Here is a 115343-nt window from a genome sequence, read left to right as displayed (position 1 = left end):
TCTGTACCATTCTCTATCCTACTTTCGGTTCCTCTTGGTATCTTCGGAGCGATACTGACATTGATGTTTATTCCATCATTGGACAACAATATCTTTGCACAGATTGGTTTAGTTACCATCATTGGTTTGGCAGCAAAGAATGCTATTCTTATTGTAGAATTTGCCAAAGAGCGTGTTGATATTGGTATGCCTTTATTAGATGCAACAATAGACGCCGTTAAATTACGCTTACGTCCTATCATCATGACATCTTTAGCCTTCATCTTAGGTATTATTCCATTGATGTTGTCTACAGGTGCTGGCGCAGCGTCTCGTCAAACTATCGGTTGGACGGTATTTGGTGGAATGACAGCCGCAACGTTCCTTGCGATTTTTATTGTACCTGTACTATTTGTAGTTATTACACGAATGGCATATGGTAAGAAAAAATTAGCTGAGTTAGAAGCATCATTCGATGAAGATAAAAGAAAGCAGTTAAGTGCACACTAGATATTTAAGTATCACTTTTAGAAAGCCAACTCAAATGAGTTGGCTTTTTTGGTTAATAAGAATGTTTATAATGAATTTCTATATTTATAGGAATCAATCTTTAGCGTAATAAATTTTATATTTGGGAATACCAAAATTGCGCTATGTATAAACCGCTTTATTTTATATTTTCCGTATTTTTTCTAATTGGCTTGAAATCCGGTGCACAATCTATTTCACCAATCGGTACCCCTGCTGTACAGCAATATACAAAGTCGCAATACAAAGCTGGTAACCAAAATTGGTCTATAGCTATTGCACAAAATGGTATTTTATATGCAGGAAATAATGAAGGATTACTATCTTTTGATGGCACATACTGGAATTTACATCAGCTACCGAATAAATCTACTGTAAGAAGTGTGAACATTGCTGCAGATGGAAAAATATATACAGGAGGACATGGAGAGTTCGGTTATTGGGTACGAAATAAATTGGGTAAACTTAAATATACTAGCTTGTCTACTTATATAAAAGATAAGTCTATTTTGAAGAATGATGAAATATGGAAGATCATTTTTTTAAATGATATCATCATATTCCATTCCTTCTCGAAAAGTTATTTATTTCAGAATAATGAAATAAGAACTTTAACTGCTGATGGAGAACCATTTTTATTTGCACATTTAATAAATACGAATCTCTATTATGAACAAATCCCTTCGGGATTACATCAGTTAAATAATGGGAAATTAGTACCGCTAAAAGATAAAAATGTCTTATTTAATAAGAATATTTTGAGTATCCTACCCTATGATCAAAACAAAAGCTTGATAGCAACTGCAAATGATGGATTCTATTTTCTAGATAAAAATAATAATATTGAAAAATGGAATAGTGAAGCAAGTGATGTATTATCAAAATATAAAATAAATACTGGCGTAAAGCTTTCTGAGCATTATTACGCATATGGTACCATTAAAAATGGTATATATATAATCGATAAATCTGGTAATATTATTCAGCATATCAATAAAAATAATGGATTACAGAATAATACAGTATTAAGTATTCAGAAAGACATGCAAAATAATTTGTGGGTTGGCTTAGATAATGGCATTGATTGCATTCAAATAAATAGTCCATTATACTTTTACACAGATATTAAAGGCGAAATCGGAACTGTTTACACTTCTGCTTTATTTGAAAATAAATTATACTTAGGAACTAATCAAGGACTCTATGTAAGTTCATGGCCAAATAACAACACCAATCAATCTTTTTCCTTTAAACTTATTCCAAATTCCAATGGACACGTTTGGAACTTATCAGTGCTAAACAATCAATTAATCTGTGGCCATAATGAAGGAACATTTCTCATAGAGAATGATCAATTGAAAAGAATTTCCAACATTACAGGTGGGTATTTTTATTTACCCATTTCAAACGGAAATTATATTCTGCAAGGGAATTATACAGGTTTAAGTCTCTTTGAAGCAGATAATTCAATTAATCATATCAAACAGTTTGAGTCCTTAAAGGAGCCTATTAAATTTTCTGCTCATCATAGTGCTGACCAATATTGGGTAGGAAATCAAAACCAATTCTCTCTAATAGAATTTGAGCCAAACACAAAAGAAATAAAAATTCGGTATAGCACGTCACAAGATTCAACATTAAAGCATATAACCTTTAGTGGCATATCCTATTTAGAAAATCGCGTAGTATTTAGTTCTGATACAGGTTTATACACATATGACGATGTCCTTAAAAAATTCGTATACTATAAAGACTTAAACATTAGTTTAAAATCTTTTAACGATGTGACACATATAATTCAAAAATCTTCCAATCAATATTGGTTTGCTCGAAATGCTGGAATAGGACAAGTCACACTTTCAAAAGATGGAAACATACACATAGATTCAATTACTCTCAATTCTTTGAAAAATAAGATGATGAAGAACTATGAAAATGTACTAAATATTGGAAACAGCAAATATTTAATTGGATTGGACTATGGATTTGCGATTTATTCAGATGATATAAAAAATCAAAAACAATTACCTTTAGCTCCTGTCATCGCAAATCTCACTGATTTAACACAAGGGATGCGCATTTTAGAAACTGAAACAGTTCGTATACCTTATAAAAACAACAATATTCGTATCGCTTTTAGCAGTCCACTTTACAATCAAAATATTAGATATCAATATAACTTAGAAGGCTACACAGATGATTGGTCGCCATTGCAAGAAGAGGCATACAAGGATTTCGCCAACTTGCCTTACGGAAAGTATAGTTTTAAAGTACGTTCAATAGATTCAGAGGGTAATATTTCAGAAATTAGTACAATTATCTTCGAAATTATTACGCCTTGGTATTTAAGTTGGTGGTTGAAAACGGTCTATTTTATTTTTATAATAATACTGATATACATATCAATTATTAAATACAATCAAGCGTTAGCACGTAAACAGTGGATTATAAATAAACGCATGTTAGAGAAGCAACGTGAAGAAATAGCAAAAAATGCAGAAAAGAATGAAAAAGAAATTATTCGACTTAAGAATATACAACTTGAAAAAGAATTAGCAATCAAAAATAGAGAGCTATCAAATGCTGCAACTAACATGATATATAAAAATGAAATGTTAAATAAGTTACAAGCAGAACTACAAAATTTAAAAGATCAAGAAGGCAGAAAAGTAAATTCTGAACAATTAAATAAGCTTAATAAAATTATTGAGGGTGTACAAAATGATAATAGAGATTGGGATATTTTTGAAAAAAGCTTTAATGATGCGCATGAAAATTTCTTTAAAAAACTCAAATTAGATTACCCTGACCTTGTTCCGAATGATTTAAAATTATGTGCATATTTAAGACTAAATATGTCTAGTAAAGAGATCGCTTCACTGCTGAATATTTCAACAAGAGGAGTGGAAATTAGACGTTACAGACTACGCAAAAAGCTTGAATTACCAACAGATAAAAATCTAACCGAGTTCCTTTTAGAAAGATAATTATAAATATTACTACATCATTGCCTCTCATAATATATCGTGTAATAATTACACTTAACACTAACAAATGAGAAACAAATATATTATATAAATAACTATATATAAGAATGTTATGTGTTTACAAATACTAATATGAGCAAATTTAATTTTTGTGTAGTAGTAATGTAAAGTTAGTTATTTTGGTAATGAACATTTACATCACAATATTTGTTATACAATTTTAGATAACTAATTACATCCACTTCAAACAATAAACCAAAATTATATGAGGTATATATTTACTTTATTAGTGATTTTGCTGTACGCTAATTCCGCAAGTGCGCAAAACACTTTAACAGGGATAGTAAAAGACGAGCAATCTCTAATCACAATCCCAGGTGTGACAGTATCTATTAAGGGTACGACAACAAGTGTACAAACAAACGCAGTTGGTCAATATTCCATTACTGCGTCATTAGGTGATACACTTTCTTTTTCCTTTATTGGATACCAATCTCAAAATGTAGCTGTAGGTATCAATACACAACTTGATGTTTTCCTTGTGAGCGAAGACAATGCTTTAGAAGAGGTTGTGGTGATTGGATATGGTACAGCTAGAAAAAGAGATTTAACTGGATCTATCACCCAAATAAAAGGTGAAGACATAGTCGACAAGCCAGGAACTAATCCTGTGGCAAATTTGCAGGGTAAGGTACCAGGATTACAAGTAACCAATTCAGGTAGACCGGGTCAAGAACCAGATATTCGTATCCGTGGTACAAATTCAATCAATGGCGCTAAGCCACTCTATGTAGTTGATGGATTATTAAATGATAATATTAATTTTCTCAACCCAAACGACATCGAAACGATTGAAGTGCTAAGAGATCCTTCCAGCTTAGCGATTTTCGGTGTTCGTGGAGCAAATGGTGTAATTGCTATCACTACTAAGCGGGCAAAACTAGGTCAACTGAATTTTGAATTTAATTCTCGATTAGGTGTTAAGAATGTAGCAAAACGTATGGATATGGCAAATGCCGAACAATTCAAAGAATTGTATGAAGAACAACGTTTTAATCAAGGAAATTACCCATATGACTATACAAATTGGACAGGAAATACAAACTGGCAAGATGAAATTTTTACTAATGGAATTTTGAACTACAATAATCTAAGCGTCAGTGGAGCTACTGACAAGCATACCTTCCGTATGGGTTTAGGATATTCAACGGACGAAGGTATTATCAACCATGAAAAACATAGCCAAATAACTTTTAATGTTACTGATGAAGTTAAATTGACTGATAATTTTAGAACAGGGATTGTGTTAAACGGCTATAGAGCACGTTTACCACAAGAGCGTGGAGTATTCGGAGCAATACTTGCCGCGCCTATAGCTCCTGTTTTCAACAACGAATATGGTCTTTATCACACTCTGCCAGATTTTCAACGTGCGCAAGTAAATAACCCTTTGGTGGATATTGAAGAACGCAAAAACACCTACATTGGTATTAATTACAGAGCATTAGCAAATTGGTATGCTGAAGTTGATTTCCTTAAAAATTTCAATTTTAGGGTTAACCTATCAGCGGATTATGGGTTTAACAATTTTAGATCTTACCAAGGATTAGTATCCGTATACAATCCAGATATTCAAGGTGAAGATAAAAGAGAGCGTATTGGGAATCAATTAACTTCTGTTAATCATGAACAAAACACGCATTATAAATATCAAACAGATTGGCTTCTAAATTATAGAAACACTTTTGATAAACACAATTTGACGTTAATGGGAGGTTTCACGACCTATTTGCAAGGTCTTGAAGCTACTACAGCTCGTAGAACACAAGGTCAAGGCTTAGAAATTCCGAATGATCCAGATTATTGGTACGTCAATATCGGAGATCCAAATACTACAACCGGAAATTCAACCGCATCCGAATACCGTACATTATCGTGGTTAGGTAGAGCATTATACAATTACGACGGTAAATATTTGATCAATACCTCTTTCCGAAGAGATGGAAGTTCTGCATTTGCAAAAAATGGTAAGCCTTGGCAAAATTTCTACTCAATCGGTACTGCATGGGTGGTAAGTCAAGAGAGCTTCATGCAAAATATTGAATCTATTAATAATCTGAAATTAAAAGCTTCTTGGGCTTCTCTTGGTAACCAAAATGTTGGCGGAAATTGGTATCCGATGTACCCATTAATGGTTCCAGGAAATTCAGCAGTTTTTGGAGATGATTTAATTCCTGCATATGAAGCTGAATATATTCCAGATCCGAACTTACATTGGGAAGTAGTGAAATCCTGGGAAGCAGGTTTTGAATTGAATGCGCTTCAAAACCGTTTAAGTGTTGAAGCTGTATACTACAATAAAAACACTGAAGACATTTTAGTACGTGTACCAGGAATTCTAGGCAGTAAACCAGGCTTGAGTAATTTAGGTACTATTCAAAATAAAGGTATAGAAGCTGGTGTAACTTGGACACAAACCATTAATGAAGATTGGAGCTATAGAATTGGAGGTAATATTACAACTGTTAAAAATAATGTTGTCAAACTTTCAACTGATGGATATGATATAATCAATGGTGCATCTAGAACAATCGCTGGTTATCCGATAGGGTATTTTTGGGGATATATACACGATGGAATATTCCAAACACAAGCAGATGTGGATCAATATGCAACAAATGGTTTAGGTGGTGGAGCATTCTTACCAGGTGACATCAAATACAGAGATATGGATGGTAATGGTGTAATTAATACACAAGATAGAACCATGATTGGTAATCCTACTCCTGATTTTTACTATGGCATATCATTAGGTACGTCTTATAAGAATTTTGATTTAGGAATTGAATTACAAGGTCTTTATGGTAATGAAATCTTAAGAACTTGGAATCAAAACCAATTTGCTACTTACAATTTCTTGACCGATAGATTAGGCAGATGGAATGGTGTGGGTACATCCAATTGGGAGCCAATCCTACACGAAGGAAGATCAGTCAACAGACAATATTCTACTTATTTCATTGAAGATGGAAGTTTTTTCAGAATTCGTGATATTTCATTGGGATATACTTTACCAGCAGAAACAGTATCACGTATGCGTTTAAAAAGTTTACGCCTATTCTTGAATGCACAGAACGTTGCTACATTTTCGAAAAATACAGGTTTCACGCCTGAAATTGGCGGCAGTACCACATCATTTGGTGTTGACAATGGTACTTACCCAGTTCCTGCAATTTACACTTTTGGTTTAAACTTAAATTTTTAACGATTATTTAGGTCATCATTATGAAAACAATAACAAATAGATATAAAATAATCACAGGCATTTTCCTTGTTTTACTCTTTGCTAGCTGTAGTAAAGATTGGTTAGATATTAAGCCAAAAGGAAGATTTACAGAAGAAGATATGCCTACAGGATCGTTGGAAGGACAAGTTTTTGCCGCATATGCCGGTTTACGTTCTGAGGCGACCAGTGGCCTTCCCTACGTTGCATTACACAACATTCGTTCTGATGATGCGCAATTAGGAAGTAGCACGGGCGATGAGGCTGGCGCAGGGCCAATATTTGATAATTTCAATTATCCGCTTGATTATTGGTTAGTGAACAACTATTGGTCTGGGCATTACAACCTAATCAATTTGACCAATAATGTACTAGCGACTGCAGATTCTATCGATAATCCATCCGAAGGTACATTAGCCAATATTGGAGAAATGAAATTCCTACGTGCATGGGCTTATTTTAATATGGTAAGAACATTTGGAGAAGTTCCTTTAGTAAATTTTAAAATTACAGATCAAGCTTCAGCGAATATTCCAAAATCAAGTATTAATGATATCTATCAACAGATTGATGCTGACTTAACGGACGCTGTAGCCTATTTACCATCGACATGGCCAAGTCATCCTGGACGAATTACAAAAGGTGCTGCTTTAGCTGTGCAAACTAAAACGCTAATGGCACGTAAGAGATTTAGTGAAGCTCTGGCATCTGCTATGCAAGTAATTAATTCTGAAGTTTACGATTTGAGTGTTCCTTATAACATGATTTTCCGTGAAGAAAGTGAAAATAGCAAAGAATCGATTTTTGAAATACAAGCACTATTTGATGGCGTACAAAATTTTGGTGTTACGTATGCCAGTCGTCAAGGTGTACGCGGATCAGGTTCTTGGGATTTGGGTTGGGGATGGAATATTCCACACCCTAGATTACTGGAAGCTTTTGAACCGAATGATCCACGAAAAGATGTTACAATTTTATATTCTGGTCAGCGAAATGAGCCGTATGGTGAAGTATTACCTGACAATTTACCACGACCTTATTGGAACAAAAAGGTATATACAAACCCTAACTTAAGAGCAAAATATGGAAGCAGATTTGGAGATTGGTTTAATGTTCGTCTTATTCGCTATGCTGATGTGGTTCTGTTAGCAGCAGAAGCAGCAAATGAAGTGGGTGGAAACGCAAATGTTGACTTAGCCTTGGATTTATTGGAGCGTGTCAGAGCACGCGCAAGAGGTAGTAATGCGACAGCATTACCAGCTGTGACTACACGCGATCAAGTGGCTTTACGCAATGCTATACGTCACGAAAGACAAGTAGAATTAGGTATGGAAAATGAGCGTTTTTATGATTTAATTCGTTGGGATATTGATGTACAAACAATGCGAGATGCTGGTCATGTAAACTATCAATTGAAACATCGCTTCTTCCCTATTCCTCAACCTGAGATTGATAAATCTGCTGGAGTTTTGATTCAAAACCCTGACTATAGATAACCTAAAAGATATTTAGATATGAAAATTTATATATATAAAATATTTTCCATTTTGACATTACTTGCTTTTATGAGTTGTCAAAAAATGGAACGACCTACAATGAATTTTATACCTGAACCTGCGGATGATGGTACAATTCGTGTCCTTGCCATTGGGAATAGTTTTTCCGAAGATGCCATAGAAACACATTTGTATGATCTTGCTAAAGCTAATGGACAGAAAATCATTATTGGAAATCTGTACATCGGCGGAGCTACATTAGAACAACATGTAAACAATATAAAAGCAAATGCAGGTGCATATAGCTTTCGTAAAATAGATGCTGAAGGAAATAAAACTACAGTAGCAAACACATCAATAGCGACGGCTTTAGCAAGCGAAAATTGGACACATATTAGCTTTCAGCAAGAAAGTTCTAATTCTGGGAAATTTGCTACCTGGTCTGCTTCTTTAGCTGAATTGTACAATTATGTAGCACCACGTGCTAAAAATGAAAATGTAAAATTTATTTTGCACCAAACTTGGGCATACGCCAAAAATTCTACACATACTGGATTTGATAATTACAACAAAGACCAAATGCAGATGTATACAGCCATTGTTGATGCTGTCAATAAAGCGAAAGAATTGGTTAAAATTGATATGATAATACCAGCAGGAACCGCTATTCAAAATGGAAGAACAAGTGTTGTAGAAGATAATTTTACGCGGGATGGTTATCATTTGAGCATGCCATTAGGAAGATATCTAGCAGCATGTACGTGGTATGAAAGTCTTATGGGTACTAATGTTGTTGGTAACAGCTACAAACCGCAAGGCTTATCTGATTTTGAAATAGCAATTGCGCAAAATGCAGCGCATTCTGCTATACAAAAACCTAATGAAGTTACCCCAATGACAGATTTCCAAGGTGGAGCTGGCGGACCTTTGACAAGTAGTGTATTATTGGATTTTGGCAATAATGCAGCGGCAAATCATTGGAATCAAATTAACTCTTTCTTAACAGGAACTTCTATCAATTTAAAAGATAGTATAGGCTCATATGTGGGAATTAAGTTAACTATCACTGAAAGATTTAACGGCGTGAATGCTGATGGACCAACGACATCAAATACTTCACTTAATATGCCTTCGACTGTTTCAAGATATTCTTATTTTGGTAACTCCAAGGCTGCATTTAGTGGAATGACCATTGTCCAAAGTAAATTTGAACTCACGGGCCTAGATAAAGATTTGAATTATGATTTATCTTTCTTCGGCGCTAGAGGGAGTGTGAGTGATAACCGCGAGACTAAATATATCTGCTCGGGAGCTAATGAAGTAACTGTACGATTAAACACTTCAAATAACACCAGTAATATCATAGTTGCAAAAGATATCAAGCCTGATAATTTTGGTAAAATTACTGTAACAGTTACATCCGGTGAGAATAACACTAACGGTTCCGGATTTTATTACCTATCAGCAGCAAGACTTATTTCTAAATAATTCGTATTCCTCCTCTTGGGAGGAATACATTTACACATACTATGAGATTACTTTTTATATATATTGTTACATTCGGATTGTTTTTAGCTTGTAAAGCTCCTGATCATGCTAAACATGACACGCATACACAAGATTCTTTACTTACCAAAATCCAGCAACAAACCTTCAAGTACTTTTGGGAAGGTGCTGAGCCAGTTTCAGGTTTAGCTCGAGAGCGTATTCACATGGATGGTGAATATCCACAAAATGACAAAGATGTCATTACAATCGGTGGTAGCGGTTTTGGATTAATGGGAATATTAATCGCTGAACAGCGAAAGTTTATCCAACCTCGAGAAGCTCAGGATCGTTTCAAAAAGTCACTTACTTATCTTTCAAATTTACCTCGATTCCAAGGTGCCTTTGCACATTGGTACGAAGGCCCTAGCGGAAAAGTAAAAGCTTTTGGTGATAAAGATAATGGAGGAGACATTGTTGAAACGGCATTTTTAGCGCAAGCACTAATCTGTGTGCGGGAATATTATAAAAATGGTACGCAAGAGCAAAAAGAAATAGCAGCATTAGCAGATAAGATTTGGAAAGAAATAAACTGGAAACATTATACCAATGGTAAAGACGTAATTTATTGGCATTGGAGTCCAGAACACAGATTTGGAATGAATCATCCTATTCAAGGATTTGATGAATGTCTAATTACCTATGTTTTAGCGGCTTCTTCCCCTACATTTCCTATTGAAAAACAAGTATATGACCGTGGATGGGCTAGAAACGGGCAAATAAAAACAACTATCGAAAAGTACGGATTTCCTACAGAGGCAAAGCATAATGCTCACCCAGGAGAAGTAGGACCTTTATTTTGGTCGCATTATAGTTTTTTGGGATTAAATCCTAATGGTTTAAAAGACAAATATGTAGATTATGATAAAGTAGTGCACAATCATACCCAGATCCATATCGAACATGCGAAACGCAATCCAAATAACTTTGTGGGATATGGAGCTGAAAAAGGTTGGGGATTGACAGCAAGCTATTCTGTAAGTGGATATGATGCACATCATCCCAATAATGACAAAGGTGTTATCTCTCCTACTGCCGCATTATCATCTATACCTTATGCTCCAAAAGAAAGTATAAGTTTTGCTAATTACTTATTCAATAATTTGGAATCAAAAGTTTGGGGTGAATATGGGTTTTATGATGCTTACAGCGAGACGGCTAATTGGTTTCCACAACGCTACTTAGCAATAGATCAAGGTCCAATAGTCGTTATGATTGAAAACTACAGATCACAGTTCATTTGGAACTTGTTCATGAACGCACCAGAGATTAAAGAAGGTCTAAGAAAACTTAACTTTCAACATAAACAATAAAAATTTTAATGGAAATTACATCCGATAACACATAATTATTGTTGTAGCTAAATGATTATAATTGGCATATTTTTGATATTTTTGTAACTCAATAAAAGTCAAGACTGTGCCAATTAAGAAAACATTCATACTTCGTTTATTGCTCTTACTTATTATTACTATTTCATTTGTAATATTATGTAGTATATTTGCCTCACAGTACAGACAATACAAGGAAATTGAACATCGGCTTAACATTGCTTATGCTAATAATTCCAAGATTTCTCCTACTCTATATGAATTATTTTCTACAATTTCCGAAGTAGACAATTCCTTTAGACTTTATGCAATATCTTTTGAGGATCAAAATTTTAAAGCTTATCAACAGAAATTAGATACGCTACATATTATTATTAATTCACTTGACTCCTTATCTTCTAAAGAAAGCTCTAATAGCTCTACTACTTCGAGTCATGCAGAAATGCTTACTGATCCATCACTATCAATGCGGTACATTGCATTGAAAAAACAAATTGATGAACTTATTATCTTTGCTGATAAAAATTTAGCTAAGAATTCACCTAGTCTCCTATCAACAAAAAACAATAATATTATAAATGCGGACTCCGTTATTAACCGCATCCTCAACGATTCTTCAGCAGTCAGTCAATCTAAAGCTGATACTATAATAAGAAAAAAAGAAGGTTTGATTAAAAGAATTTTCAATGCTAAAAATGACACAATTCTTAATTCTAACAACACAGAAATACTTAATGTCAATCAAATAGATATAGTTCATAAAAATATAGAGAATTTAATTCGGACATATGAGTCAAGTTACAAAAATAATTATGGCGATTTAAGAAATATCTATTTGTTATCAAAAGAACAAGAAAGAAAGCTTATTACTTCTAATTATGCTTTGATTAATGATTTAAAAAAGACAATTGAAGAAATCAGAGAGATTGAAGAATTAAAATTCAGAAATGCAGAGAAAGATGATTATTTCCTTTACAAACTTAACACTGAAAAATTTCGTAGCTACGCCATATTAGCGCTATGTGTCATCTTGTTGATGCTTCTTTTCATTATATATTACCAATATGTAGTGTCTAAATATGAACAAAATCTTATCAAAGAAAAAGATTATGCTTCACAATTAGCTGAGGAGAAAACTAGTTTATTAGCGAATATCAGTCATGAAATTAGAACTCCACTAAACTCATTAAAAGGTGTTATCAAATTATTGTCCACGAATCAAAAAGAAGATATTGATGAAAAAATGTTGTTTAACATTAACTATGATATCAACTTGATTAATAATACAGTCAATGACATTCTTAACTTAAGTAAGATTGAATCAGAATCTATTGAAGTTGTGCTTGAATCTTTAAATATATCTCAAATCATTCATGACACATATAGTCTTCATAGTTTCCAAGCCAGCCAAAAAGGAATTACGTATATCAATGACAATAGATTCGATTCGATTTTAAAAATCAATTCAAACGAATTCAGACTTCGTCAGATCATCTCGAACTTAATTAGCAATGCAATAAAATATACCAAGAAAGGTAGTGTTAAAGTTGTAAGTCAAATCATTAATGACAAAATCACGATTGATGTAATAGACACTGGAATTGGAATTGAGGAGCAAAAAATTGATCAAGTTTTCAGAAAATACTATACGGTAGATGGAGATAAAAGTAAAGTTGGTTTTGGATTAGGATTGCATATTTCACAATTATTAGCCAAACAAATAGGTGGAAAACTAAGTGTAAAAAGTCAATTCGGTAAGGGTTCTACTTTTACTTTGCAGATTCCCTTGAACAATAGCAAAATTTCAGAAACTAGTAATACATTTAAAGAGATTAGTAAAAAAACTATTCCAAAAGATATTGCTATTGTCTTAATTGATGACAATAAGATTAATCTATTGATGGCAAAACAAACATTCAGCGAATTTACAAATATTGAATATTTTGAAAATGCAAAAATAGCATTGTCCTATATCGAAAAAACCAAACCAGCAATTGTAATTACCGATATTGTAATGCCTAAAGTCTCTGGGTGGGATGTTTTAAACAAAATAAAATCGAACAAAAATTTATCTTCAGTCAAAGTAATTGCCCAGTCTGCTGAAGGAAGTTTGGTAGAAAATAGAAATCACACCTACAATTTTGATGGTATTCTAGACAAAAGTTTTAATCCAGAAGACTTAGCTAAAATTTATTTTAACTAGATATATAAAAGAATAGAGACATATTTAATGTCTCTATTCTTTTATCAACGCTCTGTCCAAATGAACATAGCCACCGTCTACATAAACTAGCTGCCCAGTTGTATGGCTCGAACGATTAGACAATAAAAATACAGCTGTATTCGCTATTTCTTCGGCTGTAGTCATACGGTTTTCTAAAGGAATTCTGTCAGTAATTTTTTTAAGCGTTTCCTCAGGATTATCTAAAGTTTGGATCCAAGTATCATACTGCGGAGTGGCACATTCTGCAACAATTATAGCATTTACACGTATCCCATATTTCAATAATTCAACAGCCCACTCTCGAGTCAAAGCATTTCGAGCACCATTAGAAGCCGCATAACCGGATGTCCCACCCTGTCCGGTTTCTGCAGTCTTCGAACTAATATTAAGGATTACGCCTTTGGAATTCTTTAATGCTTCCAATGCATGTTGAACCGTCAAATAATAATGAACCACATTTTTATGATAAGACTCGATAAATCCTTTATAACTGCCATTTTCCAATCCTATACCATCATTTTGACCTGCATTATTTACGACACCATCTATTCTCCCGTACTTCTCAAGCGTAGCATCTATGGATTTTTTGCATTCATCTGGATTTGAAAGTTCTGCTTCAACACAAATGCACTCAGCCCCCAAGGCAGATACAGCCTCGCGTGCCAAATTATTGTCATCCTGATTTCTTCCCACGATAACGGTAATAGCGCCTTCTTTGGCCAACGCCAATACAATACCTCTTCCTATCCCCTTTGCTCCACCAGTTATGATGAAGACTTTATCTTTCAAATTTAAATCCATAACGCTTAATTGAGATTATAAAATTTCACTGCATTCAATCCCCAAAAATTGTCTTTCTCTTCTTCTGTAAAATACACTAATTTACTTTCTACAATTTCGATATTTTCTTCATAAGAAGCAGCCAATAAACAAACCGGCCAATCTGAACCAAAACATATTCTATCTTTTCCAAAACACTTAAAAACATGGTCAAGATATTGCGAAAAATGGTCTAAACGCCAATTTGTCCAATCCGCTTCTGTAGCCAAACCTGAAACCTTACAATAAACATTTGGATAGGTAGAAAGATTTTCAATAAAAACACCCCACTCCTTGAACTCTTGAGATTTAATTGGTGGTTTGGCAATATGATCCAACATAAATTTTTGATTAGGATTATTTCGTACACATTCCAACGTACTTTGATAATGACGTGGACGAATGAGTAAATCGTAGGTATAATCAAATGCTGTTAATTGTTCAATGCCACGTAAAAAATCATCTTTAATCAAAAATTCGCCATCAGGTTCTCCCTCTATTACATGACGGAAGCCCTTGATAATGTTATGCTTCTTGAACTCATCTAAATATTCACTCAAATGAGAAGATCGCAAATCAACCCAGCCCACTACACCTTTTATCATTTTATAAACCTCCGAAAGTTCAACTAAAAAATGTGTTTCTTGATGAGATTGATCCGCTTGAACAGCGACTACACCATCAATTCGGTTATCCTTTAATGTCTGTGAAATATCATTTGGTAAAAAATTACGTCTAATGACGTCCATATCATCCGTAATCCAAGCATCACGTACGGGGTCAAATAGCCAAAAATGTTGATGAGTATCTATTCGCATAATTCAATTCTATTTTCTGTAGGCAACTACCTCTTGTCTTTGCTCTCCTAAATAATCAGCGCCCAACTCGATAACATCTCCTTCTTTAAGATAAATAGGTGGATTAAATCCTAATCCAACTCCTGCTGGTGTACCTGTCGAAATAACATCACCTGGAAGTAATGTCATGAATTGAGAAACATAAGAAACTATAAATGGTACAGAGAATATTAAGTTTTTAGTATTTCCATTTTGATAAATTTTTCCATTTACCTTCAACCACAAATTAACATTATTAATATCTGGAATTTCGTCTTTGGTCGTTAACACAGGTCCCATTGGAGCAAACGTATCACAACCCTTTCCTTTATCCCAAGTCCCACCTCTTTCTATTTGAAATTCACGTTCGGACACATCATTGTGTAGCACATAACCAGCTACATAATCCAAGGCATCTGCTTCTTCTACATAAGTTGCTTTTTTGCCAATAACAATACCAAATTCTACTTCCCAATCCGTTTTCTTCGAATTTTTAGGAATTACTACTGTATCATTGGCCCCCACTAAAGCTGTGGTAGATTTCATAAAAATAATCGGTTCTGCCGGAATGGTAGCACCAGTTTCTTCAGCATGGTCCTTATAGTTCAAACCAATACAAACAATTTTTGATGGACGAGCAAATGGAGTGCCTAAACGAGTATTAGCAGGGATTTCTATAAGATTATTTTTATTGTCAGTAATAAATTTTGAAAGGTTTTCCAATCCATTATTTTCAAAAAATCCTTCATCATATCGAGTTACAAATGATGACACGTCATAATTTTTACCATCAATCTGTACGCCCGCCTTCTCCTTACCTAATTCTCCGAATTGTATTAATTTCATGTTTTTAAAGGTTATGTATAATTGTTAATTATTTAATTTAATAAATCCTCCATCAATAGGATAATCATTTCCAGTGATAAATCCAGCGTCATCCGAACATAGGAACAAAGCTAATTTAGCAATTTCAAGAGGTTGCGCCATACGACCAATGGGTTGAGAAGCAGATAATTTTTGAAACATTTCTTCTTCCTGTCCAGGATAATTTTTTGAAATAAAACCATCCACAAAAGGCGTGTGTACTCGAGCTGGTGAAATAGAATTACTACGAATATTATCTTTCATATAATCTCGTGCAACAGACATGCTCATAGCATAAATAGCACCCTTACTCATCGAATAAGCAAACCGATCCGCAATACCAACCACGGCAGCTATAGAAGCAAGATTAAGTATCGCACCTCCTCCTTGCTCCTTCATTTTAGGCACAACAGCATATAAAGCATTGTATGCACCTTTTACATTAACATCAAAAATCTTATTAAAATCTTTTTCTGAGCAATTCTCTAAATTTCCTACATGAGCAATTCCTGCATTATTCACCAATATATCCACACGACCAATTTTATTTACCACTTGCACAACTTCTTCCTGATTTGAAACGGAACAAATATGTAACTCTGCTTTCCCACCACTACGCTGTATATTACGAACAACTTTATTTCCATTATCGTCACTCAAATCGAGAATATGAACAATAGCTCCTTCTGAGGCAAACACTTCTGAAATAGCTTGTCCTATACCACTTCCTCCTCCTGTAATAATCGCTACTTTACCTTCTAATTTTGACATATTCTGTAATATAATACTCTATTAATTTTATAATGAAACACCTCTACGCCAAGGAATAAAATCGTCTTGACCTAAAAGAACTGCCTTCGGTACTGCATTTCCGCTTGCCACTTCAATCACATAATCTAAAATCCGATGAGCTGCTTGTTCAATCGTTTCTTCGCCATCGATTATAGTTCCGCAGTTGATATCGATGATATCTGACATGCGCTCAAAAGTTTTTGTGTTAGTCGATATCTTGATAACAGGCGTGATTGGATTGCCTGTTGGGGTACCCAGTCCCGTTGTGAACAAGACTATATTCGCTCCAGCTGCCACTTCCGCTGTAGTACTTTCCACATCATTACCTGGAGTACATAATAAATTTAAACCCGCTGTGTCAGCTACTTCTGGATAGTCTGCAACATTTATAACTGGCGAAGTACCACCTTTTTTGGCTGCTCCTGCAGATTTGATAGCATCCGTAATCAAACCATCACGAATATTTCCCGGAGAAGGATTCATATAAAAGCCCGAACCATCTGCTTCTGCTTTTGCATTATAAGTTTGCATTAAATTCATAAAATGCTTAGCAATATCCTCATTCAAGCAGCGATCACTCAGTTCTTGCTCCACACCACATAGTTCTGGAAATTCTGATAAAATAACAGAACCACCTAAAGTAACTAATATATCTGAGACCATTCCTAAAGCTGGATTTGCTGAAATGCCAGAAAAGCCATCAGAACCACCGCATTCTAATCCAATACACAGTTTATCCAAAGATGCTGGTTGACGAGTAAATTGATTTGCTTGTACTAGACCTGCAAATGTAGCTTTAATAGCCTTTTGCATTAGATCCGCTTCTGTTCCTTCTTTTTGTTGCTCGAAAATATATAATGGTTTATCAAAATTAGGATCACGTTTAGCAATTTCTGCTTTTAAAATAGAAGCTTGCGCGTGTTGACAACCCAAACTCAAAACTGTAGCTCCCGCTACATTCGGATGGGTAATATACCCTGCTAACAAACCACATAGTGCGTCTGAATCCATACGAATACCTCCGCAGCCCATATCGTGGTTCAAAAACTTAACGCCATCCACATTTTCAAATGGTCTATTAGCACTTTTTTTAATATTAGATGGGGTTAAATCTATCTGTAATAATTCATCTATTGAAGCGCCATTTTTATAGCGTTCTAATAAAACATCTACTTCATTTGAATAGTCTTTACTTTCTACTTTGTAACCCAACTTCTCTTCTAAAGCTGATTTTAGTGTAAGGACATTTCGATTTTCACAAAATACTAAAGGGATCACTAACCAATGATTAGCAGTGCCTACTTTTCCATTAGAGCGATGAAATCCTTGAAATGTTCTATTTTCAAACTTTGACACATCAGGTCTTTGCCATTCTAACTTTCGCTCTCCCAATTTAAAGTCACCTGCAGCATGTCTTAAGTTTTCTACCGTTAGGGGACTTCCCTTAGGTAAGGCATAATTTAACTTCCCAACAAGTACACCGTACATATAAATCTCTTGATCCTTGTCAAAATCACCTAATGTAAACTTATGTTTGGCTTTTACAAACTCTAATAATTTTATACTTTGTCCACTAAATGTAATCTCACGCCCCTTTTCTAAATCACGTAATGCGACTAATACATTATCTTTAGGATGTATTTGCAAAAAATGCAATCTTTCCTTCTCCATTTCTTACAATTGAAATATTTTATCCATTATTACCCATTTTTCACCTTCCTTGGCTCCTGGAATTGCTTGCTGATACTTCCACATCAATGCCTCCCATTCCTGAACTTTAGGATTTGATGCATCCATTTGAGATTTTTCATCAAAACTAAAACTTTCATTTACTTCCATAATCATACATAGTCGATTGCCAAATCGATGAATTTCCATATTAATAATACCCGAATCCCGAATGGAAGTTATAATTTCTGGCCAAACATTAGTATGAAAATCCTCATATTCTTTGATAAGTTGAGGGTCATCAACTAAGTCTAAGGCTAATACGTATTTATTCATAATATCAATTATTTAACTTCACCTACATTTCTAGTTTTCCAACCAAAAAGTAACACAACAAAAAAGCATATCAGCACAACGTAATAAGAATTGTGAATATTGTGCGTATAGTCAGTTATACCGCCAGCTATCGGAGGTATAATAGCTCCGCCAACAATGGACATAATGATAAAACTAGATGCTGATTTCGTATCACTACCAACACTCTTGATACCTATGGCAAATATCGTTGGAAACATGATAGACATAAAAAATGTAATTCCTACAAGAGCATAAAGAGTTACCATTCCTTCTCCATGAATCACTACCATACTTAATAAAATAGAGAAAATGCTATATAACATCAAAAGCTTATAAGGTTCGACAAAGCGCATAAAGAAAGTTCCCACAAAGCGCCCTATCATAAATAAAAAACCTGCTAAACCAGCATAATATTTAGCATCTTGTCCTGACATACCAAGCGCATCACTCGCGAATACTAATAAAAAACTAAACACGTAAACCTGTGCCCCGACATAGAAAAACTGTGCTAACACTCCCCAACGAACATTCATATGTCGCAAACTCGCAAAAAATCCCCGTTTAGTATCATTTGAATCTTCTTCCTCATTAATCTCAGGTAACTTTGTCAAAAAGAATAATACTGCAACTACAAGAATTATTAATCCCAATACCAAATATGGACCTTTTACCAAACTTGTTTCTGCTAAAATATAGGCATTCCTAGCATCCGTTGACAGAGCTGCAATTTCATCTGCAGATTTTGGTTCTTCTGCAAGTATAAAAACACCTCCAACTATAGGAGCCAAAGAAGCGGCTAATCCATTAAAGGATTGAGCAAAATTAAGCCTTTGAGTCGCTTTTGCTGGATCACCCAAAACTGTGATGTATGGATTTGCAGCAGTCTCTAAAATTGTCAAGCCACATGAAAGGATAAATAAAGCTGCAAGAAAGAAAGGATAACTAATTGCATTTGCGGCAGGAATAAATAAGAAACATCCTAATGCAAATAAACTTAATCCAACAAGAATCCCTGCTTTATAACCAAATTTCCGCATAATAATCCCAGCAGGTATTCCTAAAAGTAAATAAGCAACAAATACAGCTGAATCTACTAATGATGCTTGCACATGTGTCAAACTAAATGCACTGCGTAGATGATTTATTAAAATTGGATCTAGATTATGAATAAACCCCCAAAAAAAGAATAAAGACGTAATCAATATAATTGCGAAGGTGTAATTTTCTTTTCTAGACATAAGTTATTTATAATTGATTAAGTAAATGTAGCTGTAATACTTTTAATTTACATAAACCAATTTACCAAAAACATAAACTATATTACCCGAATTATTACTATTTTTATTAAACTATAGAATATTAGTTATTTTAAATAAAGGGTATGAAAAAGTTAAGTCTCACAGAGAGCTTCCAAAAACGACTACATGTTCGACGAGATGATTACCCAAAGCATCATACCATTTGGCATTATCATGATGAAATCGAATTTATATATGTTGCAAAAGGTAGCGGAACTTTATTTGTCGGAGATCGCATACAATCATTTAACCAAAATAGTTGTGTATTGATTGGTCCTAATATTCCGCATTATTGGTTATTTCACAACGACTATTTGAATGAACACAACCCTATAGATTGTATTGTTATACATTTCAAACCTGATTTTTTAGGAGAGGAATTCTATGATCTTCAAGAAGCCAAAAGTCTACAGCAATTAATCCTAAATTCTGAAAGAGCCCTATATTTGGAAAATTGTTCTAGTCTATTTAGTAATTTATTCTTTAAGGTTCATGAACAATCAAATATTCTCAAAATCACCAAACTCATTGAATCATTATATTATTTTCAACAAAGCGAACCGATATTGTTGATTAGTGAAGAGTATGAGGTTTATAATCATTCATCTGATCACAAGCGGATGAATAACGTAATTAACTATATAAAAGACAATTATCGTAACAAAGTTGAATTAGACACGTTATCTAATTTAGCTAAAATGACTAAAAATTCATTTTGTCGATATTTCAAACAAAAAACTGGAAAAACCCCCATCCAATTCGTATCTGAACTACGAGTTTCTCATGCATGTCGGTTGCTTAGGTCAACAGACAAAAATTTAAAAGAAATTAGTTTTGAAAGTGGGTTTAACAGTTTTGTTAACTTCCACAAAATATTCAAAAGTGTGACGAACACAAGCCCAAAACAATACAAAAAAGAAAATATATCTTAGCTACTTCGTATAAAAAAAATAATTACCTAACTCACATGACATCTACCGTATTTTTTGGTATTGATAATTTAATAAATCAAACGGATAAATTAAAAGACTTACGTTTAGCATTAGTGTGTAATGCTGCTTCGCGTACTACAACAGGTAAGCATAGTAGAATAGCCCTTAAAGAAGCAGGATTTAATCTCGTAAAATTATTTGCTCCAGAACATGGCTTCGATGCACAAGGTGCTGATGGAGCTTTTATAGCGCATGAGGTAGACTCCCAAACACAATTACCAATTGTAAGCCTCTATAGCGAAAAACTATCACCAACACAAGAAGATTTGAAAGATATAGATCTGGTTTTAATTGATTTACCAGATATTGGCTCACGATTCTACACGTATTTATGGACAATGAGTTATGTCTTAGAAAGTTGCGTACACTATAACAAATCTGTGCTATTACTCGATCGTCCAAATCCAATGGCACATTCCATAAAATTGGCAGAAGGTCCTTCTCTTGCTCCTAGCTGTAGCTCATTCCTTGGTCGTTTTAATATTCCCATTACGCACCAGTGTACATTTGGTGAATTAGCACAATATTTTAAATCCAAATATTATCCAAAGCTTAGTTTAGAAATTATAAAGCTAAAAAATTGGGATAGAAATACCAATCAAGGCTATCCATTTTTTCCGACTTCACCAGCTATTCAGAATAGAGAAACGATTTACACACATGCTGGTGCATGTTTATTTGAGGGTTTGAATATTAACGAAGGACGAGGTTCAGATTTTCCTTTTGCGCAGTTTGGCGCTCCGTGGATTGATGCTGAGAAATTATATAATCATGCATTAAATGAATTTGAAGGAGCTGACTTAAGAATAGTACATTATACACCCACAATAAGTATTTACGAAGGCGAAGAATGTCACGGATTACACGTGTTGCCAAAACAACCAGAATCATTTCAATCTGTAAAGTACTTTATTCAGTTAATACAATTGATTAATCGATTATTTCCTGGCAAACTAAAGGAACGCAATTATCTTACGAATGTAAATCGTTCAGGAACTAAACATCTAGACAAGTTATTAGGTATTCCCAAAGCATTTGAACAATTAGTAAACGGCGAAATCAATACAGTAGGAACCTCGCTGGAGTGGGAAAAAGAAATTTCACCTTACTTACTATACTAAAAAGCTCAATGAATTCAATCATTGAGCTTTCACAAAAAAATATTATAGACTATATCTTCCCAACTACAACTTTAAATAACTTATCATAATCAAAATAACGGATCGCCATATCTTGTACGCTGTCAGGATTCATATTCTTGATTACATCAGAATAATATGTGTAATAATTAATATCCAAGCCCGAAAAATATACAGCTTTAAATTTATCAACATGCGAGAATATGCTTTCTAAACTTCCCAAAAGCGTTCCTTGCATATAATTGCGCACCAAATCAATTTCCTCGACTGAAGTTTTCTCCTGTCTTAACACTTCAAATTCCTTTTTAATTTCTTCCAATGTTTGTTGAGTAACATCCACCCCTACCTCTGATGCTAAAGTCATAAAACCCGTGTGTCTTAAGTTGCCAACAAATGACCCAATACTATATGTATAGCCTTTGTCTTCTCGTATATTTTTCATCAGACGAGACCCGAAGAATCCTCCAAAAAGAGTATTTACAAACTGTAATGCTGGAAAATCTACATGACGCCTATTAATTGTCAACCCACCAAATCGTACAGCAGATTGTAATGCGTCAGCTTTCTCCTCTACAAATAATTTGGTTGAATAAGAGTCAAAATTAAGAGAAGTCACTTTAACTAAATCCGTTGAGTTTTGCCAATTTTGCCCAAACATTTCGCCAATCATCTTCTTTAATGACTCATCCACATTACCTGCCACAAATAGGTTACAGTTAGCTGGTTGAATTTGCTTTTTATAGAGTTCTAATATTTCCTCACGTTGAATCGAATCATAAGTATCTTCAGTAGGAAGTGTACCATATCGTGTACCTTTAAACACCTCGTTATAGAAGAATCTTCTAGCAAGTACATCATTCTTTTGCAGCGATATTTGAAGGGACTGTTTATTATTACGAATATGAGTATCCAATTCTTCTTGTGGAACAACAGAATTTTGAAGAATATCTGCTAGTATAGGTAATACATTGCCTACATACTTATGCATCGTGTATACAGTCAGTGAGCTGTGGTCAAAACTATATTCAGGCATTAAAAATGCACCATAAAAATCTATTGTATCCGCAATTTCTTTTGAAGTAAGCGTATGCGTACCTTCCTTTAGCATAGAAGATAATACTGGATTTAATATGGCCAATTCTTCTTTCAATAAAATATTATCGAATGTGAATTCCAATTTTATTAAATCTAACTCGGGAGCTTGAAATATGAAAGATTTCAGACCATTTGGATGAACATATTTTTCTGGTTCAACCAAATTAACATTTTTTATAGCTTTGAAAGCTGGCGCTACTGATCTATTCAACATTTTCTTTCGCTTTTGATTTGTAATAAAGTGTAGACGAATTTTCCTTTACAAAAATTTCCCTTGCAACACGCTGAATATCATTAGGCGATACGACATTGTATTTTTCAACTTCTAAATTATAATCCTCCGCCTTACTCAACATTTCAAAAAATGCTAAATTCATTGCTTTATCTAAGATGGAAAGCTCTGCAAATAGCATAGTGGATTCAATTTTATTTTTCACCTTTTGCAGCTCAGCATCCAAAACTAATTCTGTCTTTATCTTTTCTAACTCGTTCCAAATATTCTTTTCAGCCTCTTCCAAAGAAATATGTGCTAGCGGCTTACCTTCAACAACAAATAAATTTGTATCTATACTTCCCATCATATACGCATTGATTTCACTAAAAACTGGATTTTCTTTGACCAAACAACGATACAGTCTTGATGAAGAACCTCTTGACAATAGATCTGAAATCAAATCTGTAGTATAATAGTCAGAAGACAATCTTTCAGGACCATGAAATGCAATATAAATCGCGTCAACAGGTACTTCAGCTTCTACAACTTCGTGACGTGGTTCGATTTGTTTTGGTTCTTGAGGAAGATTTCTTTCGTAAATGTTGCCTGACGGAATTTCCGCAAACCATTTTTCAGAGAGCGCTTTTACTTCGTCCAATGTCACATCACCTGCCACGACCATTATAGCATTTTGAGGAGTATAGAATTTATTGAAAAATGCTTTAACATCTTCCATTTTTGCATCTTCAATATGCTTTAATTCTTTTCCAATTGTAGCCCAGCGATATGGGTGAACTTTATAAGCTAAGGGTCGCAACTTCAACCACACATCACCATAAGGTTGATTTAAATAACGCTGCTTAAACTCTTCGCAAACGACCTGACGTTGAACATCTAAACTTTGATCACTAAAAGCTAAACTTAACATGCGATCACTTTCCAACCAAAAAGCTGTCTCTAAGTTATTAGAAGGTAAAGTGATATAATAATTTGTGATATCGTTACTTGTAAAGGCATTATTCTCACCTCCTACAGATTGTAATGGTGCATCATAATTAGGAATATTGACCGAACCACCAAACATCAAATGCTCAAATAAATGAGCAAATCCTGTCTGCTCAGGTGATTCATCACGTGCACCGACTTTATATAGAATATTCACCACAGCCATAGCCGTAGTATGGTCTTCGTGAACCAATATTGTCAAACCATTATCTAGTTTGAAACGATTAAAATTTATCATTAATAATTGATAATTATACCCAATTGATGTTTTTCTTCAATAAGTCTAGCGTTCTTTGCTCTTCTGAACCTGGCTCCGCTTTAAAGTCATAAAACCAGTTGGCTTGGGCTGGTAAGCTCATCAAAATAGATTCAATACGTCCATTCGTTTCTAATCCAAATTTAGTACCTGAATCATACACTAAATTGAATTCTACATAGCGACCACGTCTTAAAAGCTGCCAATCTTTTTCGCGTTGTGAATAAGACTGATTACGATGTCTGTTGACTAGTTCTATATATGTTGGTGTAAAAGTTCTTCCTAAATCGCAGGAAAAATTGAAGATTTCTTCATAACTCAAACCTGTTTTCTCAGGAGTTAATTTATCATAGAATACCCCACCTATACCGCGAGTTTCATTTCGATGTTTTATGAAAAAATAGTTATCTGCCCAAGTTTTAAATTCTGAATAAAAAGTATTTTTATGCTTATCACAAACATTTTTCAATTGTTGATGAAAGAATTTAGCATCTTCATCTACCACATAATGCGGTGTTAAATCAATGCCCCCCCCAAACCAGCGAATCTGCTCATTCAATTCAAAGTAACGAATGTTCATATGAATGATGGGCACATGCGGATTATTCGGATGAATCACAATCGAAACTCCTGTAGCAAAGAATTCATCTTCATCCACCCCAAAAGCCTTTTTGATTGGCTCTGGTAATTTTCCATGTACAGCAGAGAAATTTACCCCACCTTTTTCTAAAATATTACCATTCTGAATTATTCGAGTTCTTCCTCCTCCTCCACCTTCTCGTTCCCAAATTTCTTCCTCAAACTTAGCACTACCGTCCAACACTTCTAGCGCCTGTGTAATTTCGTCTTGAATTTTTTGATATGCCTCTGCTATATATTCTTTTGTCATAATGTTTAAGACAATTTCTGAGCTAAAATATTTACTTCTTTTAATGCTGAACTATTATTATATAATATCTGGTACACCATATTACATATTGGCATATCCAGTTGATATTTTGCAATTATACCCTGAATACAATTGGAAGCATAGTAACCCTCTGCCACCATATTCATTTCTAATTGCGCGGATTTCACACTATATCCCTTGCCAATCATATTGCCAAATGTACGATTTCGGCTAAATTGCGAATATGCCGTTACCAAAAGGTCTCCTAGATAAGCTGATGCATTTATGTCTCTTGTTGAAGGATTAATAGATTCTACAAAATATTCCATCTCACGAATCGCATTGGAAACTAATACAGCTTGAAAATTATCTCCAAATCCTAATCCATGACAAATACCTCCGGCTAATGCGTATATATTTTTTAAGACAGCGCCATATTCAATACCCAATATATCATTTGAAATAATGGTATTGATATACCTGCTTTTAAAGTAAGAAGCTACTAATTCTGCCTTCTGAGAATCATTGCATCCAAAAGTCAAATATGATAGCTTCTCTTGTGAAACTTCTTCTGCGTGACAAGGACCTCCTATTACTATGATGTTTTCCAAAGGCACGCCATATGAAGTAATTAGGTATTCGCCAATAATCTGATTCTCATCCGGAATAATTCCTTTAATAGCAGATATTATAATTTTATCTTTGAAATCCTCAGCCGTAAGGTATTGTAATGCTCCTTTCAAATAAGCTGCTGGAGTATTCAATACTATTATATCGCTATTATCAAAAACATATTTCACATCAGCAGATATATGTTCATATGGAATTTTTATTTCTACTGCGGTCAAATAACTAGGATTATGCTTATAAGATTCGATATACGCAATATCCTCTTCCTTTCTAACCCACCAGAATATTAACTTTTCGGATATATTGTCTGTCAACATTTTAATCATAGCTGTTGCCCAGCTACCACTCCCAATGACGCCAATCCGATTTGAAGCCTTTATATACATATTTTAATGATTGTCCAAAGATACTTAATTAAATTGTATAGACCATTTCTGCCATTATTTAATGGAATAAAAATGACTTTAACTATCTTAATAATATATTTACATACAAAACCCTTGCCATGACAGAAAAAGAAAAAATGATAATAGGTTTGCCTTACATGGCATCCGATAGAGTATTGCAGAAAGCAAGATTAGTTGCACAACGAGCTTGCTTTCGATATAATCAAATTGACCCAAAACATCATAAAGAACGTAAAGCATTAATAAGAGGATTGTTTAATTCTACTGAGGCATTATTTTGTGTAGAACAACCATTTTATTGTGATTATGGATTTAATATTACTATTGGTAATAATTTTTTTTCGAATTACCATTTAACAATATTAGACTGTGCACCTGTCACAATTGGCGAAAATGTAATGTTCGGTCCTAATGTAGCTATCTATACGGCAGGCCATCCAATTCATTACGAAACCCGAAATACAGGTCTAGAGTACGCACTTCCAGTGAACATTGGTAATAACGTTTGGATTGGAGGGAATACTGTTATTAATCCCAATGTCAACATCGGTGAGAATTCTATAATAGGTTCAGGATCTGTGGTTACCAAAGATATTCCGCCAAACGTAATTGCGGTGGGTAATCCTTGTAAAGTATTGCGTGAGATTACAGAAGACGATAAGCGGTATTATTATAAAAACAGATTAATATAAAAAAACCCTATGCGGGAGCATAGGGTTTACCAAACCAATTATTAACCTAAATATGAAATTATTGAAAATTTTATATTCAATATAATGTAAGCAAAACATATGCCAAATATTGTGATATTTGAAATTAAATTCTAATAATAAAGAAATCCCTAAAGCGGAGAACTTTAGGGATTACCAAACCAATTATTAACCTAAATATGAAATTATGAATATTAATTTCTACTCCTAAAACGTGGATATTTTAGCTTTAGTATTTATTAATTCTATTTTAACACTTTTTAACAATTCTAAGGGTTTGTTGACGGCGCTATAATTTCAACAACTTTATCACTAAGTCTAGTAATGTCTGATTTCAATCCAAATAAAATAGTCAATGTGTGAAACGGTCGATTCTGAATTCGCGTAAAATGCCCCATATACCCTACTTCACCACCTAAAAAGAAACTTTTAAATTTATAATCCGCTCCAAATCCCATTTTTGCTCCTACTGCAAAGGATCGTTTGTAATCAATTTTTATTGTGGATTCAATTTGTTGTGCGCGTGGTTCATTTACTAATCCAAAACTAGGTCCAGCATACACATACGTATTCAATCTTCTCATTTGTTTGCGCGTCCCCCCTGCCAGACTCAACATATATATACTTGAGTTCCCATTTTCAATTATATGGTTATACTTATTATCCTCAAGTTTTTGATTATAAGCAAAATTGAATGTGTACAATGCGGGATACAAGTAATATTTTGGATTTTTTAGCGAAATATCCAAACCCATACTTCCGGAGAATAATTTTGGTGAGAGAACTTCTTTCGTTTTACCAATCGGTAAAGCTAATCCTGTACCTGCGAAATAGTAAACTTTTCGGTAATGAATAGTATCAGCACCTTGTTGCGCAAAGCATATTGGCCCTACAATTATAAAGACAAGTAATGTGAAATATTTGAACATAAAGTACTCTTAGGTCATATTGTTATATAACAATAAAAAATCCTAAAAGTTTTTCATTAGGCATAAGAGACTTCTATAAATAATTTTTACTTTGAGGACCTTGATTAAATATCAAATCTATAATACTCACATCGGGCATAAATCCAGTTTTATCTTCAAAAACTTGATAATATGGTTTTGGATTTGGATACACAGACTCTTTCTTAGGATGAATTAAATTTCTGTAATCCAAACCTTCATATGTTTTAGCAAAACTTGACGTAAAATCAATTGTACGCTTAATTTTTAAACATTTAAGCACTAATTCTAGTTGAGCGACATTGAAATCAAATAATTGATCAAATTGAGTTTCATAAAATTCTTTGAAATCATCCTCGTAATATTCAAAATACGCAGAGCTACGGTATGCTGTCTGAATACTCAACCAATGTAAACGTTGCCACTCATGATCATAATTAATTTTAACGTCTTTCATAGGCATATGCATTTTGCGCCCATGATCAATAGGAATTACCAAATTCAAAGTCCCATTTGCTGTCGCAATACTTGTTCTATTGCGATATGTTTGCTTTGGGAAATGCTCATATTTGTCCAGTACGATATTTCCTTCATTTCGCATAATCACATGAAAATAAGAAACAGGAGGAAGGTAACAAGCTGGTAAAATGATTGAATTTGACATATTTAAACTTACTTTTTAAAATTTACCGCAAAAATAAGTTAATTTGGGGATATTTGTAGCATCCAAAATCAAGGTATATTAATGAGCAAAGGCATTCTCCAATTTATTTTCCGTAGTATCTCAATACTTCCATTCAGTATATTGTATATTATTTCGGATGTGCTTTTCGTTCTTATCTACTATGTTATTGGGTATAGAAAAAAGGTGGTATTTAAAAATTTGCGCAATTCTTTCCCTGAAATATCAGAGAAAGAAATTGAAGGTATTGCAAAGAGATTTTACAAATATTTTCCTGATTTAATAGTTGAAGCCATAAAGATGGCTTCAATCACACAACAAGAAGTAATTGAGCGAATTGAATTACTAAATACCGACGAGATTGAAAGACATTTTCTCAACGGAAAAGGTATTATCTGCGTCACCTCCCACTACAGTAATTGGGAATGGGGTATTCATCGTCTGTCATTTATGACTGACTATCCGAGATTAGTTATTTATAAGCCGTTAAACAATAAAGATTTCGACCAAGTGTATAATGGAATTAGGACCCGATTTGGAGCAACAATGGTGCCTATGAAACAAATATTGAGGCATATCGTAAAGCTTAGAAATAGTCCATATTTTAGTGTTTTTGTAGCAGATCAAACTCCAGTATACCAAGAATCTGACTATTTTCTTAATTTTCTAAATCAAGAAACATTAGTGTATACAGGTCCTGAGAGAATTGCTAAAATGACGAATAACCCTGTTGTTTTTTGCGAAATTATTCCAAAAGATAAGAGAGGTTTTTATTACGCTAAATTTACTACCTTGGTAGAAAATCCTTCTGCATACGAACCATATGAAATAACACAAATTCATAATAAATATACAGAAGAATTAATACGTAAAAAGCCTGAATATTGGCTTTGGACGCATAATCGATGGAAGAGAAAGCGAAGAAATAAAGCATGACAAATTACCCTAAAGTATCTGTTGTAATATTGAATTGGAATGGTAAATATTTTTTAGAAAAATTTTTGCCTTCAGTATATAACAGTACCTATCCTAATATTGAATTCGTCATTGGAGACAATGCTTCGACAGATGACTCATTGGCGTTTGTAAAAGAAATATATCCACAAATCCGTGTTATACAAAATGATAAAAATTATGGATTCGCTGGAGGATATAATAAAGTATTAGAACAGGTGGATGCTGATTATTACATTTTATTAAATTCGGATGTAGAAGTTACAGATAATTGGATTGAGCCAGTGATAGAAATGATGCATAGAGAAAATTATGTTGCTGCTCAACCAAAAATACGTGCATATCACAAGAAAACGCATTTCGAGCATGCTGGAGCAGCTGGGGGATATATGGATTATTTGGGATATCCTTTCTGTCGAGGACGAATACTTCATGTTACCGAAGAAGATAAAGGTCAATATGACGATGAACATGAAATATTTTGGGCGACTGGAGCTGCTTTATTCATTAAATCATCCGCATGGAGAGAAGCGAAGGGATTTGACGCTGATTTTTTTGCGCATATGGAAGAAATTGATTTATGTTGGCGATTAAAAAAAATGGGCTATAAAATCGGGTATTGTCCAGCGAGTACGGTTTATCATGTAGGTGGTGGAACGTTGAACACCAGCAACCCAAAAAAGACATATCTCAACTTTAGAAATAACCTTTTTATGTTGCAAAAAAACCTTTCATTTGGTAATGCTTTTGCAATCATTTTTGTGCGCCTATGGCTCGATCTATTGGCTCTTATTCATTTTTTAATTCAAGGAAAACCTAAAGATGCTTGGGCAATTAGTAGAGCACATCAAGATTTTTTCCTCAATATTTTCAAAAATTCCAAAAAACGTAGAAAATATTCAACTCCAGAAAATAAAAAAGGGATATTTCGAAAATCCATTATTTGGGATTTTTATATGAATAAAATTCAAAAATTTACTGACTTGTCAGCAAATAATTTTTAACCCTACTCAATTCATAGAACATCTATATTTTAACACTATTCTCGTGGGAGTTATAGTTCCTAAAATATTGGTTTCTAAATTATTTTAAGCATTTAAATTTTATTAATTTCGTCGCGTATGTCACAAGATATTCAAGCAAGAATCGAAAAATTAACAGCCGAATTAAACGAATACAATTACCAATATTACGTATTGGCAAACTCTGTAATTTCGGATTTTGACTTTGACATCAAACTCAAAGAACTTGAAAAATTAGAATCTGAATACCCACAATATAGAGATCCCAACTCTCCTACATTGAAAGTTGGAGGTGATATCACTAGCAAGTTCAAAACTGTTAAACACCGTTGGCCAATGCTCTCTCTGAGCAATACGTACAACGAGCAGGAATTGCGTGATTTTGATAATCGAGTGCAAAAAGCGATCGGTCATTCAGTTGAGTATGTTTGTGAATTAAAGTTTGATGGCTTATCGATTTCTCTGACATATGAAAATGGCAAATTAGTACAAGGGATTACCCGTGGTGATGGTGTTCAGGGCGATGATGTGACACAAAATGTAAAGACAATCCGCAAAATTCCTCACCAACTTAGAAAAGGAGATTATCCTGATCTTTTCGAAATACGTGGTGAAATATTCATGCACAAATCAGCCTTCTTACGTTTGAATCAAGAACGTGAAGAAAATGGTGAGCAAACCTACGCTAATCCGAGAAACTTTGCATCTGGGACTATAAAATTACAAGATTCTTCGGAGGTCGCTAAAAGACCTTTAGACTGTTTCTTGTATTTCTTGTATTTGGAGAATAGAAATAAACTTTTCTCGACACATTGGGAAAGTTTGGAGAAAGTCAAGGATTGGGGATTCCCCGTTTCAGAACACAGCAAATTGTGTACAAATATTGATGAAGTATTAGACTTTGTACATGCATGGGATACTAAGCGTCATGAATTGTCTTACGATATAGATGGTATTGTAATCAAAGTTAACGATTACTCCTACCAAGAAGAATTGGGATTCACAGCTAAATCTCCACGATGGGCAACATCATTCAAATTCAAAGCTGAACGCGTCGAGACTACTTTAGAAAGTGTTAGTTATCAAGTGGGGCGTACCGGTGCAGTAACTCCGGTTGCGAATCTGAAACCTGTTTTGTTAGCAGGAACTACCGTAAAAAGAGCTTCCTTGCACAATGCTAATGAAATTGTGCGTCTAGACCTACATGAAGGCGATACCGTGTACGTAGAGAAAGGTGGTGAAATCATTCCAAAAATTATCGCTGCAAATCCAGAAAAAAGACTTGCGAACGCGACACCTATAATTTACCCTACTCACTGTCCGGAATGTGGAACAGAATTAGTCAGACAAGAAGGTGAAGCTGTGCACTATTGTCCTAACGAAAATGGTTGTAAGCCTCAAATCGTAGGTAAGATCCAGCACTTCATCGGGCGCAAGATGATGGACATTATGGGATTAGGTGACGAGACGATAGAGACGCTTTACCGCATGAATCTGGTGAGACATATTTCGGATTTATATTCTTTAGCAGAAAGACGAGACCAATTAGTAAATATTGAGCGTTTCGGTAAAAAGTCGATTGATAATATGTTGACAGGTATCGAAGAATCTAAATCAAAACCTTTCGAAAAAGTACTTTTTGCATTAGGTATACGTCATGTTGGTGAAACCGTTGCAAAGAAATTGGCTTTTCATTTTAAATCATTGGACAATATTAAAGCTGCAAGTATTGAACAAATCGCATCTGTACAAGATATCGGCATCCGTATAGCTGAGAGTTTGTATTCATACCTGCAACATGGAGATAACCTAGATGAATTAAATAAACTGCAGCAACATGGCTTGCAATTTCAAATTGAAGAAAAGGAAGTGGTGTTAGCTGGAGAAGGCTTAGTGGGAAAGACATTTCTAATTTCTGGAGTTTTCGCAGAGTATTCGCGTGAACAATTAACCGAATTAATAGAGTCACATGGGGGCAAAATGCTTAGTAGCATTTCAGCTAAACTAAATTATTTGGTCGCAGGGGATAAAATGGGGCCTTCAAAATTAGCAAAGGCAGAAAAATTAAATGTTCCTATTATTTCAGAAAAGGAACTGTTAGACATGATTAATCAAGAATAACTTATATAATAAATTTAAAAATCAAAATGACTGAGATTCAAGGAGCAGGTGTAGCATTGGTTACACCATTTAATGCAGATGGAAGTGTAGATTTTGAAACTTTAGGAAAATTAATTGAGTTTCAAATCCAAGAGGGAATGGATTATTTAGTTTCGTTAGGGACTACAGGTGAGACAGCGACATTAAGCTCTGAGGAGAAGAAGAAGATTTGGAAATTTACTAAGGATAAAGTTAATGGTAGAATTCCCCTAGTTGCAGGCATCGGCGGAAATCATACACAGGAAATTGTAGAGGCTATAAAAAACTTTGATACAGAAGGTTATTGCGCTATACTTTCAGTATCACCTTACTACAACAAACCAACGCAAGAAGGAATATACCAGCATTACAAAGCAATCGCAGAAGTATCAAAACTACCAGTTATATTATACAATGTACCAGGTCGTACTGGTTCGAATATGACAGCAGAAACAACATTGCGTTTGGCTAAAGAATTCAAAAATATCGTAGCTATCAAAGAAGCATCAGGCAATTTTGCTCAATTCTCTGAAATTTTAAGAGACAAACCAGAAGATTTCTTATTGATCTCAGGTGATGACCCTGCGACGTTGCCGATGATGGCTTTGGGTGCTGTGGGAATTATTTCAGTAGTAGGTAATGCTTATCCAAAATATGTATCAACTTTAGCACATTTATGTGCTAAAGGCAATTATGCAGAAGCTAGAAGTATTCATAATAAACTGTTGCACATTACAGATTTGTGTTTTGTGGAAGGTAATCCATGCGGTGTGAAATACATTTTACAGGAGCTTGGTTTCGGAAAAGATTATGTAAGATTACCATTAATTCCAGTTAGTTTGAAAACTCAACAAAAAATTAAAGAAGAATTACCTAAATTAGCAAAATAATATTCAGGTAAATGTAAATAATGGAGGGCTCCGTCATTTTGATGGAGCTTTTCTTTTGGGAGCAATCTACAATATTTAGATTTTTATTACACACGTGCAGCGAAGTATTAAAACAATATCATATATTTATAATCATCAAATTAATTTGATATGGCTGATTCGTTAAACACACAAAAGAAAAGTTCTAAGGTGAAATCATTTTTAGGCTGGCTTATATTAGTCGCATTTTTAGTTGTCGGAGGTATTGTATACTGGAAATATTATTTTGTTTTTGGAGAAGGTGTAAAATCAGGTTATCTGAATTACGCCGTAAAAAAAGGCAATTTATTCAAGACTTACGAAGGAAAACTAATTCAAGAAGGTTTTGGAGGTGGTCGATCAGGCATCGTAACGAGCAATGAATTTGTGTTTTCGGTAGAAAATGATTCTATCTATCATATCTTAGAAAGTAATAGTGGTAAATTCTTCGATCTACATTATAAAGAATACAAAGGTGCTTTGCCTTGGCGTGGAAATACAGTATATATCGTTGATCGTATAGTTCAAATGAAGTAAACTATTCATTTAAATGATTAAATATAAATCATTTATATTATTCCTAATAATACTTTTTTTTCAATTTTTTGGTTTTTCGCAAACAAAGCAAACCAAAATACAACAATCTCGTACCCCTAAAAGTACACTTGTGTATGAAAATTGGGTGTATAATTCCAACATACAAAGTGTACAAGTAATTCGTGCCGATCAAGAAAATTCTTTTCCCATACTAGATCTTAACTTAAATGATGTATTAACAATTTCGTTCGATGATTTAAGAGCTGATGTACGTTCAATTTATTTTAGTGTAGAATATTGCAATGCCGACTGGACTCCAAACCGTGTACCAATAATGGATTATTTATCGGGATATCAGGAAGATAGAATAGTTGCCATCGAGCAGTCTCAAAATACAATAATCTCCTATACGCATTACACTTTTTCGTTTCCGAATGAAAACATGCAGCCTAAGATTTCGGGTAATTATCTATTGAAAGTGTACGAAGATTCGGATAAGGAAAAATTACTTTTCAGCAGAAGAATTTATGTGATGAAAAAAGAAACTGATGTTACGGTTAACATTATTCCTTCATTTTTCCCTGAGAAAAGAACACAGCATCAAAAATTAGATATAATTATTAACTCGGTTCAGAAAATTAGCAATCCAACGATGAATTTACAATTACATGTATTTCAAAACCAGCGTCAGGACAATACTAAAATTCTCAAAACACCAAATCAAATTTCAAGTAATAAAATTTCATACACTGATTCTAAAACGCTAGATTTTAAAAGTAATAATGAGTTCAGAACAGTAGATTTACGAAGTATAAGAAGTACATCATCATCGGTAAATCATATCAATCGCGACACTTTTATTAATGCATATTTACATTTTGATGAAAGAATTACAGGTAATAAATACATTTATCAAGTAGATGAAAACGGTGGCTTTTTCATTCGAAATCTTGATTTTGAAAATTCAAACTTACAAAGTGAGTATGTCTACGTACATTTTTCATTAAAAGATTCTGCAAATATTAAAAGAGATATTTACCTTGTAGGAGGTTTTAATAATTTTAGTATTTCAACAGCAAACAAGTTAACCTACGATACATTATCTCAATCCTGGACAACGACTCAATTGCTAAAGCAAGGACTATATGATTACGAATATATTACATTAGAGAATCAAAAGTTGAGTACTGATTATTATTCAGGCTCTTATTTTGAGACAGAAAATGAATATCAAGTACTTGTATATTACCGAAAACCAGGTACATATTGGGATGAAATAATCAGCTTTAAAAACATCAATACAACAACGAAACAATAACATTTACAGTGGAGGAAAACAAAGAAAAAGAACTTAAAAGAGGTTTGAGCAATAGACATATTCAGCTTATTGCTATAGGTGGAGCTGTGGGAACAGGTTTATTCTTAGGAATTGGAAAAGCTGCTATTTTAGCTGGCCCGTCTGTTATATTGGGGTATGCTATAGCGGGGATTTTCGCCTTTTTCATTTTGAGACAACTGGGTGAAATGGTCGTAGACGAACCTGTATCCGGAAGTTTCTCCTATTTTGCGAATAAATATTGGGGTCCATTTGCAGGTTTTGCTTCGGGTTGGAATTATTGGATACTCTATATCCTAGTAAGTATGGCGGAACTTACAGCAATCGGTGTCTACGTACAATTTTGGTGGCCTGAGATACCATTATGGGCATCCAGCCTCTTCTTCTTTGTGGTAATTAATGCATTGAATCTTACATCAGTTAAGGTTTATGGTGAAACAGAATTTTGGTTTTCTATAATCAAAGTAACTGCAATTATAGCTATGATTATCTTTGGGGCTTATCTTCTGATCTCAGGAGCTGAGGGTGAGCACGCTACAGTCCGAAATTTGGTTAATGATGGAGGTTTCTTCCCAAAAGGATGGTTTGAACAAAATTCCGATGGTTCATTTCAAGGTCTCTTAGCTGCTTTAGTGATTATTATGTTTTCATTTGGAGGGTTAGAATTAGTAGGCATAACAGCTGCTGAGGCTGAAAATCCAGAGAAAAATATTCCAAAAGCGACCAATCAAGTTTTGATTCGTATATTGATTTTCTACGTAGGCGCTTTATTTATATTATTTTCATTGATGCCATGGAGATCTATTACAGCAAACACAAGTCCTTTCGTAGAAGTATTTGACATATTGAATGACAAGCATTTTACCGTATTTGGAAAGACTTATGATTTCATGAGTTTCATTGCTAATGTACTTAACGTAATTGTCCTAACAGCAGCTCTTTCAGTATATAACAGTTGCGTATATAGCAATTCCCGCATGCTTTATGGCTTGGCAGAACAAGGAAATGCGCCTAAATTTTTGAAAAAATTAAATAAAAACCACGCTCCTATTTCTGCATTAATGGTTTCAGCAGTTTTGGTGGGTATTTGTATTATTATCAATAAAATAATGCCCGAAGAAGCACTTGGTATTTTGATGTCTTTAGTTGTTTCTTCACTAGTTATTAATTGGATTATGATTTGTTGGACACATTTATACTTCAAAAAGCAGAAAAGCAAAGCCAATGAAAAGACTAAATTTCCAAGTCTATTCTATCCTATAAGCAATTACCTTACGTTGATATTTTTGTTTGGCGTATTGGGGTTAATGTGGCTGACAGACTTAAAGATATCTGTAGAATTAATACCCGTATGGATAATCCTGCTATACATAAGTTATAGACTCGTGAAAGCGAATAAAGACAAGAAAAAAATGTTATAAAAGCCAAATAGCTCGGAAAATTCCGAGCTATTTTTCTATTGAATGTTTGTATACCAATGTAATAGCTTTTTATTTTCGGCTTATGAAACAGTCAAGGTGAATAATATCTTTAACCTTTTGTAAATGAAAAAAATAAAGCACTAATTTTATAAGGCTTTAGAAATGCTTACTACTAGTTACTTATCGCCTCTTTAAACTTCATTAAGCGGACATAGGCAGGACACTTTGTTATATCTCGCTGCCATTGTTCCAGTTCAATAAATTGTATTTTGAGAAACAATGGTACATCGACCACAATTTGATCTTCACTAATCTGCACTTTTTCAGAGAAAGTTTTCCCTAATAATTCTTTTTTTAATTCTTCTATATTCACTTCCTTCTTCCTCTTGAATTAACCAATATAAGCATATGTAATACCATCTCCTCCTCTATCTGCGTGTTCATCTTCAAAACGGGAAACATGATTATATTTACGCAAATAATCCCTAATAAACTTTCGTAAAATACCATCACCCTTACCATGAATAATTTTCAATGTAGGGTAACCTATCATCACAGCTCTATCTAATACCAATTCAATTTTTTGCAACGCATCTTCTGTACGCATTCCGCGCACATCTATTTCGGGATAAAAATCAGCTGCAGACTCAGTAGAAACAGAAGTTTGGCGTTTGATAGCTTTTGATTTTTCCTTGCTACGTAATTTTGTAACACGATTCTTTTTAACAACCGTACGGAGTTCACCTAAAGCGATAATTAAACTGTTGCTTTTAGTAATCTCTAATATTTCACCTTCAGAATTGGAATCTTCTATACGCACCCAATCTCCCACTTCAAGCTCTGTAGTTACACTAGTATTAGACACAGACGGTTTTTTTATATCCTTTTGCAAAGTAGAGTTGTGTTGATCTAAACTTTTATTCAGTTTCGAACGAATTTCTTTGGTTTTATCTTTATCAGCCCTTACAGATCTGATTTCTGAAATTGTGTTTTCGATAAGTTTATTTGCATCCTTCAGGATTAGTTTAGCTTCTTCTTTTGCTTTACGAATAATTTCTTTTTTGTTAGCCTCTATGTCTGAATTTAAATTCTCGTATTTAGCTTTGAGCTCAGCAAGCTCACGCTCACGTTTACTAATAGCATATTTAGTGTCAACAATTTCTTTTTTGTCACGCTCGAGGTCAACTAACAACGTATCAACCTTTTTTTGTTGAATCCCAATTTTTTGCTTAGCAGATTCTAAAATATCGTTTGCAAGTCCTATTTTTTGTGCTATTTCGAAAGCATACGAACTACCCGGTTTGCCAATCTGTAAAATATACAACGGTTGCATCTTTTGATTATCAAATAGCATAGATGCATTTTCCAAACCTTTTGTATGACTCGCAAATAATTTTAAGTTTGAATAGTGCGTGGTAATTACACCGCGAACCTGCTTTTTATTTAATTGCTCCAAGACTGCTTCCGCAATAGGACCACCAAATTGGGGGTCAGTTCCCGTTCCAAATTCATCTATCAGGACCAATGTACGTGCATTCGCAAAAGTAGTGAAGTGTTTCATCTTGGAAAGATGAGCCGAATAGGTACTCAAGTCACTTTCAATAGACTGATCATCGCCGATATCTGCAAAAATCTGCTTGAATATCCCAACTGACGAACTTTCGTCAGCAGGAATCAATAGTCCAGATTGCACCATAATCTGCAATAAACCAACCGTTTTCATACAAACAGATTTGCCACCCGCATTAGGTCCAGAAACCAAGATAACACGATCTATAGCATCTATTTTGATATTCAAAGGAACCACTTGATTCTTTTCACGTAGTGAATTCAAATACAATATTGGGTGACGCGCTTGAATCAAATTAATGCTTGCTTCTTTATCCAACAAAGGCATATTCGCTTGCAAATCAATAGCAAACAAAGCTTTTGCTCGTACAAAATCTAACTTGGTGATTAAACCATGGTAAGAAAGCAAAAGTGGTACATGAGGACGTATCTCGGAAGTCAATTCTGTTAAAATACGAATTACCTCTCTCCTTCTGTCAAACTCCAAGTCTCGCACGCGATTATTTAAGTGAAAGACTTCTTCTGGCTCTATATAAGCAGTTTGTCCTGTAGCTGACTCATCATGTATCAAACCTTTTAGCTTTCTTTTATTCTCTGCCAAAATAGGAATACATAATCGTCCATCTCGTATGGTAAGATTGCCATCTGCCGTCCAACCACTTGCTTGCGCTTGCCTGTAAACGATATCAAGACGTTTACGTGCTTCTTGTTCAGACTTCGCTATTTCATGCGTGATAGCTTCAAGTAAGCGAGAAGCATTATTTTTTAATTTACCGCGTTCATCTAACACACGTTCAATAGAACGAATAATAGATTTCTCAATTGGTAAATGCTCAAATAATAACTCCAAATGCGCATATTGACCTTCCCTATCATTGAAATAGCGAATTATATTGAATACAGTACGCAATGCCAAAAGCATGCGATATAATTCATCTTCTACCAGAAAAGCCCCTTCCAACTTAGCTTTTTCAGCCAAAGGTTTTATAGGATAAATATGATCCACAGGAAGTGGCTCATCATGCGTCAGTAATTGTTTAAATTCGTGTGTTTGACGCAAGAACCGATCAATTTGATCGGTTTTGATTTGCGGTTGAATTTTTTCTACCATTAATCGACCTGCCTCACTCAAACACTTCTCTTTTATTAATTCCCGAATCTCTGAGAATCCTAACTTATCTATGGCATTTTGTGGATATATCATTGCGGTAACGCTCGATTTACAGGTTTGACCATTCTATCACTTCGTAGCATTTCTCTTCGCTGTCGCAGTTGATCTGTATTGGGGCCTTCACCTTGTAAGGTTGATACCGAATCAATTGGAGCCTCCATCGGTTGTAATTCCGTAGGCAATACTTCTACGAGAGCACTATCTCGCATTGCGGGGCGTGATGGTGCTGACTCAGCGAATTTCCCTAATGGGTGATATATTTTTAAAGTATTGATAAAAGTATTACTTAGAACTTTGTATTGCTGCTTTTCTATCTCTTTTTGTGCTGTGGTATCAACATAAATAAACGGAGATTTATACTTTCGCATATAATTTGCCAAACTATCTTTATGTAGCATAATTAAATTTGGCGTAGGAGATAGATTTAAATAATTACTAATAAACTCTACATTTGAATTATTAATAGCTCTTCTGTTAAATTCATAATAATTTTTATAGCCTGTATCACTTGCATTGTAATACCTCAAGTTCTCCCTTCTACTGTATACTCGTTGCCAATAATTAATTCTATTCATAGAATCCTGTTGTCTAGCATTTCTTACAGAATCTTCCACATGAAAATCACGCTCCAATTTGCTCAAATTATTATTTACTACTGTATAAATCTTATCTGTCAAATTTGGATTCCCAAAATAAAAGTCTAAATTTTTGACAAAAGTTGCCGAATCTAATTTATACTTTTGAAAAATCTTGTCGTAGAGCACAGGCATAACACGTTTAGCACTATCTGATGGCAACGAATTCAAATATCCATCAAGTAAAGAAACCTCTGTAAGTACTTCAGTAATTTTACTTTCTGATACTACACCACTCGGTTTTGACTTCGCACAAGATAGAATCAAAAAAAACGATATAAATATGCTGTATAATAACCTTTGCATTGCTTAAATTTGTACAAAAATACGAAATGATACTCTTCTATTGGGTACATCTTGTAAAATAATAATTTATCTTCTTAAATAGTTTTTTATAATGAGCATTACGGCAAATATTGAGGAAATACATAATGAGTTAAAACCTTTGGGAGTAACTCTAGTGGCAATATCTAAGACAAAACCAATAGAAGATATACAAGAAGCTTATGATGCTGGGCAACGTATTTTTGGCGAAAACCTTGTCCAAGAAATGGTAGATAAATATGAAAAGCTACCTAAGGATATTGAATGGCACTTGGTAGGTCATTTGCAGACAAATAAAGTAAAGTATATTGCTGCTTTCATTTCTATGATTGAATCCGTAGACTCTATCAAATTACTGAAAGAAATAAACAAACACGCTCTAAAAAACAATCGTATTATTGATTGTTTATTGCAAGTTCATATTGCAGATGAGGATACTAAATTTGGTTTAGATCATGTCGAGCTAATCGAATTGTTAGAAAGCCAAGAATTTACTGAATTAGAAAACATCCGTATTCGTGGATTGATGGGCATTGCGACAAATACAGACAATGAGAAATTTATAAAAGAGGAATTTTATGAATTGAAAGTGTTGTTTGATGGTATTAAGGTAAGTTATTTCCGTAAAGAAGAATCCTTTGATACTTTATCAATGGGCATGTCTTCTGATTACAAAATTGCTATCGAACAAGGTAGTAATATGATCCGTTTGGGAAGCACTTTATTTGGCAAAAGAGTAATTAAGCATTTTAAAGCAAAATAGTAGGTTACTAAACCTAACAGCTATATGGTCAAAATTTTATCCATTTTCATTCTTTTATCTTTTGGCTCTTGTGTTCAACAAACTAAAGATACCATTGGAGAAGGTTATCATGCCGGCTTATCGTCTGATACATTGATATATTCTTATAAAACGTATAAAGATATCAGTTCATATTTAGTAGAAAATGACGACAATATAGATACTGCATATTATCAAATATCGTATCCTCATTTTGAAGATACAGTTCTAAACAAAATCATTCATCCGTATATCTTAGTGGATGGAGATGAGTCGGCAGAGCTAGCTGCACAATCTTTTATTTGGGGATTTAATGAATTCGTAGAGGAAAGTAGCACACGGAATATTAATTTCCCTTGGTATAAAAATGTGAAGAGTGAAGTTTGGACCATTACACCCTTGTTTATGACATTGTCTACTGCAGTAGATGAGTATACTGGAGGCGCACACGGCAATCATTACACTATTATTTCTAATATTGATATTCAGAATAAAAAGAAAATTGAAATAAAAGACATTGTAGAAAAGGAAAAAATCACTGATCTGACAAAAATTGCGGAATCACATTTTAGAAAAAATGAAAATTTAGCAGATTCTGTTTCATTAGCGAAGAATTTCTTTTTTGAAAATGGTACTTTTGCGATTAACGATAATTTTGGACTAACCAAAAATAGTTTAATCATATATTTTAATGAATACGAAATTAGACCTTATGCAGAAGGACCTACACTTCTAGAAATACCCTATTCGGATATTGAGAAAATATTGAATCCGAATGGGAAGAAGTATATCAACAGCATAAAGCAGTCTTTGAATTAACCTTATTACGAAAATTATACATGCAAGTATTTAAGTTTGGTGGTGCTTCTGTAAAGAATGCTGAAAACATAAAAAACGTAACTTCTATCATATCCACATATAATTCTTCGGAATTATTAGTTGTAGTTTCCGCAGTCAATAAGACCACGAACAAACTCGAGCAACTTATCAATGCATTTTTTCATCAGAATGGTGATTATTTCGGTTACTTGAATGAAATAAAAGATGAGCATAATCAAATACTGCAAGATTTATTTGAAGATACGAACCATCCCATATTTAATGAGTTAGCCAACTCATTTGTCGAAGTGGAATGGATATTGGAAGAGGAACCTCAAGACTCATACGATTATTTATACGACCAAATAGTTTCATTAGGGGAATTACTTTCTTCTAAAATCATTGCCTCCTACCTTCAGCATATAGGAATGAAAGCGAAATGGACTGATGCACGAGATTACATTCAAACAGATAATACGCATCGTGAAGGAAAAGTCAATTGGCAATTGACAGAAGATAAAATTCGTCGTGACTTACCTGAAATTTTGGATGAACACATCGTCATCACACAAGGTTTTATCGGTTCTACATCAGAGAATTTTACAACTACGCTTGGACGTGAAGGATCGGATTATTCGGCTGCTATTTTTGCTTCTTGCTTGAATGCAGAGGATATTACGATATGGAAGGATGTTCCTGGTGTACTAAATGCCGACCCTAAATGGTTTGCGGAGACAGAATTAATTCCAGAATTATCGTATACTGACGCGATTGAACTTACGTATTACGGAGCAACAGTCATTCACCCAAAGACTATTAAACCACTACAAAATAAGAAGATAACACTAAATGTACGTTCATTCATTAATCCCGAAAAAACAGGAACAGTGATCCGTACAACAAATCAAACTTTACCCGTTCCATCTTTTATATTTAAGGTAGATCAGGTTTTTATTAATATCCAACCGCGCGACTTTTCGTTTATCGTAGAAGACAATTTATCGCATATTTTTAATCTCTTGCACGAACACCGTATTAAGATCAATATGATGCACAATAGTGCGATTAGTTTTGCTATTAGTGTAGATAATACCGGTTCAAATATTGATGCGTTGCTAGAAGATTTAGAAAAAAGATTCAAAGTTTCAGTAGAAAAAGGTTTGGAATTGATTACTATTCGTTACTATAATCAACAAACAATTAATCGAGTATTAGTAAATAAAGAAATAATTCGCGAACTTAAGGATCAATATACTTGCCAGATATTGGTTAAAGATTTGAATGAATAGAAATATATTAAATAAAGAGGTTCAGGAATTTATAAAAGCTATCAGACAGTTGGAACCATCTGCTGTTGCTTTTAAGAAAAGTCCGTTCCCAGAAGTTTCTTCATCCGAATTAGCCGCGCAAATAGATGGCTGGCAACGTGCTTGTAAAAAGCTTCCAACTTGGGCTTTTTCTTCAAACATCTACTATCCGGATAAAATCAATTTGGAACAATGTTCCTCTGAACATACGGCGCTTGTAAAGCAATCGTTAATCCAAAATGGAAGCAAAGTCGTTGACGTAACGGGTGGATTTAGTGTAGATAGTTGCTATATCGCGCAGGAAGCAGAAATCGTCGTACATTGCGAGCTAAACGAAAAACTATCACACATTGTAAAGCATAATGCAGAACAATTGGGCGTGCGAAATTTAGTGCCTCTGCATACCGATGGTGTTAAATTTGTAGAAGATCAAGAAGATGATTCTATTGATTACATTTACATCGACCCCTCTCGTCGTGTTAATCATGCAAAAGTATTCCTTCTAGAAGACTGCGAACCGAATATCGTGGAGTTGCAGGATATGTTTTTCCGCAAATCGCGATACATTTTGTGTAAACTTTCTCCTTTAATGGATATCAATTCAGCTTTGCAAAAGTTGAAACACGTCAAATTACTTTACGTTATTAGTTTAGATGGCGATTGTAAAGAATTATTATTCTTGCAAGATCGAAACTATGATGGCGAAACCAAGATAACGGCGATTCGTCTGTTTTCTAACGAACTTCAAAATGTTTCCTTCACTTTAGAAGAAGAGAAAACAGCTTTAGTTAAGACTTCAGAACCTCTAAAATACTTGTACGATCCTGATGTAGCGGTCACAAAAGCTGGTGCCTTCAAAAGTATAGCCAAAGAATTTGGTTTATTCAAATTGCACACCCACACGCATTTGTATACTTCAAATACTATAGAAAATGACTTTTTGGGACGAATTTTCGAAATTCAAAATGTCTATTCATTAGGAGAATTCAAAAAATCAAATACGATTACCAAAGCTAATGTTGCTGCAAAAAATTTCCCTATTAAGGTAGATGACATTCGCAAGAAATTCAAAATCAAAGATGGCGGAAATGATTTTCTTTACTTTGTGACCGACTACGCAGAGAACCACATTGTCATACATTGCTCAAAAATTTAATTAAGACATAGAATTTACAATCTTCTTTCCTATTCATTGTATCTTTAAATTACTATGAATAAATTGAAAATTTCTGCGCTAGAATTAGCTACTATTTGTAAAAACAGCAATCCCTCAGAAGCGATTCAACGTGCTGTAGAAGGCGCACAACATATCGAAAAATTAGGTTTTGAACGTCTTTGGTTTGCGGAACATCACAACATGCCACATATTGCGAGTTCGGCTACTTCGGTTTTAATAGGTCATATTGCTGGAAAAACTAATACAATTCGAGTTGGTTCTGGTGGAATTATGTTACCAAACCATACACCATTGGTCATAGCCGAACAATTCGGAACTTTAGAAAGTATTTATCCAGGAAGAATTGATTTGGGACTGGGGCGTGCGCCTGGTACAGATCAGGTGACAGCAATGGCATTACGACGCAATAACCTAAATACTTCATTTTATTTCAAAGATGATATTCAAGAACTTCAACAATATTTGGATGAGAATAATGCACAAGCCAAAGTCCGTGCATTTCCTGGGGAAGGATTGGATATACCGATTTATATACTAGGTTCGAGTACGGATAGTGCATATTTAGCGGCTGAATTGGGATTACCCTATGCATTTGCTGCGCACTTCGCTCCTGCTATGTTAAATCAAGCTACAGAAATTTATCACGAAAAATTTCAGCCTTCGCAATATTTACAAAAACCGTATTTTATTATTTGTGTCAATATCGTTGCAGCAGATACTGTAGAGGAAGCGCATTTTCAATCGACTAGCTTGTTCAATATGTTCGCTGGAATTTTGACTAATCTGCGCAAACCGCTTTCTCCGCCAACAGAAAAACCAATCTATGAAGGTATCTCAGAAATAGAACAAGCCGTGCAAAATATGGTCAACTGTACATTCATTGGAACGGAAAAAGAAATTCGTGAGGATGTCTTAGCATTTGCAGATCAATACCAAGCCGATGAAATAATGACAACAAATTATATCTTTGATGCAAAGAAACGTTTGGAATCTTTTGATATTATTGCAAAAGCACTTATTCAAAACTAGATTATGAGAAATTCTGCACTAACTATTTTATTGGGGACACTATTGTTTTTGAATTGTAACAATAATAGAAATAATGATAACGATAAGTCGCAAGATTCTACAGTAATCGAACTTCCTGAATCAATAGCAGATAGTTCATTAGATGACGTGAAAGTTTTGGAATTAGCAAGTATTGAAGATGTCATTCTTTTCCCCGCGACTTACAGAATACTGAATAGTACAGAATTAAAAGATAAACTGGCATCTACGAAATGGAAAGAAATCCACAAGAAAGATGGCGTTTACCAAATCGCAGATGCTTTGTATAGTTTATCCAAAATAAATGAAGATCCCTGTTCTGGATATCCTGCACAGCAATTGGAGTCCAATAATAACGCATTATTATTATTCGCTATCCCGAATATCCAAAATGGCGAATTGGATACAGTAGCTTTCACAGCGTCCATGATCAAGCCGAATTCTCCATTTAATTTTACTTTTAAAGACCAGCACTACAAATTAAAAGCTTACGGAATTGAATTCTACGGTGACAACGGCAGTAATCCTAAGGGCGATTACACCTTAAAATTGTTTTCGGATAAATATCGAAAAGGCTTAACCTTAATCCATCAAACAGAATATAACGATACCAGTACGGAATTGTTGATGATTTCAGATTTAGACAGAGACGGTTTACCTGATTTTATTTTCTCTAGCCCCCGCGATTATGAAGAAGAACGTTATCTAATTATTTTATCTTCAGATAACACAATTTACATGGGAGAAAGACAATTTGATTGCTAAATTTCATAACCAACTAAATTTATTATATCCCTTTATCAACTATAAGCCACCTATAATGAGTTTACAAAGTATTATTGCTACAGTTTTAATTTTCATCTTTATTGGTTGGGTAAATTCTAATACCAAAAAGAAATCTTTACATGTTGAGGTTCTTTCAGATAACAAAAAACTATTGAAATCAAATGTTATTTATGGAATTCTAGGCTATTTTACTATAATATTATTTCTGTTTTTCATCGCGTTGGGATTATATTTGGATTGGGATATGGGTGAAAATCCCTCAATACTTGATTTTGTCTTTTCTGGTACAATGATCCTTGGAATTTTGTACATAGCAATATATCTTACTATGTACTACTATAATCACAGGGTCATTTATGATTTTAATTCAATTATAGTGTATAACGCTTGGGGAAAAAGCAAGAGTATAAGTTGGAATGATATAAATGATGTCGAAATTAACAATACGATGAAGCACATTTTAATTCGTTCCAAAACAGGAGAATATGTAAAAATTAGTTCTATAATTTATGGACTTGAGAGTTTCAAAATGGAATTTGCTCAACATCATCCATTTATGGCACAACAATTATAATTAAACCACTTACCCCTCCAAATTCAATAAACTATGCTGCGTAGCGGTAAAGATATTGCGGAAAACAATATTTAGTTCATTATCTTTCTGTGCTCCAGAGATTCCTACTAAAGGAAATAATATAATTACTGCTTCTCTGATTTCTCGAACCATTCTTCTAGATTCGGTTGCTATTTCAGTTAATAACTCTTGAGAGATATTTCCTGCATCAACAGAAACTTGCTCCCAAAGTTGCAGAATAAGCATTTCAGCTTTTTGTTCATATAGTTCTGCCTTTTGTTGATAGCTATACACTTGCCGAAAACGTGATTTGCTATATTTCTCTGCCCAATCAGGATTTTTGGATTTATCAAAAAAGTACTTTTCGACCAAATCCAAAAAGCGCTTATACATGCCCAAATAATTTGGTAACAACGTCAATTCCGCAAAGGTCATAAAAGGAATTTTGTGTAGCGTATTGTCTACTTTGCGCGATGAAGGCGTTAGTTGAAAGGCATAGTCTTTATCTATTGCAACATTTTCCAACGAAAAACTATGTGAAGCCGTACATTCCAAACCAAATGTATCCCAATCGTAATGAATTAGCACGTATTTTCTAGGCACAAAGAAAGAATACACCATAGGTTCACCTTGTTCATCTACACGTTGAATCTCGCCATCGTATATAAAAGCATTCAACGTAAAATGCGTCAAATGCGGTGCCCCTGTAGCATATTGCCAAACTCCAGTAAGGTGATATTTTTCACCATCAAAAACAGCTTTACCATTTGCTCTGCCACTCCCACCAAAACAAACTTTTGGGTTTTCAAAAACTTCCTTTGCCAATGAAGGCTCGATAAATCCAGCAAACATATTGGCTCCAGAACAAAGTGTAACAGTCCAAGCAAAACCACCATCATGATAGGCTAAATTCTTAAGTAACCTAAATCCTTCTATTAAACTTAAATCTAAACCCTTGTACTCTTTCGGAACCCAAATATTAAACCAATTGTTTTGATAAATCAAGTCCAACTGTTCGGCGACCAATTGTTTTGAAGAAATAGATTTAGCTTGCGTATCGCGGATTATGGCTATAGTGTGTTCGTCAAGGTGCATATTAGGAAAGTTTAGCTTCAAGTTTCATGATTTTAGCCCATTTGAAATAGCCAAAAATAGCTACAATAAACAGGAAAGTAGTAAGCAAGGCAAATAAATATAAGTCTTTGTGAATTAGTAAAGGTATTGCAAAAGCATTACTAATATTGAGTAAAATCCAGTTTTCAATTTTGCGTCTAGCCAAAAGCCACATCCCTGCCCATGCAGTGCAAGACACCCAAGCATCCCAAATTGGCACATCAGAATCTGTAAACGTAATCAATGAAAAATATAGAATAACAAAAGCTCCAATGACTATACTGAATACAATTGTCCACTCTCGATAAGTACAAGATGTAATCGGTTGTTCACTTGCTTCTTTATTGGTTTTCCAATACCAGCAGCCGTAGACACTCATCACGAGATAATACATATTTAGTGCGATATCAGCATATAGTTTTGCACCGAAAAGCACATACATACCTGAGATAATCCCTAAAATTCCAAATAGGTAATTTGAAACTTTATTGTTTTTGCTCAGTAATACCTGGATAATTCCACAAAGGACAGAGAACCTCTCCAACCAGGACGTGGATTGAAAAGCTTTAATTATTTGGTCGATAATTTCCATTTAAGTGCGTTAAAATAATTTAAAACTACACTTACGGAAATGCTTTGATAGCTTTTAGAAATTAATCCCTACGCCAGCATTACCTGGATCAGGTTCCTTCCGATAGACGGAATTGGGTATAATCTCAGCTTAAAAAGTAGAGCCATTTAGGCTCCACTCTAGCACCCCATAAGTTTCTTTACTTATATATTAGTCCATTTTCAATACGCGTTGCGAATGCTCGCGAACTTGCGCACAAAGTTCTGGATTATCATTCAGTGATTGACCCCATGAAGGAATCATTTCACGAAGTTTATTTTTATATTCTGTTGATTTTGCTCTTTCAGGGAAACATTTCTTCAACAAATGAATCATGATAGCCACTGAAGTCGAAGCACCTGGTGAAGCTCCCAATAAAGCTGCGATAGAACCATCAGCACTTGACACGACTTCTGTACCGAATTCTAACACACCACCGTGTTTTGGGTCTTTTTTGATTACCTGTACACGTTGACCAGCTTTTTCGATTACCCAATCTTCCATTTTAGCTGTAGGCATGAATTGTTTCAAAGACTCCAATTTGTCTTTTGGTTTTTTCATGACCTCCGTAATCAAATATTTAGTCAAATCTAAGTTATCCAAACCTGCAGACAACATCGGTTTGATATTAGACAATTTGATAGAAGCTGGCAAATCAAAGAATGAACCTTGTTTCAAAAATTTAGTTGAAAAACCAGCATAAGGACCAAATAATAATGCTTGTTTGCCATCGATATAGCGTGTATCCAAGTGAGGTACAGACATCGGTGGCGCACCTACAGACGCTTTACCGTATACTTTCGCTTGGTGTTGTTTGATGATTTCTTCGTTTGTACATCTCAACCATTGACCGCCTACAGGGAAACCACCGTAACCGTTAGCCTCAGGAATACCTGATTTTTCTAATAATAAAAGAGAGTGACCACCTGCACCGATGAAAACGAATTTCGCTTTGATTTCACGTTTGTCTCCTGTTTTCAAGTCTTTTACTTCTACTTCCCAACGACCATCATCTTCACGTTCTATATCTCTTACTTCTTGATTAACAGAAATATTTATATTTTTTTTCGTAGCTAGATGAGCAATTAAATCTCTAGTCAATGAACCAAAATTCACGTCGGTACCGATTTCCATTTTAGTAGCAGCGATAGGTTCATTTCCTTCTCTGCCTTGCATCATTAACGGAACCCATTCATTCAGTAAAGATTTGTCCTCGGTATATTCCATACCTTTGAACAACGTCTCTTTGGTCATCGCTTCAAAACGTGTTTTCAAAAACTTCACATCGTCAGCACCAAATACAGCACTCATGTGTGGCACTTTTCGGATAAAGTGTTTAGGATTTTTAATAATCCCTTTTTCCACCAAATAAGCCCAAAATTGCTTCGAAACCTCAAACTGTTCTGCAATATTGATTGCTTTATCAATTTTTACTGAACCATCAGCCTGTTGAGGGGTATAGTTCAATTCACATAAAGCAGAGTGACCAGTACCCGCATTATTCCACGCATCGGAGCTCTCGGCTGCCACTACGTCCAAACGCTCTAGAATCTCAATATTAATATCTGGATTCAATTCATTGATTAGCGTACCAAGAGTAGCACTCATGATACCTCCACCAATTAGCACTACATCAACTTCTGATTTTTGTTTTTTCTTGCCCATGACTAGTATTAATTGCAACAAAATTAACATTCGTAAATCTTTCTAACGAATCATTTTGTCAATTTATGCTCATATATTTTGAAATTATTTAACAATAAGTCAATCTTGCTTTCAAAATGAAATTTGCTGTCATTTTTTAATAAATTATTACAATATCAAAATTTGTGTATTTTTGTTTCTAACTCCAAAATGAAGGTATCTTCATCTGAGGTAAGATTGAAACTATAAAAAATACTATATGAAATTATTAGAGGGAAAAACAGCTTTAGTTACTGGTGCATCGAAAGGTATCGGTCGTAAAATTGCAGAAGTATTTGCTCAAAATGGCGCTAATGTGGCCTTCACGTACCTTTCTTCAGTAGAAAAAGGTCAAGCTCTAGAGCAAGAATTGCAAGCTTTTGGTACTAAAGTCGTAGGTTATCGCTCAGATGCTTCAAAATTTGATGAAGCAGAAAAATTAATCAATGATATCGTTGCTGATTTTGGCACCCTTGATATCGTCGTAAATAATGCTGGTATCACAAAAGATGGTTTATTGATGCGTATGACAGAAGAAAACTGGGATGATGTCATCAATGTAAACTTGAAGTCTATCTTCAACGTAACGAAAGCTGCATCTAAAGTCATGATGAAAAACCGTAAAGGTTCATTCATTAATATGTCCTCAGTAGTAGGTATCCAAGGTAATGCAGGACAAGCAAACTATGCCGCTTCTAAAGCAGGAATCATTGGTTTTACGAAATCTGTTGCTAAAGAATTAGGTTCTCGCAATATTCGTGCAAACGTGATTGCTCCAGGATTTATCCGCACAGAAATGACGGACGTTTTAGACCCAAAAGTAGTAGCAGGCTGGGAAGCAGGTATTCCATTGAAACGTGCGGGTTCTACAGACGACATCGCAAATGCATGTCTATTCTTAGCTTCTGACTTATCATCATATATCACAGGACAAACATTGTCAGTAGATGGTGGTATGGTATAGTTAAGGTTTTTAGAAGAGTAATAAAATTCTGACCTTAGTTGTAATAATAAAGTAGAAAAAACAGTAGTAAATTTAAATTACTACTGTTTTCCTTTGATAAGCTCCCCTCCTTTTCCCTTTATAACCTACTAATTGAAAATAAGTAAATAGTGAAAAATCTAATTTTTGTAATATGAATAGTATTCTATCTACAATGTCCTAATGTAATTAATACGAACACCATCAACTTTTTCTATTTTCATCACAAATGAATTTACTTGCATTTTGCGCATTTCTACAGTCATTGTGCAAGCATTATCAAATTCTTGATTCAATACGGTGATATTTTCATCCTTGATGATACGCATCACGTCATTCATAGCCAAATATTCAAAATCAATCTGATAAACGTCATTTACTGTTTTTTCTACGATAATGGAATTTGCTAATGCTTCTTGTGTAGCAGTTTTGTAGGCATTAATAAGCCCTGGTACACCCAACAATGTTCCCCCGAAATAACGTACAACGACAACAAGTATATTCGTTATATCCTTAGATAATAATGCATTCAGGATTGGTCTTCCTGCAGTTCCTGATGGTTCGCCATCGTCATTTACACGAAAAACAGTTCTATCAGGTGACAAACGGTATGCCCAACAATGATGTCTTGCCTTAGGATGCAAAGCTTTCAGTTCAGCAATAATATCCTTTAGTTTATTCTCATCCTTAAAGGGATAAGCATAAGCTATAAATTTACTTCCCTTGTCGCGAAAAATGCCTTCCGCAGGTGTCTCAATTGTAAGATACGTATCCTCAAATAAACTCACAGGTATGCAATTAATAAAATAGAAATAACAGCTAAAACAAGCCCTATTTTGTTTGTAAGACTTAATTTTTCATTAAACATAAAAACACCAACCAAACTTCCCAAAACGATAACGCCAACATTCATCGCGGTAAAAACTATAGATGGATTATCGGCAATTGCACGATGTGCCTTCATGTAATAATAAACATTTGCAAAGTTAAACAAACCCAAAATCAATCCCCAAACAATAGCCAGTTTATCCAATGCTTCCTTTTTGAAAGCTACTTTATATACTAAAATAATGGAAGCAAATAGTAAAGCACCAATAAACACCACAAACATCGATGTGGTATACGGAATATCCTTGTATTGCGCTATTTGCTTAAATAAAATATCTATAAATCCCATCCCAACAAATACAATCAGTGGATATATAGAATTCTTTGAGGAAGCAGAAGTTGATTTATTCGACCAACTCACCGAGCAGACCACAGCAACCAAACCAACAGCAATGCCTATAATTTTATTTAGATGTATTTCCTCCTTAAAAAGAATAAAGGATGCAATTAATGGGACAAAAAGCGACATGCGCTGTGCTACATCAGTTTTTACAATACCGCTGTACTTAACAGCTAATGCAATAAAAATAAATAAAGTTGGTAATAGAATACTTAATGGAATATAAAATTGATAAGGTAATACTTTCCACTGCAAAGTCGCTAAAGACGGATTAAATAATATATAGGTCAATAAAACTGTCGTAGGATAATTCCATAAAACCAATTGTTGTACATTGACGTGCTTTTGCCGAGCTAATTTTATAAGTACTCCAACGATTACACTACAGCAAACACTAATCAAAACATATATCATATAACCACTTTTTATTCGATTACAATTATATCAAATAAAATTGAAATAGACATAGCGCAAATAAATCATCAAAATACACTAAAAATTCAACAAAAAATAATAATAAATTTTATCAAAAAAACCACTAATTTTTATGGCAAATATTAAAAAAAATAAGATATAAAAAATAAACCTAAAAACCACATGTAACTAGTTTAAAATAAAATAAACAAACATTTCAATATATTATAAAGCTAAATTTCGTGATTTTTAACACCAAAAAATTCACTATTTTTATCATAAAAAAATAACTTATTTTTATGATAAAAAATGACTATAAAAAACATTTTTTTATAAAATATTTTGCATTTATAAAATATTCCTATACCTTTGAAATATCAAAACGAGAACATGAAAAACTTTAACACATATTATTTTAACTTCTTTTATTTTAGCAATAAGAGCTGGGACAACTAATTATGTTATTGTGAAAAGATAAATACTAAAAGTCCCGGTTTGTAAACTGGGACTTTTTTTTGTGAACATAGAAACAACATGAGTATAAAAATTGCAATTCAAGGTGTTAAAGCATCATTCCACGAAGAGGCTGCTTACAAGTATTTCGGTCAAGATATCGAAACTATTGAGTGTGGTTCTTTCAAACAAACCTGCGAAATGCTAAAACAAGGCAAAGCAGATTATGTGGTGATGGCAATCGAAAATTCTATTGCAGGAAGTATCCTACCGAATTACAACTTATTGAGAGATTACAGATTCCATATAATTGGCGAAGTACATTTGAATATTCAACAAAATCTTTTGGCTTTGCCTGGCGTAAAGCTAAGCGATATTCAAACTGTGGAGTCGCACCCTATTGCAATACGTCAATGTGATGAATTTTTGGGAGAACATCCAGAATGGACAATCAAAGAGGGAATGGACACTGCGGGCTGCGCTAAGAAAATTGCAGAAGATAAATTGACTTCAACAGCAGCTATCGCCAGTGAATATGCAGCTAAAATCTATGGTCTTAATATTTTAGAAAAGAGAATTGAGACGCATAAAAAAAATGCAACGCGTTTTCTTATTCTAGCAAACGAAGTAGTAGAACAGAAAAACGCGAATAAGGCTTCACTTTCATTCCAAACAGGTAATGCAGTAGGAGCTTTAGCGGCAGTATTGCAATGTTTTGCCGAACAAAACGTTAATCTGAGCAAAATTCAATCGATGCCAGTAGTCGGTCGTCGCAATGAATATGATTTTTATGTCGACGTAGAATGGAAAAAACAATCAGACTTCGATGCAGCCATTCGCAAAGTATTAAAACACACGGTGAATTTCAGCATTATGGGCGAATACATTAAAAATGAAAAAGTATAACACAAACAAATAGAGTAACTAATCAAATTGTAAATAAAAAAATTGAAATAAGAATGAAACATTCATTAGAAATCCAACCATTAAACTCTTGGATAAATACAGACGGCAAACCATTAATTATATCAGGTCCATGTAGTGCAGAGACTGAAGAGCAATTATTATCTACAGCACATTTACTAGCAAATACAGGCAAGGTTCATGTATTACGTGCTGGTATTTGGAAACCACGTACACGTCCAGGAGAATTTGAAGGTATCGGAAGTATTGGATTAGAGTGGTTGAAACGTGCAAAAGAAGAAACTGGTTTATTAACTGCTACAGAGGTTGCTACAGCGCAACACGTAAAAGAAGCTTTAGATTCTGGTGTAGATATCTTATGGATTGGTGCGCGTTCTACAGCAAACCCATTCACTGTGCAAGAAATAGCTGATGCAATCAAAGCATACGGAAAAGATGTTCCAGTTATCGTTAAAAACCCTGTCAACCCAGATTTATCGTTATGGATTGGTGCATTAGAGCGTGTTAATGGTGCTGGAATCAAAAAAATTGCTGCTATACACCGTGGTTTCTCATCATACGAAAAAACAGCTTTCCGTAATGAGCCAATGTGGGATTTAGCGATTCAATTAAAAACAATTGCTCCAGAATTACCTATTATTAATGACCCTAGCCACATCTGTGGTAACCGTGAATTGATTCCTTACGTTGCGCAAAAAGCAATGGATATGGATATGCAAGGTTTCATCATTGAGTCACACATCGATCCTTCAGTAGCTTGGACTGATGCAAAACAACAAGTTACTCCTGCTGCTTTAGCTGAATTATTGGACAATTTATCATACCGTCAACCAGAATCTGCTGACCCAGCATTCTCAGACAAATTAGCTGAATTGCGCTCACAAATTGACAAATTGGATGACCAAATCTTAAAGTTGATTGGCGACCGTATGAAAGTAGCTGAAAAAATTGGTGAGTACAAACGTGATAACAACGTAACTATTTTACAAGTTTCTCGTTGGGATGAAATTATTCAAAAACGCGTGCAATTAGCTAAAGCGTTGAATTTGGGCGAAGACTTCTCTGTGAAATACTTAGAGTTATTGCACAACGAATCTATTCGCAAGCAGAATGAAATCATGAACGTTAAAACAACGGCGGAGGCATAATGAGTCAATCAAGCATTAAGCTATCTCATTCAACAAAAAAATTAAGTGGCACGGTTCAACTTACTGGCTCCAAGTCAGAGAGCAACCGTGCTCTTATTATACAAGCACTTAGCAAAGAGAAAGTTACGATCGAAAACCTTTCTGAAGCGGATGATACGGTATTGCTTACCAAAGCCATCAAAGATGCTAACGCTGAAGGTGAAGGTCAGAAAACAATTGATATCGGTCCCGCGGGTACAGCAATGCGTTTTATGACGTCGTATTTGAATCTGATTCCAGGAGATTTTATCTTGACCGGAACAGAACGTATGCAACAACGTCCTATTGGCATTTTGGTAGATGCCTTGAAAACAATCGGTGCAGACGTACATTACGTAAACAAATCGGGCTTCCCTCCTTTGCATATTGAGGGCAAATTATTTCAAAGCAAAGATAAGGTGAGCATCAAAGGCGACGTAAGTAGTCAATACATTTCTTCTTTGTTATTAATAGCCTCTTCCTTAAAAAAAGGATTGACTATTGAAATTGAAGGCGAATTGACTTCGCGTCCTTATGTAACTATGACGCTAAACATGTTAGCTGAAGCTGGAATTCAACATACTTGGGATGGCAATAGTATTCAAATTCTTCCGCAAGAAGCTAAAGAAGCAACTATCTACGTAGAACCAGATTGGAGTGCAGCATCGTACTGGTACGCTATGGTAGCTTTGGCCGAAGAAGCTGAAATTCGACTTCCAGGTTTGAAGAAAAACAGTCTGCAAGGTGATATTGCGATTGCAGAAATCATGGAGCATTTTGGTGTAAAAACAACTTTCGAAGAAAAAGGAATCTTGCTTCAAAAGATAGCTTTACAATCAGACAAGAAGTTATTTGATTTGAAAGAATGTCCAGATTTAGCACAAACTGTAGTGGTTGTGGCTGCTGTTTTGAAACGCAATGTTTCTTTTACAGGTTTAGAAACTTTAAAAATAAAAGAAACAGACCGTATTGCTGCATTGCAAAATGAAATTGGAAAGTTCGGAGCTACATTTACAGAAGATAATGAAGTTTATCATTTGAATACGGACAATGTACAAAAGCCGAGTTCCATTTCAATTGCAACATACGAAGACCATAGAATGGCAATGGCTTTTGCACCTTTGGCTTTAGTTTTTCAGGCAATTCAAATTGAAGAACCACATGTAGTTGAAAAATCGTATCCAATGTATTGGGAACATTTAGCAGCACAAGGTTTTTCGATAGCGGAATAAAAAATTACTCTGAACGTCATTTCGAACGAAACGAAGTGTAGAGAGAAATCTAATACTACAGATTACTCCCATTATCGGAATGACGTTTTTAAAATTTAGTTACTTTTTGCGGAAAAAAAGTGACTGCCTGCCCGGCATGAGGGCATAAATAATTATATTAGTAATATACTAATCATTATGGCAGGAAATTCATTTGGCGATTTATTCAGAATAACCACCTTTGGTGAATCACATGGCAAAGCTATCGGTGTTATTGTGGATGGTTGCCCATCAAATATTGATATTGACGAAGCATTTATCCAATCAGAATTGGATAAGCGCAAACCTGGTCAATCAAAAATCACAACACAACGTAAAGAAAGCGATACAGCACAAATTTTATCAGGTGTTTTCGAAGGAAAATCAACGGGTACCCCCATTTCGATTGTGATTCCCAACGAAGACCAACGTTCTAAAGATTACTCGCATATAGCAGATAAATTTCGTCCTTCGCATGCCGATTACACGTACCAAATGAAATACGGCATTCGTGATTACCGAGGCGGTGGTCGTTCTTCAGCACGCGAAACAGCAGCTCGTGTAGCGGCAGGTGCTATCGCCAAATTATTTTTAAAACAACAAGGTATCGAGATTTTCGCGCATGTCTCAGGAGTAGGTCAAATTGAAGCACCAAACGTAGATTCTTCTGATTTGAAATCTTTATTAGAAACTCGTGAATCGAATATTGCACGATGTGCTGACCTCGCTACTGCAAATGAAATGATTGATTTCATTGATAATGTTCGCAAAAACGGGGATACTGTTGGCGGACGTATTTCTACTATTATTAGAGGTGTACCAGCTGGATTAGGCGAACCTGTATTCGACAGATTACATGCAGAACTTGGAAAAGCGATGTTAAGTATCAATGCTGTACATGGTTTTGAATATGGTTCTGGTTTTGAGGGTTCAAGAATGCGTGGTTCAGAACACAATGATATATTCACTACAGAAAATGATAAGGTTGTTACAAGAACTAACTTTTCAGGAGGTATACAAGGTGGTATTTCAAATGGTATGGATATTACTTTCAAAGTAGCTTTCAAAGCTGTTGCTACGATTATGCGTGACCAAGAAACGTTGAATCAAGCAGGTGAAGAAACGACAATTTCAGGTAAAGGAAGACACGACCCTTGTGTTGTTCCACGAGCCGTCATTATTGTCGAAGCTATGGCGGCATTAGTAATAGCTGATCAGTTATTAAAACAAAGAGCATATAGAATGTAAAAGCAGTCTCCGAGATAATCGGAGACTGCTTTTATGATATTTTTAACAAATATTTCTACTAATCAGCTTGTTAAAAATATTGTATTCAAAACTTAAATATAAAACATATATTTGGAATGTTAACTAAGAAAACTCTAAATTATAATGTCTGAAAATCATTCTTATATATTAGCATGTGACATTGGTGGCACACATATTACTTCTGCTATTGTCAAAACAAATGGTTGGGAAATTTTATCTCCTACACTAACACGTGTACACATAAATTCAACTTCAAATGCTAAATCGATTTTTCAACAATGGGCGGATAATATTAAATCTTGTATAACCCAATATAACTCTCCGATTAATTTTATTGGAATAGCGATGCCTGGACCTTTTGATTATGATAAAGGCATTTCATTGATGAAAAATCAGGATAAATATGATTCTTTATATAAATTGAGTATCACTGATGGAATCAAACATGAACTACAAATTCCATCAATCGAAATAAAATACATTAATGACGCCGCGGCTTTTCTACAGGGTGAAGTATATGCGCAAAAGCTAGACAATGAAGATAAAGTATTGGGCATAACTCTTGGTACTGGATTAGGTAGCGCAGTTTGGAAAAAAGGAATCAAAGCCTTTGATGCAGATTTGTGGCAACAAAAATATGGCAACTCTATTTTTGAGGAATATTTAGTTACACGTTGGTTTACCTACAGATTCCACGAACTCTCAGGAACCAAAGAAAATGGATTTAAAGAAATAATTGAAAACCATCAAAACACTGATGCGTTCGAAATTTTAATCCAAGAATATAGAATACACCTTAAAGATTTTCTTACATTTTTTAGTGAATTGCATCAATGCAAAAACTTCGTGATTGGTGGTAATATTTCTAAAGCTTGGGATATAATACATGATGAGTACTATTTTTCAGAATTTAAAATTACTAAAGCCCTATATGCTGAAAAAGCAGCACTTATTGGTGCTGCCTCTATATTTTAACATTCAAAAAACTCAATTCTTTATACTAAGTATTTAGGAAATTGTTGTGGATTTACGTCATTCATGATCTCATAAACCGATTCAATAATATCATCTACTGAAGGCTTAGTAAAATAATCCCCATCTGACCCATAAGGTGGACGATGCGCCTTGGCAGAAAGTGTCCTAGGTTTACTATCTAAATGGTAATAACCATCTTGTTTTTCCAGAATTTGCTGCAAAATAAATGCTGAAGCACCACCCGGCATATCTTCATCCACAACCAATATTCTATTTGTTTTACTTAAAGAACTTAAACCAACCTGCGTAAGATCGAATGGCTGTAAACATTGTATATCAACTATTTCTATAGAAATACCCATTTTATCCAATTCCATTGCCGCCTCTTGCACGAGACGTAGAGTGGATCCATAAGAAACAACAGTTACATCCGATCCTTCGCGCAAAACTTCTGCAATACCAATTGGCACAGTAAAATCACCTACATTATTTGGCATTTTTTCTTTCAAACGATAACCGTTTAAACATTCGATGAGTACTGCAGGGTCATCTCCGCGCAAAAGTGTATTGTACATACCAGCTGCTTGAGTCATATTTCGTGGTACACAGATATGTAAACCACGTAATGCACCCAACAAGACTGTCATAGGTGAACCTGAGTGCCATATACCTTCAAGTCTATGTCCTCGCGTACGAATTATTACTGGAGCTTTCTGCTGACCTTTAGTTCTATAACTAAGTGATGCTAAATCATCACTTAAAACCGGCAGTGCATATATAAGATAATCTAAATATTGTATTTCAGCAATAGGCCGCAATCCCCTAACAGCTAATCCAATTCCCTTACCAATAATCGCAGATTCACGAATTCCTGTATCAAATATTCGTAAATCACCAAATTTATCTTGCAAACCAGCAAAACCTTGATTTACATCTCCTATTTTCCCAACATCTTCTCCGAAAGCAACTAATCTTTCATCATTCTTAAAATTTGCTTCAAAGCATGCATTCAGTACTTCTCTACCATCAACAATTGGAGCATCCAAATTATATTGAGGGGGTAACACCTCCACTTGCAATGGAGAAAATGAATTTTCAGAATGAAGCTTGCTATTGTATCTTTCAGCATTAAGCTTTTGCTTTTCTTTATACCAAGATTTCAAATCAACTAGCTCACTTGAGTGTTCAAATCGTAAATCTCTTAACACCTGACGAACTGTGGAATAAATCTCTTGCAAGGAAGGCTCAGTAGCACTTTTAAGTTTATTAAGCGGAAGTTCTACCATTTCATTTTCTATCCGAAATAAATAATGAATGGCTTCATCCATCTCCGATTGTAGTAACTTTCTATAATCTGTCCATGCACGTTTTTGCTCAGAGCGTACATAATCTTTAGCTGAAGATTCAATTTCTTTAAGTTCGTTATCAGCAGCTATACCCGAACTTATAATCCATTGACGCATCTTAAGGTTACAATCGTATTCTTGTTCCCATTTCAATCTTTCCTTGGATTTATAACGCTCATGTGAGCCCGAAGAGCTGTGTCCTTGTGGTTGAGTAAGCTCAGTGACATGTACAAGACATGGAATATGTTTATCCCGAGCAATTTTTGCCGCCCTTTCATAGGTTTCACACAGTCCTGCATAGTCCCAACCCTTCACTTTAAAAATTTCAAACCCGTTAGAATATTGATCACGTTGAAAACCTTTCAGTACTTCAGAAATATCGGATTTTGTAGTTTGGATTTCGTTTGGAACAGAAATACCATAGCCATCATCCCATATAGATATTACTGCAGGAATTTGCTTTACACCAGCGGCATTAATAGTTTCCCAAAACACACCTTCCGAAGTAGACGCATTCCCAACAGTACAGAAAACAACTTCATTACCACCGTTAGAGAAGTATTTTAAATATTCTAATTGCTTATTATTTCTATATAATTTAGATGCCAATCCTAGACCTAATGTACGAGACATCTGTCCACCAGTAGTAGATATATCGGAAAATGAATTTTTCTGTTTTGTTTGGTCTTTCCAAGAACCATTTTCTTCAGTTAATGCTGTCGAAAAATGTGCGACCATCTGTCTTCCCCCAGAAGAAATATCAGCTTCTAATGATGGATTAGCATAGAGTTGTGAAAAAAAGTTATAAATAGTACTAATACCCGATACAAAAGCCCATGTCTGATCTCTATAATAGCCAGATCGCCAATCTCCGTCAAAAAAAACTTTTGACAACGCTATTTGAGCAACCTCTTTACCGTCTCCAAATATGCCGAATTTCGCCTTGCCAGTAAGTACTTCCTTTCTTCCCAATAAACTTACATACCTACTTTGAACAGCAGCTTCATAATCTTTTAATATGATCTCACGAAAATCTTCGTAACTTAACTTTGAAGCAGCTATATCCATTGGTGTATTCAGTTTCGAATCTATCATTAACTTATATTCTTATTCAACAAAAGTAGCAAAATAACTCTTTACAATATAGCCATTAATTTAATATTACAGCTAAAATATAGATAAGAATTATGTACTTTTAAGCGCAACTTAAAGAAATAAAATAAGAATATGAGTATAGCGAATAGTGAGCAAAATCCTGAAATCGGGTTAGGAGATTTAGAAAAGACGGTGATATTGAATTCTTTATTAGAAATACCTTTTCAAGAACGAGATGAGAAATGGGTTGCAGAATTCCTTCAATCTGTAGATCAAGCTAACTTCAAATTAGGTAGCCCAGAAGTGGTTATTGCTAGTGATGGATTTCCATACATACAATTACAAAATGTAAAAACAGACGAAAGTTTTCAAGCATTCGTGATAAACAAACAACTTCCCACGATCTTGTTGCAAGGGTTTGGCATTGTAATCAATCCTCAAAATGAAAGACCAGATTGGATATTTACTTATGGTGATATAGCAAATTATGAGTTGAATGACACTTTTTATTCTGATCAGAGTGTGTTTTCAAATAATAAAGAGCAAATTCTTATTCAAGCTGACGAACAAATACTCGTAGGGGCACCATCAGATGCAATTTTGCCAAAATATCTAAAAAATCAATTACGTGATTTTTTAAAACACGCAGGAATTGAAACTCCAAAAGCAATGATGATCGCACGCAATTACGAAAATGAGCAAGAAGTGAAACAAGACTTAGTCTTCAATTTCACCCCTCCTCAGATTGCTGACGAAAAGAAATTTGAATTTATCTCAAATACTATCGGTTGGTTATTGCCTAGACATTATTCTGTACTGTTTGTAGACGAATCCGCAGTTGAAAAAGGCTTTATTGAAATTTAACACTATGTACTTTAAAGTTTCCTCTGCTCTTATTATCTCCTTGCTATTTATAGGATGTAATCCATCGAAGAATAAAAATGAGGAGTGGAAAAAATTATTTAACGGTAAAGATCTCACAGGCTGGACTGCAAAAATCTATCCGTATGAGGTAGGTCACAACTTTGCAAATACTTTTCGAGTGATAGATAGCGTTATTCAAGTCAACTATGATGGATACGGCGAAAAATACGATGATCGATTTGGTCATCTCTATTATGATATCCCCTATTCGCATTATCACCTAAAATTGGAATATAGATTTTATGGAGATTTATATCCAGGTGCCCCTGATTATACATTACGAAATAGTGGTGTTATGTTTCACTCTCAGGATCCGCGCACTATGCCAGCCAATCAGGATTGGCCTATTTCGGTGGAGATGCAATTTTTAGGAGGTCTTAATGATGGGAAACCAAGACCAACAGGCAATATGTGTTCACCAGGAACACATATTTATTATAATAATGAATTGTTGACTACACATTGTATTAATTCTACATCCAAAACATATGATGGAGATCAATGGGTTAAAGCCGAATTAATTGTACATGGAGACTCATTGGTTGAACATATTATCAATGGAGATACTGTATTGACTTATTCAAAACCACAAATTGGCGGTCCCATAGTAAACAATTATGACCCAAAAATGAAAGTTGACAGGACTGTTTTAAAATCGGGGTTTATAGCATTGCAAAGTGAAGGACAACCCGTAGAATTTAGAAATATATATTTAAAGGATTTATCTAAGTAAAACTAAAAGACAAAAATGTTTCCATTTAACGTAAGAGTATACGGAATACTTATGACAGAGACTAATGAAGTGCTGATAACTGATGAAAGCACGCAAAGTGTCTCTTTCACTAAATTTCCAGGCGGAGGATTAGAATATGGAGAAGGGTTAATAGATGCCCTAAAAAGAGAGTTCATAGAGGAATGTAATTTAAAGGTAGAAGTTACAAGACATATATATACAACAGATTTCTATGAGAAGTCAAGTTTCAATAATAGTCAGATTATTTCGGTCTACTATGAAGTGAAAGCTTTAGAAGATTTAAACATTGAGTTAAAAAAATCTCCATTTGATTTTGATAAAAATTTAGTTGCTGATAAATTAGAAGTTTTCCGATTAGTAAATCTTGAAAAGCTAAAAGAAGAAGATTTAACCTTTAAAACAGACAAAAAAGCTTTAGAAATATTTAAAAAATCACTTAAAAGTTAAAATTTAAACTAATTCTAACTTTTTTCATTAAAATTTTGAAATATTAAAACTTAATTTATTAAATTTATGACATCGATGATTCCTTGAAAATTTCAAACCATCGATGCCCTATTCTCTTTTCATAAGAGATAAATAGTTAGTGTGATTTTAAGGCGATACTCCCAATATCGCCTTATTTTTTTAGTTCAAAATGTAAGCTAGTATTGCGACGATAATTCCACCGATAATAATAATCCATTTAAAACTCTTATTACCTTCATCACTACGAAATTTATAATCTCTTTTATATTTATCTACATCCATGATATCCTCCTATTTTAAATATGTTGCTTAAACGTATTACTTTACATAATCATTCATGATGATACGGCTCACCTTTCATAATCGTAAATGCGCGATAAACTTGTTCAATAAAAAATAGCCTAACCATTTGATGTGAAAAAGTCATCCTTGATAAAGAAACAGATGAATTAGCACGTTGTTTGATATTTTCTGCGAAACCGTATGGACCTCCAATCAAAAATACCATATGCTGTACACTTGAAATCATTTTTTTCTCGATGAAAGACGAAAATTCTATGGATGAATAATTTTTGCCTCGTTCGTCTAATAAAATAATGTAGTCAGTGGGTTGTATATATTTATTAAAAAGTTCTCCCTCTCTCTCTTTCTGCTGAGCTTCCGATAAGTTTTTTACATTTTTTACATCTGGAACAATATTGAGATTGAAATTGATATAATGTTTAAGACGTTTCAAATACTTATCTATCCCATCTTGAATAAACTTATCATCTGTCTTCCCTATACACAAAAGCGTAATCTTCATAAAGTAAAATCGGAATAAATATTAGCATTTAAAAAATAATATGACCAAAGTCACTATTTGAAATAAAATTAAAAAACTATTTATTGTTTTGCAACAATATTTCATATTAAAATCCGTATCTCATTGCGTAGTAATACAATCTTTTCGTCAGATTCTAATTTCTTTAAAACTCTAGAGATTACCACTCGAGATGAATTTAAGTCTGAGGCAATTTCGGAATGTGTAATGGTGAGGATTCTATCATCTTCAAGTTTCATCTTTTGAATCAAATAGTTAAGGACTCTTTCCTCCATGTTAGAAAAAGCCAAACTATCAACCGCTTGAATCATTTCGTCAAGACGCATAGAATAACTTTGTAAAATAAAATTTCGCCAAGATTCATTTTCTGCTAACCATAAACTAAAATAATTATTAGGCACAAATGCTATTTCCGATTGTGAATCTGCTATGACACGTATTGCACTAATACGATTATGTGTACAACAGGTAGCTGTCATTGTACATGTATCTCCACCACTAAGGTAATACAACAACAGCTCACCTTTGTCCACATCCTCGCGCATGACTTTGACCGCTCCACTTAATACAAGAGGAATAAAATGTATAGTTTGGCCTATATCAAGTATAACTTCACCTCGTTGAAACCTTTTATATTTCGCAACTTCCTCTATACTGTCCAAGATATTCGTATCTAAAACGTCACTATATTTACTTCTCAGCAAGTCATGCATATTTTATAAAATTAAACCACTGGATTTCCTTGAGCTAACCAATCCACCATACTACCAGAATAATTTTTCACATTTGTGAATCCTTCTTTTTCTAGATAAGAAGTTGCAATGGTCGCGCGATCTCCCGATTGACATTGAATAATAATCAACTGATCTTTTTCAAAATTAGGCAAATTCTTTGCCAAATGCCCTACGAAATAATGTTTCGATCCTTTGATATGCCCTTTTTTATACTCTATAGCATTACGTACATCCAACAGTATAGAACTGTCATTTTCTAAATGATGTTTTATAAATTCAGCATCTACTATTGATGTATGAATTAATTCATCTCCTATCTCCGTTATGTAGCCTTTAATATTATCCATTCCAATTCGCATTAACTTTCTAGTAATTTCTTCCCTTGCAGATGCATCTGCAACTAGAATTAATGGCTTGTCATAGGTTAACATCCAACCCGCCCAATTTGCTAAGCTATTATTATTTTGAATATTAATCGATTTTGGCAAATGTCCTTTTGCAAATTCAACCTTATTACGTGTATCTACAAGAATTGCACCTTCTGGCATTTCCTCTACAGATAGCGTTGGATGATTGGGAACTTCAGTTAATAAAGGTCTGTCAACTTTATTCAATTTTTTCATCATCGCAAAATAGTATGGAGCTTCAGGCTGATCTCGAAGTAGTTCAGTTTTGAACGATTCAAAATCCTCATATTGTAAAGCCCAATTTCTTATCTTTTCGTAGCCTACTGTGGTACTTGCTACTGCTCCCAAAGCCTTACCACATGCCGATCCAGCACCATGCCCTGGCCATACCTGAATATAATCTGGTAATGCTTTGAATAACTTTAACGATTCAAATAATTGCTGAGCGCCAATATCTTTGGATCCTGTCACACCCGCAGCTTCCTCTAATAAATCAGGTCTACCAACATCACCCACAAAAACAAAATCTCCTGTGAAAAACATAACAGGCTTATCTGTAGCAGGATGATCAGTCAATAAGAATGAGATACTTTCGGGTGTATGTCCTGGTGTATGTAACACCTCAAGAGTTAGATTACCAATAGTAATGATATCTCCATCTTTCAATCCAATATGTGGAAATTCATATTGCCAATCAGCTCCCCCCTCATCGGATAGAAATAATTTGGCTCCCGTTAATTCCACCAATTCCCGACTTCCAGACAAAAAATCTGCATGTATATGTGTCTCAGCGACATGCGTAATAGAGAGATTATTTGCTTTCGCAATTTCTAGATATGTATCCACGTCACGTTTTGGATCAATAACTATTGCTTCTTTTGAAACCTGACAGCCAATCATATAGCTCGCTTGAGCTAAAGTTTTATCATATATTTGTTCGAAAAACATTTCTATATAATTTTAAATTAAATAATACCAAATTCTGTTAATAACACGAAAATTGCCACTGCCATTATACCGAATGAAAAGATACGTTTCAACTTCTTGCCTTCGATTTTATTGCTTAAATAAAAGCCAATAAAAATTCCTACCACAGTCAATAGCGTATATAACAACAACAAATTCCAATCAAATAATTCAATCCTTCGCCAATCACCTAATAGTCCGAGTATGGAATTAATAGCAATTAGCACTAAAGAAGTTGCTACAGCTTTTTTCATACTTAGGTTAAAAAAGTTAGTTAACGCTGGAATAATCAAAAATCCTCCTCCTGCACCGACAATCCCAGTCACACTTCCAACAAAAATACCTTTTATCACAACAGTTAAGAAAGGAAAACTGGTCTGTGGAATACTAATTTCTTGAAACATCGCATATGCGGCGAACAACATTAATATTGCAAAAAGAACCATCAAAACCACTTCTTGGGCAATCGTATATCCAAACAAATTAAATTGATCAGGAATTAATGGAACAACAAATTTCCTCGTCAGAAAAACAGATATCATTGATGGTATACCAAACTTTAAAAGCTTATCAAAGTCAACATCTTTTTTTATGATGCCCTTGACACCTCCTATAATTGATGTTGCTCCAATGGCAAAAAGCGAATATGCGGTTGCTAAGACCGGATCAACTCCAAAAACATAGACGAAGATGGGTACAGTAAGAATTGAACCACCGCTACCGACTAAACCAAGGGTTACTCCGACAAAAACCGCTAATAAAATACCAAAAACAAACATTTAAAAAACAATTAGTGAGGCAAATACTTACGAATAACCCCATAAAAATACGTTCCAGCTAGCGCGCCAATGATGACTATAATAATCGAAAACACACCTGACCCCAAAAGAGCGAATATTGGGCCTGGACATGCTCCAACTAATGCCCACCCTAATCCAAAAAACACACCACCGATAAGGTATCGCGGAATTGATTTTGCTTTAGGTTGAATTACAATTTGCTCCCCATCTACATCTTTAGAATGACTTCTTTTGAAATATTGTACACCAATCACCCCAACCGCCAATGCTGAACCTATAAATCCATACATATGGAATGATTGGAAATTGAACATCTCAAAAATTCTAAACCAAGATGCAGCCTCAGCTTTATACATTACTATACCGAATGCTACACCTAGTAGCATAAAAATTAACTTTCTCATCATTTAAAATATTAAAGGGAATAAAACATGAACCATCAAAAGTCCCCCAATAAAGAACCCAATCACAGCTACCAATGAAGGCCATTGCAAATCACTCAAACCAGAAATAGCATGACCAGAAGTACATCCTCCTGCGTAGCGCGTTCCGAAACCGATAAATAATCCTCCCACTAAAAGGATCAAAATATTCTTAGGTGTCAGATCAAGGAACAATTCTGTAGGTAAATAAGCTTTTCCAGCACTTTCAAATCCATAAGCCTGAAGTTCAGCTATCGATTGATCTGAAATTGAAGCTACTTGATTATCCGATAAGAGATTAGCTGCTACAAAACCTCCAATTATTGTTCCGACTAAGAATAACAAATTCCATCGTTGTGACTTCCAATTAAAGTCAAAAAAATCACAACTCTTTCCTGCTCCCAATGCTGAGCACATTGTTCTGAAATTTGAAGAAAAACCAAAAGCTTTCCCCAATTTTATCAGAATTAACATAATAATCGCGACCAACGGTCCTCCTACGTACCAAGGCCATGTTCCAAGTATCATTTCCATGTTTTTATTTCATTTTATACCACAAAAGTATGCTCTCCAAATTATATAGTTTGTAACCTAGGTTACCTAAAGCCAAAAATCTTCATAATTATTTTCCCACACATAACGAATTTACATATAACAAAACTAATTTTAGTATATTAAATGATTGTCAGAAAAATATTCAAAAATAGCATTAACATGCAATATAAATAATAGAATTACACCCAGATATCTATAAAATAAAATCTACTAAAAAGATGGATTTAAAAGATCAAATAAATAAAATCCAATTCGAATTGACTTTAAATAATTATTCCCAACATATAAGACTTGACACTAAGTTGAATCAGAATTCCTAAAATATTTATAGCTTTAGCACATGGCAATTTTAACAGAAAAATTTAATACAGTACATGATACTGCTCCTTTCTCGACAATCACCGAAAAGGATTATATTCCTGCATTTGAAGAAGGCATTGCACTCACATTAAAAGAAATAGAAGATATTGTAAACAATCCTGCGGCTCCAACATTCGAAAATACTATTGAAGCACTGGCCTTTTCTGGATTAACATTAGATCGAATTAGTAATCTATTTTTTAATCTTCATTCCGCAGAAACAAATGATGAATTAGAAAAAATCGCGCAAGAAGTAGCCCCAAAACTTTCTGCACTAGGAAATGATATCACGTTAAATACAGATTTATTTACACGAGTGAAAGCAGTTTATGATCAAAAAAATAATCTCAACTTAACACCTGAACAAACAACTTTGTTAGAAAAATCATTTAAGGATTTTGCTCGCAATGGTGCTTTATTAAATGATGAACAAAAGAAAATATTGCGAGATATTGATGCCAAATTATCTGTATTGAAGTTAAAATATGGTGAAAATGTGTTAGCAGATTCTAATGCCTACCAATTGCATATCACGAATGAAAAAGACTTAGCGGGTCTGCCAGAAGGTGTTATCGAAGCAGCCGCATCACTTGCAAAATCAGAAAGCAAAGAAGGTTGGATTTTTACTTTAGATTATCCAAGTTATATACCTTTTATTACTTATGCAGATAATCGTGAGCTGCGCAAAGAAATTACTCTTGCAGCCGGACGCAAGGGTTTTCAACCTAATGACAATAACAATGAAAATAATGTTTTAGAAATAGCAAAACTACGTCATCAACGCGCACAACTTTTAGGTTATAATACACATGCTGATTTTGTACTAGCAGAACGTATGGCCGAATCTCCTGCTAAAGTCCAAGCTTTTCTCCAAGACTTGTTAGCTAAAGCTAAACCAGCAGCGCAAATAGAATTTGAAGAACTTACAGCTTTTGCGAAAAGAAAAGATGATCTAAAACAATTGGAAAAATGGGATGGTTCTTATTATTCAGAAAAACTTAAGCAGGAGAAATTCCAATTGGATGATGAGTTGTTAAAGCCCTATTTCAAGCTAGAAAATGTACTAAATGGTGCATTTGAGATTGCAAAAAGATTATTCAATTTGAATTTTACGGAAGTACAAACTATTGATAAATACCATCCGGATGTGCAAACCTTCGAAGTAAAGGATAAAGAAAATAATCTCGTAGCAGTATTCTATGCAGATTTCTTCCCTCGTAAAGGAAAACGTCAAGGAGCTTGGATGACTTCATTTAAACCTCAATATATTAAAGATGGCATCAATGAAAGACCTCTTGTATCTATCGTATGTAACTTTACTCCACCAACGGATTCTAAGCCTGCTTTATTGACATTCAACGAAGTGACTACTTTATTTCATGAATTTGGACATGCATTGCACGGGATGTTAGCAAATACACAATATCCAAATCTATCAGGTACTTCGGTTTATTGGGATTTCGTAGAATTGCCAAGTCAGATTATGGAAAACTGGTGTTATGAAAAAGAAGCGCTTACACTATTCGCAAAACATTATGAGACAGGTGAAATCATTCCAATGGAATTGGTCGAAAAGATAAAAGAATCTGCTGCATTCTTAGAAGGTATGGCAACTGTTCGTCAATTGAGCTTCGGACTACTTGATATGGGCTGGCATGGCAACGATCCTTCAGCCATATCCAATGTCAAAGATTTTGAAAAAGAACAATTCGCCTCTACGCAATTCTATCCAGATGTAGAAGATAACGCGATGAGTACTTCTTTCTCTCATATATTTAATGGTGGATATTCATCTGGATATTACAGCTACAAGTGGGCAGAAGTATTGGATGCTGATGCTTTCGAATATTTCAAAGAGAATGGAATTTTTAATAAGGAAATTGCAGAAAAGTTTAAAGATAATATCCTTTCGCAGGGTGGCACGGAGCACCCAATGATGCTTTATAAGCGATTTAGAGGGCAAGAACCTCAAGTTGATCCGCTATTAAGAAGAGCAGGTTTACTAAAATAAACACTTAAGGATTGCGATTTATTCAGTGTGAGCTAATTTATTTAAATTTATTGTTACTGATAATCAAACAAATGCCTTTTTATACATATAAAAAGGCATTTTATTTTTNGAAGGACGCGATGTTCGGAACAAAATTGAAAGACTTACAAAAGCGAAAATAGCTCAGCTGGTAGAGCACAACCTTGCCAAGGTTGGGGTCGCGAGTTCGAATCTCGTTTTTCGCTCCAGAGTTGCCTAGGTGGTGGAACTGGTAGACACGCAGGACTTAAAATCCTGTTCCTGTTAAAGGAGTGCGGGTTCGATTCCCGCCCTAGGTACGCAAAGCTCGACAATAATGTCGGGCTTTTTTTGTTATTATCAATTAATAATCTTTCTTTTAAAAAATAATTATCCTGATTAACTCAGTAACTCCTTTATTTTCAATCGTTTTGTTTTGATTCTTTTAATCATTGCCCCACCATACAACAATAAAGGTAAATTCATTGGGAATATCCCATATGCATAGAATACACAACTGTAGATTGTCTTTAACTGTTGTCAGATTCTTTAAACCTCACCCTTTCCTTCACTGCTATTATTTTTCAAATCTATAGACTCCCAACTCAATACAACCCTTACTTTACCAACATTTACCTCGCCTTCATATTGGAAACTAAATAAACAAAAACAATAATCATAAATACATCCCATAAGCACAATCTATAATAAATCATTATTAATGATTTCATTAAACCAATCCTTATGGCTAATTTTAAGTAACTGAAGTAATTAAAAACTATAGACAAATATATTCATATGGAAAACAGTTCAAATGACATCAGCAAATGTCCATTTCATAATGGATCAATGCAACAAAACAATGCAGCTGGGCGAGGCACACAAAATAAAGACTGGTGGCCGAATCAATTAAATCTAAACATCCTTAAACAGCATGATTCAAAAACGAATCCTATGGATCCAGATTTTGATTATACCAAAGAGTTTCAATCACTAGATTTTGACGCCCTCAAAGCCGATATTCGAGCATTAATGACTGATTCCCAAGACTGGTGGCCAGCTGACTTTGGTCATTATGGACCGTTATTTATACGTATGGCATGGCATAGTGCAGGCACTTATCGCATCCAAGATGGTCGTGGTGGCGGAGGTGAGGGTCAGCAACGATTTGCTCCATTGAACTCTTGGCCTGATAATGTTTCATTGGATAAGGCGCGTCGCCTTCTATGGCCTATTAAGCAAAAATATGGTCGTAAAATTTCTTGGGCAGATTTAATGATCTTGACCGGAAATGTCGCACTTGAATCGATGGGCTTTAAACCGCTCGGTTTTGGTGCTGGACGTGCGGATGTTTGGGAACCAAATCAAGATGTTTATTGGGGTTCTGAAAAAACATGGTTAGCAGGCGATATTCGCTATGGTAAAGGTGGTTCTTCAGGTGTAGTAAGCGGTGAAAATGACGGAACGATAATAGCCGAAGATACTAATAGCGAAAAACACCAATCTCGTGACTTAGAAAACCCATTGGCAGCAGTCCAAATGGGACTTATATATGTCAACCCAGAAGGCCCTGATGGAAATCCAGATCCTTTAGCCTCTGCTAGAGATATTCGTGATACATTCGCTAGGATGGGGATGGATGATGAAGAAACACTAGCATTGATTGCAGGAGGTCACACTTTTGGAAAAACACATGGTGCAGCATCAGCAGATCACGTAGGCGCAGATCCTGAAGAATCAGATTTAGAGTTACAAGGACTTGGGTGGGCAAATTCATACGGAACGGGAAAAGGCAGCGATACAATAACATCAGGTCTAGAAGTTACTTGGACAAGTAAACCAACAGAGTGGTCAAATTTATTTTTAAGTTATCTTTATGGTTTTGAATGGGAATTAACAAAATCTCCCGCTGGCGCACACCAATGGGTTGCTAAAAATGTTGGTGAAATCATTCCGCATGCACATGACCCAAACAAAAAACTTAGACCTACGATGTTGACATCGGATTTAGCTTTGCGTTTTGACCCGATTTATGAAAAAATTGGACGCCGCTTCTTAGAAAATCCTGATGAGTTTGCGGATACATTTGCAAAAGCTTGGTTCAAATTAACACACCGTGATATGGGACCAAAGTCACGCTATTTAGGCCCGGAAGTTCCTGCTGAAGATTTCATATGGCAAGATCCACTTCCTAAAGCAAATTATGATGCAATAAACGATGCAGATGTTACATCTTTGAAAGCTGAAATTTTAGGCTTAGACTTATCTGTTTCTGAATTAGTATCTACAGCTTGGGCATCAGCTTCGACTTTTCGTGGTTCGGACAAACGTGGTGGTGCTAATGGCGCACGCATACGTCTTGAGCCAATGAAAAATTGGGAAGTTAACAATCCAGTGCAGTTAAGTAAAGTACTAACAGCGCTTGAAGGTTTACAAGCTAAATTCAATCAATCGGGTAAATATGTCTCGTTAGCAGATCTAATAATATTAGGTGGTGCAGTAGGCATTGAAAAAGCTGCAAGAGACGCTGGTCATCACATTACTGTTCCTTTCTTGGCTGGGCGGACCGATGCTACACAAGAACAAACTGATGTGGATGGTTTCAAATGGTTAGAACCTATAGCAGATGGATTCAGAAATTACCGCAAACACAGCAACTTAGCTGTTTCGACTGAAGAATTGTTGATTGACAAAGCCCAGTTGCTGACATTAAATGTACCAGAATTAACCGTTTTATTCGGCGGTCTTCGTGCTATTAATATCAATTACAATGGATCAAATCATGGTATCTTTACTGATCGTCCAGGACAATTAACAAATGATTTCTTCGTAAACCTTCTGGATATGAGCACACAATGGAAAGCAATGGATCATTCTAAAGAAACATACCTTGGTACTGATCGAAAAACTGGTCAAGCAAAATGGACTGGCACTCGTAATGACTTAGTTTTTGGTTCTAATTCAGAGTTGAGATCTATAGCAGAAGTATACGCTTCTGCAGATGCAAGCGAAAAATTTGTTAATGATTTTGTTGCAGCTTGGAACAAAGTTATGAATGCAGATAGATTTGATGTCGCATAACACTCATACTTCTTTATAATGTAAAAGCCCCTTAACATTGCGCTAAGGGGCTTTTACATTTCTAAAAATTACTCTGCAAAATCATCAATTATCTTACTTAGTAAGTCAGATAAATTAGTTGAATTTAAATTTCAAACCAAATTGCATATAATACGTAGAAGATATAGTTTCATTAGGTCGCTGAGCTTCACGAATAATATCTCCATTAGCATTACCCATTCTGAAAGTTGGCTTATCTGTGCCAGTGATATCTAAAGCAGGTCTTCCTGGGTTACTTCCGCTAGGAGCAATACTAACCATATTTTGAGGAATCAAAATACCATTGTTATTGTTCTTATAAATACCCCATGATGAATTGAATAAGTTACCAATGTTAAACACATCCCAGAAAAATTCTAATGAATTGTTACCCTTCGCAATACCACTAAATAATTCTTGTGATAATCGGAAGTCAAATTGGTTTCTCCATGGAGCTACTGCACCATTTCTCTCTGCATATTGACCTTTTCTTGTTTTTAAGTATGGATCCTTATTTACGAAATCAAAGAAAATATCTGATTGTTCCTGAGCAGTATATCCTTCAGCTCTGTAACCACTTGTACCAGGAGCTATATCTACAAAATTTATCTCTGAAGCATCTCTAGGCACATATATTAAATCATTGGTTTGACCATCTCTATTGAAGTCTGTAGTATAATAATATGAGTAGCGACCTTGAGAACCACCAGAGTAGAATAGTGTCATGGACGTTTTTAGATGCTTAACCCATGTATTCTCATATGTAACTGCAGCTACTATACGATGAGGGATAATATTTGTAGTATATCCTAATTCAGCAATGTTTGAATTACCACCAAATTGGTTAGGCAAGCTCCATAGATTAGCAATCTGGTCTCCAGATCCATCTCCATAATTTTTAGCACCACTAGCAGTATATGCTATCATACCAGATATACCTGAAGAAAATGGTTTAGTCAATTGAAATGTTGTTGACCAATAGTGACCACCTTTAACATTATACATTTCAATCGCATTAAAACCTCTATTTTGATTTTGATCTACAGCACCAGAAGATGTAATCCTATTAATATGTCTATCACGAGGAGCATCTGGGAAAATAAATCTATTATCTGCATAACCACCAATATTCATCATGGTAGGTTCAACATAGTTTAAGTTACGTGCTACGACAGCATTTATATCCTTGTTATAGATGGCTTCAAAAGTAGCTTGAATACCCCATGGAAGATTGTAATCAGCAGCTACACTAGATTTCCATGTAGATGGGAATTTCAAATTTTCCGCCATAGCTGAAACTCCTGATGTAGGAATAAATGTGCCAGCCTCTGGTAATGTTGTTGGATAGTGTGCCTTATAATCAGGGCTGAAGTTAGGAGTATTAGCCTTTCCACTGTATGCTTCAGTAGTTTGCAACATACCCGCATCTCCAGATTGCGCTACAATCCACACAAATGGAATTCGTCCTGTGAACACCCCAGTTCCTCCTCTTACAATGAATGAGCGATCGCCATTAACATCATAGTTAAATCCAAAACGAGGAGAGAACATTAATTGCGATTTAGGCAAAGCTCCTGTATTAACTTTAGCTCCATTCAAGAAAGTTAAACTATTTACTAATGGATGGGTTTGAATTTCTGAAACATTTGGATATGTTGGTAATTCAAAACGTACACCCGCAGTTAGCTTCAATTTTGAATTAACCGAGAATTGATCTTGTAAATAAACAGAAAACTGATTAAACTTGAAAGATGGAAAAGCTTGACTTCCGTCCGCAGTCATTGGATAAGTTAAAGCATAATTAGAAGCTTTTTCTCCATTTACAAAATCACTCCAAGAGTCAAAAACATAATAACCTGTTCCGAAGCGTTGAAAACCATTTTTAGTTAATGAAGTCTCATATTGAAAACCACCCAATAAATTATGCTTTCCTAATGTATATTCTCCATCATAATTAAATGTTTTTGTTTCCACATCTCTTAGGTTACCAAAAGTGAAGGGTTCATAACCGAATGTTGTTATTACGGCTGCACCATCTTTAATATCTACTAATGGGAACAAACTACTTTCAGAGCTTCTTGGTTCATTTTGATTAACATAGCTAAAACGTGCTGAGTGACTATACAAACCAATGGATCCTGAATACTCTACAGTAGCAGAATATAAGTTGCTTTCGTTAAAATAGTTTGAATTTGAGAAATGAAGTGCGTTAATACTAGTCCGATTATTGGCACTTGAAAAACTTACATTTGAGTTTGTAGTAGAAGAACTTAAAGTAGCTGGTGATTTACCTTTTACCTGATTATATCTAAAATTAAGTTTATGATTATTTGCTATATTCCAGTCAATTCTAGCGAATAATTTATCACTGTTGCTTTTATTTGAATAACCTTGATAAACTCCGGGATCATAATTATATTTACTAATTAAATGATCTCTCACTGTATTCAGAAATGTTTCTGAAGGTCTAGCAACATAGGAAGCTGAACCAAAAGGATTTGAAGCTGAAGAAGCTATTTTGTTTGGTCCGGGTTCAGTAGTTTTGTTTTGCTCCAAATTAACAAAAAAGAATAATTTATCTTTTACAATTGGACCTCCAAGACTTACACCATATTGTTTCTCGTTTAAATCATTTATATTGGTCATAACATCATTTACACGAGTTCCTTGTTGCTTGTCAGAACGTCCTGTATAAAATGCTGAACCAAAGAATTCATTACGTCCAGAACGCGTAACTGCATTTATAGATGCACCAGTAAAGCCCGATTGACGAACATCAAATGGAGTCACGTTAACAACTATTTGCTCGATGGCATCGATTGAAATAGGTGATCCACCAGCTGGAATATTTTGACCAATACCAAATTGATTGTTAAAATTGGCTCCATCCACCGTAAAGTTATTGGCACGATAATTACCACCGCCGATAGCTGTACCATTAGCCTGTGGCGTTAGTCTCGTCAAATCGTTCACACTACGGGAAATTGATGGAAGATTATCAATTTGAGCACGACCTACTACTGTAGCAGTTCCATTTTTATCACTTTTTCTACGACTACCAGTAATCGTAACTTCATCCAGAGCAGTTGTTGTTTCCCCAAAAGTAGGGTTTAACACAAAAGGTTGTCCTAGTTGTAAATATACATCTTCGAACACCAACTGTTGTTGCCCCACATAACTCACCTCAATCTTGTAAGGTCCTCCTACACGCATGTTAGCAAGATTAAATCTACCCTGCGCATTTGCCGAACTTGAGTAAATTGTTCCAGAAGGTAAATGGATTGCTTTGATGGTCGCTCCTGGAGTAAATTGACCGGAGGTCTCTGTTACAACACCAGTTAAGCTACTGGTAGTAACTTGCGCCTCTACTACTCCATAACTGGCTAGTATCAAGGCGAAAAAGAGTAAATTTTTCTTCATGGTTTTGTTTAGCTAATTGTGATGCAAATTTAAAACTAAGTTTTAACACATCTTAACACTTAACATAAACTTAATGAATATTAATTTCACAAATCAACCTGTATTTAGTAAATAAACAAAATTAACCATGAATAATTTACATTTTGTCTAAAACAACAAACAATCTTTCAAAATTTCTTAATTTATGAGATAAAATATATTTATCACATAATCAACCTAGTAAAAAAAATTACATTAATATGACTATCTAAGATATCACTTAATTTAACCCCTTCAATTCTAAATAACGCAATATTAAAAACAGCGCAAATTAGTTTCCCAAACAACATAATGTGATATCAAATAAATATTTGTCATTATTTAATAAATCTACAATACTACACAAAGTGTTCATTTAACAATATTTTACACTTCATTTTTTTTAGTTACCTTTGCAACCAATTAATATTTATCTCAAAAAGATGAACAAAAAATCTACCCTCTTGTATGCCTCTGTGGCATTCATGCTTTCCAGTAATGTTGCATTAGCCCAACAAGTAATCACTGGTAAAGTAACCGATGGCAAACAGCCTATTGCTGGTGCCACAATTTTGGTCGCAGGAAGTAAAGAAGGCACATCAACAGATGCCAACGGAAACTTCACTTTAACCACTCACCAATCAAATGGCCAACTTCAAATTAAATTTATCGGCCATCAATCACAACAAATTAACTTCTCTTCTACAGCTCCAATTGGTACGGTAATTTTAATTCCTACTGATGAGCAATCTTTGGATGAAGTATTAGTTGTTGGTAAAAATGTGATCGATATTGCTGAAGGTCGTTTGACACCAATTGCGGTTTCAACTATTAGACAGCAAGAGATTGAAGAAAAAGTAGGTGGTCAAGACATTACTGCTACTTTAGTAAACACTCCTTCCGTATATGTGGGTGGTCAAGCAAAGGGTTTTGGTGAGTCTTCAATGACTACGCGTGGTTTCGATCAGTCAAACACTGCATTTTTATTGAATGGACAACCAATTAACGGTATGGATAACGGTCGTGTTTATTGGTCAAACTGGAATGGATTGGCTGATATCTCTTCATTAGTTCAAATCCAACGTGGTCTTGGATCTTCAAAACTTGCAATCTCATCAGTAGGTGGTACTACGAACTTCGTTACGAAATCTACTGAAATGAAAGAAGGTGGTTTTTTCAAACGCAGTGTTGGTAATGATATGTTTCGTAAATCCACATTAGCCTACAATACGGGCTTAATGAAAAATGGCTTTGCAGTATCAGCAATGATTACTGACTGGAGAGGTGATGGTTATATGGAAAAAACTGGCGGTGCTGGTCAAAATTACTTTTTATCAATAGGATACAAAGTAAATGATAACCACAACTTAAATTTGATGGTAACTGGTGCTCCACAATGGCACAACCAAGGTTTCACGGGTAGACTTTCTACTTTCTTGTCTGAAGGCAGAAAGTACAATGACAACATCATGACTATTAACGGTGTTGAGATGAATCCTCGCAAAAACTATTACCACAAGCCAGTAGCTAATTTAAACTGGGATTGGAAAATTTCAGATAAATCTTCATTAGGGACTGTGGTTTATGCATCAATGGCTAGAGGTGGTGGTCAGTCAAGACGTACAGACGCTACATCAGCGAGAGTTCCTTATTTAGCTGCGGATGTTAACAATCACCAATGGTTTGGTATAGTATCTAATTACAACCGCGATTTAACAGAAAACTTGACATTCAATGTTGGTTTTGATTTACGCGATTACGTAGGTGAACATTACAGACAAGTTACTGATTTATTAGGTGCTCCTAACATTACACATAATGGAAATGTTAATATACCAGGAAACACTGTAACATCAAATGTATTTTCAACTAATCCGTGGAAAACATGGGCTGATAAACCAACAGCAGCAGAAGATAGATTAGCATGGGATTACGAACAATCAATCCGTTACGGTGGTTTGTTCGGTCAAATCGAATTTGCTAAAAACGGTTTCACAACATTTTTCCAAGGTTCTGTATCTCACCAACAAAATAGCCGTCATGATGTATTCTTATACAAAATCGGTGAAGGTGAATCAGAAAAAGTTAAAAACTTTGGATATAATGTGAAAGGTGGTGCGAGCTACACTTTAGCGGGTCATACCATATTTGGTAATGCAGGATACTATTCTCGTCAACCATACCAAAACAATATCTTCATGAATTACAAAAATGATGTCAATCCATTTGCTGTAAATGAAGAAATCTTAGGATTGGAATTAGGTTACAAATACAGTTCAAGATATGTTGATGTTGCATTGAATGCATATAAAACTACCTGGGCTAATCGTGTAACTGGTTCTTCATTCATTGCTACTCAAAAAGAAGTAGATAAATATGGTGCAGATAAAGTTCAAATTGATGATATTATCTATAACACCAACTATGGTGTTAAACAAGATCACCAAGGTTTAGAATTAGAATTCCTTACTAGACCATTCTCATTCTTACAATTAAAAGGTTTCGCATCTGTAGGTGACTGGATATATGATGGTGTTTCTAATACTATCGTAAGAAATGAAGATCGCGTGGAATTAGAGGTTCAAAATAGAGATCTTACTGAAATTAAAGTAGGTGATGCAGCACAAACATCTTATGGTGCGGGTCTTAAATTCTTTATCATAAAGGATTTATCAATCGACGGTGATTACAGAAGATATGAAAGATTATATGGTGCATTACCAAGCTCTGCTCCTACTTTAAAGTTACCTAACTATGATTTAGTAGATGCAGGTATATCTTATAAGGTTAAGTTAAGTGACAAGAATGCTATTAGTTTCCGTGTCAATGTCAACAATTTATTAGATAAATTCTACATTTCAGACGCTACATCTAATAATGCAAATAACGCAAATACTGAATACTGGAATGGTATCAACACATCAAATTATGTTTTAGTTGGATGGGGACGTACTTGGAATGGTTCAGTGAAGTTTACATTCTAAAATATCACACACTAAATATTATCTCTTAAAAGGGGTTTCTGGTATCCAGAAGCCCCTTTTTACATTAAAGACAAAAAATATTAATTATTTATTAAAAGAAAAAGTTTTTTGCTAAATTGCCCCACCAATAAACTTATCACATGTTAGACCTTAATCAACCTCACCACCGTATTAACATATTAACGGGTGAAAAAGTGTTAGTATCGCCACATAGAAATAATAGACCTTGGCAAGGTAAAGTGGAGGATGTGCCTGCTGATAATCGTCCGCAGTATGACCCTACATGTTATTTGTGTCCTTCAAACAAAAGAGCAGATGGAACAGAAAACCCAGCATACGAGGACACATATGTATTTACTAATGACTTTTCAGCTATCTTAGAAAACACAGAAAAAGGAGAATACAATAACTCTGACTTATTACAAGCCACTGCAGAAAGAGGTATTTGTAAAGTTATTACCTTCTCTCCTAGACATGATCTTACATTGCCCGAAATGGATGTACAATCCATCTTGAAAGTTGTAGATCTATGGCAAAAAGAATTTAATGATTTATCTCAAAATGAATGGATTAAGTACATACAAATATTCGAGAACAAAGGCGCAATAATGGGGTGTAGCAATCCTCACCCTCATGGACAGATCTGGTCACAAAGCTCATTACCTAATGAAATATTAGTAGAAACAGCTAAACAAAAGGAGTATTTTGAAAAGAATAATATTTCTCTTCTAAAAGCATATCTTGATTTGGAATTGAGTTTGAATGAGCGAATAATTATCAATAATCCCCATTTTGTTGCTTTAGTTCCTTATTGGGCTACATGGCCATTTGAAACCATAATTATAAGTAAGCGTCATACACAACATATTGGGCAATTTACAGCAGAAGAAAAAGACGATTTAGCTAAAACTCTAAAAGAATTAACTATACGATATGACAATATATTCAGTACCTCATTTCCTTATTCTGGTGGTATGCACCAATCTCCAGTAAATGATGGTGACCATTCAGAATGGCATTGGCACATGCATTTCTATCCACCTCTTTTACGCTCAGCTTCCGTAAAAAAATTTATGGTAGGATATGAAATGTTGGGAGGACCACAACGTGATATCACTCCCGAAACAGCAGCAGATATAATCAAAAAACAAAGCACAGTACACTACAAACAAGCATAAATCATGAGTTTAGTTAAACAAATTAAAGACACATTTCTACAAGTCTTTAATAGTGATCCACAAATTATAGCAAAGTCACCAGGAAGAATAAATGTTATTGGTGAGCATACGGATTATAATAATGGTTTTGTTCTCCCAGCAGCAATTGATAAAGGTGTATACATTGGTCTTTCAGCACGTGAAGATGATCAAATTGAACTATTTTCAATTGATTACAATGAGAAATACACTACCGACACAACATCATTAATTTTTGGAAAAGAATTGTGGACAAATTATATTTTGGGTGTAACACGTATTCTTTCTAAACAAACAGATGCCATTAAAGGATACAACTTAGTGGTAGTGGGCGATGTTCCATTGGGATCTGGTTTATCATCTTCAGCAGCTTTAACTTGTGCCACATCCTTCTCGCTAGGTAAATTGTTCAATCTTAATTTAAGTAAATTAGACATTGCAAAAATTGGTCAACAAACAGAGCATGAAGCTGTAGGAGTACGTTGTGGTATTATGGATCAATTTGCTTCAGTTTTTGGCCAAGACAATAGCTTAATAAAACTTGATTGTCGAAGTTTGGAGTATGAATATATTCCTATTCAATTAGAAGGTTATGAAATCTTACTTCTAAATACCAATGTAAAACATTCATTAGCCTCATCAGCATACAATAAAAGACGCGAATCGTGTGAAGCAGCAGTAGCACTTGTTAAAGAAAAATATGACGAGGTTGATTCATTACGAGATGTTACACTAGCACAACTGGATGAATTAGTAAAACCTGTAAATGAAGAATACTACCAAAAAGCAAGATTTGTTATACAAGAAAACGAACGACTTTTGAAAGCTACTGAAGCCCTGAAAGCCAACAATATAACAACTTTGGGGAAATTGTTATATCAAGCACATTGGGCTTTAAGCAAGGAGTATGAAGTTAGTTGTGAAGAATTAGATTTTCTTGTTGATACAGTTTCAACATATCCCGAAGTAGCTGGCGCACGCATGATGGGCGGAGGTTTTGGAGGATGTACGATTAATATAGTACAAAAAGGAAAAAGCAAAGCTGTAATAGAAAAATTAACAGATTTGTATTTTAACAAATTTAGTTTAAATTTAATTCCAATTGAGGTTTCTATTTCAAATGGAACACATGAGATTTATTAATCACCCTAAACATTTATAACCAATAAAACAAATTATGCAAATTCAAGATTACATTGTATTTTTCGTCTACTTTATTATTGTAGCGGGATATGGATTATATATTTATTATAAGAAAAAATCCGCTGTACAAGATTCAAAAGACTATTTTTTAGCTGAAGGTTCATTAACATGGTGGGCTATTGGAGCCTCTTTGATTGCTTCTAACATTTCTGCTGAGCAATTTATCGGAATGAGTGGATCTGGATATACCGTAGGACTTGCTATTGCCGCCTACGAGTGGATGGCTGCTGTTACGCTGATTGTTGTTGCCATATTCTTTATGCCTGTATATCTTAAAAATAAGATATTTACCATGCCTCAGTTTTTACATCAACGCTATAATGGTACGGTAGCAATGATTATGGCTGTATTTTGGTTGATGCTTTATATCGTAGTGAATTTGATGTCCATTCTATTCTTGGGGGCAGTAGCTATTGCGGGAATATCAGGTATAGATGTCAGCACATGTATAATATTACTGTCGATTTTTGCTATTGTCATTACACTAGGTGGTATGAAAGTGATTGGTTACACTGACGTAATTCAAGTATTAGTATTAGTAATAGGAGGTTTCGTAGCTACTTATATTGCTTTGGATATCGTTTCAGAAGGTCAAGGATTTTTCAAAGGATTAACAAACTTACAATCTGGTGCCTCAGAACACTTTGATATGATTTTTACAACTGACAAAGATGGTTATATGGATCTACCTGGTATCAGTGTATTAATTGGTGGTTTATGGATTGCGAATTTAAGTTATTGGGGATGTAATCAATACATTACACAACGCGCACTCGGTGCATCATTAGATACAGCGCGTAATGGTTTATTGTTTGCAGCATTCTTAAAAATGTTAATGCCTCTAATCGTTGTTATCCCTGGTATTGCAGTATACTATATTATCAAAAATGATATGGGCGCTATACATCCTGATTTACTATTAACTAGTAGTGGAACAACAGATCCAAATAAGGCGTACTCAGCATTACTCACTTTGTTACCTACAGGTCTTAAAGGTTTATCATTTGCAGCACTAACAGCAGCAATAGTGGCTTCATTAGCGGGTAAAGCAAATAGTATCGCTACAATTTTTACGTTAGATATTTATAAAAAGGCTATAAATAAAGAAGCTAGCGAAACCAAATTAGTAAATGTAGGAAAAATTTCTGTTGTAGTTTCCATGTTATTAGGAACCATACTTGCTCTAGTTGTAGGTAATGCATTAATGGGCGAAGGTAAACAAGGTTTCCAATATATACAGGAATATACAGGATTTGTATCACCAGGTATTTTTGCCATGTTTATCTTAGGATTCTTTTGGAAAAAAACAACTTCAAATGCAGCATTATTTGCAACAATTGGTGGTTTTGTATTCTCTGTCTTATTGAAATTCTCTGGTCAATTAATGGATTTAGAATTTTTATCGGTAATCAACTTCGCTATTCCAAATGCGCAAGGAGTTTATGAAATTCCTTTTATGGATAGGATGACCTTAGTTTTCCTATTCTGTGTGATTGGTATGGTTATAATAAGTTTATATGAAAATGCAAAAGGTGTAGTTCCTAAGGGCTTAGAAATAGACACAAGAATGTTTAGAATGACTCCAACATTTTTAGTTTTATCACTATTAATTATCGGATTAACAGCAGCATTGTATATTGCTTTCTGGTAAGCCTATTACTATAACATAAATAAAACGATTGGAAGCGTCTCAAAAATTTGAGACGCTTTTTTTATATGTATATTTGCATACATGATAGCTAAAGAAAACGTTTTTTCTATTAAGAATGAAGATGAATTCAACCAAATGGCTTTAGAAATTTTCAAATATCAATTTGAAAACAATAAAGTATATCAGCAATATGTACAAAACCTACATATTAATACTTCCACTATCATTCATTATACCCAAATTCCATTTTTACCTATACAGTTCTTTAAAACACAACGTGTCGCGACAGTAGAATGTAAACCTCAAATTACCTTCTCAAGTTCTGGAACTACAGGAATGACTAATAGTGAACATCATGTTTTCGACTTGGGTTGGTATGAAATGAGCTTTCGTAAAGCTTTTAAACAATTTTATGGAGATATAGAAGATATTGCATTCTTAGCACTTCTACCTTCTTATCTTGAACGAGAAGGTTCTTCTTTGATCTATATGGTAGATGATTTAATCAAATCATCACAACATTCCGAAAGTAATTACTTTCTATACAACCACAACGATTTATTTATGACTTTGCAACAATTGCAAAATAAAAGGACAAAAACGATATTAATAGGTGTTACTTATGCTCTTTTGGATTTTGCAGAAAAATATAAAATCGATTTTCCTGAATTAATAGTCATGGAAACAGGAGGTATGAAAGGAAAACGTAAAGAAATGATTCGCGAAGAATTACATCAAATTCTATGTAATGGCTTTGGTGTAGCAACTATTCATTCCGAATATGGTATGACGGAATTATTATCACAAGGTTATTCTAAAGGTCAAGGACTTTTTAATTCTCCTAATTGGATGAAAATACTAATTAGAGACACAAATGATCCATTATCATTACTTCAAAATAGTAATACAGGAGCCATAAACATTATCGATTTAGCCAATATACATTCTTGCGCATTTATCGCAACGCAGGATTTAGGTAAAATACATATAGATCAGTCTTTTGAAATATTAGGTAGGTTTGATAATGCAGATATACGAGGTTGTAATCTATTAATACAATAAAGCTGATTGACAAAAAACACAATCAGCTCATCCTTAATAAATTAATTAAGATAAACTATTCTTTTGTAAAACTCATATTATAAGTTTTATTATCTGATTTAAGTTTCATATCTGCAGAAAATTGCGTGTATGCATGATTTAGGTTCATTATATAATAATGAGCAAAGTTCGTTTTAAGAGTTAGTATATGTGGATCAGGAAATTGCTCATACCCCCAAGTTACACTTGTGACATTATATGCATAATTACCTTTATATTGTCCTAAAATTTCAATTAATCCACCCTGAAATATTACACCAGTAATAGGTGAATCTTGTACTTTAAGTACTACTTCTCCTGTTTTTTCTCCTTTTTCATTTCTCAAAATTTCAGAGTAACTTTTGACTTTCCAAGATGTACCATCTAAATCATTACTTATTTTAGTTTTAGCCTGAGATTCTGTAACATACTTTTCATTATCGTCACTACATGCAGCAGCAAACAACACAAACAAAAAAAGGGCAAATATTTTCGTTATAAATTTCATAATTTAATATTGAATTAATATAACAAAAGTATGTATTATAATTATATGATAAAAAGTAGCATGTAGGCATCAAACTACAATTTGAATTTTCGTATAAAGAAACACTTAGCAGTCGCAGAAAGAAATATAAAAATAAATTGGTAATTGAACTTTATACAATAATTAAAAAACCAATTATTTATAATACAAATGGCAAACGGAATCAATTCCATTTGCCATTTGAATCAAATAATTATACTGATTACTTAACTTTTGTAAAGTGGTAACGTAAAGGCATTGTTTTTAACACTGGAGTATCACCAAAAGTCTTATACATAGCATACGTATTTTGCAAAAAATCTGTAGGTTCGTAGTCACGGATCGTAACTTCTAAAATTTCTTCTCCATCCGTATTTGTGAACACTCTGAAACCAACTTCAGCTTCGCGTTCTGTAGTTGTTGTTGCAGAGAAGTTTACGTTTACTAATGATTTTACCAATAACATTTGAACTCTTGCAGGCGGGAAACTTGCTACTTCTTGAAGTACCTCAGTTGCCTCGCCTAAAGTTACCAATGTGGAAGTTTTGAAATAATTTTTCAAAACACCTGTCATTGATACCGTAATACCATTTTGATCAAATGTTAATTTATCTGTAGGCGTGTTGTTAGTTGGTAATAAAGCCAAATCATCACCTGTCCAACCACCATTCATTTTCCACCATTCAAGGTTTGACATAGTTTTGTATGCCCATTGACCAATCATTTTATCGTAGATGTTTCCGAAAATACCAATGTTTGCTTTGTCGTAGTTACCTGGTTTCAAGATGAAAGGAACTTGTTTTAATTTTAAAATTACCTGATCCTTATTATTCTCTTGTTTAATAAGGTTCAATTTAATTGTTCCTTTATTCTGACCGCTAGCAACAGTAATTACTTTGCTACCTGCGAATTCAAAATGCACACCTTCTACTGCTGTCGATGATGGGTCAACTTCCACTTCGAAAGACAAATCTTGTTCTGCTGTGTACGATCCTGTGATTTTGCTCAATTGGAAAGTTACATCTACAGAAGCTGTCATAATATAATTTGACTTATCAAATGTATATAACACAGCGTCATTAAGGTCAGATGATAACGATGCTTTTGCCAATCCAAGTGTACCAAAATTAATTGGTGAAAGATTAACTTCAAAAGCTGCTTCGTCACTTAAGTCTTTCAAGAAAGTAACTACCACTGTTGCTTCTGTAGCTCCTTGCTCGAACGTAAACTGATCTGCTGAAAGCGTGTAATCAACACCTTCTACCAAACCGCCAGCAACAGTAAAGTCTACATTTTGTGCGCTTGTTGAAGGAACTGTGGATACCAATTTCAAAGTAGTCTGGTTGTTTAAATCAAGTTTAAGAATTCCGTTTGCAAAAGCCACTACAGGCAATTGAACACTTTCATCTTTCGAGCAGGAAGCAAAAAATGTCGCTACGGCTACAAATGCCATAATAATGGCTGAAAATTTAGTTTTCATAGTTATTAATTAATTATAGTTTATTGTATTCTTCACGTTGTTGATTTACCAAATCTCTTTCTGCAGCTGATATTAAAGTTGGCGGAGGAATCACATATTGTCTAATAAATGCTTGCGAATGCGGTGGTACTTCATTCGGTTTTTCACATGCTGCTACTGTCACAAAAACTGCAAAGACAGCTAAAATTTTATATGTTTTATTAAAATTCATATCCTTCATTTTGAATAAGTCCTGGAGTCAATTCAATATCAGTGCGAGGTAAGGGGAATGTGTACATAAATTTCTTTGTCGTGTACTTTAATCCATTGTTAGACACCCAAAATTCGGGTCTACCATTACGTTTTAACTCATAAAAACGGTCACCTTCTGCGTGAAGCTCTTTTCTTCTTTCATTCAGAATCGTGGCCATTAGTGGAGATAAAGCTTTGCCATTCACATCCATTTGAATTATCCCAGAAGTAGTCTCGTTTGGTAGCGATGCTAAAGTATAAGGTGTGAAATGGATCAAGCGTTTTTCACGCAGGTGATTAATCCATTTTAAAGCTGATTCCGAATTATTTAAATGTGCATTAGCTTCTGCCAACATCAATACAAATTCAGCGGAACGTACCTTGCCCACTAGTAATTTTTGATTGATACGCTTGTTATTCGTAGTTAGCACAAAGCGAATATCATTATATTCATCTTGGAAAGAATCGACAAACTCTTTGCTCAATGGTCTTTGCTTGATGATCGATTGGCTATTCGCAAATGAGATCGCGGTAGTAAAAGAATACAGATATGAGCGAATTAAGACATTTCCAACCTTATTATTAGTTGATTGAATCATGGAAAGGTATTCAGCACCTCGTACCAAAGGATAGTCTTTTACAATCTCTTCAGAAAGTGTTATTACTTTATCCCATTGCTTAGTCCAAAAGAAATATTTTGCATAATATGCTTTTACCACATCATGCGTATAGCGATAAATCTCATCCGATAACTGATAGGTTAAGGCTTTCTCAAAATCACTTTCAATAAGCGCTTTCACTGCTCCATAAGAAGCACGTACAGGGCGTTCTTCCATGTCAAAATCGACCACAATTGGCACGCCCAATTGTGCATCATCCGCAAATGGTTCGCAAAAATCACGAAGCAAGTGATAATAGGCAATCGCACGCATTGCATAGGCTGTACCCATTACAGTCTTTTCCTCAGCAGATTGCTGCGAAGGTAGATTATTTATGATAATATTCGCGTCGCGAATTACTTCGTACAATCTTTGGTATCTCGATTGTTTGTTATTCAAAGAACCGCCAATATACATTTGCAATGTACTACCTCCCGACAACGTCAATGTCGCATTGAAATTGTCCGTAATAGACTCCATAGTGACTAAATCAGAGGAACTTTCAAGCAAAACATGATCCTCTCCGTTGTCAATACTATTTAAATGCCTGTGAAGAATAGATGAGAATTCTTCTGAAGTTTTTGGAATAGCTTTGCCATAGGTTTTGACTTCCAGATAGTTGTCACAGCTGCTAAATAGCAGCAATGAAAAAGCTATTGCGTATATTTTTTTCATATTATAAACCAATATTAAGACCAAATGAAAACGAACGTGTCAGTGGATAAACGGCTCCTGGTGTTTCAGGATCTATACCATCGTAATTCGTGATTGTAAATAGATTTGATGTCGAAAAATTAAATCCCATACTGCTTAATCTCATCTTTTTCACGAGCTCCTCACTCAGAGAATAACCGATATGAATCGACCCAACACGCAAATAAGAGATGTCTTTCAACATTGACGCACGTGTAATTGTACTCAACGTTGGATTTGTCAGATGGAAACCCAAAGGTGCCGCGTAATGATCAATTAATCTCGGATAATCCGAAACAATAGGGTTATCATGGAACCATACCTGTGTGCGATCTTTCGGTACATTTAGGTGATGTAAGTACAAATCATTGTAACTCGTAGGAATTGGTTCACGCGTGTCTGAGGAGGATGTAGAGATCGAGCCATAATTCGTTTGTGGTTTGACTTCATCTATTATCTTACTGTTCAAAGTGAAATTACCACCAATAGACGCTGTCCATCGTTTGTAGCTAACAGATGTACTAAAACCACCAGAAATAGGCGCATCCGAAGTGCCTACATAAAAAACATAGTTAGCTGCGTCACGTAAATCTGCATTAGAAGTAATGACTGCATCTGGACGCAATTGATACGTATAGATTCCTGTTGCTGGGTCAATACCAATCACTTTTCCTGTAAAGATACTATTCAATGGATAGCCTTCTTGTTGACCAGCAGAAGTATTTGCAGTTCCTGTGGGTGTAGAGAATTTCAGTAATTTATTACGGTTGTGCGCTGCATTTACCGAAGCTGACCAGCTGAATTCTTTACTTTTTATAAGTTGTCCCTGCAATGAGAATTCTATACCAGAGTTATGAACTTTTGATGTATTAAATCGTTGTGATGTAAATCCCGTAGTTGACGGTACAGCTAATTCAGTCACCAAATCTGTGCTGGTACGTGTGTAATATTCCACTAAACCACTTAATCTATTCTTAAATAAGCCAAAATCTGCTGCGATTTTATAATCTTGTGTTTTTTCCCAACGCAAATTTTTATTTGGGGCATTACCAATTACACCTATTCTGTAATAATCCTCGTATGTTTTACGGAAGTACATCAAGTAATCCATAATTAATTGAGGATAAACATAACGATTGACATTACCTGTATAACCCGTAGCGGCTTTTAGCGTAAATCGGTTTACAACTTCTTTAATCGGGGCAAAGAAATTTTCTTCATCTACATTCCACGAAAGCCCTGCCGACCAAGTTGGGTTAAACTGTTGATCTGAACCAAAATTATTAGAACCGTCTGTCCTACCTGTCAAACTAAACGTATACTTACGTCCATAGTTGTAATCAGCAGAAAAGTAAAACGAAGCAAAAGCATCCTCTGTACGCGTTTGCCCGGATAAACCATCAACAATAGCTGCATAATTCACTAACTCATTGTAATCAATTAGATCATTACCTTTTGGTGGTACTGGCATAGCGGCATTTCCGGTTACTTCATCATAACCATAGCGTTTAGAAATTACAGATTTTGCACGTTGTGATCGGATTTCTGAACCAACTAAAGCCGAAATACGGTTGTTGCCTTTCAAGAAGTTTCCAATTTCAAACTGTCCGCGCAACATGTAACTGTTATTCAATGACGATGCTTGTGTAATTGAAGCGTATGTACGCGTAGACATATACCCATCAAAACTCAGCCGATCGCGAAAAGCTGCATTCGAAGCTTTACCATTTATATTGTCCGATTGATTATTGGTGTAGGAATACGATCCCATTCCAGAGAAAGACAATAAATTGGAAATCTTATAGCGCAAATTGGAAGTAACTGTACCCGAATAATTGTTGGCTACACTATTCGTTTCGTTGACCTCACGTAAAATATTATACCCATTAGGTGGTGTGAAAATGTCATAACCTCCTCCATTGGCTTCTTTCAAACTATAGAAAGTGCGGTCCGCACGATAAGTACCATCGGCATTGTACGGGCGTTCGTAAGGATTTGCAAAATAAGCGTATCGAAACATATTCTCATTTGCAGCTGGAGCTTTTGATGTTTGTGATGTTAAATCCAAATTAATTCCTATCTGCAATCTATCATTGGGAGTCAGATCAATTTTGGAAGATACATTGTAACGATCATGTAAGGTGCGTTGAACCAAACCATTATTATTTCCATATCCTCCCGAAATATAATATCTACTACGTTCATTACCTCCCGAAAAACTGATGTTATGGCTTTGAGACCAAGAATTTTGAAACAATTCATCAAACCAATCTGTAGTGTTTAGAGTTGCATCTTGGAGAATAGCCTCTTGCTGATCCGAAGTAAGACCTGCAAATTCGCCAACACCTCCACGAACTAAACCAACCAGTCCTAATTTGGGAAAATGTGTATTATTCAAAAATCCCTCTTTGGAATATCTATCCCACAATTCTTTTTCCCAAGCTATTTTTTCAGCGGAATTCATCAAACCCAACGAACGTTGAGGTTTTGCATTCATCGAAAAATAGTTGGAGTAGTTTGTTTGCATCCGACCAGCTTTTCCACGCTTGGTAGTCACAACAATTACCCCACCAGCAGCACGAGAACCATAGATTGCCGCTGCCGAAGCGTCTTTCAATACGGTTACGCTTTCTATATCATTCGCATTAATTCCGGCGATTCCACCTGAGAAGATCCCATTAAAATCCCCAGCTTTTATTTGTGCAGAACTAATTGTAGGAATATCTTTTTGCAAAGGAACTCCGTCTACTACCCATAATGGTTCTGCATTTCCAGTGATCGTGTTTGTACCACGGATACGGATTTGTGCAGATTCACCAGGGCGTCCAGATAGTGATTTAACACTCAAACCCGCGACTTTACCCTGAAGAAGCTTATCCACATTGAACAGTGGCTGATCCTTTAACAATTCTCCATCAACAACAGCTACTGATCCCGTAGTACGTCTTGTTGTAGTTTGGTTGTAGCCCGTAACTACGACTTCTCCAACATTGATATCGTAAGATTGCAGTCGAATGCGGAATGGCTTTTCATTCTGCGCAACAAATTCTTGGGTTATCATGGTAATAAATGAAACCTTGAATTTGTCTCCTTTTACGGTTGCTGCTTCGAAATAGCCATCGCTATTTGTCATTACTTGTTTTCCATTACCTAGCGTAATGGTCGCTCCGCCTATAGGATTATTATACTCATCCGTGACATAACCAGAAACTTTAAGCTGCTGATTGGCAGACTGCGCATAAATACCTGTAGGAGTGAACGTTAATGACGCTCCTAATGCTGGTAATAACCAAAACTTAGGTATAAGAAATTTGTACTTAAATTTTCTTAACATTATTTATTTTAGGTGTAATAAAAAATAATTTGCTATTAAAGATTGGTAATACCAATCGCCTAAACCATGATCCTTTCCAGGCAAAACCATCATATCAAAAAACTTATTGGCTTTGATCAACGCATTTGCTAAGCGAAAAGTATGTGCAGGATGCACATTTGTATCTACGTCGCCAGTGATAAGCAACAATTTTCCTTTCAGATTAGGCGCTAATTCGATTGCCGTCGGAATGTAGTTTGGCTTATTCGTTGTATTTAGACCATGATAGGTTTCTCCCCACCATTGGGTGTAGATATTTGGATCATAATTGCCAGATGCTGCAACCCCGACCTTGTAAAACTCAGGATAAGTCATCATAGCTGTAGCTGTCATAAAACCACCACCTGAGTGTCCGAATATGCCGATTTTATTCAAATCTATATAAGATCTGCTTTTTGCCAAGTACTCTATTGCGTTCTTATTATCCGCTAATGGATAATCGCGCATATTGCCATAGCTATAACTATGAAACTTAAGTCCTCTATACGGAGAAGAACCACGTGATGGAACTTGTAACACTAAGAAACCTAAATCAGCAAAAGATTGATGGTAATTATCATCTATCGTAAAAGACTGCGGTACAAAATCATCTTGAGGACCAGGATATACCGAAGTAATTAATGGATACTTTTTATGGGAATCAAAATCAGCTGGTTTATATAATAGTCCATATAAAAATGTAGAATCATCTGTTGCTTTAAGTTGAAGAAGTTCTGGAGCCTTCCATCCTATAGACTCTAACTTAGAAATATTCGCTTCCCCAATTTCCGCAACTAATTTCCCTTTAAGATTACGTATAGTGTATTTATTTGGATTAGTAATTGTAGAATATGTATTCAACAAATACTTTCGATCAGATGATATATTTATTTGATTATCTGAAAATTCTGGAGTTAATAAAAACCCTAATTCATTATCTAAATATGTGCGAAGATATTGTTTGTAATATGGATTAATACCCTTTGAATACCCATACACTTCAAATATTAACTCACGCTTATTTGTATCTACATCAACAATTTTACTTACAACATATTCTCCTTTGGGACCAACTTTATTCAATAATTTCCCTTCAAAATTGTAGTGATAATATTGTCCATAACCTGACCTTTCTGACCAAAAAAGTATATCCTTATCGTCATTGAATACATTTACAGTAAACAATTGCTCATTGATATGTGGTAAAGTAGTATCTGAAATTATAACTTTCACCTCTCCAATATCATAATCCAACCGGCACAACTCAACTTTTTCATTGGAACGTGTACGTCTTAAGAAAAATGTATACTTCGAATTGGATCCAATTCTATCTGCGAAAAGTTGTGTTCTCCCATTTACTAATTGTCCTGGTTGGATAACTCGTTGATCCTTATTCTCCAACATTTTAACTGTTTTTAAGGATAGATCTTTAGTATTCCAAATTTTGACATCAACACCAACTACTGTCGAATCCCCTGGCATGGGAAATTTATATGTTCGTAAAGTTGGCTTTGGGTTATTGAGACTATTGATTACAGCCATTTCATCAATATGTCGCTTATCCTCTCTCCAGGCAATTACCTTATCACCAACCCAAACTGCACTTGTGCTCACACTTTTATTGGTATCAACAGTTGCTGAATTATTATAATTGTAGGAGAAATGAAACTGCCCATCAGAGGTAAGCTTATACTCCTTATTTGTATAATTATCAAAAAGATAAAGCTGATAACCTCTACCAAAAATATATTTAGAACTATCTGCATTATATTTTTTCCAATGCTCACCTGCATTATACTTTTTACTAACTATTTTGGATTTACTTTCTTCTACTGTTCGATCCAAAGACTTATTCTTTATGTAATAAGTATAGTTATGTCCATTGACTCTAAATGACACATATCGTTGCGCATCATCAATAGAATAACTATATAAATTCCATTTATCAATTATATCTTGAGAATCAAATTTTCCATTTAATAGTAAATCCTTTAAAGCGCGTTCAGTAACTATGGCAGCTTTTTTACCATTATTAAGATCTATACGATATAGAAACTTTTCGCCATTTTCTGACCATAAATAATATGCAGAATTTTTAGACCAAGTTATATTAACACTATTATTCTCAATGAGATTACTCGCAGAAGAATATTTAGATTTTACAGGAAGTGACTGGGCATAGATAGAAATATACCCTAACAACAGTAGTAGAATTAAAATACTATTTCTGATCATATTCTTTAGCAATTAGTAAAGCTTGGTAAGCATCAACTATACCTGCAGTAACGGCATATGGTGTTAAAGCCATAACATTATTTTTAGCTGCGGATTTCTTTAAAATCTCCACTACTTGATAAGCTTTTAACTCTGGATAAGCTCCCCAAATCAGTGCTGCTACACCAGAAACTATGGGAGCGGCAAATGAAGTACCGTTCGCAGTTTTGTAATTGTTAAAAGTAGCTGTTGAAGTAACATTTTCTCCTGGCGCAAAGAAATCCACAGTTCCTGAGCCAAAATTTGAAAACTTTGCTTTTTTACCATCACTCGTAGACGCTCCAATACGCAAATAAGAATTGTACTTATCTTTTATTTTGGAAGGCCTAATTGGATAACAATTTATTGTATCTAAGTTTCTGTTATCATTGCCCGCTGCTTGTACGATAATAACATTTTTCTTCATCGCATACGCTAATGCATCCGTTACCCATTCGCTATTTGGAGAATAATATTTCCCAAAGCTCATATTAATAATATTTGCTCCATTATCTACAGCAAAGCGGATGGCCAAAGCAATATCCTTATCAAATTCATCGCCGTCAGGAACAGCACGCAATCCCATCAATTTGGCATTATCTGCCACACCGTTGATGCCAATTTCATTCTTGCGATTAGCCGCTATCAACCCACCGACAAATGTTCCATGAAAGCTATTTGAATCGATAAGTATTGGATTTCCATAATTCTTATCACGTAAGGACTTGATATTGTCACCAATATCGAATCTTGGGTTAGATTGATCATCTAAACTTTTAATGCGCTTTTGTGCGGTTTTGAATTCTTCAACTTGATGTGCATATAAATCTGTCCATTTCGTTGTTTCAGCATAACGAAAGGATGAACGCTTTGCTGCCTCAATATATTCTTGCGTTACCGAATCCGTTGATTTTAAATTAGCCAATTCCTTTATTGACAAGCATTGCTCATCTAATCCTTGCGCTTTAATCGTTGAATCTGTCAGACGAAAAGCTTCATAGGTTAATTTGATTATTGGAAAGAAATTAAGATAGCCTTGAATTTTTGCATCTTTCTTTACTTGTAAGAAGTAATTGAATTCTGCAATATCTTTCTTTTTTTTCCAATCCGACAATTGTGTGTTTTCATACTTAGGACGAAGTCTTTTGTATTCACGAAAAGCTTCAGTTCCTACTTTAGATATAAGTTTGTTATCTGCAGTTCCAAGAAAATTCCACCCATGTACGGCAGTGTCTTTACGTTTTACTGATCTTTGATTGATCCATAAATTATCTTTTAAATCTTCGTGATTCGTATCAAGGTCACCATCAATAACAGCAACAACAATTGGCTTTAAGCTAATGTTTTGATTTTTTAAGTAATTGTAAGCTTGAATTGTGTTTACACCATAGTATCCTTGAGAAGAATTTTGATGATGCCAATGAATAGGTAAATTAACCTGCTGTGCGAAAGTTGATGCTGTAAAAAAAATCACCTGCACCATAAAAAATATTTTCAAAAAACGCATAATACCGCGAAAATATGTTAAATAATGCAGATATAAAAAAGCAAAACAGCAAAATAACGCATTTGTTACTTTATTAAGTAATGAATATACATCACTAACAATTCACTATCAGCTTTTGCCTCATCGAAAATATTAGAAGTAATTTTATTAATATTTCACTAAAATAATTGAATAACAAATCATAACCTTTGCCTATTGAAATTATACTATAAAAAGCACATAAGTTTGAGTATTTTTGTTTGAATAAGCGAGGAAGAGAGAGACATATGTACATAATATTTGATACCGAGACCACGGGTTTACCAAAACGTTGGGACGCACCTATCACAGACACAGATAATTGGCCTAGATGTATTCAGATAGCATGGCAGTTGCATGATGCTATGGGCAATCTAATCGAACATCAGGATTATCTAATCAAGCCTGATGGGTTCAATATTCCATTCGATTCGGAGAAAATCCACGGTATTTCGACAGAATTAGCAACAGAGCAAGGTGTTCCTTTACAAGAAGTATTGGTAAAATTCAATGAAGTTTTGGCTAAAGCTAAATTTGTAGTCGGTCAAAACATTGGTTTCGACCTAAATATTATGGGCTGCGAATTTTACAGATATGGTGTAAACTCTCCAATGTCCGATATGCCAGTTTTGGATACATGTACAGAAGTTACCGCTGATTTATTGAAGCTGCCAGGTGGTCGTGGCGGTAGATATAAATTACCTAATCTTACCGAACTTCACTCCTATTTATTTGGCGTGCCATTTGCCGAAGCGCACAATGCAACAGCCGATGTGGAAGCAACTACACGTTGTTTCTTCGAATTAGTTCGTCGTGAAGTATTTACTCAAGAAGAACTTCAGGTAGACACTGGTTATTTTATTGAATTCAAGCAAAATAACCCAACACAAATACCTACAGTTGGGTTAAAACACATTAATCTAAAAGCTGCTTCGGACGCTATCCGTAATAGAGATAAATCATCTTCGGTTGTAAAAATAGACTCTGAAAAATTAGAAGCCTTAGAACAAGCTTCTTTTGCTCATTTGCACAACCATTCCCAATTTTCTGTTTTACAGTCTACCATTTCCATTGGTGATTTGGTATCAGCTGCTGCAAAGAATAATATGCCAGCTGTTGCATTGACTGACCACGGAAACATGATGGGTGCTTTTCACTTTGTCAGCAGGGTTTTGGGTCACAATAAAGATATTGAAGCAAAAAATAAGGAAGCGATTGAAGCCGGCGAAGAACCGACAGGACAAATCATTAAGCCTATTGTAGGATGCGAATTTTATATCTGTGATGACAGAAAAGATAAAACACGTAAAGACAATGGTTATCAAGTTGTTTTCTTAGCGAAAAATAAAGCCGGATATCATAATTTGGCAAAAATGGCTTCTATAGCTTATACTGAAGGTTTTTATTATGTTCCGCGTATTGATAAAACTATTGTGGAGCAATACAAAGAAAACCTAATTGTTTTATCGGGAAATTTACAAGGGGAAATTCCAAGTAAAGTATTAAATATTGGTGAGAACCAAGCTGAGGAAGCATTGATTTGGTGGAAAAAACAGTTTGGTGAAGATTTCTACATGGAAATAATGCGTCATGGTCAAGAAGACGAAAATCGTGTAAATGAAACGCTGATATCTTTAGCTAAAAAACACAATGTCAAATTAGTTGCAACCAATAACACGTACTATGTTAATAAGGCTGACGCACATGCACATGATATTTTATTGTGTGTCAAAGATGGAGAGAAACTCTCTACTCCAGTAGGTCGCGGCAGAGGATTCCGCTTTGGAATGCCAAATCAAGAGTATTATTTCAAATCTTCCGAAGAAATGAAAAAGGCATTTGCGGATTTACCAGATGCCATTATCAATATTCAAGAAGTAATCGATAAAGTAGAAATCTATTCGCTTTTCCGCGATGTATTACTTCCAAAATTTGAAATTCCCGAAGAGTTCATTCACCCAGAAGATGATGTAGACGGTGGAAAAAGAGGTGAAAATGCATTCTTACGACACTTAACGTACGAAGGCGCAAAAAGAAGATACAAAGAATTAACGGATGAAATTACGGAGCGTTTAGATTTCGAATTGGCGACAATCGAGCGTACCGGATATCCTGGATATTTTTTAATTGTGCAGGATTTCATTGCCGAGGCACGACGAATGGGAGTTTCGGTAGGTCCTGGTCGTGGTTCAGCAGCAGGTTCAGCGGTAGCGTATTGTTTGGGGATTACAAACTTAGACCCAATCATGTACGACCTCCTTTTTGAGCGTTTCTTGAATCCCGACCGTGTATCCATGCCCGATATTGATATTGACTTTGATGATGAAGGACGTGGTCGTGTCATGCAATACGTAATTGACAAATACGGGGCTTCGCAGGTAGCCCAAATCATTACCTATGGTACAATGGCGGCAAAATCTTCCATCAAAGATACTGGACGTGTATTGGATTTGCCTTTGGCTGACACCAATGAAATAGCGAAGCTAATTCCCAACTTGAAGCTGAACAAAATCTTCAATATGGACGATAAAGCGCTGAAAGATGTGTTGCGTGCAGAAGAATTGGAAGCTGTCAATAAATTAAAATCTATGGCTGATGGTGCTGGTTTGGAAGCCGAAATTATCAAGCAGGCACGTGTATTGGAAGGATCTATGCGTAATACGGGAATTCACGCTTGTGGTGTGATTATTACACCTGATGATATTACGAATTTCGTACCCGTATCTTTAGCTAAAGACTCCGATCTATACGTCACACAATTTGACAACTCCGTCGTTGAAAGTGCTGGATTATTGAAAATGGACTTTTTAGGGTTGAAAACATTGACCCTAATCAAAGATACTGTAGCAAACGTTCGTTTACGTCATGGAATTGAACTCGACCCAGATAATTTCCCAATCGACGACGAACTGACTTATGAGCTTTTCCAACGTGGTGAAACTATCGGTGTATTCCAATACGAATCTCCTGGTATGCAGAAATACATGAAGGAATTAAAACCTACAGTTTTTGCCGATTTGATTGCGATGAACGCACTTTATCGTCCAGGACCTATGGAATATATTCCGTCGTTTATTAAGCGTAAACACGGAATTGAGCCTATCACCTACGATTTAGATGCTTGTGAAGAATACCTAAAAGAAACATACGGTATTACGGTTTATCAAGAACAGGTTATGCTTTTGTCCCAAAAATTGGCTGGTTTCTCCAAAGGTGATGCCGACGTATTGCGTAAAGCCATGGGTAAAAAGCAAAAAGCTGTCTTGGACAAAATGAAACCAAAGTTTGTGAATCAAGCTGCTGAAAAAGGCCACAATCCTAAAGTTTTAGAAAAAATTTGGACGGATTGGGAAGCTTTTGCGAGTTATGCCTTCAACAAATCTCACTCCACTTGTTATGCTTGGGTAGCGTATCAAACAGCCTATTTGAAAGCCCATTATCCGGCAGAATATATGGCTGCGGTTCTTTCAAACAATATGAATGATATCAAGCAAGTTACATTCTTTATGGAAGAATGTAAACGAATGGGATTAACTGTATTAGGTCCAGATGTCAATGAATCGCACTACAAATTTACAGTAAATGAAAGTGGTGCTATTCGCTTTGGAATTGGTGCTGTGAAAGGTGTTGGGGCCGGTGCAGTTGATACTATTGTACAAACACGAAGCGAAGGACCATACAAGTCAATTTTTGATTTTGCCAAACGTATTGATTTACGCGCAGCGAATAAAAAAGCTTTCGAATCATTGGCTTATGCTGGTGGTTTTGATGGATTTACCGATACGCATCGTGCTCAATACTTTTACAAAGACGGTGACAATACTACAGGTATTGAGAAAGCCGTTAAATTTGCACAGCGATTCAAAGAAAATGAAAGTTCGGCTCAAGCCTCTCTTTTTGGAGGTGGTGCGGCTACTGCATTGCCAGAGCCTGTCTTAGCACCATGTCAGCCTTGGGGTCTTATAGAAAAACTGAAATACGAAAAAGATGTAATTGGAATTTACCTTACCTCTCACCCACTCGACAATTACAAATTTGAGATAACACATTTTTGTCAAAACAGAGTTTCTGAATTACAACTGATTAATAAAGTCAAAGCTTCGGAAGTTGATGAAGAAGTCTTACTAGAATTTAATAAAATCAAAAACAAGGAAATTGTCATAGGAGGAATTATTGCCAATGTTGCACATCGTGTTTCCAAAGCGGGTAAGCCTTTTGGTTCTTTTATCATAGAAGATTATTCGGACTCTTACGATATAGCCGTTTTTGGTGAAGACTACGTGAAATTCAAGAGCTATTTAGAAGATGGCTATTTTGTTCAGATACGTGGATTGGTACAAGAACGTTTCCGTCAGGTCGGTAACTGGGGATTTGAACTAAAAAGTATACAATTACTTTCAGAATTAAGGGATAAATTTGCTAAGAATTTCACCATTCAAATCGCTCTACATCAACTCAATGATGATATGATTCATAAAATTCATGATTTGGTAGAATCAACAGTAACAGAAGGTGAAGTTGCAAACTGTTCGCTGAAATTTATGGTCGTGGATGTAAAAGAAAATATTGCGGTAGAAATGCCAGCCAAATCTAGAAAAATTAAAATAACCAACGAGTTATTGGAAACCATTGAAGAAATGGAAGGTGTAAAATATAAATTAAATTGATAGGGTATAGATATTATTACAATCTGATTACGTTTGTATATTCCGCGAAATATCTATATTTGTTACTGAATAAATTTAAAGAGAGTATTATTATGGCATTAGAAATTACAGATAGCAACTTCGAAGAGCTTGTATTAAAAGCAGATAAACCAGTGTTGATTGACTTTTGGGCAGAATGGTGTGGTCCATGTCGTATGGTTGGTCCTGTGGTTGACGAAATTGCAAATGAATATGAAGGTAAAGCTGTTGTTGGTAAAGTAAATGTTGACAACAACCCTGATATTTCAGTACGTTTTGGTATCAGAAATATCCCTGCTTTATTGTTCTTCAAAAACGGTGAAATCGTTGACAAACAAATTGGCGCTGTGCCTAAATCTGTTTTAACAGAAAAATTAGACAAACAATTATAATCAATATTGATTTAAAACATAAAAGGGATTCCAATTGGAATCCCTTTTATGTTTTCATTATTTCAGTTCAAATATATCAGTAATACCTAATATCTTACGCGCTGTAAAACCTTCCGCAAAAGGTACTTGAATATTACGTCCAAACTCCCTGCCTCTTCCTCTTGTTGATTCCAAAAAATCGGGTGAAGATATGTAAGTTTGTGGTTCGTCATCTAGTCCAGAAGAATTAAATTGAGTCTTATAAGCTAAAATAGATTTTTCTTTAATATCCCAATATTTTGTGACATCTAGCACAATATCAGGTTGAATGTACTTATCCTGAATCAACTGCAATTGCAATCTTGGACGAAAAGCTTCTTGCGGAACGCCATCTAATTCCGTTTCAATTCGTCTCAAGCCTGCTAAAAACAAAGCATCATTTACCAACTTACTTGCGCGACCATGATCTGGATGACGGTCATCAAATGCATTAGTAATAACAATTTGTGGTTGATATTTACGAATAGCTTTAATAATAGTTAATTGTGATTCTTCGTTATTTTCAAAAAAACCATCACGCAATTCTAGATTTTCGCGCACTGCAACACCCAATATTCGAGCTGCATCGGCAGCTTCGGACGCACGTGTCTCGGCAGTACCTCGTGTTCCTAACTCGCCACGTGTCAAATCTATAATACCAACCTTTTTTCCTTCAGCTACATATTTCGCAATGGTACCACCTGCACCCAATTCTGCATCATCAGGATGCACAGTCATTACCACTAAATCTAACTTCATAATCCTAAAAATTTTGTCAAATATACAGATAATGTAAAGACTTACTTTTCTAAAAGAGATTCGATTTGTCTGTAAATTGTAGAAGATGACGGACTGGTGAAAGAATAATAAAAATCCACTACCCTTCCTTCCTTGTCAATCAAATATTTGTGAAAATTCCATAAGGGCACGCTATCAACCACACCATTTTCAGACTTATGTGATAGAAATTTGTAAAGTGGATCTACATAATCTCCTTTAACATGTATTCTTTTAAAAACAGGAAAATTAACTCCTTCTTGGATCCGACAATAAGTCTCTAAATTCGATCCAGTACGCGGTTCTTGATTTGCAAAATCGTTGGAAGGGAAAGCTAATATTTCAAAACCTTTATCTTTATACTTTTGATACAGCTTTTCTAAGGTTTTAAATTGCTTGCGAAAGTAACATCCACTAGCCGTATTGACTATTAATAAAACTTTACCCCGATAATCCGATAATGACTTATAATTACCAGAAAATTCTAGGACTTTAAAATCATATACCGTATTTGCACTCATAATTTAATTACTATTATTGAAAGGGTTTATTAATAGGTCTTATTACCTCGTATTCACGTATTATATTTTCAATTTCAAATTCTTCTTGTGCATTGTATACACTCTTCAAATTATGCCCAAAAAGGCGAGCCATTCCTTGATATACAGAAGCTGTGATACTTCCCTTCATATCTTTCAGCAACTCATAACTCGTATTACCGGTTTGACGCTCTATTAGTTTGATTAATATTTTGCCCTGAGAAACAGACAATTCTTTTACTTCGTTATTAATCTTTTCTTTAATCTCACGCTCGCATGCCTTGATTAAGGCTCTTTCTTCTTTTTTAGAATTGGCTAAAGCAAGTTCTCGATCTAATTGTTCATAACGCTTTTGAGCATAGATTGCATAAGGCAATACACGTAATACATTGCGTTTTAAACGTAAATATCGTTCTCTATCCGCGACACTTTTCCATTTTCTCTCGGCATATACGTATACTGTTTCTATTGGAAACCAAGGTAAAACCTCCCCCGTTTCTAGCTTTGTAGTAGCGTAATACGCAATTGTTTCTGCAGTTCCAGGACCATAATGAGGTACAGTCAATGGTGTCATAGGCTGCTGCCCTTTGCTCGTTATATGCAAGAGCAAAATAAAAAATAAAAGCAAAATTATTTTTTGTAGACGAAACATTAACATTTTCAATTTTATCCCAAACAATAAAAGAATTAATCTTTATATTTAGACATGAATAGTTGTCTTGATACCCAAGCAATTCATTATAATATAAAAATAACTTTTTTGAGGGAGATTTCGAAATTTTTTAAGAGGTTCTTATGGAAGAATATGTGATTGATATTGAAGCGGAAAACAAAGAAATAAGAAAACGATATAGAGCATTATTACGAGCTTGTAAACCAACACTACAAAAAGGCGATAAACAAGAAATAAGAAAAGCTTTTGATTTAGCATTAGAAAGTCATAAGGATATGCGTAGAAAATCGGGGGAGCCCTACATCTACCATCCTATTGCTGTAGCACAAATTGCCGCTGAAGAAATCGGATTAGGAACTACCTCTATTGTTTGTGCCTTGTTGCATGATGTTGTGGAAGATACTTCCATAACTTTAGAAGATATTGAAGCTCAATTTGGTAAAAAAGTCGCTAAAATAATTGACGGATTAACCAAAATCTCTGGAGTCTTTGACCCTAATAGTTCGATTCAAGCGGAGAATTTCCGTAAAATGTTGTTGACATTAGCGGATGATGTCCGAGTAATATTGATAAAATTGGCCGATCGTCTGCATAATATGCGTACGATGGAATTTATGGCTCGCCATAAACAATTAAAAATAGCTTCCGAGACAAGTTATCTATATGCGCCGCTAGCACATAGATTGGGCTTATATGCGATCAAATCTGAATTGGAAGATTTGTCGATGAAATATACTGATCCAGATACGTATAAATTCATTGCAAAGAAGCTAAACGAAAAGAAAGCGGAACGAGAGAAATTCATTAAAGATTTTATTTCACCCGTAAAAGAAATTTTACTGGAACAAGATATTAAGGCGGATGTATTTGGAAGACCAAAATCAATACACTCGATATGGAATAAAATGCGTAAAAAATCAATTCCTTTTGAAGAGGTTTATGATTTGTTTGCTATACGTGTTATAATAGACACAGAATACGAAAAAGAAAAAACCGAATGTTGGAAGGTTTACTCCATAATAACTGATTTATATCGTCCCAATCCAGACAGACTTCGTGATTGGGTATCGACCCCAAAAGGTAACGGGTACGAGTCATTACACACAACTGTAATGGGGCCTCGAGGTCAATGGGTCGAAGTGCAAATTCGAACCAAAAGGATGAATGAAATCGCAGAAAAAGGTTTTGCTGCACATTGGAAATATAAAGAATCTTCCTCTGATAATGGGTTAGATCAATGGATTCAAAAAGTAAGGGATGTATTGAGCAACCCTGAACAAAATGCCCTAGACTTCCTCGATGATTTCAAAATGAATTTATTTTCTGATGAAATCTTCATTTTCACGCCAAAGGGAACCTTGATACAGCTCCCAAATGGTGCTACTGCGTTAGATTTTGCTTTTGAAATCCATAGTGATATTGGTGCCACATGCATTGGTGCAAAGGTAAATCACAAGTTAGTACCCCTAAGTCATCCCTTGCAAAATGGAGATCAAGTCGAGATCATAACTTCTAGCAAACAGACTCCAAAAGAAGACTGGTTGAGTTTTGTAATTACTGCCAAAGCAAAATCGAAAATTAAATCTTCATTAAAAGAAGATAAAAGACGAATTGCCGAAGATGGCAAAGAGATTTTGGAACGCAAAATGAAATCTCTTAAGTTGACATATAATACGGATAATATCAATAAAATCGCCAATTTCTTTAAATATCCGAGTTCCCAAGAACTATTCTTCAATGTAGCAAAGGGTATTATTGATATTAAAAATCTTCGTGAGTATGTTGCTAGCGAGAAAAGCCATGAAATAGCTATCAATAATCAATTCAATTCTCATATTTCAGGCTTAGTAGAAAAAATTGATAAAAAGAATGCAGACACGATTTTAATTGGTGATGATTATCAGAAATTAGACTACACCTTAGCCGTATGTTGTAATCCTATTCCTGGTGATGATATATTTGGATTTCTAACGGTAAATGAAGGCATCAAAATACATAGAACATCTTGTCCGAATGCCTCTAAATTAATGGCAAACTATGGTTATCGTATCTTGAAAGCCAAATGGGCGTCATCGCAAATGGAACATTCATTCATTACAGGAGTACGTATTGTTGGTATTGATGATGTAGGATTAGTGAATAAGCTCACCACAGTTATTTCTCAGGAATTCAATGTGAATATCCGTTCATTGAGTATATCGAGTAACGAAGGAATTTTTGAAGGTAATATTATGGTGAATATTAATAATATTGAACAGTTGGACAATTTAATAAATCGTCTAAAATTAGTTTCAGGGATAACGGGTGTAACCCGGTATGAGTCCGAAAACTCATAACACAATAGTGACTCATATGGATTATTTAATAAATCAAATAATATTTGGTAAATTTGCTTAGGAGCAATAAACTATATGAATCAAGCAGAAAATTACGAGACCGTAAAAAAAATATTTGAGGCTTATTTAGAGAATAAAAATCTAAGAAAGACTCCTGAGCGTTACGCTATTCTCGAAGAAATATACTCTCGTACTGACCATTTTGATGTGGAGTCGTTGTATATTCATATGAAAAACAAAAAGTATCGTGTAAGTCGTGCTACAGTATATAATACGTTAGAATTGTTAGTTTCTTGTGATTTGGTGACAAAACACCAATTTGGCAGAAATATGGCTCAATTCGAAAAGTCATACGGCTATAAACAGCATGACCATGTAATTTGTATTGAGTGTAATAAAGTTGTAGAATTCTGTGACCCACGTGTTTATCAAATCCAAAGTATGATTGGTGAATTATTGAAATTCGACATCAAACACCACTCTTTAAATATGTATGGAATCTGCTCAACTTGTCAAGCAATGAAGGGTTCGGAGAAAAAAGAAGAGGCTACAGAAGTAATTTAAATTTAATTCTCTATACTTTATTAATAATAGTATTTTTGTTCGGAAAATGGATTTACCTATTTTCCGAACTTTATTTTTTAAAAGAATTTGTACAAAATTTCAATCATAATCTCAAAATAATACGCTATGCAAGTTGATGTGCTATTGGGCTTACAATGGGGCGACGAAGGTAAAGGTAAAATTGTGGATGTGTTATGTCCTCAATATGATTTAATTGCTCGTTTCCAAGGGGGTCCTAATGCCGGACACACGTTAGAGTTTGACAACAAGAAATTTGTTTTAAACACTATTCCTTCAGGTATTTTTAATAAAACTACTTTAAATTTAATTGGTAATGGTGTTGTTATCGACCCTATCATCCTAAAAAGAGAACTAGACAATCTTAAAGCTGCGGGTTTCGACCCAGTAGGTGAAGGTAAATTAGTTTTAGCACGTAAAGCGCACTTAATCCTTCCTACTCACCAATTATTAGATGCTGCATCAGAATCTAAAATGGGTGCTGGAAAAATCGGTTCTACTTTGAAAGGAATTGGTCCTACTTACATGGATAAAACTGGTCGTAATGGTCTACGTGTGGGTGATACTACATTACCTGATTTCAAAGAACGTTATGAGAAGTTGAAAGGCAAACACTTAGAAATCCTTTCACACTATGGTGAGATTGCAGATTTCCAAGAGCGTGAAGACGCATTCTTAGCAGCTATCGAATTTATCAAATCTATTCCGCATGTGGATTCAGAGCATTTGGTAAATCAATATTTGAAAGATGGTAAAAAAGTGTTGGCCGAGGGTGCGCAAGGAACTTTATTAGATATTGACTTCGGTTCATACCCATTCGTTACTTCTTCTAATACAACTACGGCTGGTGCTTGTACAGGTCTTGGTATTGCTCCAAACAAAATTGGCGAAGTATTGGGTATCTTCAAAGCATACTGTACTCGTGTTGGTGGTGGTCCATTCCCTACTGAATTAGATGACGAAACTGGCGAAAAATTACGTCAATTAGGTCACGAATTTGGTGCTACCACAGGTCGTGCACGTCGTACTGGGTGGATTGATATTCCAGCATTGAAATATGCTATTATGTTGAATGGTGTGACTGAATTAGTGATGATGAAAGCAGATGTATTGGATACTTTTGAGAAAATCTATGCGTGTACACACTACAAATACAATGGTGAGGTAATTGATTACATGCCATATGATATCAACTCTATCAAACCTGAACCAATTTTAGAAGAAATTGAAGGTTGGAATCAAGATTTGACTGGTATCCGTACAAAAGAGGAAATCCCTGCTGCATTAGCGAATTACATCAACTATTTAGAGAAAGCACTAGAAGTGCCAATCAAATATTTGTCAGTAGGTCCTGACCGTACACAAACTATTGTATTGAAATAAGACATGGCAAAAGCCATTTTTGAAGTAAATAGTATGGATTTTGAGTCTAAAGCGTTAGCTTGGGCACAACAATTTGAACAGGTTTGTTTTCTTCAATCTAATGGCTATCAAGATGCTTATGCTGCCATCGAAGCTATTTTAGCGATTGATGCAAAATATATCTTTGAAAGTGCTAATAATAACACTTTTGAAGAATTAACAATATTTAAAGCCAAACATCCCAACTCATGGATGTTTGGCTTTTTTGGTTACGACCTCAAGGATGAAATTGAAGGACTGATCACTTCTTTCCCAAACAATCTGCAATTTCCAGATTGTTATTTTTTTATTCCTAATATTTTAATTAAATTTTGTAAAGGCTCTATTGAAATCGAATCACCATATCCTAAGAAGGTTTATAAATGGATAAGTGAGTTTGAAAGTCAAAACTTTTCAGAAGAAGTAAATTCAAAATTTGAGATTCAACATCGATTAGGTAAAGATGGATATTACGAAGCGTTTGATAAAATGCTTGCGCATATCAAGCGTGGAGATATCTACGAAGTTAATCTTTGTCAAGAATTTTATGCCCAAAATGCAGAGATAAACCCTTTAGCTGTCTATCAAAAATTAAATGGAATATCTCCTACTCCATTTTCGACTTTCTTTAAAATAAATGATAAGTATATTTTATCAGCTTCTCCTGAGAGATTTTTGGCAAAACGCGAGAACGTATTAATTTCCCAACCTATAAAAGGAACTGCTGCACGAGGAAATACTGCAGAAGAAGATGTGCAGAACATCGAAATGTTACGCAACAATCCCAAAGAAATAGCTGAAAATGTCATGATTGTGGATTTGGTGCGTAACGATATGACACGTTCGGCAAAAGCAGGAACCGTAGCCGCTGAAAGAAAACTAGAGGTTCACACATTCAAGCAAGTACATCAACTTATCTCAACTATAACTTGTACAAAAAGTGATGAGATTAGCGATGTAGAAGCTATTAAAAACATTTTTCCTCCTGGGTCTATGACTGGTGCGCCTAAAATCTCAGCCATGAAATTATGTGACCGTTATGAAAACTCTAGAAGAGGAGTTTATTCGGGAGCCGTAGGTTACTTTGCGCCAAATGGTGATTTTGATTTTAATGTCGTAATTCGTACAATTCTATACAATCAAACTCAACAATATCTTTCTTTCCATACAGGAGGAGCTTTGACCATTGATGCTGATGTCGAAAAAGAGTATACTGAATGTCTGCTTAAAGCTTCTGCTATTTTAGCGACATTGAATTCATAATAATAGAATTAAAATATTTCTCTTGCCTCATATAAGACAGGCATTGACATTCATTCTCTTCCACAAAAATTAAGTCAATTACGCACAAAAGAGCCTTTCCAATTGTGATAATCGGTCAGAAATCTTACATTTACGATGAAATAAATTAAATATGGCCTTAAATTACGTCTGGGTATTTTTTTTCCTTATCACTTTTGTTGTTGCACTAATTAAATTAATCGGCGGTGATACAGAAGTATTCCAAAACATTGTAAAATCACTTTTTGATAGCGCGGCTAATGGAGCCACTATTTCTCTCGGATTAATTGGTATGATGACCTTTGCATTGGGAATTATGAAAATTGGCGAGAAAGGCGGTATGATTAATATCTTCGCCAGAATAGTGGGACCATTTTTCAACAAATTATTTCCAGATATACCTAAAAACCACCCTGCATTAGGTTCTATCTTAATGAATTTCTCTGCAAATGCATTAGGTTTAGATAATGCTGCAACACCTTTAGGATTGAAAGCAATGAAAGAATTGCAAGAGATTAATCCTAAAAAAGATACTGCGAGCAATGCGCAAATTATGTTTATTGTTCTAAATGCTTCTAGTTTGACGTTACTTCCTATTTCAATAATGGCTTACCGCCAAGAAGCAGGAGCTGCACAACCTTCGGATGTATTTTTACCAATATTGATAGCCACATTTTTCTCCACATTATCAGCATTGATCATGGTATCTATATATCAAAAAATTAATTTATTCAATAAAACCATTCTCTTGTATTTAGGTTCTCTATCAATCGCTATTGGTGGATTATTGTATTACTTTTCTACACTTCAACAAGCTGAAATTGAAGTTATATCGAGGGTAGTTGGAAATTTAGCTTTATTTTCGATTTTTATATCTTTCATAGCCTTAGCATTTTATAAAAAGATAAACGTTTACGATGCTTTCATAGAAGGTGCTAAAGAAGGTTTTTCTGTGGCAGTCAACATTATCCCTTATTTAGTAGCTATTTTAGTTGCAATTGCAGTATTTAGGGCTTCAGGAACAATGGATTATTTGGTACAAGGAGTTGCATATTTAATAGCGAGCGTCGGACTTGACACCTCGTTTGTAGAGGCATTGCCTGTAGCATTTATGAAGCCCTTAAGTGGTTCGGGAGCTCGAGGATTAATGGTTGACTTAATGAATATCAATGGTGCTGATGATTTCGCATCGCGAGTTGCTTGTGTTATTCAAGGCTCCACCGAAACTACTTTTTATGTTTTAGCAGTATATTTTGGTTCTGTGGCAATTAAAAATACAAGACATGCATTGCCATGTGCATTGATATCTGAATTAGTAGGTGTCGTAGCCGCTATTATAGTAGCCTACGTCTTTTTCGGATAAAAACCTAAATCATTTATAATATGAAAACAATTGCTTTAATAGCACACGACGGTAAGAAAGCAGAAATGGTTGGTTTTGTAAAAGACCATATAGAATTTTTACGTAAAGCACATATCGTAGCAACAGGAACAACTGGCTCATTAATTCAACAAACAGGGTTGGAAGTTGAATTAAAACTCAGTGGTCCTAAAGGCGGTGATGCGCAAATAGCTGCTTTAGCGGCTGAAGGTAAAATAGCAGGAATCATATTTTTTAGAGACCCACTTGGCAAACACCCGCATGAACCTGATATCCAAATGTTGATGCGTATTTCTGACTTATATAATGTTCCATTAGCGACTAATCCAGCGACAGGTTCATTAATAATTGAAGGATTATTAGAGTAAATAAAAAGTTACGCATACTCCAATATTGATAGCAAGAACGTATATTTGCGCGATAAATTTGGAATAATTATTAGATAGATGTCGTCAGTTCAAGAGGAAAAATTATTGAGTAGTCCTTATCAGAATTTTGATAGAGTGGAATGGAAAGGGCTAAATGGACACTTCAATCATAGCTTGAATACTGATGATATTGGTCAGTTGCATGCTGTAAATGAACCTTTAAACACAGAGGAAATTGAGGAAATATATTTCCCGTTGGCACATCTGATTGATATTCACATCAATAATTACGAAGAAATTCGAAATAGCAGTAATAGTTTTTTTCAGCGTAATCAACAAAAACTTCCTTTTATAATCGGCATTGCAGGTTCGGTAGCTGTTGGAAAAAGCACCACAGCACGTGTTTTGCAGAAAGTGCTTTCATTCTTACCTAACAAACCTAAAGTATCCTTAGTGACAACCGATGGTTTCCTATACCCAAATAGAATATTATCAGACCGTGGTATTTTAAACCGTAAGGGCTTTCCAGAAAGTTATGACACTAAAAAACTACTAAATTTCCTTACAGCGGTCAAATCTGGAATTTCCACACATATTGTTCCGGTTTATTCTCATTTGGAATATGATATATTACCAGATGACACCTTGCTAATTCAAAGTCCGGACATTCTGATTGTAGAAGGCATAAATGTCTTGCAGGTCAATTCTCAAAAAGGTCAAAGCAATAAAGTCTTCGTTTCGGACTTTTTTGATTTCTCTATTTATGTCGATGCACGCGAGGAAGATATCATCACTTGGTACATTAATCGATTTGAATCACTACGTGCTACCGCATTCCAAGACCCAAGCTCTTACTTTCATAAGTATGCGAATCTTACTTTGGAGGAAAGTAAGGATATGGCATTCCAAATTTGGACAGAGATTAATAAACCAAATTTGCACAACAATATCCTACCAACGAAATATAGAGCAGATTTGATTTTGCAAAAAGGTTCGAATCATTTCGTCGAGAATGTAAAAGTTAGGATGATTTAGTACGTGAATGTTCAAATATTAAGATTTCGCGTAATATTTCATTCTCTATCTGTCTGTGCAATTTATTACTTGCACTAACAGCATACAATTCAATTTTATAGCGAACAAAATCTTTTCCTATTTCTACGACGTGCAACGCAGGTGGAGTTTCGTCATCTAAATTCGGATGATTCAATAAAACACCTTGAATTTCTTTCTCTAGTGTTTTGACATCTGTTGCTACATACAAGGGTAATTCAAATTTGACAGTAAACAAATTTGACCTATGCGCCGAGAGATTCACCATTGAATTAGTAAAAACCATATTATTGGGTACCATCACAATATCATCCTCTTCATTTTGTAAAATGATATTGGCAAAAGTGACATCTACTATCCTACCCTTATGCTCACCAACTTTAATTCTATCACCTACAGATAATTGTTCGGAAAACATAATAAACAATCCGCTCAACATATTGGTGATATAATCTCTAAACAGCACAGCAATAGCCATAGCAACGATAGTCAAACTTGTAACAAATTCGACTGGATTGATACCAAAAGCAACCATCACCGCTATAACGAATAATACGGCATTAATAATGGCTGTCAAGCGGTTAATTCCAAGCACAAAATTACCTCTTACAGAGCGATTTGCGTGGCGTGCATTATACAATGAAATAACTAAAAAACGAAGCACAGATAAAATGATACTTGGTACTAAAAATGTGTTTAAACCTTTGACCATCTGAGCTAACAATTCCTTATCCTTGATTTCTGGAATCATAATAAATATCGTCAAGGAAATAACGACAGCAATGATTTTTAAAATGAACACAAAAGGAAAATTGATTTTGTTCGATTGTTCAGTTACCATATATATACTTTCTGCAAAACACTAAACTACTAAATTTTGAGATTCGAACCTATATATCGTGCGATGAAAAACTGTTTTAAATTAACTAAAAAATACAGTAACTTAGCCAGAATAAACGACAGCGTAATTTTATATGAATACGACATTTGATTTTGAAAAGCCGATTGCAGATTTGCAAACACAAATTGAGAAAGTTAATCAAGTAGCGGAAAAGACTAAAGTAGATATGAGTGCTACCGTTCGCGAATTAGAAGCAAAGCTTGAACAAACCAAAATAGATATATACAAAAACATGACTGGATGGCAAAAAGTCCAAATGTCTAGACATCCAGAAAGACCACAAACATTCGATTATATCGAAATGATTTGTGATGAATTTGTAGAATTGCACGGTGACCGCACCGTAAAAGATGACAAAGCCATCGTAGGCGGTTTCGCTTCAATCGGTGGTCAATCTGTAATGGTGATAGGTCATCAAAAAGGGAAAAATACGAAGGAAAGACAATACCGTAACTTTGGTATGGCTAATCCAGAGGGCTACCGCAAAGCATTGCGTCTAATGAAGATGGCGGAAAAATTCAATAAGCCTATCGTTACTTTGATTGATACTATGGGCGCTTATCCTGGTTTGGAAGCTGAAGAAAGAGGTCAAGGAGAAGCTATCGCGCGCAACCTACTAGAAATGTCGGTATTGAAAGTTCCTGTAATTTGTATCGTTATCGGTGAAGGAGCATCAGGTGGTGCGTTAGGTATCGGTATCGGTGACCGCGTGTATATGATGGAAAATACGTGGTATTCAGTGATTTCGCCAGAATCATGTTCTTCTATCCTGTGGAGAAGTTGGGACCATAAAGAGCGTGCAGCTGAAGCGTTGAAGTTAACAGGCAATGACATGTTGGCGAATGGTTTGATTGATGGAATCATTCCAGAACCAATTGGTGGAGCGCACCAAAACCCTGAAGAAGCTGCAAATAATGTGAAAGCGCAAATATTAGCGGACTTAACTATTTTAGGTGCTAAAGATTCAGATACCTTAGTAGCTGAAAGAATTGATAAATTCAGCAAAATGGGTGTAGTAAACGAATAAAATAAATGTTTTACAACATGAACCACAAGAAGCTGTCCACAAAGGTCAGCTTCTTCTTGTTAATATCGATTTATTAAGGGAATTTCTAAGTGTTAAGCTGCGTTTTTTGATTGGTGGTACATTTTTACTATGATGTAAGTATTCACAGTTTTCGAGGCTGTTTTATTTTTCATTGAAGAGTTTACAGATGTGTTTTTTCTTCTTTTCGCCCATTTTCGGAGATTATGAGCAATTGCCATTAATGCAAACTCAATATCGACTTTATCCAATCCTCGCATGGTAAATCTATTGAACTTATTGTTACTTTTCAATTGTCCGAAAACGGCTTCCACTTCAACTGGCCGTTTACTGCGGTGATAAAGACCTTTTTCAGAAAGCAATCTCTCTTTAGCCTGGGCTTTTAACTGGTTTAGCCGATGATTAATTTCAATCGTTCTATTTCCCTCTGCTTTATGGCATTGGCCTCGCATCAGACATCCTTCACACCGTTGTGCACGGTATATACTTACCTGACTAACATAACCATTGGCACTAGTGCGCTCCGCCTTTTTCCATAAAGTCAATTTCTGTCCAGCAGGGCATACCAAGAAGTCCTCCTGCGCATTGTAAAAGAGGTTTTGTACAAGAAAAGGATTGCTCTGTTGCTTTCTCTTTTGCTCCATATGAAAGTAATTGTACTTCACATACGAAACTATTCCTTTACCCTCCATGAATTCATAATTCTGCTCACTGCCGTAACCTGCATCTGCCACCACTTCTTCACTTTGAGTTTGATATTGCTGCTCAAAGCTCTCCAAATGGGAGGCTAAGGTTACTGTATCAGCTGTAGTTTGATGAATACTATATTGGGTGATGAATTGATTTTCTGTACTGATCTGGGCATTATAAGCGGGTTTTAGTTGACCATTCCTCATGTGATCTTCTTTCATGCGCATAAATGTGGCATCTGGATCGGTTTTACTGTAACTATTACGGTCACCTAGAATTTCCAACTGCTGCTCATATTTTTCCAATCGAGGGAGATAATCTTCTTCCAGTTTTTTAAGTTGTTTCTGCGTAGCCTTACTTTTTTCTTGGATATCCGCATTGAGCTGATCCATTTTCTTCTTTAGCTCGATGCTATCTATAGGTTTAGGAGTCTCATCTCTGTTTAACTCAGATTGATCCTGTTTGATTTGTGAATCAATATCTGCAAGTACGGAGGCTATGTGTGTTTCTAATTTTGCTTTATTCTTCTCGATAGACTTCTTCCAAACAAAGCTATAACGCCCTGAAGCTGATTCAATCTTGGTCCCATCAATATACTGAACCCTCAGACTCACATATTCTAAGTCATGGAGCATGCAAACA

91 protein-coding genes and 2 tRNA genes (1 of these 93 running past the window's edge) are annotated in these 115343 nt (G+C 34.9%); 52 read left to right on the top strand and 41 right to left on the bottom strand.

Annotated features, from left to right (window positions below; translation table 11 throughout):
- The 7 genes from GOQ17_RS06190 to GOQ17_RS06160 all read left to right on the top strand — a co-directional run.
- Positions 1-489, top strand: partial view of an efflux RND transporter permease subunit gene (locus tag GOQ17_RS06190; RefSeq protein WP_159636330.1) — the end only. Its footprint begins 2682 nt before the window's first position; only the last 489 of its 3171 coding nucleotides appear in the window; its start codon lies off the left edge, out of view; its stop codon occupies positions 487-489.
- A 143-nt stretch (positions 490-632) separates the two neighbouring features.
- Positions 633-3494, top strand: coding sequence for a triple tyrosine motif-containing protein (locus GOQ17_RS06185; protein WP_159636328.1), 2862 nt, complete (start codon positions 633-635; stop codon positions 3492-3494).
- A 265-nt stretch (positions 3495-3759) separates the two neighbouring features.
- Positions 3760-6759, top strand: a complete 3000-nt coding sequence (locus GOQ17_RS06180) for a SusC/RagA family TonB-linked outer membrane protein (RefSeq protein ID WP_159636326.1) — start codon at positions 3760-3762, stop codon at positions 6757-6759.
- A gap of 20 nt (positions 6760-6779) precedes the next feature.
- Positions 6780-8273, top strand: a complete 1494-nt coding sequence (locus GOQ17_RS06175; protein WP_159636324.1) for a RagB/SusD family nutrient uptake outer membrane protein — start codon at positions 6780-6782, stop codon at positions 8271-8273.
- A 69-nt stretch (positions 8274-8342) separates the two neighbouring features.
- Positions 8343-9761, top strand: coding sequence for a DUF4886 domain-containing protein (locus GOQ17_RS06170; RefSeq protein WP_159636322.1), 1419 nt, complete (start codon positions 8343-8345; stop codon positions 9759-9761).
- Positions 9762-9802: 41 nt separating this feature from the next.
- Positions 9803-11131, top strand: coding sequence for a glucoamylase family protein (locus GOQ17_RS06165; protein ID WP_159636320.1), 1329 nt, complete (start codon positions 9803-9805; stop codon positions 11129-11131).
- A 106-nt stretch (positions 11132-11237) separates the two neighbouring features.
- Positions 11238-13352 carry an ATP-binding response regulator gene (locus tag GOQ17_RS06160; protein ID WP_159636318.1) on the top strand — a complete coding sequence of 705 codons (2115 nt, stop codon included), beginning with the start codon at positions 11238-11240 and terminating at the stop codon, positions 13350-13352.
- A 33-nt stretch (positions 13353-13385) separates the two neighbouring features.
- Here the strand turns inward: GOQ17_RS06160 and GOQ17_RS06155 are convergent, their stop codons facing one another.
- The 7 genes from GOQ17_RS06155 to fucP are packed head-to-tail and all read right to left on the bottom strand — an operon-like array spanning position 13386 to position 19947.
- Positions 13386-14174 carry an L-fucose dehydrogenase gene (locus GOQ17_RS06155; RefSeq protein ID WP_159636316.1) on the bottom strand — a complete coding sequence of 263 codons (789 nt, stop codon included), beginning with the start codon at positions 14172-14174 and terminating at the stop codon, positions 13386-13388.
- A gap of 5 nt (positions 14175-14179) precedes the next feature.
- Positions 14180-15010 carry an amidohydrolase family protein gene (locus GOQ17_RS06150; protein WP_159636314.1) on the bottom strand — a complete coding sequence of 277 codons (831 nt, stop codon included), beginning with the start codon at positions 15008-15010 and terminating at the stop codon, positions 14180-14182.
- A 9-nt stretch (positions 15011-15019) separates the two neighbouring features.
- The gene (locus tag GOQ17_RS06145) at positions 15020-15874 is read right to left on the bottom strand and encodes a fumarylacetoacetate hydrolase family protein (RefSeq protein WP_159636312.1); all 855 of its coding nucleotides are present in this window, start codon (positions 15872-15874) and stop codon (positions 15020-15022) included.
- A 24-nt stretch (positions 15875-15898) separates the two neighbouring features.
- Positions 15899-16663, bottom strand: a complete 765-nt coding sequence (locus GOQ17_RS06140) for an SDR family NAD(P)-dependent oxidoreductase (protein ID WP_159636310.1) — start codon at positions 16661-16663, stop codon at positions 15899-15901.
- A 27-nt stretch (positions 16664-16690) separates the two neighbouring features.
- Positions 16691-18355, bottom strand: coding sequence for a UxaA family hydrolase (locus tag GOQ17_RS06135; protein ID WP_159636308.1), 1665 nt, complete (start codon positions 18353-18355; stop codon positions 16691-16693).
- A 3-nt stretch (positions 18356-18358) separates the two neighbouring features.
- Positions 18359-18688: an L-rhamnose mutarotase gene (locus GOQ17_RS06130; protein WP_159636306.1), complete on the bottom strand. Its 330-nt coding sequence runs from the start codon at positions 18686-18688 to the stop codon at positions 18359-18361.
- Between the two features lie 8 nt (positions 18689-18696).
- Positions 18697-19947: an L-fucose:H+ symporter permease gene (fucP, locus tag GOQ17_RS06125; RefSeq protein WP_159636304.1), complete on the bottom strand. Its 1251-nt coding sequence runs from the start codon at positions 19945-19947 to the stop codon at positions 18697-18699.
- 143 nt (positions 19948-20090) lie between these two features.
- Here fucP and GOQ17_RS06120 point away from each other — a divergent pair, with 143 nt between their 5' ends.
- Together GOQ17_RS06120 and GOQ17_RS06115 are read left to right on the top strand one after the other, a co-directional pair.
- Entirely contained in the window at positions 20091-20939 is an 849-nt protein-coding gene (locus GOQ17_RS06120; protein WP_159636302.1) for an AraC family transcriptional regulator, read from the top strand.
- A 35-nt stretch (positions 20940-20974) separates the two neighbouring features.
- A complete protein-coding gene (locus tag GOQ17_RS06115; RefSeq protein WP_159636300.1) occupies positions 20975-22120 on the top strand; it encodes an exo-beta-N-acetylmuramidase NamZ family protein in 1146 nt (381 codons plus the stop codon).
- A 49-nt stretch (positions 22121-22169) separates the two neighbouring features.
- Here the strand turns inward: GOQ17_RS06115 and GOQ17_RS06110 are convergent, their stop codons facing one another.
- Genes GOQ17_RS06110 through GOQ17_RS06095 form a run of 4 tightly spaced genes read right to left on the bottom strand, consistent with a single transcriptional unit; the run spans position 22170 to position 26613 of the window.
- Positions 22170-23447, bottom strand: a complete 1278-nt coding sequence (locus GOQ17_RS06110) for a M16 family metallopeptidase (RefSeq protein ID WP_159636298.1) — start codon at positions 23445-23447, stop codon at positions 22170-22172.
- Positions 23437-24690, bottom strand: a complete 1254-nt coding sequence (locus GOQ17_RS06105; RefSeq protein ID WP_159636296.1) for a M16 family metallopeptidase — start codon at positions 24688-24690, stop codon at positions 23437-23439. The genes GOQ17_RS06110 and GOQ17_RS06105 overlap by 11 nt, the downstream gene beginning before the upstream one ends.
- 13 nt (positions 24691-24703) lie before the next feature.
- Complete coding sequence (hemF, locus tag GOQ17_RS06100; protein WP_159636453.1) at positions 24704-25600, bottom strand: oxygen-dependent coproporphyrinogen oxidase; 897 nt, start codon at positions 25598-25600, stop codon at positions 24704-24706.
- A gap of 2 nt (positions 25601-25602) precedes the next feature.
- Positions 25603-26613: an NAD(P)H-dependent glycerol-3-phosphate dehydrogenase gene (locus GOQ17_RS06095; protein WP_159636294.1), complete on the bottom strand. Its 1011-nt coding sequence runs from the start codon at positions 26611-26613 to the stop codon at positions 25603-25605.
- Between the two features lie 119 nt (positions 26614-26732).
- On the opposite strand from GOQ17_RS06095, the gene GOQ17_RS06090 reads away from it, so the two are divergent.
- A complete protein-coding gene (locus GOQ17_RS06090) occupies positions 26733-27326 on the top strand; it encodes a sugar O-acetyltransferase (protein WP_159636292.1) in 594 nt (197 codons plus the stop codon).
- A 287-nt stretch (positions 27327-27613) separates the two neighbouring features.
- Here the strand turns inward: GOQ17_RS06090 and GOQ17_RS06085 are convergent, their stop codons facing one another.
- Together GOQ17_RS06085 and GOQ17_RS06080 are read right to left on the bottom strand one after the other, a co-directional pair.
- Positions 27614-28273 (bottom strand): hypothetical protein, encoded by a 660-nt coding sequence (locus tag GOQ17_RS06085; protein ID WP_159636290.1) that lies wholly within the window; start codon positions 28271-28273, stop codon positions 27614-27616.
- Between the two features lie 73 nt (positions 28274-28346).
- Entirely contained in the window at positions 28347-28955 is a 609-nt protein-coding gene (locus GOQ17_RS06080; protein ID WP_159636288.1) for a WbqC family protein, read from the bottom strand.
- Between the two features lie 81 nt (positions 28956-29036).
- Between GOQ17_RS06080 and GOQ17_RS06075 the strand changes: the two genes are divergently transcribed.
- The 7 genes from GOQ17_RS06075 to GOQ17_RS06045 all read left to right on the top strand — a co-directional run bounded on the left by GOQ17_RS06075 (position 29037) and on the right by GOQ17_RS06045 (position 37290).
- Positions 29037-29909: a lysophospholipid acyltransferase family protein gene (locus tag GOQ17_RS06075; protein WP_159636286.1), complete on the top strand. Its 873-nt coding sequence runs from the start codon at positions 29037-29039 to the stop codon at positions 29907-29909.
- Positions 29906-30931 (top strand): glycosyltransferase family 2 protein, encoded by a 1026-nt coding sequence (locus GOQ17_RS06070; RefSeq protein ID WP_159636284.1) that lies wholly within the window; start codon positions 29906-29908, stop codon positions 30929-30931. Before GOQ17_RS06075 ends, GOQ17_RS06070 begins: the two co-directional genes overlap by 4 nt.
- A 117-nt stretch (positions 30932-31048) precedes the next feature.
- A complete protein-coding gene (gene ligA, locus GOQ17_RS06065; RefSeq protein ID WP_159636282.1) occupies positions 31049-33070 on the top strand; it encodes an NAD-dependent DNA ligase LigA in 2022 nt (673 codons plus the stop codon).
- A 26-nt stretch (positions 33071-33096) separates the two neighbouring features.
- The gene (gene dapA, locus GOQ17_RS06060) at positions 33097-33978 is read left to right on the top strand and encodes a 4-hydroxy-tetrahydrodipicolinate synthase (protein ID WP_159636280.1); all 882 of its coding nucleotides are present in this window, start codon (positions 33097-33099) and stop codon (positions 33976-33978) included.
- A gap of 150 nt (positions 33979-34128) precedes the next feature.
- Entirely contained in the window at positions 34129-34533 is a 405-nt protein-coding gene (locus GOQ17_RS06055; protein WP_201288557.1) for a hypothetical protein, read from the top strand.
- Between the two features lie 130 nt (positions 34534-34663).
- Positions 34664-35851 carry a type IX secretion system plug protein gene (locus GOQ17_RS06050; protein ID WP_236537079.1) on the top strand — a complete coding sequence of 396 codons (1188 nt, stop codon included), beginning with the start codon at positions 34664-34666 and terminating at the stop codon, positions 35849-35851.
- An 8-nt stretch (positions 35852-35859) separates the two neighbouring features.
- A complete protein-coding gene (locus tag GOQ17_RS06045) occupies positions 35860-37290 on the top strand; it encodes an amino acid permease (RefSeq protein ID WP_159636278.1) in 1431 nt (476 codons plus the stop codon).
- Positions 37291-37462: 172 nt separating this feature from the next.
- On the opposite strand, the gene GOQ17_RS06040 is transcribed toward GOQ17_RS06045, so the two are convergent.
- Genes GOQ17_RS06040 through GOQ17_RS06030 form a run of 3 tightly spaced genes read right to left on the bottom strand, consistent with a single transcriptional unit; the run spans position 37463 to position 40971 of the window.
- Positions 37463-37663 carry a DUF6965 family protein gene (locus GOQ17_RS06040; protein WP_159636277.1) on the bottom strand — a complete coding sequence of 67 codons (201 nt, stop codon included), beginning with the start codon at positions 37661-37663 and terminating at the stop codon, positions 37463-37465.
- Positions 37664-37681: 18 nt separating this feature from the next.
- On the bottom strand, positions 37682-40063 hold the full coding sequence (locus tag GOQ17_RS06035) for an endonuclease MutS2 (protein ID WP_159636276.1): 2382 nt from the start codon (positions 40061-40063) through the stop codon (positions 37682-37684).
- The gene (locus GOQ17_RS06030; RefSeq protein WP_159636275.1) at positions 40060-40971 is read right to left on the bottom strand and encodes a DUF4296 domain-containing protein; all 912 of its coding nucleotides are present in this window, start codon (positions 40969-40971) and stop codon (positions 40060-40062) included. Before GOQ17_RS06030 ends, GOQ17_RS06035 begins: the two co-directional genes overlap by 4 nt.
- A gap of 91 nt (positions 40972-41062) precedes the next feature.
- Here GOQ17_RS06030 and GOQ17_RS06025 point away from each other — a divergent pair, with 91 nt between their 5' ends.
- Genes GOQ17_RS06025 through GOQ17_RS05995 form a run of 7 tightly spaced genes read left to right on the top strand, consistent with a single transcriptional unit; the run spans position 41063 to position 47480 of the window.
- Entirely contained in the window at positions 41063-41752 is a 690-nt protein-coding gene (locus GOQ17_RS06025) for a YggS family pyridoxal phosphate-dependent enzyme (RefSeq protein ID WP_159636274.1), read from the top strand.
- 24 nt (positions 41753-41776) lie between these two features.
- Positions 41777-42589: an RsiV family protein gene (locus GOQ17_RS06020; protein ID WP_159636273.1), complete on the top strand. Its 813-nt coding sequence runs from the start codon at positions 41777-41779 to the stop codon at positions 42587-42589.
- 20 nt (positions 42590-42609) lie between these two features.
- Entirely contained in the window at positions 42610-43878 is a 1269-nt protein-coding gene (locus GOQ17_RS06015; protein ID WP_159636272.1) for an aspartate kinase, read from the top strand.
- Positions 43871-45052, top strand: coding sequence for a THUMP-like domain-containing protein (locus tag GOQ17_RS06010; protein WP_159636271.1), 1182 nt, complete (start codon positions 43871-43873; stop codon positions 45050-45052). Before GOQ17_RS06015 ends, GOQ17_RS06010 begins: the two co-directional genes overlap by 8 nt.
- 54 nt (positions 45053-45106) lie before the next feature.
- On the top strand, positions 45107-46102 hold the full coding sequence (locus tag GOQ17_RS06005) for an LLM class flavin-dependent oxidoreductase (RefSeq protein ID WP_159636270.1): 996 nt from the start codon (positions 45107-45109) through the stop codon (positions 46100-46102).
- A gap of 3 nt (positions 46103-46105) precedes the next feature.
- Entirely contained in the window at positions 46106-46885 is a 780-nt protein-coding gene (locus tag GOQ17_RS06000; RefSeq protein ID WP_159636269.1) for a hypothetical protein, read from the top strand.
- Between the two features lie 55 nt (positions 46886-46940).
- A complete protein-coding gene (locus GOQ17_RS05995) occupies positions 46941-47480 on the top strand; it encodes a hypothetical protein (protein WP_159636268.1) in 540 nt (179 codons plus the stop codon).
- Between the two features lie 9 nt (positions 47481-47489).
- Here GOQ17_RS05995 and GOQ17_RS05990 read toward each other — a convergent pair whose 3' ends face one another.
- The 3 genes from GOQ17_RS05990 to GOQ17_RS05980 form a co-directional block, all read right to left on the bottom strand.
- Entirely contained in the window at positions 47490-48575 is a 1086-nt protein-coding gene (locus GOQ17_RS05990; protein WP_159636267.1) for an acyl-CoA dehydrogenase family protein, read from the bottom strand.
- Between the two features lies 1 nt (position 48576).
- Positions 48577-49185: a nicotinamide riboside transporter PnuC gene (pnuC, locus tag GOQ17_RS05985; RefSeq protein WP_159636266.1), complete on the bottom strand. Its 609-nt coding sequence runs from the start codon at positions 49183-49185 to the stop codon at positions 48577-48579.
- A gap of 189 nt (positions 49186-49374) precedes the next feature.
- Positions 49375-50868, bottom strand: a complete 1494-nt coding sequence (locus tag GOQ17_RS05980) for a malate:quinone oxidoreductase (RefSeq protein ID WP_159636265.1) — start codon at positions 50866-50868, stop codon at positions 49375-49377.
- A gap of 238 nt (positions 50869-51106) precedes the next feature.
- On the opposite strand from GOQ17_RS05980, the gene fabG reads away from it, so the two are divergent.
- Positions 51107-51850, top strand: a complete 744-nt coding sequence (fabG, locus tag GOQ17_RS05975; protein WP_159636249.1) for a 3-oxoacyl-[acyl-carrier-protein] reductase — start codon at positions 51107-51109, stop codon at positions 51848-51850.
- A gap of 188 nt (positions 51851-52038) precedes the next feature.
- On the opposite strand, the gene GOQ17_RS05970 is transcribed toward fabG, so the two are convergent.
- Together GOQ17_RS05970 and GOQ17_RS05965 are read right to left on the bottom strand one after the other, a co-directional pair.
- Positions 52039-52656, bottom strand: coding sequence for an IMPACT family protein (locus tag GOQ17_RS05970; protein ID WP_159636247.1), 618 nt, complete (start codon positions 52654-52656; stop codon positions 52039-52041).
- Entirely contained in the window at positions 52653-53510 is an 858-nt protein-coding gene (locus GOQ17_RS05965; protein WP_159636245.1) for a DMT family transporter, read from the bottom strand. Before GOQ17_RS05965 ends, GOQ17_RS05970 begins: the two co-directional genes overlap by 4 nt.
- 534 nt (positions 53511-54044) lie before the next feature.
- Between GOQ17_RS05965 and GOQ17_RS05960 the strand changes: the two genes are divergently transcribed.
- The 5 genes from GOQ17_RS05960 (at position 54045) to GOQ17_RS05940 (ending at position 59547) form a co-directional block, all read left to right on the top strand.
- Positions 54045-54869, top strand: a complete 825-nt coding sequence (locus tag GOQ17_RS05960; protein ID WP_159636243.1) for a prephenate dehydratase — start codon at positions 54045-54047, stop codon at positions 54867-54869.
- Between the two features lie 53 nt (positions 54870-54922).
- Positions 54923-56035, top strand: a complete 1113-nt coding sequence (locus tag GOQ17_RS05955; RefSeq protein ID WP_159636238.1) for a chorismate mutase — start codon at positions 54923-54925, stop codon at positions 56033-56035.
- The gene (aroA, locus tag GOQ17_RS05950) at positions 56035-57285 is read left to right on the top strand and encodes a 3-phosphoshikimate 1-carboxyvinyltransferase (protein ID WP_159636235.1); all 1251 of its coding nucleotides are present in this window, start codon (positions 56035-56037) and stop codon (positions 57283-57285) included. Before GOQ17_RS05955 ends, aroA begins: the two co-directional genes overlap by 1 nt.
- A gap of 177 nt (positions 57286-57462) precedes the next feature.
- Positions 57463-58551 (top strand): chorismate synthase, encoded by a 1089-nt coding sequence (gene aroC / locus GOQ17_RS05945; RefSeq protein ID WP_159636232.1) that lies wholly within the window; start codon positions 57463-57465, stop codon positions 58549-58551.
- A 144-nt stretch (positions 58552-58695) separates the two neighbouring features.
- Positions 58696-59547 carry an ROK family protein gene (locus GOQ17_RS05940; protein ID WP_159636229.1) on the top strand — a complete coding sequence of 284 codons (852 nt, stop codon included), beginning with the start codon at positions 58696-58698 and terminating at the stop codon, positions 59545-59547.
- Between the two features lie 20 nt (positions 59548-59567).
- On the opposite strand, the gene GOQ17_RS05935 is transcribed toward GOQ17_RS05940, so the two are convergent.
- Positions 59568-61988, bottom strand: coding sequence for an alpha-ketoacid dehydrogenase subunit alpha/beta (locus tag GOQ17_RS05935; protein ID WP_159636226.1), 2421 nt, complete (start codon positions 61986-61988; stop codon positions 59568-59570).
- Between the two features lie 132 nt (positions 61989-62120).
- Here GOQ17_RS05935 and GOQ17_RS05930 point away from each other — a divergent pair, with 132 nt between their 5' ends.
- Genes GOQ17_RS05930 through GOQ17_RS05920 form a run of 3 tightly spaced genes read left to right on the top strand, consistent with a single transcriptional unit; the run spans position 62121 to position 64113 of the window.
- Entirely contained in the window at positions 62121-62852 is a 732-nt protein-coding gene (locus GOQ17_RS05930; protein WP_159636223.1) for a hypothetical protein, read from the top strand.
- Positions 62853-62856: 4 nt separating this feature from the next.
- Positions 62857-63645: a 3-keto-disaccharide hydrolase gene (locus GOQ17_RS05925; protein WP_159636220.1), complete on the top strand. Its 789-nt coding sequence runs from the start codon at positions 62857-62859 to the stop codon at positions 63643-63645.
- Positions 63646-63660: 15 nt separating this feature from the next.
- On the top strand, positions 63661-64113 hold the full coding sequence (locus GOQ17_RS05920) for an NUDIX domain-containing protein (protein WP_159636217.1): 453 nt from the start codon (positions 63661-63663) through the stop codon (positions 64111-64113).
- A gap of 352 nt (positions 64114-64465) precedes the next feature.
- Here GOQ17_RS05920 and rlmH read toward each other — a convergent pair whose 3' ends face one another.
- The 6 genes from rlmH to GOQ17_RS05890 form a co-directional block, all read right to left on the bottom strand.
- A complete protein-coding gene (rlmH, locus tag GOQ17_RS05915) occupies positions 64466-64939 on the bottom strand; it encodes a 23S rRNA (pseudouridine(1915)-N(3))-methyltransferase RlmH (protein WP_159636214.1) in 474 nt (157 codons plus the stop codon).
- Positions 64940-65040: 101 nt separating this feature from the next.
- A complete protein-coding gene (locus tag GOQ17_RS05910) occupies positions 65041-65670 on the bottom strand; it encodes a Crp/Fnr family transcriptional regulator (protein ID WP_159636211.1) in 630 nt (209 codons plus the stop codon).
- A gap of 11 nt (positions 65671-65681) precedes the next feature.
- Positions 65682-67046 (bottom strand): MBL fold metallo-hydrolase, encoded by a 1365-nt coding sequence (locus GOQ17_RS05905; protein ID WP_159636208.1) that lies wholly within the window; start codon positions 67044-67046, stop codon positions 65682-65684.
- Positions 67047-67063: 17 nt separating this feature from the next.
- Positions 67064-67843 (bottom strand): sulfite exporter TauE/SafE family protein, encoded by a 780-nt coding sequence (locus tag GOQ17_RS05900; RefSeq protein WP_159636205.1) that lies wholly within the window; start codon positions 67841-67843, stop codon positions 67064-67066.
- A gap of 11 nt (positions 67844-67854) precedes the next feature.
- Positions 67855-68271, bottom strand: coding sequence for a DUF6691 family protein (locus GOQ17_RS05895; RefSeq protein ID WP_236537078.1), 417 nt, complete (start codon positions 68269-68271; stop codon positions 67855-67857).
- A complete protein-coding gene (locus tag GOQ17_RS05890; RefSeq protein WP_159636202.1) occupies positions 68272-68820 on the bottom strand; it encodes a YeeE/YedE family protein in 549 nt (182 codons plus the stop codon). It lies immediately after the preceding gene.
- A 361-nt stretch (positions 68821-69181) separates the two neighbouring features.
- Here GOQ17_RS05890 and GOQ17_RS05885 point away from each other — a divergent pair, with 361 nt between their 5' ends.
- From GOQ17_RS05885 to katG, 4 genes are all read left to right on the top strand, one after another.
- The gene (locus GOQ17_RS05885) at positions 69182-71212 is read left to right on the top strand and encodes a M3 family metallopeptidase (RefSeq protein WP_159636199.1); all 2031 of its coding nucleotides are present in this window, start codon (positions 69182-69184) and stop codon (positions 71210-71212) included.
- A gap of 151 nt (positions 71213-71363) precedes the next feature.
- Positions 71364-71439: transfer RNA gene (locus GOQ17_RS05880), tRNA-Gly, on the top strand.
- Positions 71440-71444: 5 nt separating this feature from the next.
- Positions 71445-71529 (top strand) — tRNA-Leu (locus GOQ17_RS05875).
- Positions 71530-72007: 478 nt separating this feature from the next.
- Positions 72008-74290 (top strand): catalase/peroxidase HPI, encoded by a 2283-nt coding sequence (gene katG / locus GOQ17_RS05870; RefSeq protein ID WP_159636196.1) that lies wholly within the window; start codon positions 72008-72010, stop codon positions 74288-74290.
- Between the two features lie 114 nt (positions 74291-74404).
- Here the strand turns inward: katG and GOQ17_RS05865 are convergent, their stop codons facing one another.
- Positions 74405-77728 carry a TonB-dependent receptor gene (locus tag GOQ17_RS05865; RefSeq protein ID WP_159636193.1) on the bottom strand — a complete coding sequence of 1108 codons (3324 nt, stop codon included), beginning with the start codon at positions 77726-77728 and terminating at the stop codon, positions 74405-74407.
- 461 nt (positions 77729-78189) lie between these two features.
- On the opposite strand from GOQ17_RS05865, the gene GOQ17_RS05860 reads away from it, so the two are divergent.
- The 5 genes from GOQ17_RS05860 to GOQ17_RS05840 all read left to right on the top strand — a co-directional run bounded on the left by GOQ17_RS05860 (position 78190) and on the right by GOQ17_RS05840 (position 85842).
- Positions 78190-80730, top strand: coding sequence for a TonB-dependent receptor (locus GOQ17_RS05860; RefSeq protein WP_201288556.1), 2541 nt, complete (start codon positions 78190-78192; stop codon positions 80728-80730).
- Between the two features lie 140 nt (positions 80731-80870).
- On the top strand, positions 80871-81908 hold the full coding sequence (locus GOQ17_RS05855; protein ID WP_159636190.1) for a UDP-glucose--hexose-1-phosphate uridylyltransferase: 1038 nt from the start codon (positions 80871-80873) through the stop codon (positions 81906-81908).
- A gap of 3 nt (positions 81909-81911) precedes the next feature.
- Complete coding sequence (gene galK, locus GOQ17_RS05850; RefSeq protein ID WP_159636187.1) at positions 81912-83069, top strand: galactokinase; 1158 nt, start codon at positions 81912-81914, stop codon at positions 83067-83069.
- 34 nt (positions 83070-83103) lie between these two features.
- Positions 83104-84780, top strand: coding sequence for a sodium/sugar symporter (locus GOQ17_RS05845; RefSeq protein ID WP_201288554.1), 1677 nt, complete (start codon positions 83104-83106; stop codon positions 84778-84780).
- A gap of 81 nt (positions 84781-84861) precedes the next feature.
- The gene (locus GOQ17_RS05840) at positions 84862-85842 is read left to right on the top strand and encodes an acyl transferase (RefSeq protein WP_159636184.1); all 981 of its coding nucleotides are present in this window, start codon (positions 84862-84864) and stop codon (positions 85840-85842) included.
- 55 nt (positions 85843-85897) lie between these two features.
- On the opposite strand, the gene GOQ17_RS05835 is transcribed toward GOQ17_RS05840, so the two are convergent.
- From GOQ17_RS05835 to GOQ17_RS05805, 7 genes are all read right to left on the bottom strand, one after another.
- Positions 85898-86368 carry a hypothetical protein gene (locus GOQ17_RS05835; RefSeq protein ID WP_159636182.1) on the bottom strand — a complete coding sequence of 157 codons (471 nt, stop codon included), beginning with the start codon at positions 86366-86368 and terminating at the stop codon, positions 85898-85900.
- Between the two features lie 241 nt (positions 86369-86609).
- Positions 86610-87866, bottom strand: coding sequence for a DUF4843 domain-containing protein (locus GOQ17_RS05830; protein WP_159636179.1), 1257 nt, complete (start codon positions 87864-87866; stop codon positions 86610-86612).
- A 13-nt stretch (positions 87867-87879) separates the two neighbouring features.
- Complete coding sequence (locus GOQ17_RS05825) at positions 87880-88086, bottom strand: hypothetical protein (protein ID WP_159636177.1); 207 nt, start codon at positions 88084-88086, stop codon at positions 87880-87882.
- The gene (locus tag GOQ17_RS05820; RefSeq protein WP_159636174.1) at positions 88067-89431 is read right to left on the bottom strand and encodes a RagB/SusD family nutrient uptake outer membrane protein; all 1365 of its coding nucleotides are present in this window, start codon (positions 89429-89431) and stop codon (positions 88067-88069) included. Before GOQ17_RS05820 ends, GOQ17_RS05825 begins: the two co-directional genes overlap by 20 nt.
- 1 nt (position 89432) lies before the next feature.
- The gene (locus tag GOQ17_RS05815) at positions 89433-92783 is read right to left on the bottom strand and encodes a SusC/RagA family TonB-linked outer membrane protein (protein WP_159636171.1); all 3351 of its coding nucleotides are present in this window, start codon (positions 92781-92783) and stop codon (positions 89433-89435) included.
- 3 nt (positions 92784-92786) lie between these two features.
- A complete protein-coding gene (locus GOQ17_RS05810; RefSeq protein ID WP_159636168.1) occupies positions 92787-95036 on the bottom strand; it encodes a S9 family peptidase in 2250 nt (749 codons plus the stop codon).
- On the bottom strand, positions 95023-96537 hold the full coding sequence (locus tag GOQ17_RS05805; RefSeq protein WP_236537077.1) for a S8 family serine peptidase: 1515 nt from the start codon (positions 96535-96537) through the stop codon (positions 95023-95025). The genes GOQ17_RS05810 and GOQ17_RS05805 overlap by 14 nt, the downstream gene beginning before the upstream one ends.
- A 290-nt stretch (positions 96538-96827) precedes the next feature.
- Between GOQ17_RS05805 and dnaE the strand changes: the two genes are divergently transcribed.
- Both dnaE and trxA read left to right on the top strand, forming a co-directional pair.
- Entirely contained in the window at positions 96828-101246 is a 4419-nt protein-coding gene (gene dnaE / locus GOQ17_RS05800) for a DNA polymerase III subunit alpha (RefSeq protein WP_159636162.1), read from the top strand.
- A gap of 92 nt (positions 101247-101338) precedes the next feature.
- Positions 101339-101656, top strand: coding sequence for a thioredoxin (gene trxA / locus GOQ17_RS05795; RefSeq protein WP_149915680.1), 318 nt, complete (start codon positions 101339-101341; stop codon positions 101654-101656).
- A gap of 57 nt (positions 101657-101713) precedes the next feature.
- Here the strand turns inward: trxA and bshB1 are convergent, their stop codons facing one another.
- From bshB1 to GOQ17_RS05780, 3 genes are read right to left on the bottom strand one after another with little or no spacing between them, the layout of a single operon-like run.
- Positions 101714-102433 (bottom strand): bacillithiol biosynthesis deacetylase BshB1, encoded by a 720-nt coding sequence (gene bshB1, locus GOQ17_RS05790; RefSeq protein WP_159636159.1) that lies wholly within the window; start codon positions 102431-102433, stop codon positions 101714-101716.
- A gap of 41 nt (positions 102434-102474) precedes the next feature.
- Positions 102475-102972, bottom strand: a complete 498-nt coding sequence (locus GOQ17_RS05785) for a glutathione peroxidase (protein ID WP_159636156.1) — start codon at positions 102970-102972, stop codon at positions 102475-102477.
- 13 nt (positions 102973-102985) lie between these two features.
- Positions 102986-103564, bottom strand: a complete 579-nt coding sequence (locus GOQ17_RS05780; RefSeq protein WP_236537076.1) for a DUF4294 domain-containing protein — start codon at positions 103562-103564, stop codon at positions 102986-102988.
- A gap of 221 nt (positions 103565-103785) precedes the next feature.
- Here GOQ17_RS05780 and GOQ17_RS05775 point away from each other — a divergent pair, with 221 nt between their 5' ends.
- The 7 genes from GOQ17_RS05775 to coaA all read left to right on the top strand — a co-directional run bounded on the left by GOQ17_RS05775 (position 103786) and on the right by coaA (position 112047).
- Positions 103786-105999 carry a RelA/SpoT family protein gene (locus tag GOQ17_RS05775; RefSeq protein ID WP_159636150.1) on the top strand — a complete coding sequence of 738 codons (2214 nt, stop codon included), beginning with the start codon at positions 103786-103788 and terminating at the stop codon, positions 105997-105999.
- A 75-nt stretch (positions 106000-106074) separates the two neighbouring features.
- A complete protein-coding gene (locus GOQ17_RS05770) occupies positions 106075-106563 on the top strand; it encodes a Fur family transcriptional regulator (protein WP_159636147.1) in 489 nt (162 codons plus the stop codon).
- A gap of 126 nt (positions 106564-106689) precedes the next feature.
- Positions 106690-107964 (top strand): adenylosuccinate synthase, encoded by a 1275-nt coding sequence (locus tag GOQ17_RS05765; RefSeq protein ID WP_159636144.1) that lies wholly within the window; start codon positions 106690-106692, stop codon positions 107962-107964.
- A 3-nt stretch (positions 107965-107967) separates the two neighbouring features.
- The gene (locus tag GOQ17_RS05760) at positions 107968-109245 is read left to right on the top strand and encodes an anthranilate synthase component I family protein (RefSeq protein ID WP_159636141.1); all 1278 of its coding nucleotides are present in this window, start codon (positions 107968-107970) and stop codon (positions 109243-109245) included.
- Positions 109246-109396: 151 nt separating this feature from the next.
- Positions 109397-110626 carry a spore maturation protein gene (locus GOQ17_RS05755; RefSeq protein WP_159636138.1) on the top strand — a complete coding sequence of 410 codons (1230 nt, stop codon included), beginning with the start codon at positions 109397-109399 and terminating at the stop codon, positions 110624-110626.
- Between the two features lie 20 nt (positions 110627-110646).
- Complete coding sequence (locus GOQ17_RS05750) at positions 110647-111012, top strand: methylglyoxal synthase (protein WP_159636135.1); 366 nt, start codon at positions 110647-110649, stop codon at positions 111010-111012.
- 78 nt (positions 111013-111090) lie between these two features.
- A complete protein-coding gene (coaA, locus tag GOQ17_RS05745; protein WP_159636132.1) occupies positions 111091-112047 on the top strand; it encodes a type I pantothenate kinase in 957 nt (318 codons plus the stop codon).
- Here the strand turns inward: coaA and GOQ17_RS05740 are convergent.
- A complete protein-coding gene (locus GOQ17_RS05740; protein ID WP_159636129.1) occupies positions 112034-112906 on the bottom strand; it encodes a mechanosensitive ion channel family protein in 873 nt (290 codons plus the stop codon). The genes coaA and GOQ17_RS05740 overlap by 14 nt on opposite strands.
- 133 nt (positions 112907-113039) lie before the next feature.
- Here GOQ17_RS05740 and GOQ17_RS05735 point away from each other — a divergent pair, with 133 nt between their 5' ends.
- Positions 113040-113993, top strand: coding sequence for an acetyl-CoA carboxylase carboxyltransferase subunit alpha (locus GOQ17_RS05735; protein WP_159636126.1), 954 nt, complete (start codon positions 113040-113042; stop codon positions 113991-113993).
- A gap of 92 nt (positions 113994-114085) precedes the next feature.
- Here GOQ17_RS05735 and GOQ17_RS05730 read toward each other — a convergent pair whose 3' ends face one another.
- Positions 114086-115336, bottom strand: coding sequence for an IS1182 family transposase (locus tag GOQ17_RS05730; RefSeq protein WP_262885576.1), 1251 nt, complete (start codon positions 115334-115336; stop codon positions 114086-114088).
- Between the last annotated feature and the right edge of the window lie 7 nt (positions 115337-115343).

It is taken from the genome of Sphingobacterium composti, from assembly GCF_009829075.1.
Classification (GTDB): Bacteria; Bacteroidota; Bacteroidia; order Sphingobacteriales; family Sphingobacteriaceae; genus Sphingobacterium; species Sphingobacterium composti.
Note: the sequence above shows the minus strand (reverse complement) of the source record. Positions and strands in the feature narration are given on the sequence as shown.

Bases quoted from the DNA above. Each gene is read 5' to 3' on its own strand.
- GOQ17_RS06185 (WP_159636328.1), top strand. From the start codon at position 633: ATGTATAAACCGCTTTATTTTATATTTTCCGTATTTTTTCTAATTGGC.
- GOQ17_RS06180 (WP_159636326.1), top strand. From the start codon at position 3,760: ATGAGGTATATATTTACTTTATTAGTGATTTTGCTGTACGCTAATTCC.
- GOQ17_RS06175 (WP_159636324.1), top strand. From the start codon at position 6,780: ATGAAAACAATAACAAATAGATATAAAATAATCACAGGCATTTTCCTT.
- GOQ17_RS06170 (WP_159636322.1), top strand. From the start codon at position 8,343: ATGAGTTGTCAAAAAATGGAACGACCTACAATGAATTTTATACCTGAA.
- GOQ17_RS06165 (WP_159636320.1), top strand. From the start codon at position 9,803: ATGAGATTACTTTTTATATATATTGTTACATTCGGATTGTTTTTAGCT.
- GOQ17_RS06155 (WP_159636316.1), bottom strand. From the start codon at position 14,174: ATGGATTTAAATTTGAAAGATAAAGTCTTCATCATAACTGGTGGAGCA.
- GOQ17_RS06150 (WP_159636314.1), bottom strand. From the start codon at position 15,010: ATGCGAATAGATACTCATCAACATTTTTGGCTATTTGACCCCGTACGT.
- GOQ17_RS06145 (WP_159636312.1), bottom strand. From the start codon at position 15,874: ATGAAATTAATACAATTCGGAGAATTAGGTAAGGAGAAGGCGGGCGTA.
- GOQ17_RS06140 (WP_159636310.1), bottom strand. From the start codon at position 16,663: ATGTCAAAATTAGAAGGTAAAGTAGCGATTATTACAGGAGGAGGAAGT.
- GOQ17_RS06135 (WP_159636308.1), bottom strand. From the start codon at position 18,355: ATGGAGAAGGAAAGATTGCATTTTTTGCAAATACATCCTAAAGATAAT.
- GOQ17_RS06130 (WP_159636306.1), bottom strand. From the start codon at position 18,688: ATGAATAAATACGTATTAGCCTTAGACTTAGTTGATGACCCTCAACTT.
- fucP (WP_159636304.1), bottom strand. From the start codon at position 19,947: ATGTCTAGAAAAGAAAATTACACCTTCGCAATTATATTGATTACGTCT.
- GOQ17_RS06120 (WP_159636302.1), top strand. From the start codon at position 20,091: ATGAAAAAGTTAAGTCTCACAGAGAGCTTCCAAAAACGACTACATGTT.
- GOQ17_RS06115 (WP_159636300.1), top strand. From the start codon at position 20,975: ATGACATCTACCGTATTTTTTGGTATTGATAATTTAATAAATCAAACG.
- GOQ17_RS06110 (WP_159636298.1), bottom strand. From the start codon at position 23,447: ATGTTGAATAGATCAGTAGCGCCAGCTTTCAAAGCTATAAAAAATGTT.
- GOQ17_RS06105 (WP_159636296.1), bottom strand. From the start codon at position 24,690: ATGATAAATTTTAATCGTTTCAAACTAGATAATGGTTTGACAATATTG.
- GOQ17_RS06095 (WP_159636294.1), bottom strand. From the start codon at position 26,613: ATGTATATAAAGGCTTCAAATCGGATTGGCGTCATTGGGAGTGGTAGC.
- GOQ17_RS06090 (WP_159636292.1), top strand. From the start codon at position 26,733: ATGACAGAAAAAGAAAAAATGATAATAGGTTTGCCTTACATGGCATCC.
- GOQ17_RS06085 (WP_159636290.1), bottom strand. From the start codon at position 28,273: ATGTTCAAATATTTCACATTACTTGTCTTTATAATTGTAGGGCCAATA.
- GOQ17_RS06080 (WP_159636288.1), bottom strand. From the start codon at position 28,955: ATGTCAAATTCAATCATTTTACCAGCTTGTTACCTTCCTCCTGTTTCT.
- GOQ17_RS06075 (WP_159636286.1), top strand. From the start codon at position 29,037: ATGAGCAAAGGCATTCTCCAATTTATTTTCCGTAGTATCTCAATACTT.
- GOQ17_RS06070 (WP_159636284.1), top strand. From the start codon at position 29,906: ATGACAAATTACCCTAAAGTATCTGTTGTAATATTGAATTGGAATGGT.
- ligA (WP_159636282.1), top strand. From the start codon at position 31,049: ATGTCACAAGATATTCAAGCAAGAATCGAAAAATTAACAGCCGAATTA.
- dapA (WP_159636280.1), top strand. From the start codon at position 33,097: ATGACTGAGATTCAAGGAGCAGGTGTAGCATTGGTTACACCATTTAAT.
- GOQ17_RS06055 (WP_201288557.1), top strand. From the start codon at position 34,129: ATGGCTGATTCGTTAAACACACAAAAGAAAAGTTCTAAGGTGAAATCA.
- GOQ17_RS06035 (WP_159636276.1), bottom strand. From the start codon at position 40,063: ATGATATATCCACAAAATGCCATAGATAAGTTAGGATTCTCAGAGATT.
- GOQ17_RS06030 (WP_159636275.1), bottom strand. From the start codon at position 40,971: ATGCAAAGGTTATTATACAGCATATTTATATCGTTTTTTTTGATTCTA.
- GOQ17_RS06025 (WP_159636274.1), top strand. From the start codon at position 41,063: ATGAGCATTACGGCAAATATTGAGGAAATACATAATGAGTTAAAACCT.
- GOQ17_RS06020 (WP_159636273.1), top strand. From the start codon at position 41,777: ATGGTCAAAATTTTATCCATTTTCATTCTTTTATCTTTTGGCTCTTGT.
- GOQ17_RS06015 (WP_159636272.1), top strand. From the start codon at position 42,610: ATGCAAGTATTTAAGTTTGGTGGTGCTTCTGTAAAGAATGCTGAAAAC.
- GOQ17_RS06010 (WP_159636271.1), top strand. From the start codon at position 43,871: ATGAATAGAAATATATTAAATAAAGAGGTTCAGGAATTTATAAAAGCT.
- GOQ17_RS06005 (WP_159636270.1), top strand. From the start codon at position 45,107: ATGAATAAATTGAAAATTTCTGCGCTAGAATTAGCTACTATTTGTAAA.
- GOQ17_RS06000 (WP_159636269.1), top strand. From the start codon at position 46,106: ATGAGAAATTCTGCACTAACTATTTTATTGGGGACACTATTGTTTTTG.
- GOQ17_RS05995 (WP_159636268.1), top strand. From the start codon at position 46,941: ATGAGTTTACAAAGTATTATTGCTACAGTTTTAATTTTCATCTTTATT.
- GOQ17_RS05990 (WP_159636267.1), bottom strand. From the start codon at position 48,575: ATGCACCTTGACGAACACACTATAGCCATAATCCGCGATACGCAAGCT.
- pnuC (WP_159636266.1), bottom strand. From the start codon at position 49,185: ATGGAAATTATCGACCAAATAATTAAAGCTTTTCAATCCACGTCCTGG.
- GOQ17_RS05980 (WP_159636265.1), bottom strand. From the start codon at position 50,868: ATGGGCAAGAAAAAACAAAAATCAGAAGTTGATGTAGTGCTAATTGGT.
- fabG (WP_159636249.1), top strand. From the start codon at position 51,107: ATGAAATTATTAGAGGGAAAAACAGCTTTAGTTACTGGTGCATCGAAA.
- GOQ17_RS05965 (WP_159636245.1), bottom strand. From the start codon at position 53,510: ATGATATATGTTTTGATTAGTGTTTGCTGTAGTGTAATCGTTGGAGTA.
- GOQ17_RS05960 (WP_159636243.1), top strand. From the start codon at position 54,045: ATGAGTATAAAAATTGCAATTCAAGGTGTTAAAGCATCATTCCACGAA.
- GOQ17_RS05955 (WP_159636238.1), top strand. From the start codon at position 54,923: ATGAAACATTCATTAGAAATCCAACCATTAAACTCTTGGATAAATACA.
- aroA (WP_159636235.1), top strand. From the start codon at position 56,035: ATGAGTCAATCAAGCATTAAGCTATCTCATTCAACAAAAAAATTAAGT.
- aroC (WP_159636232.1), top strand. From the start codon at position 57,463: ATGGCAGGAAATTCATTTGGCGATTTATTCAGAATAACCACCTTTGGT.
- GOQ17_RS05940 (WP_159636229.1), top strand. From the start codon at position 58,696: ATGTCTGAAAATCATTCTTATATATTAGCATGTGACATTGGTGGCACA.
- GOQ17_RS05935 (WP_159636226.1), bottom strand. From the start codon at position 61,988: ATGATAGATTCGAAACTGAATACACCAATGGATATAGCTGCTTCAAAG.
- GOQ17_RS05930 (WP_159636223.1), top strand. From the start codon at position 62,121: ATGAGTATAGCGAATAGTGAGCAAAATCCTGAAATCGGGTTAGGAGAT.
- GOQ17_RS05925 (WP_159636220.1), top strand. From the start codon at position 62,857: ATGTACTTTAAAGTTTCCTCTGCTCTTATTATCTCCTTGCTATTTATA.
- GOQ17_RS05920 (WP_159636217.1), top strand. From the start codon at position 63,661: ATGTTTCCATTTAACGTAAGAGTATACGGAATACTTATGACAGAGACT.
- rlmH (WP_159636214.1), bottom strand. From the start codon at position 64,939: ATGAAGATTACGCTTTTGTGTATAGGGAAGACAGATGATAAGTTTATT.
- GOQ17_RS05910 (WP_159636211.1), bottom strand. From the start codon at position 65,670: ATGCATGACTTGCTGAGAAGTAAATATAGTGACGTTTTAGATACGAAT.
- GOQ17_RS05905 (WP_159636208.1), bottom strand. From the start codon at position 67,046: ATGTTTTTCGAACAAATATATGATAAAACTTTAGCTCAAGCGAGCTAT.
- GOQ17_RS05900 (WP_159636205.1), bottom strand. From the start codon at position 67,843: ATGTTTGTTTTTGGTATTTTATTAGCGGTTTTTGTCGGAGTAACCCTT.
- GOQ17_RS05895 (WP_236537078.1), bottom strand. From the start codon at position 68,271: ATGATGAGAAAGTTAATTTTTATGCTACTAGGTGTAGCATTCGGTATA.
- GOQ17_RS05890 (WP_159636202.1), bottom strand. From the start codon at position 68,820: ATGGAAATGATACTTGGAACATGGCCTTGGTACGTAGGAGGACCGTTG.
- GOQ17_RS05885 (WP_159636199.1), top strand. From the start codon at position 69,182: ATGGCAATTTTAACAGAAAAATTTAATACAGTACATGATACTGCTCCT.
- katG (WP_159636196.1), top strand. From the start codon at position 72,008: ATGGAAAACAGTTCAAATGACATCAGCAAATGTCCATTTCATAATGGA.
- GOQ17_RS05865 (WP_159636193.1), bottom strand. From the start codon at position 77,728: ATGAAGAAAAATTTACTCTTTTTCGCCTTGATACTAGCCAGTTATGGA.
- GOQ17_RS05860 (WP_201288556.1), top strand. From the start codon at position 78,190: ATGAACAAAAAATCTACCCTCTTGTATGCCTCTGTGGCATTCATGCTT.
- GOQ17_RS05855 (WP_159636190.1), top strand. From the start codon at position 80,871: ATGTTAGACCTTAATCAACCTCACCACCGTATTAACATATTAACGGGT.
- galK (WP_159636187.1), top strand. From the start codon at position 81,912: ATGAGTTTAGTTAAACAAATTAAAGACACATTTCTACAAGTCTTTAAT.
- GOQ17_RS05845 (WP_201288554.1), top strand. From the start codon at position 83,104: ATGCAAATTCAAGATTACATTGTATTTTTCGTCTACTTTATTATTGTA.
- GOQ17_RS05840 (WP_159636184.1), top strand. From the start codon at position 84,862: ATGATAGCTAAAGAAAACGTTTTTTCTATTAAGAATGAAGATGAATTC.
- GOQ17_RS05835 (WP_159636182.1), bottom strand. From the start codon at position 86,368: ATGAAATTTATAACGAAAATATTTGCCCTTTTTTTGTTTGTGTTGTTT.
- GOQ17_RS05830 (WP_159636179.1), bottom strand. From the start codon at position 87,866: ATGAAAACTAAATTTTCAGCCATTATTATGGCATTTGTAGCCGTAGCG.
- GOQ17_RS05825 (WP_159636177.1), bottom strand. From the start codon at position 88,086: ATGAAGGATATGAATTTTAATAAAACATATAAAATTTTAGCTGTCTTT.
- GOQ17_RS05820 (WP_159636174.1), bottom strand. From the start codon at position 89,431: ATGAAAAAAATATACGCAATAGCTTTTTCATTGCTGCTATTTAGCAGC.
- GOQ17_RS05815 (WP_159636171.1), bottom strand. From the start codon at position 92,783: ATGTTAAGAAAATTTAAGTACAAATTTCTTATACCTAAGTTTTGGTTA.
- GOQ17_RS05810 (WP_159636168.1), bottom strand. From the start codon at position 95,036: ATGATCAGAAATAGTATTTTAATTCTACTACTGTTGTTAGGGTATATT.
- GOQ17_RS05805 (WP_236537077.1), bottom strand. From the start codon at position 96,537: ATGGTGCAGGTGATTTTTTTTACAGCATCAACTTTCGCACAGCAGGTT.
- dnaE (WP_159636162.1), top strand. From the start codon at position 96,828: ATGTACATAATATTTGATACCGAGACCACGGGTTTACCAAAACGTTGG.
- trxA (WP_149915680.1), top strand. From the start codon at position 101,339: ATGGCATTAGAAATTACAGATAGCAACTTCGAAGAGCTTGTATTAAAA.
- bshB1 (WP_159636159.1), bottom strand. From the start codon at position 102,433: ATGAAGTTAGATTTAGTGGTAATGACTGTGCATCCTGATGATGCAGAA.
- GOQ17_RS05785 (WP_159636156.1), bottom strand. From the start codon at position 102,972: ATGAGTGCAAATACGGTATATGATTTTAAAGTCCTAGAATTTTCTGGT.
- GOQ17_RS05780 (WP_236537076.1), bottom strand. From the start codon at position 103,564: ATGACACCATTGACTGTACCTCATTATGGTCCTGGAACTGCAGAAACA.
- GOQ17_RS05775 (WP_159636150.1), top strand. From the start codon at position 103,786: ATGGAAGAATATGTGATTGATATTGAAGCGGAAAACAAAGAAATAAGA.
- GOQ17_RS05770 (WP_159636147.1), top strand. From the start codon at position 106,075: ATGAATCAAGCAGAAAATTACGAGACCGTAAAAAAAATATTTGAGGCT.
- GOQ17_RS05765 (WP_159636144.1), top strand. From the start codon at position 106,690: ATGCAAGTTGATGTGCTATTGGGCTTACAATGGGGCGACGAAGGTAAA.
- GOQ17_RS05760 (WP_159636141.1), top strand. From the start codon at position 107,968: ATGGCAAAAGCCATTTTTGAAGTAAATAGTATGGATTTTGAGTCTAAA.
- GOQ17_RS05755 (WP_159636138.1), top strand. From the start codon at position 109,397: ATGGCCTTAAATTACGTCTGGGTATTTTTTTTCCTTATCACTTTTGTT.
- GOQ17_RS05750 (WP_159636135.1), top strand. From the start codon at position 110,647: ATGAAAACAATTGCTTTAATAGCACACGACGGTAAGAAAGCAGAAATG.
- coaA (WP_159636132.1), top strand. From the start codon at position 111,091: ATGTCGTCAGTTCAAGAGGAAAAATTATTGAGTAGTCCTTATCAGAAT.
- GOQ17_RS05740 (WP_159636129.1), bottom strand. From the start codon at position 112,906: ATGGTAACTGAACAATCGAACAAAATCAATTTTCCTTTTGTGTTCATT.
- GOQ17_RS05735 (WP_159636126.1), top strand. From the start codon at position 113,040: ATGAATACGACATTTGATTTTGAAAAGCCGATTGCAGATTTGCAAACA.
- GOQ17_RS05730 (WP_262885576.1), bottom strand. From the start codon at position 115,336: ATGCTCCATGACTTAGAATATGTGAGTCTGAGGGTTCAGTATATTGAT.